Annotated in this window: 97 protein-coding genes, 2 tRNA genes and 1 pseudogene (1 of these 100 running past the window's edge); 37 read left to right on the plus strand and 63 right to left on the minus strand. The window is 57.4% G+C overall.

Annotated elements, in window-relative coordinates; genetic code table 11:
- The 7 genes from Q1K07_RS00005 to kdgD form a co-directional block, all read right to left on the minus strand.
- The coding region (locus Q1K07_RS00005) for an aldehyde dehydrogenase family protein (protein WP_300305876.1) at nt 1-435 on the minus strand (435 nt) is incomplete at its 3' end.
- Between the two features lie 129 nt (nt 436-564).
- Nucleotides 565-1,890: an enolase C-terminal domain-like protein gene (locus Q1K07_RS00010; protein ID WP_366945000.1), complete on the minus strand. Its 1,326-nt coding sequence runs from the start codon at nt 1,888-1,890 to the stop codon at nt 565-567.
- A gap of 108 nt (nt 1,891-1,998) precedes the next feature.
- On the minus strand, nt 1,999-3,570 hold the full coding sequence (gene garD, locus Q1K07_RS00015) for a galactarate dehydratase (RefSeq protein ID WP_300305882.1): 1,572 nt from the start codon (nt 3,568-3,570) through the stop codon (nt 1,999-2,001).
- Nucleotides 3,567-5,075 carry a tripartite tricarboxylate transporter permease gene (locus Q1K07_RS00020; RefSeq protein WP_300305885.1) on the minus strand — a complete coding sequence of 503 codons (1,509 nt, stop codon included), beginning with the start codon at nt 5,073-5,075 and terminating at the stop codon, nt 3,567-3,569. The genes garD and Q1K07_RS00020 overlap by 4 nt, the downstream gene beginning before the upstream one ends.
- Before the next feature lie 17 nt (nt 5,076-5,092).
- On the minus strand, nt 5,093-5,536 hold the full coding sequence (locus tag Q1K07_RS00025; RefSeq protein WP_300305887.1) for a tripartite tricarboxylate transporter TctB family protein: 444 nt from the start codon (nt 5,534-5,536) through the stop codon (nt 5,093-5,095).
- Nucleotides 5,537-5,614: 78 nt separating this feature from the next.
- Nucleotides 5,615-6,673, minus strand: coding sequence for an ABC transporter substrate-binding protein (locus Q1K07_RS00030; protein ID WP_300305890.1), 1,059 nt, complete (start codon nt 6,671-6,673; stop codon nt 5,615-5,617).
- 69 nt (nt 6,674-6,742) lie between these two features.
- A complete protein-coding gene (gene kdgD, locus Q1K07_RS00035) occupies nt 6,743-7,660 on the minus strand; it encodes a 5-dehydro-4-deoxyglucarate dehydratase (protein WP_300305893.1) in 918 nt (305 codons plus the stop codon).
- Nucleotides 7,661-7,931: 271 nt separating this feature from the next.
- Here kdgD and Q1K07_RS00040 point away from each other — a divergent pair, with 271 nt between their 5' ends.
- The gene (locus Q1K07_RS00040) at nt 7,932-8,888 is read left to right on the plus strand and encodes an AEC family transporter (RefSeq protein WP_300305896.1); all 957 of its coding nucleotides are present in this window, start codon (nt 7,932-7,934) and stop codon (nt 8,886-8,888) included.
- 30 nt (nt 8,889-8,918) lie between these two features.
- On the opposite strand, the gene Q1K07_RS00045 is transcribed toward Q1K07_RS00040, so the two are convergent.
- The 16 genes from Q1K07_RS00045 to Q1K07_RS00120 all read right to left on the minus strand — a co-directional run bounded on the left by Q1K07_RS00045 (nt 8,919) and on the right by Q1K07_RS00120 (nt 28,112).
- A complete protein-coding gene (locus tag Q1K07_RS00045) occupies nt 8,919-9,260 on the minus strand; it encodes an antibiotic biosynthesis monooxygenase (protein ID WP_300305899.1) in 342 nt (113 codons plus the stop codon).
- Between the two features lie 15 nt (nt 9,261-9,275).
- Nucleotides 9,276-9,776 carry a phosphohistidine phosphatase SixA gene (sixA, locus tag Q1K07_RS00050; protein WP_300305902.1) on the minus strand — a complete coding sequence of 167 codons (501 nt, stop codon included), beginning with the start codon at nt 9,774-9,776 and terminating at the stop codon, nt 9,276-9,278.
- Nucleotides 9,769-10,848: an NAD(P)H-dependent glycerol-3-phosphate dehydrogenase gene (locus Q1K07_RS00055; RefSeq protein ID WP_300305905.1), complete on the minus strand. Its 1,080-nt coding sequence runs from the start codon at nt 10,846-10,848 to the stop codon at nt 9,769-9,771. The genes sixA and Q1K07_RS00055 overlap by 8 nt, the downstream gene beginning before the upstream one ends.
- A gap of 118 nt (nt 10,849-10,966) precedes the next feature.
- Nucleotides 10,967-12,409 (minus strand): NAD(P)(+) transhydrogenase (Re/Si-specific) subunit beta, encoded by a 1,443-nt coding sequence (locus Q1K07_RS00060; RefSeq protein WP_300305909.1) that lies wholly within the window; start codon nt 12,407-12,409, stop codon nt 10,967-10,969.
- A 15-nt stretch (nt 12,410-12,424) separates the two neighbouring features.
- A complete protein-coding gene (locus Q1K07_RS00065; RefSeq protein WP_300305912.1) occupies nt 12,425-13,996 on the minus strand; it encodes a Re/Si-specific NAD(P)(+) transhydrogenase subunit alpha in 1,572 nt (523 codons plus the stop codon).
- Nucleotides 13,997-14,444: 448 nt separating this feature from the next.
- Nucleotides 14,445-15,740, minus strand: a complete 1,296-nt coding sequence (locus Q1K07_RS00070) for an adenylosuccinate synthase (RefSeq protein WP_300305915.1) — start codon at nt 15,738-15,740, stop codon at nt 14,445-14,447.
- Between the two features lie 133 nt (nt 15,741-15,873).
- The gene (locus Q1K07_RS00075) at nt 15,874-17,070 is read right to left on the minus strand and encodes an ATP phosphoribosyltransferase regulatory subunit (protein ID WP_300305918.1); all 1,197 of its coding nucleotides are present in this window, start codon (nt 17,068-17,070) and stop codon (nt 15,874-15,876) included.
- A 212-nt stretch (nt 17,071-17,282) separates the two neighbouring features.
- Nucleotides 17,283-18,161 carry a protease modulator HflC gene (hflC, locus tag Q1K07_RS00080; RefSeq protein ID WP_300305921.1) on the minus strand — a complete coding sequence of 293 codons (879 nt, stop codon included), beginning with the start codon at nt 18,159-18,161 and terminating at the stop codon, nt 17,283-17,285.
- Nucleotides 18,162-19,418, minus strand: a complete 1,257-nt coding sequence (gene hflK / locus Q1K07_RS00085) for an FtsH protease activity modulator HflK (protein ID WP_300305924.1) — start codon at nt 19,416-19,418, stop codon at nt 18,162-18,164. It abuts the gene before it with no gap.
- A 234-nt stretch (nt 19,419-19,652) separates the two neighbouring features.
- Entirely contained in the window at nt 19,653-20,969 is a 1,317-nt protein-coding gene (hflX, locus tag Q1K07_RS00090; RefSeq protein WP_300305927.1) for a ribosome rescue GTPase HflX, read from the minus strand.
- A 17-nt stretch (nt 20,970-20,986) separates the two neighbouring features.
- A complete protein-coding gene (gene hfq, locus Q1K07_RS00095; protein WP_149283971.1) occupies nt 20,987-21,232 on the minus strand; it encodes an RNA chaperone Hfq in 246 nt (81 codons plus the stop codon).
- Between the two features lie 198 nt (nt 21,233-21,430).
- The gene (gene miaA, locus Q1K07_RS00100; protein WP_300306820.1) at nt 21,431-22,390 is read right to left on the minus strand and encodes a tRNA (adenosine(37)-N6)-dimethylallyltransferase MiaA; all 960 of its coding nucleotides are present in this window, start codon (nt 22,388-22,390) and stop codon (nt 21,431-21,433) included.
- A gap of 17 nt (nt 22,391-22,407) precedes the next feature.
- Complete coding sequence (gene mutL, locus Q1K07_RS00105) at nt 22,408-24,489, minus strand: DNA mismatch repair endonuclease MutL (protein WP_300305934.1); 2,082 nt, start codon at nt 24,487-24,489, stop codon at nt 22,408-22,410.
- 62 nt (nt 24,490-24,551) lie between these two features.
- Complete coding sequence (locus Q1K07_RS00110) at nt 24,552-25,994, minus strand: N-acetylmuramoyl-L-alanine amidase (protein WP_300306823.1); 1,443 nt, start codon at nt 25,992-25,994, stop codon at nt 24,552-24,554.
- Nucleotides 25,995-26,032: 38 nt separating this feature from the next.
- Complete coding sequence (gene tsaE, locus Q1K07_RS00115) at nt 26,033-26,605, minus strand: tRNA (adenosine(37)-N6)-threonylcarbamoyltransferase complex ATPase subunit type 1 TsaE (RefSeq protein ID WP_300305938.1); 573 nt, start codon at nt 26,603-26,605, stop codon at nt 26,033-26,035.
- A complete protein-coding gene (locus Q1K07_RS00120; protein ID WP_300305941.1) occupies nt 26,583-28,112 on the minus strand; it encodes an NAD(P)H-hydrate dehydratase in 1,530 nt (509 codons plus the stop codon). The genes tsaE and Q1K07_RS00120 overlap by 23 nt, the downstream gene beginning before the upstream one ends.
- 239 nt (nt 28,113-28,351) lie before the next feature.
- On the opposite strand from Q1K07_RS00120, the gene queG reads away from it, so the two are divergent.
- On the plus strand, nt 28,352-29,452 hold the full coding sequence (gene queG / locus Q1K07_RS00125) for a tRNA epoxyqueuosine(34) reductase QueG (protein ID WP_300305944.1): 1,101 nt from the start codon (nt 28,352-28,354) through the stop codon (nt 29,450-29,452).
- Nucleotides 29,453-29,543: 91 nt separating this feature from the next.
- Here the strand turns inward: queG and orn are convergent, their stop codons facing one another.
- Nucleotides 29,544-30,143, minus strand: a complete 600-nt coding sequence (gene orn / locus Q1K07_RS00130; protein ID WP_300305947.1) for an oligoribonuclease — start codon at nt 30,141-30,143, stop codon at nt 29,544-29,546.
- Nucleotides 30,144-30,203: 60 nt separating this feature from the next.
- Here orn and rsgA point away from each other — a divergent pair, with 60 nt between their 5' ends.
- The 3 genes from rsgA to asd all read left to right on the plus strand — a co-directional run bounded on the left by rsgA (nt 30,204) and on the right by asd (nt 33,133).
- Complete coding sequence (gene rsgA / locus Q1K07_RS00135; protein ID WP_300305950.1) at nt 30,204-31,235, plus strand: small ribosomal subunit biogenesis GTPase RsgA; 1,032 nt, start codon at nt 30,204-30,206, stop codon at nt 31,233-31,235.
- Nucleotides 31,236-31,310: 75 nt separating this feature from the next.
- Nucleotides 31,311-32,141, plus strand: a complete 831-nt coding sequence (locus Q1K07_RS00140; protein ID WP_300305955.1) for a sulfurtransferase — start codon at nt 31,311-31,313, stop codon at nt 32,139-32,141.
- Nucleotides 32,142-32,296: 155 nt separating this feature from the next.
- Nucleotides 32,297-33,133, plus strand: a complete 837-nt coding sequence (asd, locus tag Q1K07_RS00145) for an archaetidylserine decarboxylase (protein ID WP_300305958.1) — start codon at nt 32,297-32,299, stop codon at nt 33,131-33,133.
- Nucleotides 33,134-33,135: 2 nt separating this feature from the next.
- Here asd and epmA read toward each other — a convergent pair whose 3' ends face one another.
- Both epmA and efp read right to left on the minus strand, forming a co-directional pair.
- On the minus strand, nt 33,136-34,110 hold the full coding sequence (gene epmA / locus Q1K07_RS00150; protein ID WP_300305961.1) for an EF-P lysine aminoacylase EpmA: 975 nt from the start codon (nt 34,108-34,110) through the stop codon (nt 33,136-33,138).
- Nucleotides 34,111-34,201: 91 nt separating this feature from the next.
- The gene (efp, locus tag Q1K07_RS00155) at nt 34,202-34,768 is read right to left on the minus strand and encodes an elongation factor P (protein WP_300305964.1); all 567 of its coding nucleotides are present in this window, start codon (nt 34,766-34,768) and stop codon (nt 34,202-34,204) included.
- 105 nt (nt 34,769-34,873) lie between these two features.
- Between efp and epmB the strand changes: the two genes are divergently transcribed.
- Entirely contained in the window at nt 34,874-35,914 is a 1,041-nt protein-coding gene (epmB, locus tag Q1K07_RS00160; protein ID WP_300305967.1) for an EF-P beta-lysylation protein EpmB, read from the plus strand.
- 350 nt (nt 35,915-36,264) lie between these two features.
- Here the strand turns inward: epmB and leuA are convergent, their stop codons facing one another.
- A complete protein-coding gene (gene leuA / locus Q1K07_RS00165) occupies nt 36,265-37,971 on the minus strand; it encodes a 2-isopropylmalate synthase (protein WP_300305968.1) in 1,707 nt (568 codons plus the stop codon).
- A 534-nt stretch (nt 37,972-38,505) separates the two neighbouring features.
- On the opposite strand from leuA, the gene Q1K07_RS00170 reads away from it, so the two are divergent.
- On the plus strand, nt 38,506-39,807 hold the full coding sequence (locus tag Q1K07_RS00170; protein WP_300305971.1) for a glycerophosphodiester phosphodiesterase family protein: 1,302 nt from the start codon (nt 38,506-38,508) through the stop codon (nt 39,805-39,807).
- 316 nt (nt 39,808-40,123) lie between these two features.
- Here the strand turns inward: Q1K07_RS00170 and Q1K07_RS00175 are convergent, their stop codons facing one another.
- The 6 genes from Q1K07_RS00175 to pgi all read right to left on the minus strand — a co-directional run bounded on the left by Q1K07_RS00175 (nt 40,124) and on the right by pgi (nt 48,833).
- On the minus strand, nt 40,124-40,951 hold the full coding sequence (locus Q1K07_RS00175; RefSeq protein ID WP_300305974.1) for an ion transporter: 828 nt from the start codon (nt 40,949-40,951) through the stop codon (nt 40,124-40,126).
- Between the two features lie 4 nt (nt 40,952-40,955).
- Nucleotides 40,956-42,161, minus strand: coding sequence for a phosphoserine phosphatase SerB (gene serB, locus Q1K07_RS00180; protein WP_300305977.1), 1,206 nt, complete (start codon nt 42,159-42,161; stop codon nt 40,956-40,958).
- Between the two features lies 1 nt (nt 42,162).
- On the minus strand, nt 42,163-44,421 hold the full coding sequence (parC, locus tag Q1K07_RS00185; protein ID WP_300305979.1) for a DNA topoisomerase IV subunit A: 2,259 nt from the start codon (nt 44,419-44,421) through the stop codon (nt 42,163-42,165).
- 6 nt (nt 44,422-44,427) lie between these two features.
- A complete protein-coding gene (parE, locus tag Q1K07_RS00190) occupies nt 44,428-46,308 on the minus strand; it encodes a DNA topoisomerase IV subunit B (RefSeq protein ID WP_300305982.1) in 1,881 nt (626 codons plus the stop codon).
- Between the two features lie 26 nt (nt 46,309-46,334).
- Nucleotides 46,335-46,967, minus strand: coding sequence for a YqiA/YcfP family alpha/beta fold hydrolase (locus tag Q1K07_RS00195; RefSeq protein ID WP_300305985.1), 633 nt, complete (start codon nt 46,965-46,967; stop codon nt 46,335-46,337).
- Nucleotides 46,968-47,153: 186 nt separating this feature from the next.
- Complete coding sequence (pgi, locus tag Q1K07_RS00200) at nt 47,154-48,833, minus strand: glucose-6-phosphate isomerase (protein ID WP_300305988.1); 1,680 nt, start codon at nt 48,831-48,833, stop codon at nt 47,154-47,156.
- Between the two features lie 106 nt (nt 48,834-48,939).
- Between pgi and cmoA the strand changes: the two genes are divergently transcribed.
- Together cmoA and cmoB are read left to right on the plus strand one after the other, a co-directional pair.
- On the plus strand, nt 48,940-49,683 hold the full coding sequence (cmoA, locus tag Q1K07_RS00205; RefSeq protein WP_300305991.1) for a carboxy-S-adenosyl-L-methionine synthase CmoA: 744 nt from the start codon (nt 48,940-48,942) through the stop codon (nt 49,681-49,683).
- Nucleotides 49,684-50,691 carry a tRNA 5-methoxyuridine(34)/uridine 5-oxyacetic acid(34) synthase CmoB gene (gene cmoB / locus Q1K07_RS00210; RefSeq protein WP_300305994.1) on the plus strand — a complete coding sequence of 336 codons (1,008 nt, stop codon included), beginning with the start codon at nt 49,684-49,686 and terminating at the stop codon, nt 50,689-50,691. It abuts the gene before it with no gap.
- A 196-nt stretch (nt 50,692-50,887) separates the two neighbouring features.
- Here the strand turns inward: cmoB and Q1K07_RS00215 are convergent, their stop codons facing one another.
- From Q1K07_RS00215 to Q1K07_RS00265, 11 genes are all read right to left on the minus strand, one after another.
- On the minus strand, nt 50,888-51,133 hold the full coding sequence (locus Q1K07_RS00215) for a Rho-binding antiterminator (protein WP_300305997.1): 246 nt from the start codon (nt 51,131-51,133) through the stop codon (nt 50,888-50,890).
- 587 nt (nt 51,134-51,720) lie between these two features.
- Entirely contained in the window at nt 51,721-53,145 is a 1,425-nt protein-coding gene (cysN, locus tag Q1K07_RS00220; RefSeq protein ID WP_300306000.1) for a sulfate adenylyltransferase subunit CysN, read from the minus strand.
- A 177-nt stretch (nt 53,146-53,322) separates the two neighbouring features.
- A complete protein-coding gene (cysD, locus tag Q1K07_RS00225; protein ID WP_300306003.1) occupies nt 53,323-54,285 on the minus strand; it encodes a sulfate adenylyltransferase subunit CysD in 963 nt (320 codons plus the stop codon).
- Nucleotides 54,286-54,403: 118 nt separating this feature from the next.
- Complete coding sequence (locus Q1K07_RS00230; protein WP_366945002.1) at nt 54,404-55,144, minus strand: phosphodiesterase; 741 nt, start codon at nt 55,142-55,144, stop codon at nt 54,404-54,406.
- Nucleotides 55,145-55,178: 34 nt separating this feature from the next.
- Nucleotides 55,179-55,631 (minus strand): DUF1249 domain-containing protein, encoded by a 453-nt coding sequence (locus Q1K07_RS00235; RefSeq protein WP_300306006.1) that lies wholly within the window; start codon nt 55,629-55,631, stop codon nt 55,179-55,181.
- 162 nt (nt 55,632-55,793) lie between these two features.
- Nucleotides 55,794-56,420 carry an NUDIX domain-containing protein gene (locus tag Q1K07_RS00240; RefSeq protein ID WP_300306009.1) on the minus strand — a complete coding sequence of 209 codons (627 nt, stop codon included), beginning with the start codon at nt 56,418-56,420 and terminating at the stop codon, nt 55,794-55,796.
- A gap of 381 nt (nt 56,421-56,801) precedes the next feature.
- Nucleotides 56,802-57,452 (minus strand): hypothetical protein, encoded by a 651-nt coding sequence (locus tag Q1K07_RS00245; protein WP_300306012.1) that lies wholly within the window; start codon nt 57,450-57,452, stop codon nt 56,802-56,804.
- A gap of 145 nt (nt 57,453-57,597) precedes the next feature.
- Nucleotides 57,598-58,878 (minus strand): FAD-binding oxidoreductase, encoded by a 1,281-nt coding sequence (locus Q1K07_RS00250; RefSeq protein ID WP_300306015.1) that lies wholly within the window; start codon nt 58,876-58,878, stop codon nt 57,598-57,600.
- Nucleotides 58,879-58,959: 81 nt separating this feature from the next.
- Nucleotides 58,960-59,262 (minus strand): hypothetical protein, encoded by a 303-nt coding sequence (locus Q1K07_RS00255; RefSeq protein WP_300306018.1) that lies wholly within the window; start codon nt 59,260-59,262, stop codon nt 58,960-58,962.
- Complete coding sequence (locus Q1K07_RS00260; protein ID WP_300306021.1) at nt 59,259-60,773, minus strand: sodium-dependent transporter; 1,515 nt, start codon at nt 60,771-60,773, stop codon at nt 59,259-59,261. The genes Q1K07_RS00255 and Q1K07_RS00260 overlap by 4 nt, the downstream gene beginning before the upstream one ends.
- A gap of 78 nt (nt 60,774-60,851) precedes the next feature.
- Complete coding sequence (locus Q1K07_RS00265) at nt 60,852-62,345, minus strand: aldehyde dehydrogenase family protein (protein WP_300306024.1); 1,494 nt, start codon at nt 62,343-62,345, stop codon at nt 60,852-60,854.
- Between the two features lie 153 nt (nt 62,346-62,498).
- Between Q1K07_RS00265 and Q1K07_RS00270 the strand changes: the two genes are divergently transcribed.
- Together Q1K07_RS00270 and greB are read left to right on the plus strand one after the other, a co-directional pair.
- Nucleotides 62,499-63,482 carry a LysR family transcriptional regulator gene (locus Q1K07_RS00270; RefSeq protein ID WP_300306027.1) on the plus strand — a complete coding sequence of 328 codons (984 nt, stop codon included), beginning with the start codon at nt 62,499-62,501 and terminating at the stop codon, nt 63,480-63,482.
- 145 nt (nt 63,483-63,627) lie between these two features.
- Nucleotides 63,628-64,185: a transcription elongation factor GreB gene (gene greB / locus Q1K07_RS00275; RefSeq protein WP_300306030.1), complete on the plus strand. Its 558-nt coding sequence runs from the start codon at nt 63,628-63,630 to the stop codon at nt 64,183-64,185.
- Between the two features lie 15 nt (nt 64,186-64,200).
- Here the strand turns inward: greB and Q1K07_RS00280 are convergent, their stop codons facing one another.
- Nucleotides 64,201-65,220, minus strand: a complete 1,020-nt coding sequence (locus tag Q1K07_RS00280) for a class I SAM-dependent methyltransferase (protein ID WP_300306033.1) — start codon at nt 65,218-65,220, stop codon at nt 64,201-64,203.
- Nucleotides 65,217-66,113, minus strand: coding sequence for a methyltransferase domain-containing protein (locus Q1K07_RS00285; protein ID WP_300306036.1), 897 nt, complete (start codon nt 66,111-66,113; stop codon nt 65,217-65,219). The genes Q1K07_RS00280 and Q1K07_RS00285 overlap by 4 nt, the downstream gene beginning before the upstream one ends.
- A 184-nt stretch (nt 66,114-66,297) precedes the next feature.
- Here Q1K07_RS00285 and Q1K07_RS00290 point away from each other — a divergent pair.
- A tRNA-Arg gene (locus Q1K07_RS00290) sits at nt 66,298-66,374 on the plus strand.
- 182 nt (nt 66,375-66,556) lie between these two features.
- Here the strand turns inward: Q1K07_RS00290 and Q1K07_RS00295 are convergent.
- Nucleotides 66,557-66,919 (minus strand): helix-turn-helix domain-containing protein, encoded by a 363-nt coding sequence (locus Q1K07_RS00295; RefSeq protein ID WP_300306039.1) that lies wholly within the window; start codon nt 66,917-66,919, stop codon nt 66,557-66,559.
- A gap of 318 nt (nt 66,920-67,237) precedes the next feature.
- Between Q1K07_RS00295 and Q1K07_RS00300 the strand changes: the two genes are divergently transcribed.
- The 4 genes from Q1K07_RS00300 (at nt 67,238) to Q1K07_RS00310 (ending at nt 72,120) form a co-directional block, all read left to right on the plus strand.
- Complete coding sequence (locus Q1K07_RS00300; protein ID WP_300306042.1) at nt 67,238-68,893, plus strand: MFS transporter; 1,656 nt, start codon at nt 67,238-67,240, stop codon at nt 68,891-68,893.
- Between the two features lie 161 nt (nt 68,894-69,054).
- Nucleotides 69,055-69,738, plus strand: coding sequence for a hydrolase (locus Q1K07_RS00305; RefSeq protein ID WP_300306045.1), 684 nt, complete (start codon nt 69,055-69,057; stop codon nt 69,736-69,738).
- A 154-nt stretch (nt 69,739-69,892) separates the two neighbouring features.
- Nucleotides 69,893-70,234: a XapX domain-containing protein gene (locus Q1K07_RS21230; RefSeq protein WP_366945003.1), complete on the plus strand. Its 342-nt coding sequence runs from the start codon at nt 69,893-69,895 to the stop codon at nt 70,232-70,234.
- Nucleotides 70,231-72,120, plus strand: a complete 1,890-nt coding sequence (locus tag Q1K07_RS00310; RefSeq protein WP_300306048.1) for an amidohydrolase — start codon at nt 70,231-70,233, stop codon at nt 72,118-72,120. Before Q1K07_RS21230 ends, Q1K07_RS00310 begins: the two co-directional genes overlap by 4 nt.
- A gap of 214 nt (nt 72,121-72,334) precedes the next feature.
- Here the strand turns inward: Q1K07_RS00310 and Q1K07_RS00315 are convergent, their stop codons facing one another.
- Nucleotides 72,335-73,246: a LysR family transcriptional regulator gene (locus tag Q1K07_RS00315; RefSeq protein WP_300306051.1), complete on the minus strand. Its 912-nt coding sequence runs from the start codon at nt 73,244-73,246 to the stop codon at nt 72,335-72,337.
- Nucleotides 73,247-73,331: 85 nt separating this feature from the next.
- Between Q1K07_RS00315 and Q1K07_RS00320 the strand changes: the two genes are divergently transcribed.
- From Q1K07_RS00320 to Q1K07_RS00335, 4 genes are all read left to right on the plus strand, one after another.
- Nucleotides 73,332-73,763 (plus strand): DMT family transporter, encoded by a 432-nt coding sequence (locus Q1K07_RS00320; protein WP_300306054.1) that lies wholly within the window; start codon nt 73,332-73,334, stop codon nt 73,761-73,763.
- Nucleotides 73,764-73,785: 22 nt separating this feature from the next.
- Nucleotides 73,786-74,259, plus strand: coding sequence for a DMT family transporter (locus Q1K07_RS00325; protein ID WP_300306057.1), 474 nt, complete (start codon nt 73,786-73,788; stop codon nt 74,257-74,259).
- 239 nt (nt 74,260-74,498) lie between these two features.
- Nucleotides 74,499-74,575 (plus strand) — tRNA-Arg (locus Q1K07_RS00330).
- 420 nt (nt 74,576-74,995) lie between these two features.
- Nucleotides 74,996-75,214 (plus strand): hypothetical protein, encoded by a 219-nt coding sequence (locus Q1K07_RS00335; RefSeq protein ID WP_300306060.1) that lies wholly within the window; start codon nt 74,996-74,998, stop codon nt 75,212-75,214.
- 185 nt (nt 75,215-75,399) lie between these two features.
- On the opposite strand, the gene Q1K07_RS00340 is transcribed toward Q1K07_RS00335, so the two are convergent.
- Nucleotides 75,400-76,008 (minus strand): hypothetical protein, encoded by a 609-nt coding sequence (locus Q1K07_RS00340; RefSeq protein WP_300306065.1) that lies wholly within the window; start codon nt 76,006-76,008, stop codon nt 75,400-75,402.
- Nucleotides 76,009-76,144: 136 nt separating this feature from the next.
- Entirely contained in the window at nt 76,145-76,564 is a 420-nt protein-coding gene (locus Q1K07_RS00345) for a hypothetical protein (RefSeq protein ID WP_300306067.1), read from the minus strand.
- A gap of 677 nt (nt 76,565-77,241) precedes the next feature.
- On the opposite strand from Q1K07_RS00345, the gene Q1K07_RS00350 reads away from it, so the two are divergent.
- From Q1K07_RS00350 to Q1K07_RS00370, 5 genes and pseudogenes are all read left to right on the plus strand, one after another.
- Nucleotides 77,242-77,508, plus strand: coding sequence for a PAAR domain-containing protein (locus tag Q1K07_RS00350; protein ID WP_300306070.1), 267 nt, complete (start codon nt 77,242-77,244; stop codon nt 77,506-77,508).
- 3 nt (nt 77,509-77,511) lie between these two features.
- Nucleotides 77,512-78,047: pseudogene (locus Q1K07_RS00355) on the plus strand (PAAR domain-containing protein).
- A 1-nt stretch (nt 78,048) separates the two neighbouring features.
- The gene (locus Q1K07_RS00360; RefSeq protein ID WP_300306073.1) at nt 78,049-78,852 is read left to right on the plus strand and encodes a hypothetical protein; all 804 of its coding nucleotides are present in this window, start codon (nt 78,049-78,051) and stop codon (nt 78,850-78,852) included.
- Between the two features lie 343 nt (nt 78,853-79,195).
- A complete protein-coding gene (locus Q1K07_RS00365; RefSeq protein WP_300306076.1) occupies nt 79,196-79,546 on the plus strand; it encodes a hypothetical protein in 351 nt (116 codons plus the stop codon).
- Nucleotides 79,539-79,817 (plus strand): hypothetical protein, encoded by a 279-nt coding sequence (locus Q1K07_RS00370; protein ID WP_300306079.1) that lies wholly within the window; start codon nt 79,539-79,541, stop codon nt 79,815-79,817. The genes Q1K07_RS00365 and Q1K07_RS00370 overlap by 8 nt, the downstream gene beginning before the upstream one ends.
- 336 nt (nt 79,818-80,153) lie before the next feature.
- Here Q1K07_RS00370 and Q1K07_RS00375 read toward each other — a convergent pair whose 3' ends face one another.
- Nucleotides 80,154-81,041 carry a LysR family transcriptional regulator gene (locus Q1K07_RS00375; protein ID WP_300306082.1) on the minus strand — a complete coding sequence of 296 codons (888 nt, stop codon included), beginning with the start codon at nt 81,039-81,041 and terminating at the stop codon, nt 80,154-80,156.
- A gap of 208 nt (nt 81,042-81,249) precedes the next feature.
- On the opposite strand from Q1K07_RS00375, the gene Q1K07_RS00380 reads away from it, so the two are divergent.
- The 3 genes from Q1K07_RS00380 to Q1K07_RS00390 are packed head-to-tail and all read left to right on the plus strand — an operon-like array spanning nt 81,250 to nt 84,989.
- Nucleotides 81,250-82,428 carry a M20 family metallopeptidase gene (locus tag Q1K07_RS00380; protein ID WP_300306086.1) on the plus strand — a complete coding sequence of 393 codons (1,179 nt, stop codon included), beginning with the start codon at nt 81,250-81,252 and terminating at the stop codon, nt 82,426-82,428.
- A 15-nt stretch (nt 82,429-82,443) separates the two neighbouring features.
- Complete coding sequence (locus Q1K07_RS00385) at nt 82,444-83,868, plus strand: AbgT family transporter (protein ID WP_300306089.1); 1,425 nt, start codon at nt 82,444-82,446, stop codon at nt 83,866-83,868.
- 14 nt (nt 83,869-83,882) lie between these two features.
- Nucleotides 83,883-84,989, plus strand: coding sequence for a mandelate racemase/muconate lactonizing enzyme family protein (locus tag Q1K07_RS00390; RefSeq protein WP_300306091.1), 1,107 nt, complete (start codon nt 83,883-83,885; stop codon nt 84,987-84,989).
- Nucleotides 84,990-85,253: 264 nt separating this feature from the next.
- On the opposite strand, the gene Q1K07_RS00395 is transcribed toward Q1K07_RS00390, so the two are convergent.
- The 9 genes from Q1K07_RS00395 to Q1K07_RS00435 form a co-directional block, all read right to left on the minus strand.
- The gene (locus Q1K07_RS00395) at nt 85,254-88,352 is read right to left on the minus strand and encodes an efflux RND transporter permease subunit (protein ID WP_300306093.1); all 3,099 of its coding nucleotides are present in this window, start codon (nt 88,350-88,352) and stop codon (nt 85,254-85,256) included.
- Nucleotides 88,349-91,465, minus strand: coding sequence for a multidrug efflux RND transporter permease subunit (locus tag Q1K07_RS00400; RefSeq protein WP_300306096.1), 3,117 nt, complete (start codon nt 91,463-91,465; stop codon nt 88,349-88,351). The genes Q1K07_RS00395 and Q1K07_RS00400 overlap by 4 nt, the downstream gene beginning before the upstream one ends.
- A complete protein-coding gene (locus tag Q1K07_RS00405; protein WP_300306098.1) occupies nt 91,462-92,676 on the minus strand; it encodes an efflux RND transporter periplasmic adaptor subunit in 1,215 nt (404 codons plus the stop codon). Before Q1K07_RS00405 ends, Q1K07_RS00400 begins: the two co-directional genes overlap by 4 nt.
- Nucleotides 92,677-93,074: 398 nt before the next feature.
- Nucleotides 93,075-93,422, minus strand: a complete 348-nt coding sequence (locus Q1K07_RS00410) for a putative quinol monooxygenase (protein ID WP_300306101.1) — start codon at nt 93,420-93,422, stop codon at nt 93,075-93,077.
- A 24-nt stretch (nt 93,423-93,446) separates the two neighbouring features.
- Nucleotides 93,447-93,572: a hypothetical protein gene (locus Q1K07_RS00415; protein ID WP_300306104.1), complete on the minus strand. Its 126-nt coding sequence runs from the start codon at nt 93,570-93,572 to the stop codon at nt 93,447-93,449.
- 86 nt (nt 93,573-93,658) lie between these two features.
- Nucleotides 93,659-95,149: a SulP family inorganic anion transporter gene (locus tag Q1K07_RS00420; RefSeq protein ID WP_300306107.1), complete on the minus strand. Its 1,491-nt coding sequence runs from the start codon at nt 95,147-95,149 to the stop codon at nt 93,659-93,661.
- A 409-nt stretch (nt 95,150-95,558) separates the two neighbouring features.
- A complete protein-coding gene (locus tag Q1K07_RS00425; protein WP_366945004.1) occupies nt 95,559-97,889 on the minus strand; it encodes a copper-translocating P-type ATPase in 2,331 nt (776 codons plus the stop codon).
- 253 nt (nt 97,890-98,142) lie between these two features.
- Entirely contained in the window at nt 98,143-98,967 is an 825-nt protein-coding gene (locus tag Q1K07_RS00430; protein WP_300306110.1) for an alpha/beta hydrolase, read from the minus strand.
- 353 nt (nt 98,968-99,320) lie between these two features.
- Nucleotides 99,321-102,644, minus strand: coding sequence for a type III effector HrpK domain-containing protein (locus tag Q1K07_RS00435; RefSeq protein ID WP_300306113.1), 3,324 nt, complete (start codon nt 102,642-102,644; stop codon nt 99,321-99,323).
- A gap of 424 nt (nt 102,645-103,068) precedes the next feature.
- Here Q1K07_RS00435 and Q1K07_RS00440 point away from each other — a divergent pair, with 424 nt between their 5' ends.
- A complete protein-coding gene (locus Q1K07_RS00440; protein ID WP_300306116.1) occupies nt 103,069-103,401 on the plus strand; it encodes a hypothetical protein in 333 nt (110 codons plus the stop codon).
- A 130-nt stretch (nt 103,402-103,531) separates the two neighbouring features.
- Here the strand turns inward: Q1K07_RS00440 and Q1K07_RS00445 are convergent, their stop codons facing one another.
- Nucleotides 103,532-104,281 carry a UTRA domain-containing protein gene (locus Q1K07_RS00445; protein ID WP_300306119.1) on the minus strand — a complete coding sequence of 250 codons (750 nt, stop codon included), beginning with the start codon at nt 104,279-104,281 and terminating at the stop codon, nt 103,532-103,534.
- Between the two features lie 341 nt (nt 104,282-104,622).
- On the opposite strand from Q1K07_RS00445, the gene Q1K07_RS00450 reads away from it, so the two are divergent.
- From Q1K07_RS00450 to Q1K07_RS00475, 6 genes are all read left to right on the plus strand, one after another.
- Nucleotides 104,623-105,702 (plus strand): extracellular solute-binding protein, encoded by a 1,080-nt coding sequence (locus Q1K07_RS00450; protein ID WP_300306122.1) that lies wholly within the window; start codon nt 104,623-104,625, stop codon nt 105,700-105,702.
- Nucleotides 105,703-105,811: 109 nt separating this feature from the next.
- Nucleotides 105,812-106,636 (plus strand): alkaline phosphatase family protein, encoded by an 825-nt coding sequence (locus Q1K07_RS00455; RefSeq protein WP_300306125.1) that lies wholly within the window; start codon nt 105,812-105,814, stop codon nt 106,634-106,636.
- On the plus strand, nt 106,633-107,508 hold the full coding sequence (locus Q1K07_RS00460; protein WP_300306128.1) for an ABC transporter permease subunit: 876 nt from the start codon (nt 106,633-106,635) through the stop codon (nt 107,506-107,508). Before Q1K07_RS00455 ends, Q1K07_RS00460 begins: the two co-directional genes overlap by 4 nt.
- Nucleotides 107,501-108,349, plus strand: a complete 849-nt coding sequence (locus Q1K07_RS00465) for an ABC transporter permease (RefSeq protein WP_300306131.1) — start codon at nt 107,501-107,503, stop codon at nt 108,347-108,349. The genes Q1K07_RS00460 and Q1K07_RS00465 overlap by 8 nt, the downstream gene beginning before the upstream one ends.
- Nucleotides 108,346-109,464: an ABC transporter ATP-binding protein gene (locus Q1K07_RS00470; RefSeq protein WP_300306134.1), complete on the plus strand. Its 1,119-nt coding sequence runs from the start codon at nt 108,346-108,348 to the stop codon at nt 109,462-109,464. Before Q1K07_RS00465 ends, Q1K07_RS00470 begins: the two co-directional genes overlap by 4 nt.
- Nucleotides 109,461-110,123 (plus strand): HAD family phosphatase, encoded by a 663-nt coding sequence (locus tag Q1K07_RS00475; RefSeq protein ID WP_300306137.1) that lies wholly within the window; start codon nt 109,461-109,463, stop codon nt 110,121-110,123. Before Q1K07_RS00470 ends, Q1K07_RS00475 begins: the two co-directional genes overlap by 4 nt.
- 184 nt (nt 110,124-110,307) lie before the next feature.
- On the opposite strand, the gene Q1K07_RS00480 is transcribed toward Q1K07_RS00475, so the two are convergent.
- Nucleotides 110,308-111,606, minus strand: a complete 1,299-nt coding sequence (locus Q1K07_RS00480) for an autotransporter outer membrane beta-barrel domain-containing protein (RefSeq protein ID WP_300306140.1) — start codon at nt 111,604-111,606, stop codon at nt 110,308-110,310.
- A gap of 719 nt (nt 111,607-112,325) precedes the next feature.
- On the opposite strand from Q1K07_RS00480, the gene Q1K07_RS00485 reads away from it, so the two are divergent.
- Complete coding sequence (locus tag Q1K07_RS00485) at nt 112,326-112,964, plus strand: LysE family translocator (RefSeq protein ID WP_300306142.1); 639 nt, start codon at nt 112,326-112,328, stop codon at nt 112,962-112,964.
- Between the two features lie 60 nt (nt 112,965-113,024).
- On the opposite strand, the gene Q1K07_RS00490 is transcribed toward Q1K07_RS00485, so the two are convergent.
- Nucleotides 113,025-113,849 carry a helix-turn-helix transcriptional regulator gene (locus Q1K07_RS00490; protein ID WP_300306145.1) on the minus strand — a complete coding sequence of 275 codons (825 nt, stop codon included), beginning with the start codon at nt 113,847-113,849 and terminating at the stop codon, nt 113,025-113,027.
- A gap of 185 nt (nt 113,850-114,034) precedes the next feature.
- Here Q1K07_RS00490 and Q1K07_RS00495 point away from each other — a divergent pair, with 185 nt between their 5' ends.
- On the plus strand, nt 114,035-115,343 hold the 5' portion of the coding sequence (locus Q1K07_RS00495) for an MFS transporter (protein WP_300306148.1). Its footprint extends 278 nt past the window's final position; 1,309 of the gene's 1,587 nt are visible here — the first part of the coding sequence; its start codon is at nt 114,035-114,037; its stop codon lies beyond the right edge, outside the window.

A 115,343-nucleotide genomic window follows, 5' to 3' on the forward strand; every position in this document is an offset into this window, starting at 1 on the left:
ACGCTGGCGCAGATCGACGCGCGGTAGCGGCTGACGTTCAGGCAGTGCCGGGTCGATGCGCACATCCAGCCATTCGCCGGCACGCACCACCTGGGCAAACAGGCGTAGCTGGCCGCAGGTCCGGCCACGCTCACCTTCCAGGCGGGCGCGTGGCAGGCCCGATTCGGCCATGGCGCGCACGATCAGGTCATCGCCAATGGCCTCGATTTCATCGGCGATGGTTTCCAGAAAGGACGCACGCTGTTCGGGCCCGGTTTCGCGATAGGCATCGAAGGCCTGCCAAGCGAGTTCACAGGCACGCTCGACCTCGGCCGTGCCGCCGCCGGGATAGCCGGGCTCAAGGCGCTCGCCGGTGGCCGGGTTGATGCCATGGATGGGGCTGCCGGAAGCCACAACCGCCTGGCTGCCAATCAGTTGCTTGCCTTCGAGGTTCATGTTGCCTCCTGTAGTTAATAACCGAGTTAATAACCGAGTTAATTATCGAGCTAAGAACCAAGTTAATGACTGGGTTAATAACCGAGTTAATGTCCGAGTTGTTGAACGATTTAATGAACGAGGATCTGATTAACGAACAAGCGCTGGACGCTTGGGATCGAACTCCCAGCCGGGAATCAGAAACTGCATGGCCATGGCATCATTGCGTTGGGTCACATCTAATCCACGGTATTTCTCGTGGGCTTCCATCAACTTGGCATCGTCCAGCTCGACGCCCAGGCCAGGAGCATCGGGAACGCGCAGCTTGCCACCCTGAATCTTGAAGGGTTCCTTGGTGATACGCTGCCCGTCCTGCCAGATCCAGTGGGTATCAATGGCGGTGATCTGCCCCGGGCAGGCAGCAGCCACATGGGTCATCATCGCCAAGGAGATATCGAAGTGGTTGTTGCTGTGCGAGCCCCATGTCATGCCCCACTCGTTGCACAACTCACCGACTGCCACGGCCCCTTGCATGGTCCAGAAATGGCAATCCGCCAGCGGAATGTCCACGGCGTTGAGCTGTACCGCCAGCTTCAACTGCTGGTAGTCGGTAGCGATCATGTTGGTTGCCGTGGGCAGACCGGTGCGCTTCTTGAACTCGGCCATGGTCTCGCGACCGGAGTAGCCGCCCTCCTGACCGCAGGGGTCTTCGGCATAGCTGAGCAGATCCTTGATCGGCTCCAGTACGCGCACGGCTTCGTCCAGTTTCCAGGCGCCATTGGGGTCGAGAGTCAGACGTGCCTCGGGGAACGCCTCATGCAAGGCGCGAATGCAGTCCGCTTCTTCTTCCCCGCGCAACACGCCCCCTTTGAGCTTGAAGTCCTTGAAACCGTAGCGCTCATAGGCGGCCTTGGCCAGGTTGGCGACCGCTTCCGGGGTCAAGGCCTCGCGATAGCGCACTTCGTCCCAGGCATCCACCGGATTGGTGACTTTCGGATAAGGCAGGTCAGTCTTGTCCGGATCGCCGAGCAGGAACAGATAACCCAGCGCCTCGACCTCATCGCGTTGACGGCCATACTGTCCCAGCAGATCCGCCACCGGCATTCCCAGCGCCTGGCCGAACAGGTCGAACAGGGCGGATTCGATGGCAGTGATCACATGCACCGCCACGCGCAGGTCGAAGGTCTGGCGACCACGTTCTTCCGGGCCAATCTGTGACAGCGCCTGACGCACTCGGCTCAATACCTGCTTGACCTCATTGACCCGAGCGCCTTCCACCAGCGCACGGCACTGTTCCAAGCCCTTGAGAATGCCTGCACTAGAGGGAATCTCCCCGACGCCACGGTTGCCGGCATCATCTTCCAGTATTACGACACAGCGGATGAACCAGGGGGCATGCCCACCACTGAGATTGAGCAGGAAACCATCTTCACCAGCAACGGGCACGATCTTCATTTGCGTGATTTTCGGGAACATCGGTTGAGCCTCGGAAAAACAGAATCAGAAAAAACGGAAAGCACGATCACGTATGACACAGCCATCTATATCGAGCGCCGATGACAGACGCTTGCGATGGCGAGGCCTTTACGTCACCGGAGCAGGGTTGAACAGCACCAGGTCGTTGTAGAGCCCCAGCCGATCTGCCGCGACCTGCTTGCGACCGCTGGCCACATCAAGAATCAGGTGGAACAGCTCCCAGCCGATGTCTTCGATGGAAGCTTCTCCAGTGGCAATACGCCCGGCATCCAGATCAATGAGGTCATGCCAGCGTTGGCCAAGGGTCGAGTTGCTGGACACCTTGATCACAGGAGCCATGGACAGGTTGTAGGGCGTCCCTCGCCCGGTGGTGAACACCTGCAGGTTCATGCCTGCCGCCAATTGCAGGGTGCCGCAGACAAAGTCACTGGCTGGGGTCGCGGCAAAGGTCAGCCCCTTGCTGCGCAGGCGCTCTCCAGGACCGATGACGTCCGCTATCGGAGAATTGCCGGACTTGATGACTGAGCCCAGCGCTTTTTCCACCACATTGCTCAATCCCCCCTTCTTGTTGCCTGGGGATGGATTGGCACTGCGATCAGCCTGCCCCAGGGACAGATAGTCGTCGTACCAGGCCATCTGGTCGAGCAATGCCTGCCCCACTTCCGGGGTCACGGCTCGTGGCGTCAGCAAGTGGATGGCATCCCGAACCTCCGTGACTTCGGAGAACATCACGCTGCCGCCTGCCCGCACGATGAGATCTGCCGCAAAACCGACAGCAGGGTTGGCCGTCACGCCAGAAAAGGCATCACTGCCGCCACACTGAGTCCCCACCACCAGATCGGAAACCGGGCAAGTCTCGCGGCGGCGACGGTTGAGGCGCTCCAGGTGGCGTTCGGCCATGGCCAGGATGCCGTCGATCATGTCGCCAAAGCCCTGGAAGGATTCATTCTGAAGGCTCAGCACATTGGCATCGGGATTCGCTGCCTCGGTGTTCTCGTAGATCTTGACCGGGCGATCGTCGATCAGTGTCGAAGGCTGCAGCTTCTCGCAGCCCAGACCGATGACCATCACTTCGTTGCCGAAATTGGGATTCAAGGCAATGTTCTTCAGGGTCCGAATCGGCACTATCGCCGCCGGAGCATTGATTGCCACCCCACAGCCATAGGCATGATTGAGCCCCACGACATCATCCACATTGGGGAAACGCGGCAGCAGTTCGCGCTTGATGCGCTGGACGACATGTTCCACGGTGCCCGCCACGCATTGCACGCTGGTGGAAATACCCAGCACGTTCTTGGTGCCGACACTGCCATCCGGGTTGCGAAAGCCTTCAAAGGTGTAACCTTCGAGCGGCTCTACGGGCGCTGCCTTGCGCGTCGCCAGCGGCAAGCTGTCGAGGGGCGGTGGTGTCGGCAAGCGCACATTGGTTTCATTGACGTGGCCACCCTTGGGAATGGCACAGGTGGCGGTGCCGATGACTTCGCCATAGCGAACCACTGTATCGCCCTCGGCCAGCTCGGTAAGTGCCACCTTGTGGCCTTGGGGAATGGCCGCAACCAGCACCACATCATCGGTAATGCGCGTGCCTTCGCTCAGGCCACCCGCCTCCACGACGATGGCCACGTTGTCATCAGGATGAACCTTGATGACATGCGTCTTGGGAGTCTGATTAAACTTCACTGAGCTGCCTCCAGGCGATGTTGTGCCCGCTTCTTGTATTCCATCACGATGGCAAAGATCACCGATGCGGCAATCAATCCCCACAGCACCATGGCAATGGGGCTCTTGGTAAAGAAGATGGAATAGGTGCCAAAGGATTCCAGGCTCTTGACGAAGTAGACCTCCGCCGAGCCGCCCAGGATGAAGCCGATGATCAAGGGGGCGACTTCAAGGCCGATCTTCTGCACCAGATATCCGACCACACCAAAGATCAACAGGGTCCAGACATCGAACATGATGCCGTAGTTGATGGCGTAGGCACCGACCACGCACATCATCACGATGATGGGATAGAGAATGTACTTGGGTACCAGTACCACCTTGGCAATGTGCTTGATGGCAAAGAACATCAAGAAGAACATCACGAAGTTGGCAAACACCAGCGCCACCATCATGACATACCAGGTCGCGGAGTTTTCCGGAATGAACAGCGGACCGACCTGAATCCCCTGTAGCGTGAAGGCTCCGATCAGTACTGCGGTGGTGGAGTCACCGGGAATCCCCAGGGAAAGCAGCGGAATCAGTGCCCCGCCGGTCAGTGCATTGTTGGCTGACTCGGAAGCAATCAGACCTTGCGGCGCTCCCTTGCCCATCTGGCTGGAGTCCTTGGCCAGGTTCTTTTCCTGGGTATAGGCCAGTACCGAGGCGGCACTGCCACCAACACCGGGCAACATGCCAACAAAGGTGCCGATGAAGGATGAACGCACCAGGTTTGTCAGCCGCCCCTTGAACATGCCCAGAGAAAAATGGCCTTCCTTGCCAACCTTCAGAGATTGGCCGGAAAGCCCACCTTTCACACCCTTTTCCGCCTCCAGCAGAATGGTGGAAATACCGAAGATCCCGATCAGAACCGGCAACAGGGCAAAGCCATCGACCAGATAGGGTTCGAGGAAATCGAACATCAGGCGCGTCTTGCCGTTGCCTCCGTCAGACAGGCTGTAGGTACCGATCAGGCTCAGCCAGATGCCGATCACTCCGCTGAATACCCCGACCAACATGTTGCTCGACAGTGAAGCAATGACCGTCAGCGCCAGCAGGATGATCAGGAACTTTTCCACGTAGGAGAACTTGATCGAGAAGTCCGCCAGCATGGGAGCAAACAGAAACAGTACCGCAGCACTGATCAGGCCACCCACCAGCGAGGCCACGATGCAGACTTTCAGCGCTCTCTCACCTTCGCCTTTCTGGGCCATGGGATAGCCATCGAAGGTCGTGGTGATCGAGGAAGGCGTCCCGGGGATATTGAGCAGAACGGCAGGCACCATGCCTCCGGAAATCCCGCCGACATAGAGCCCCAGCAACAACGCCAGGCCATGCTCCAGCCCCAAGGCATAGGTCAACGGCAAGCAGACAGCCACGGCCATGGTTGCGGTCATTCCAGGAATGGCACCGAAGATGATCCCGACCAGGGTCCCCAGGGCTGCCAGCAGGAAGAAGGAAAAATCGAGTGAAGCCAGAATATCCATGATGATAGCCGCCTCCGTCAGGGCAAGGTGATGTAGAACAGCTTGCCCAGAATGAACCAGGCCAGAGTGGGCGCGACGATGGCATTGACCAGAGCGGTGATAACCTTGCGCCTGGATTTTCTGCCCATGAACATCAACGACATGAGGAATACAAAGACAATCGAAGTGAACAGAAAGCCAAGCCCGGTGTACGGAAACAGCTCACCGACCACTCCCATCAGATAGAAATATGCCGCTATCAGAACCAGCGTTCCGATGAACAGGCCGACATGCATTGGCTCCCCGATGATGGGAAGCGTTCGCTCTCCACGCCTGACAGCGGCAAGGAAAGGCAGGACTTTCAGCACCAGGATGAAGGCAAACAGAATCGCCAGAATCCAGTGAATGATGTGCGGAAAAAACAAGTGCGAGGTCCCGAAATCAATCGAGACGTTGAACAGGGAAGACTGTGCGGATTCCATAGTGACTCCGGGAGGGCATCGACAGGGAAAAGCGCCGACCTAGGCCGCGCCTTTCCCGTACCAGAGAAGAGCCCCCGCTTACTTTTTGAGGCTGTCGATGATGTCTTCGTAGCGAGACGCCTTTTCCTTGAGATGGGCCAGGGCCTCATCTGAAGGCATGAAGTCCGGGATGAAGAAGGACTTCTTCTGCTCTTCCTGGATTTCCCCTTCGGCATAGATCTCTTCCAGCGTGGCGTCGATCTGCTCGACAATCGCCGGGTCCATGTCCTTGTTGTAGAGGAAGAAGAACTCCTTATCGAAGGTGAAGTCTTCATCGCCCATGGTCACGCTGACATTGGGTTCCACATACTGCAGCAGAGTCTCGCGGTCGGTTTCGCCGAGGCCGCTTTCCGGTGCCTGCTGGATAGTGTCGTTCCGGGCCGTCAGCCAGACGAAGCGCATGGCCTTCTGGTCGTCTTCCGGCAAGCGCGTGTACTGCTCGTTGGCCTGCACAGAACCATTGATCAGATCGGCCTGGTCATCGAACAGCAGCTGGTTCTTGTCCGCCTGAGAGCCGGTATTGACCGCCACCAGGTTGTCTTCCTTCCCAGGGTGCTCAATGCGAATGGCATTCTTGAGCGCGGTATAGCCGATTTCCGAGACACCGCCCGGTTGAATCGCGACACGAACTGTCGTGCCATTGCCCACCGCCTCGATAATGTCATCCAGCGTCTGGTAGGGAGAGTCCTTGGGAACCAGATAGGCATTGCCAGGATTGATGGCAATGGTCGGACCGATGATGTAGTTCTCGAAGGGGTCCTCATAGCCTTCCACGCCATAAAGGTTTCCGAGGTAGGACTGATCATGGAAGATCATCAGGGTATTGCCACGTGGATCACGATCCAGCGCACGATAGGCAGCACTCACCCCTACCGCATCGACCTTCATGCGAACCCCCAGCTTCTCGGCCAGCTTGTCCACCACGATGGAGGAGTTCTGGTAGGTATCGCCACCGGTGGAGCTGGAGCCGATCACGACACGTACATTACCGCGCAGAGGCCCATCTGCCGCCATGGCAACACCAGCCCCCAGGGCCAGTGTTGCAGCAAGCGCAGATGCGATCATGCCAAATGCAAAGGAATTCTTGGGCGTGCTCATCTTTCACCTCTCAGACCATCATTGTTATTGGTGTCGTTAATGATATGGGCCGTTACGCAGCACAGGTGCTCAGAAGCTCTTGGCACGCTCGATCAGCTGTGCAAGTCGAGCACTTTCTTCGGCATCAGGCATCTCCAGTGGAGCACGTACGCCACCGGAAGGACGGCCAATCAGCTTGGTGCCTTCCTTGATCAGACTCACGGCATAACCGGACTTGCTGTCGCGCAGATCGACAAAGGGCAGGAAGAACTCACGGGAAATCTTGCGCACCGTGTCGGCGTCTCCTGCACGTAGCGCCTTGTAGAACGTGACTGCCATATCGGGCACGAAGTTGAAGACGGCGGATGAGTAGGTATTCACGCCAACCGCGAGATAGGCTTCGGCCATGATCTCTGCCGTGGGTACTCCCCCGACATAGCTGAGCCGCTCACCAACGGACTTGATGATCCGGTTCAGGGCCTGCATGTCACCCTTGCCATCCTTGAGACCGATCAGGTTCGGGCAGGCATCGGCCAGGCGCTGCACGGAGCGTGCATTCATCACGCCATTGCCACGGTTGTAATAGATCACGCTGATGGAAGTGGAATCACAGATCTGACGGGCATACTCGACCAGACCATCCTGAGGACACTCGGTCAGATAAGGCGGCATCAGCAGGATGCCATCGGCGCCCTCTTCCTCGGCAATTCGGGCGAAGGTGGAACCGGTAGCGACGCTAAGGCCGGCACTGGCAATCACTGGAATCTTGCCAGCAACAGTCTTTACGGCCAGACGCACCACTTCACGGTAGTCATCGACAGACAGGCTGAAGAATTCCCCGGTACCCCCCGCAACGAACACGGCAGAAATGTCGTGGCTGATGAACCACTCCAGACGCTTGTGATAGCTGTCAGCGTCAAAGCGCCCTTGATCATCGAAATCTGTCACTGGAAATGACAGCAACCCATCGCCAATGGCCTTTTTGACTTGTTCGCGTGTGAAACTCACCTGATAGTCCTCATCTCACCTGATCTAGTGGGGACATGAAGCCGGGAGGAGACACGCGCATGAATGGTGGCGCGTCTCTTGGTAGCTCCAATGTCATACATCATACAAATGATAAACTAGACATCCTGAAACTGACTGACAAGAGACGATATGGTAGATTTAGACCAAAGTTTAACCACCACCCTGCCTTCCCGATCACTACTGACAGCATCTGGAATCGATCTCGTCAGGTCGTGAACAAAGAGGTCAGCCTTACCTCCAGGACAGCGGAATGTCGCTCCTCGATATCTTTCTCGCCACCCTCAATATCACCCTGCCGGTCTTTGCCATGGTCTTCATCGGTATCGGTCTCAAGCGTTTGAAGTGGATCGACCAGACCTTCGTCAACACCGCATCCAGACTGGTATTTCGTGGCACCCTGCCAACACTGATCTTCCTCAGCCTGCTGGATGCCGATCTCGATACGACGTTCAATCCCTGGCTATTGGGCTTCTTTGCCCTGGCCACACTGGCCAGCTTTCTGGCGTGTTGGGGCTGGGCCATTCTGCGAGTACAACGACCACTACGCGGCATCTATATCCAGGGGGCTTTTCGGGGCAATGCCGGCATTGTCGGCCTGGCACTGGCAGCGGGAATGTACGGTAACGAAGGCCTTTCGACAGGAGGCCTGCTGCTGGGGGTGGTGATACTGAGCTATAACGTGCTGTCGGTGATCGCCCTGGCCACTTACCAGGAACGCCAGGATGGCACTGGGGTGGACTGGGCCAGCATCTTTCGCCATATCCTGCATAATCCGTTGATTCTGTCTGTGCTGGCGGCCATCCCGCTGGCCATCCTTGATATCGACCTGCCCAAGTGGCTGCAAACCAGTGGCCATTACTTCGCCTCACTGACCCTGCCACTGGCCTTGATCTGCATCGGCGCCACTCTTTCCACTCGTGCCCTGCGCCAGGGGTATCGCACCACGTTCAGTGCCAGTATCGCCAAGATGGTGGTCATTCCGGCGGTCGCTACCTGGCTGGCCTGGGCGTGCGGTTTCGAAGGACGGGAGCTGGGCGTACTGTTCCTGTTCTTCGCCAGTCCCACCGCGGCCGCGGCCTTTGTCATGGCCAAGGCCATGGGGGGCGGCGAAACGCTCACTGCCAATATCATCGCCCTGACGACACTCATGGCCAGCATCACGGTAACGGCTGGGGTGTTTGTACTGCGGGTCAGTGGACTGATCTAGGCTGAGCTCCTGTCTTGGCGAGTCTCTGTCTCAGCCCCTGGATTCCGTTCCCACCACCACCTCGAACTGTTCCAGGCCGCCTCCTTCACGGGTGGCTTCCTTGGGCAGGGGGTTGGCATGGGCAAGCTTGAAATCTTCACTGCCGACCCAGGCACGAAAGGCCTCCTGGCTTTCCCATTCGGTTTCGACGACATAAGGGGCCTGGTTGCCCATTGGGCGCAATACGCGCATGGCAACAAAACCAGGCTGCTTGTCGATCTGGCCGACCCGGGCACGGAAGCGTGTTTCGAATTCTTCTTCGAAGCCAGAATTCACATAGATCCGGTTATTGACGATATAGCCCATCGGGTTCTCCTGTTCGCTGTGATTCATTTCAGCTGCGACGGCTCATTTCAACTGCGACGGTGACATCAGGCCAACAAGGCGCGAGCAACCGGCAGCACGTACATCGGCGTGTAACTCCGCAATGGCGGCCGTGGAAAAGCCGATGCCGGCATCACTGCGCCCTTCGATCAGCATACCGGTGAGTGCTGCGACCAGCGGCATATGGCTGACCAGCAGCAACGGACAATCGTCATCCTCGCCCAGCAGCCAATCGATGACGAGCTGGGGAGAATCATCCGGGGTGATCAGTTCAAGAGTGTCGATATCAGGTTCGCTCCCTGACCTGTCGGCCAGGGCATCCGCTACCAGGGCCGCGGTCTGCTGGGCACGCACGTATGGGCTGGCAACAAGGCGCAGACGTGCAATATCCAGGTCCTTGCGCTTGGCCAGCCAACGCCCCATGCGGCGGGCCTCTTTCTCACCTTTCCTGGACAGGCGTCGATCAGGATCAGGAAAACCAGGCTCCGCCTGACCATGGCGCATGATCAACAAGGGTTCAGCCATCGCTTCGCTCCCCGGGGTTTTCTGCCTGTCGCTGATCCTGCTGCACATGCTCGCGAGGCAGCACGAATTCCACATCACTGCTCTGCTCGCCACGCATCAGCAACTTTGCCATCTCTCGGGCTGGCACGCCCTCGAACAACACCTGAAAAAGCCCCTCGGCCAGCGGCATGTAGACATTGTCCTCGCGCGCCTTATCGCGCACCAGGCGAACCGTGTTGACGCCTTCCGCTACCTGCCCCAGGGATTCCACTGCCTCCTCCAGTGTCTTGCCCTGGCCCAGGGCGTAGCCGACCCGATAGTTGCGCGACAGTTGGGAAGAGCATGTCACGATCAGATCCCCTACCCCTGCCAGGCCAAGGAACGTCATGGGATTGGCGCCACGGGCCACGGCAAAACGGCTCATCTCGGCCAATGCCCGGGTCATCAACATGCTTCGTGTGTTTTCTCCCATGCCCAGAGCGGCTGCCATACCTGCTGCAATGGCATAGATATTCTTCAGTGCGCCACCCAGCTCGACACCATAGCGATCGTTGCTGGCATACACGCGAAAGTAATCACACCCCAAGGCAGCCTGGATGCGTGAACGCGTCGTGGCATCCTGGCTGGCGATTACCGTGGCGGTGAGCTGCTTGTCGGCCACTTCCGATGCCAGGTTGGGGCCAGACAACACACCGACATGGGAAAAGCCGGTTTCGTCCTCGAGAATCTGGCTCATCAGCTTGAAGCCATCTTCCTGAATTCCCTTGGTCGTACTGACCAGAGTCTGCTCCGGCTTGAGCCAGGGGCGCGCCTGTCGTACGACGTCAGCAAAAGCCTTCGATGGAATGGCCACCAGAACGACATCGGCGCCATCCAGTACCTTGCTCATGTCAGTCGAAGCCACCACCGCGGAATTGATGACGTAATCTGGCAGATAGCGCGGGTTGCGATGATCACGGTTGATGCTTTCCACCAGGGAGGCATCCCGCAACCATTGGTGCACTTCGCAACCATTGTCCGCGGCGATGCTGGCCAGCGCCGTGCCGAAGCTACCACCGCCCAGAACCGCTACCGTCATGCGCTCATCAGTCATACTGTCTCCAACCCAAGAATGTCCTGTACGGATTGTAACGAAAAACGCCCCTCGCAAGGGGCGTTTCCATCAGGACATGCTGCAATTGATGACGCGGGTATTCGTCGATCGACAGCAACTAGTCGATCAAGGACAGCAGAGAGTCGATACTCTCCCGCGCATCACCATAGAACATGCGGGTATTCTCCTTGTAGAACAGCGGGTTCTCGATACCGGAGTATCCCGTTCCCTGACCGCGCTTGCTCACGAACACCTGCTTGGCTTCCCACACTTTCAGGACCGGCATTCCCGCAATGGGACTGTTGGGGTCTTCCTGAGCGGCGGGGTTGACGATGTCGTTGGAGCCAATGACGATGACCACGTCCGTGGAGGCAAAGTCGTCGTTGATTTCATCCATTTCCAGCACGATGTCATACGGCACCCTGGCTTCGGCCAGCAGCACGTTCATGTGGCCAGGCAAGCGCCCCGCTACCGGGTGAATACCGAAACGCACTTCCTTGCCTGCCGCACGCAACTTGCGTACCAGGTCGCTGACAGCGTTCTGCGCCTGGGCCACGGCCATGCCGTATCCTGGAACGATGATGACACTGTCAGCATCATTCAGCGCAGCGGACACGCCTCCGGAGTCGATGGCAATCTGCTCGCCTTCGATCTCGGCTGCCGGGCCCTTGCTGCCACCAAAGCCACCCAGGATGACGTTGATGAACTTGCGGTTCATCGCCTTGCACATGATGTACGACAGAATTGCACCGGAAGAACCCACCAGGGCCCCGGTCACGATCAGCAGATCGTTGGACAGGGTAAAACCGATAGCCGCTGCTGCCCAACCGGAGTAACTGTTGAGCATCGACACCACCACCGGCATGTCAGCACCACCGATACCCTGAATCAGGTGCCAGCCGATGAAGAATGCCAGAACAGCAATCAGCAGCAGCGTCCAGAAGCCAGCGCCATTGAAGTAGGCAATGGCCAGCAGCACGGACAGTACCGCCGCACCGGCATTCAACCAATGACCACCCGGAAACTGCCTGGGCTTGCCATCGATCTTGCCTGCCAACTTGCCGAAAGCGATCACCGAACCAGTGAATGTCACCGCACCGATGAATACGCCCAGCACAACTTCGACCTGCAGGAAGGCCAGTTCTGCGGCTGTCTTGTGCGCCAATGTCCCGGCAAAGGCCGACAGGGAATCAAGCGATTCTCCGGCCGCGCGCATGGCCAGGACACGCTCGCGTTCAAGATCCGCGTTCCAGCCAACAAACACTGCCGCCAGGCCGACGAAGGAATGCAGGGCAGCAACCAATTGCGGCATCTCGGTCATTTCGACCTTTTTTGCCACCACCACACCGATGGCCGCACCGATGGCCATCATCGGCAGCATCAGCCAATAGCTGCCGATACCCGGCCCGAAGGCCGTAAAGAACACCGCCAGGCCCATGCCGACGATGCCATACCATACCGCTCGCTTGGCCTTTTCCTGGTTACTCAGTCCACCTAGCGAGAGGATGAACAGGACACTTGCCGCGATTGCCGCGGCAGTTACGAATTGATGTCCAAACATATCGTATCTCCGCGGTCAGGACTTCTGGAACATGGCCAGCATCCGGCGTGTCACCAGGAAGCCACCCACGATGTTGATGGATGCAATCAGCACCGCGATACCCGCCAGCAGCGTGACCAGCCAACTGCCCGATCCTACCTGGAGAACAGCACCGAGAACGATGATCCCGGAAATGGCATTGGTGACTGCCATTAGCGGTGTATGCAGTGAGTGACTGACGTTCCAGATCACCTGGAAGCCCACGAAGCATGACAGCGCGAAGACAATGAAATGTTGCATGAAAGAAGCCGGTGCCACCTGGCCCAGCAGTAGCATCAGCACACCACCAGCGGCAAGCATACCGACCTGGCGCTTGCTCTGAGCCACGAAGGAGGCATGTTCCGCGGCCTTCTTCTCTTCCGCGGTCAGCTCCTTTTCCTTGGGCTTGGGCTTCGCGGCTGCGATTGCCTGAACCTTGGGAGGCGGCGGCGGGAAAGTGATTTCGCCCTGGTAGGTAACCGTGGCACCACGAATGACGTCATCTTCCATGTCATGCACGATCTGACCGTCCTTTTCCGGCGTCAGATCGGTCAACATGTGGCGGATGTTGGTGGAATACAGCAGTGATGACTGGGTTGCCATGCGCGAAGGGAAGTCCGTGTAACCCACCACGACCACGCCATTGTCAGTGACAATGCGCTCGTTGGGCACGGTAGCATCGCAGTTACCGCCACGCTCAGCGGCCAGATCGACGACCACGGAGCCCGGCTTCATGGCCTTGACCATGTCATCCAGCCATAGCTTCGGCGCAGGACGGCCCGGAATCAGGGCGGTGGTAATGACAATGTCCACTTCCGAAGCCTGCTGACGGAACAGCTCCAGTTGCTTCTCGCGGAATTCAGGGCTGGAAGGCGCCGCATAGCCACCTGTCGCAGCGCCATCCTGGCTATCCTCGAAGTCCAGGAACAGGAACTCAGCGCCCATCGATTCGATCTGTTCCGCCACTTCCGGGCGCACATCGAAGGCACGTACCACAGCACCCAGGCTGGTCGCAGTGCCGATGGCCGCCAGACCGGCGACGCCGGCACCAATGACCAGCACCTTGGCTGGAGGCACCTTGCCCGCCGCTGTCACCTGTCCGGTGAAGAAGCGGCCAAACTGGTTGCCGGCTTCGATGACGGCACGATACCCGGAAATATTGGCCATGGAAGACAGGGCGTCCATCTTCTGGGCACGGGAGATCCGCGGCACCATGTCCATGGCAATGACATTGGCGCCCCTGTCCTTGCAACGCTCCAGCATCTCTTCATTCTGGCCTGGCCAGAAGAAGCTGATCAGGGTCTGGTCCTTGCGCAGCTGGTCAGCCTCTTGCTGACTCGGCTCACGCACCTTGACCACCACATCGGCCTGATCGAACAACGCCTGTGCGTTCGCCACCACGGTAACGCCCGCCTGTTCGTAAGTTTCATCAGAGAACCCAGCAAGCTCTCCGGCACCACTCTCAATCAGGCATTCATGGCCCAGTTTCTGAATCTGCCCAGCACTTTCGGGGGTCAACGCTACTCGCGCTTCCCCCTCGTACTTTTCCCTTAGTGCTCCAACTATCACTATGGATCTCCCATGTGGCCAACGTTATATGGACACGTGCGAACCTTCTCCGCCAATCATTGGCCGAGCAGTACGACAAGCTGCACGTTAATCTCACTTATTATGTTTCGCTTGCTATCTATTACTTTTTGTCGTTCCTATCAGTGTTACCTCTTGTGGATACCGACACAAGAGGTACATGTATTATTATTGTGCATAGCAACATAACCACAAATTACTGAATCCATTCAGAGAACCTTCTCTTCAGAATTCACATAAAAAAGGCCGACAATGATGTCAGCCTTCTTACAATGTTTATTATATCTCCCCGACTTGGTGTTATCTGATTTCGCTACACCTGTCATGAGAGACTTGGTTCAACCTGTTTAGTTGTATCAAGAGTTTCCCGATACCCGGCCTACCTCGAAGGTCTACCGAGTATCGTCTTGCCTGCCAACTCCGCTACTGATCAGCCAGAAAACGGGTTACGCAGCACAATGGTTTCGTTGCGATCGGGACCTGTGGAGATGATATCGATCGGTGTCCCTACCTGCTCCTCGAGGAAGCTGATATAAGCGCGGGCGCTGGCCGGCAGGTCCTCGACACGCTTGACACCCAGAGTGGACTCATTCCAACCCGGCAGGTCCTGGTAGACAGGCTCGACGGCCTCGTAACCTTCGGAATCCACAGGGTTGTCCAGCACTTCACCATCCTTGCTGCGATACCCCACACAGACACGGATGTTCTCCAAGCCATCGAGAACGTCCAGCTTGGTCAGACACAAGCCTGACACGGAGTTGATCTGCACCGCATGACGCAGAGCCACGGCATCGAACCAGCCGCAACGACGGGCACGTCCAGTGGTCGCACCGAACTCATGACCACGCTCAGCCAGGTGACGGCCATGCTCATCGAACAGCTCAGTGGGGAAAGGACCAGAACCGACACGCGTGGTGTAAGCCTTGGTGATACCCAGCACGTAATCCAGATACAGAGGACCGACACCAGAGCCTGTCGCGGTACCACCAGCCGTGGTGTTGGAGCTGGTCACATACGGGTAGGTACCGTGGTCAATATCCAGCAGAGAGCCCTGGGCTCCCTCGAACAGGATATTTTCGCCAGCCTTGCGCAGGTCGTGAACCAATCCCACGGTATCGGCGACCATGGGCCGCAACTCGTCAGCCATCTGCATGGCGCTGTCGAGAACGGACTGGAAGTCCACTGCCGGTTCGCCATGGTACTGAGTCAACACGAAGTTGTGATAATCCAGCACTTCCCCCAGCTTGGAGGCAAAACGTTCACGGTGAAGCATGTCGCCCAGACGCAGGCCGCGGCGCGCTACCTTGTCTTCATAGGCCGGGCCAATACCGCGACCGGTGGTACCGATCTTGGCGACACCACGAGCTTTCTCACGCGCCTGGTCGAGACGCACATGGTAATCCAGGATCAACGGACAGGCCGGCGACAGGCGCAGGCGCTCACGCACAGGCACGCCTTTGGCCTCCAGCTCGTGAATCTCCTTGAGCAGAGCTTCCGGGGAGAGCACGACACCATTACCGATCACACAGGTCTTGTCTTCGCGCAGGATGCCGGAAGGAATCAGATGCAGGACGGTCTTTTCGCCATCAATCACCAGGGTGTGACCCGCATTGTGACCGCCCTGGAAACGCACCACCGCAGAAGCAGACTCGGTCAGCAGGTCAACCACCTTGCCCTTGCCCTCATCGCCCCATTGGGTGCCCAGTACGACTACGTTCTTGCCCATTGCTTCTCATCTCTCCGTTTAGCGCCATGGCGCTGCGAAAATGTGCTGCGCCATGGCGCATCGGAAATGTCATGTGCGAAAGCGCACGAAATTAACGCTGCATGACCCGCACTGCAGGTCACGCCGTTCTTGATCAAGCAGACTCCGCCTTATCGAGGGGCGCCAATGTCCAGCCTTGCTTCGTATTGACCAGGCGCTCACAGCAGCCATGCTGCTCTGCTCCGGTACGCTGACCAGGCAGAGCGCGAACCACCCTGCGACCCTGCGCCCGCAAGGCCTGAATGGCCTCGCTCAAGCCCTCGGCGTCCTCGGCTGGCGCCCAGACAGCATCCTTGGCAGGTTCCTTCGGTGCCAGTGATGCCAGCACCTTGAGATCCATGGAGAACCCCGTAGCCGGACGGGCACGACCAAAAACCCGGCCGGTATCATCGTAGCGCCCCCCCTTGGCCAACGCCTGGCCATAGCCCGGCACATAGGCGGCAAACATCATGCCAGTGTGGTACTGATAGCCACGCAGTTCCGACAGATCGAAGTAGTAGGCAACCTCTGGGTGCTCGGCACTCACACCACGGTACAGGTCGCACAGCTTGTCGAGCGCATCGTTGACCGCTTGGGGCGCTTCGGCGAATACCTCACGAGCGCGTTCAAGCACTTCTGGCCCACCATGCAGATCCTCCAGTGCCCGGAACATGTCAGCCAGTGCTGGGTCACTGACATGACGCGTGACCTGCTCCTCCAGCTGGCCCGGCGACTTCAGCGCCAAGGCAGCGGAGAAAGCATCCTGGGCTTCCTGGCTCAGGTCCGCAGCCTGTACAAGATTACGATAGATACCCACATGCCCCAGAGCCAGGTGGATTTCGTGAGCACCGGCCACATCCAGACTCTCCAGGGCCAGGCGCAATATCTCGAGATCCGCAGCAAGGCTGGCATGTCCGAACAGCTCGACCCCGACCTGCACCGGGCTACGCCCCCCTTGATGCTGGTCAGCCTTGGCACGCAACACATTGGTGCAGTAGCACAGACGCACCGGCCCCTCGCGCTTGAGCGAGTGGGCGTCCATACGTGCTACCTGGGGAGTGACGTCAGCACTGACTCCCATCATGCGACCACTGAGTTGATCAGTGAGCTTGAAGGTCTGCAGATCAAGATCGGTGCCTATACCGGTAAGTAGAGAGTCGAGAAACTCTACCGGAGGCGGCATGACCTGGTCATAGCCCCATAGGTGATAAAGGTCGAGCAGCGCCCGGCGCAACTCCTCCATGCGACTGGCTTGAGGCGGCAGTACCTCGTCCATGCCGTCGGGCAAGAGCCAGCGGTCAGCGATGGTCATGTCTTATCCTGCTTGGACTGTGGGCCAAGCCTGCGCGCACGCGAAACCTCGCGCACTATCGGGGGCAGTATTTCCCCCAGCGTGCAGGCGATGAACGGAAGTGGCAGCACAAAAAAATCGCACAAAAAAACCGGGCCACGCCCGGTTGACAGATTCTATCAGCTTTATGGCTCGGGTACACCCCTGTACTGCACAGAGGTGTACCCATTACCTCAATTGGCGTCCGGACTCTTCAGATAACGGAAGAAGTCGCTGGACGGATCAAGCACCATCATGTTGCCATCGGAAGCTCCGAAGGTGTCACGATATGCATTGAGACTGCGCCAGAACGAGTAGAACTCGCGGTCCTGATCATATGCCTGGGCATAGATTGCCGCAGCCTCGGCATCGCCTTCACCACGCAAGGTCTCTGACCGTTCGTTGGCCTGAGCCAGCAATACCTGACGACGGCGATCCGCGTTGGCCTGGATGCGCTCGGCCTCTTCCTTCCCTTGAGCGCGCCACTCGCGAGCTTCGCGCTCACGTTCAGAGCGCATACGGTCATATACCGCCGAGGATACGTCCTCTGGCAGGTCGATGCGCTTGACGCGGATATCGAGGATTGCCACACCAAGCTCCTCACGCATCAATGCATCGAGATCCGCGGTAGGACCGGACATCAGTTCATCACGTTTTTCCGAGATGATCTGCTGCAGGCTGAGCTGACCGAACTCATTACGCAGACTCTCATCGACCCGCGGCTGAATCAGGCGTACTGCCATCAATTCATCGCCTGCCGTCGCCTCGTAGTAGCGTGTCGGATTGATCACCTGCCACTTGACGTAGGAGTCCACGATTACCGCTTTCTGCTCTCTGGTCAGATAGCGGCTGGCGTCGGTATCCAGCGTCAGCACACGAGTGTCGAACTTGCGGATGGTCTGGGTGATCGGCACCTTGGCATGCAGGCCCGGCTGGATATTTTCCTCGATGACCTCACCAAAGCGCAGCTTCACCGCACGCTGGGTCTCGTCGACCACGTACAGAGTGTTGCTGGCGAGCCAGGCCAGAGCTGCCAGGCCACCGACAATGATCAGAGACTTGTTATTGATCATTTAGCGACCCTCCCGCTGGATACCAGTACTACCGCCAGAGCTGCGAACACTGCTGCTGGATGTGCTGCTTTCGCCAGCTGCCCGTGATTCAGCTCGAATGCGCTCGAGCACCTTGGGATCCAGCTGATGGTCAGCGTCCGACGCTGCCGCACTGGAGCCACTGGAACGACTCAGCTTGTCCATGGGAAGAACCATCAACGGACTGTTCTGGCCTACATCCACCAGCACCTTGTTGGTCTGGCCAAGTACTTCACTGATCGCATCAAGATAGAGACGTTCGCGCATGATCTGCGGAGCATCACGATATTGCGCCAGCAAGGCAGAGAAACGGCTGGCCTGACCACGCGCCTCGGCGACCACAGACTCACGATACCCCTGGCCCTGCTCGACAACGCGTTGAGCCTGCCCCTGAGCAGCCGGAATGATGGCATTGGCGTAAGCCATGGCTTCGTTAATGGTGCGCTGACGATCCTCACGCGCACGGATGACGTCGTCGAAGGCATCCTGCACCGCATCAGGCGGCGAGGTCGACTCGACGTTCAAGGTCACCAGACTGATGCCCGTACCATAGCTGTCCATGTAGGACTGCAAGCGGTTGGATACAGCAGAGCCAAGAATCTCACGACCAGAGGTCAGGATATCGATCATGTCGGTGCCGCCGACGACATGGCGCAGGGCCGAGTCGAGAGCATTGGCCAGGGACAGTTCCGGGTCACGGACATTGAGGACATAGGCACGCGGATCGGCAACCTGATACTGAGCCGAGATTTCCACCGAGACGATGTTCTCATCCTGGGTCAGCATTGACTGCGTCTGGCTGACAGAACGCACACGGGTCACATTGACCATGCGTACATCATCAATCAGCGGCGGATTCCACTGCAGACCTGGCGAGACCACTTCCTGGAACTTGCCAAAGCGCAGAACCACGCCTCGTTCAGACTGGTCGACCAGATAAAAGCCACTGGCCGCCCATATTGCCAACGCAATGATGATCAGCAATCCCGGCAAGGTGAAGGGGTTACGCGAACGCCCTCCCCGGCCGCCACGACCACCCTTCCCGCCACGACTGCCACGGCCACCCAACATGTTGTTGAGCTTGTCCTGAAACTTCTTCAGCGCTTCATCGAGGTCTGGAGGTCCCCCTTGATTATCACCTCCGCCCTTGTTGCCGCCGCCACTACCGCCACGGCGCCCCCCGCCACTCCAGGGGTCATGCTGGTTGCCGTTGCCGCCACCAGGCTCATTCCAGGCCATACAATGTCTCCACTCTGGTGCTCCTCTCTGCAGAGGAGCATCGGTTGCGATCCTTGTCTTATATCCGAACCCACTCACGGCTCGCTACATTCTTGGCCATCCTGCGTTTCTATCGATCCTGGAAAACTCATCCAGAACACCTGATTTCTAGAATACCTGATTTTTAGAACCCTGATTTCTAGAGCACCAGTTGAGCCATTCGATATCAGCCTAGATGCAGCCCATGAGGTGTGCTCAAGCTTCCCAGGCTTCGCGTTCCCTGAGCGCCTCGGGAAGATAATCGTCAGCGCGCTCCCCCAGCCGCGCCATCAGTTGATTGAAATCACGCCGTGGCAGGCGGACCTTCAACTGAGTATGTCCTGCGTCATCGAAACCTTCCCCACGTACTGCCCCCAACTCGTGGAGCGCAGCGCGCATTTTCCCCTGCGCCGGCGACAATGTCAGAGAGAAGTCGATGATGTCATCCGACAGACGCTCGGATAATGCCTGCTTCAGCAGATCGAGACCACGACCTTCTCGTGCCGACAACCATACGACCTGAGGGACTCCGTGCTCGTCCCGCTCGATGCGTGGCGCACTATCGAACACATCGATCTTGTTCATCACCTTGAGGGTCGGTACCTTCAGGGCACCGATTTCCTCCAGCACCGCGTTGACCTGAGCCACGTTGAGATCACGGTCAGGGTCAGCGGCATCTATCACATGCACCAGTAATGTCGCTTCCGCTGCTTCCTGCAAGGTTGCGCGAAATGCTTCCACCAGTTTATGCGGTAGATGGCGAATGAAACCTACGGTATCCGCCAGCACTACGGAGCCTACATCCTCGACATCCAGACGCCGCAGCGTAGGGTCGAGAGTAGCGAAGAGCTGGTCTGCCGCATAGACCTCAGCAGAGGTCAATGAATTGAAAAGCGTCGATTTGCCGGCGTTGGTATAGCCCACCAGCGACACGCTGTGGATCTCTGCCCGGGAGCGTGCACGACGATTCTGGGTGCGCTGACTGCGCACCTTGTCGAGACGTTTGTGAATCGACTTGATCCGCGCCCGCAGCAGGCGGCGGTCAGTCTCAAGCTGGGTTTCACCCGGGCCGCGCAGGCCAATCCCCCCTTTCTGGCGTTCAAGGTGAGTCCAGCCACGAACCAGTCGGGTAGACATGTATTCGAGCTGAGCCAACTCCACCTGCAACTTGCCTTCATGGGTACGCGCACGCTGGGCAAAGATGTCGAGAATCAGGCCCGTACGATCAAGCACACGGCACTTCAGCGCCTGCTCGACGTTACGTTCCTGAGAGGGACTGAGCGCATGGTTGAAGATCACCAGCTCGGCTTCGTGCACCGAGAGAGCATCACGTAGCTCATCCAGCTTTCCTGAGCCTACGAAGCTCTTGGAGTCGGGCCGCTGACGGCTACCAGTGATCAGAGTGGCGGGCTCAGCGCCCGCCGACCTCACCAGTTCGAGGAACTCGCTGGGATCTTCGCGCTCCTGCTCGTCCTGAAAATCGATATGGACGAGTATCGCCGTTTCACCGGCGTCGGGACGTTCAAAAAACAATCAATACCTCACGGATATCAGCTATCCGGCTGCGCCGCAGGATCCTGGGCCGGCAGTCGCACATTGCGAGACGGCACCACGGTGGAGATGGCGTGCTTGTAGACCATCTGGCTGACGGTATTACGCAGCAGGATGACAAATTGGTCGAAAGATTCAATCTGGCCCTGCAACTTGATGCCATTGACCAGGAAAATCGACACCGGAATGCGCTCCTTGCGCAGAATGTTCAGGTACGGGTCTTGGAGGGACTGCCCTTTGGACATCTTGCTCTCCCTGTAATCTCTAGGTTGTTAACGTTAAATAAATAAGTGCTTCCCTGACACCCACTCTTCCCGTGCAGGAACGGCGAACGTCTTGGATTCGGCGGGGCCTGGTCATGCAGCCACACGAACTCGATATCTTACGCTATGTGCCAGCACCACGCACGATTTTAAGATGCGCGACAAGTATTTCCGCACTGCTCACGGGGTCTTGGTAGCCCCCTTGGCCATGCTCCTGGCAACAGTGTCATATAACCGCTGTTCGGGACTGTCAGCCAGCGAGTCGATCCAGTGAAGATCTGACCAGCTGCGCATCCAGGTCAATTGACGCTTAGCCAGTTGACGAGTGGCAATCACTCCACGCTTGCGCAGTTCACTCAGATCATACTCGCCATCCAGGTGACTCCATGCCTGACGGTAGCCCACGCTTTTCATCGACGGCAGGTCAGGCGATAGATCTCCCCTTGCCTTCAAGGCAGCAACCTCATCAAGGAAGCCCCCCTCCAGCATCGCCTCAAAGCGCCTTGCTATTCTTTCATGTAGCACAGAACGCTGTGCCGGGGCGAGCCCTATGGACAGCGTCCGATAGGGAAAGGTTTCACGCTGCTGTTCACTCCACAGCTCCGTCATGGAACGCCCGCTGATATCGAACACCTCCAGAGCACGCATCAGGCGTTGAGGGTCATTGGGATGAATGCGGGCCGCCGACTCAGGATCGAGCTCGGCCAATCGCCTATGCAGCGCTTCAAGCCCATGTTGTTCGGCCTCTCGTTCAAGCGCCTGCCGCACCTGGGGATCTGCCGCTGGCATCTTGGCTACCCCATCAATAAGACACTTGAAATACATCATAGTGCCGCCGACCAGCAATGGAATCCGTCCCTTGGCAGTGATATCTGACATTTCACGCAAGGCATCAACACGGAAGTCCGCAGCCGAGTAAGCCTGAGCTGGATCACGGATATCGATCAGGCGATGCGGGGCACGAGACAGCTCTTCTGCAGAAGGCTTGGCGCTGCCAATGTCCATCCCACGATAGACCATGGCGGAGTCGACGCTGATGATGTCGGCTCCCAGGCGCTCATGCAGGGCGATAGCCAGGTCTGTCTTGCCCGCAGCCGTAGGCCCCATCAGCAACACAGCGAAGGGGCGCGTATCTGACACGTCAAGCGATGCCATGCTCATTGCCCTCGCAGGAACAGACGATCCAGTTCGCGCAGGCTCATCTGGGTCCAGGTCGGGCGGCCATGGTTGCACTGGCCACTACGTTCGGTACGTTCCATATCGCGCAGCAGCGCATTCATTTCGGCAATCGTCAGTTGACGATTAGCCCGCACGCTGCCATGACACGCCATGGTCGCAAGCAGTTCATTGATATGCGCCTCGATACGATCCGAGCGACCGTAGCGCTCCAGATCCGAGAGCATGTCACGAATCAGCGGCTCTACATCCGCGTCCGACAACAGGGCCGGCAGTTGGCGCACCAACAGCGTTTCCGGGCCTGCAGCATCCAATTCCACCCCCAGACGGGAGAAAGCTTCTCGTTCACTTTCTGCGGTTTCTATTTCTGCCGGGCTGGCAGCCAGGGACACAGGGACCAGCAATGGCTGCGCTTCCAGAGCGCCTCCATGCACCTGGTTTTTCATGTGCTCATAGACAATACGCTCATGAGCAGCATGCATGTCCACCAGCACCAGTCCCTGGGCGTTCTGGGCCAGAATATAGATGCCGTGAAGCTGGGCAATGGCAAAACCCAGTGGCGGAGCCTGGGTGGGATCTTCCTCGGCCATTGGCTCAGATGATGCAGGAAGATTCCCGTCATTCTGAGTACGGTTCTCCTGGGAGCCGCGGGGCTGGACAGATGGCAGCGTTCTCGCAGTGTACTCGCCGGCGCGTTCCGCCAGGGCTACCTCTGCAGCACGCCCTCCTACCTGAGGCGCTCCAGGCTGAGGGGTGAGCAGGCTTTCCTCATGTTCGGGATGCAACTGACGGTAGCCATCCATGAAGACCCGCACTCGGTCTGGCGTCACGCTTGCCGTTGCATCCTCACGACGAGGATGCAACGCCATGGGTTGTTGTTGCCAAGCTGGCTGGGCGGATGCCTCCCCGTTTTCCCTGGTTTGCGCCGAAGGCGTCTTGATTTCACCAGTCGTCGGATCGACTTCCAACCCATCCTGGTCGGAAGCCAGCTGTCTGGCATCATGCTCTCCCCCCGCCCGGGCTTCACCGAGAGCCCGATGCAGACTGGAGAACAGGAAGTCGTGAACCATGCGGCCATCGCGAAAGCGGACTTCATGCTTGGTCGGGTGGACATTGACATCCACCACCGTCGGATCGACCTCGAGATACAGCACGAACACAGGATGGCGGCCATGGAACAGCACATCTCGGTAGGCTTGCCTAATGGCGTGGGCCACCAGACGGTCGCGCACCACGCGACCGTTAACGAAGAAATACTGTTGATCGGCTTGCGCGCGGGAATGCGTAGGAAGCCCGACCCAACCCCATAGACGCAGCCCGCCTGCGGCGATATCCAAGGTCAGGGCATTTCCCAGGAAGTCCTTGCCAAGCAACGACCTGAGGCGCCGCTCACGTTCTTCGATGCTTTCGGCCACAGGCAATTGGTGCAGTGTCTTGCTGTTATGGCGCAGGGTCCAGCCAATGTCGAAACGTGACAACGCCTGACGGCGAAAAGCTTCTTCCACATGACCGAATTCGGTTTTCTCGGTACGCAGGAACTTGCGCCGGGCCGGCGTATTGAAAAACAGGTCACGCACAGTGACCGAGGTTCCTCGCGGATGAGGCGCCGGCGTCACGCGGGGTTCCATGTTGCGACCTTCCGCCACGACCCGCCAGCCACCCCGGGGGTCATCCTCGACATTGGACACCAGTTCAAGACGCGACACCGAGCTGACCGATGCCAAGGCTTCACCGCGGAAGCCCAGGCTGGCAACGCCTTCGAGCTCTTCAAGAGAGGCAATCTTGCTGGTGGCATGGCGCGACAACGACAGTGGCAGATCATCTTCCGCAATGCCGCAGCCATCATCCCGGACACGGATCAGCCTGGCACCACCGACTTCCACCTCGATATCGATGCGCGAGCCACCAGCATCAATGGCATTTTCCACCAGCTCCTTGACTACCGACGCAGGCCGCTCCACCACTTCCCCCGCGGCAATCTGGTTGGCCAGCCGAGGATCAAGCACCTGGATACGGCGACGCACCGACGTATCTTGCTGGACAGAACTCTCAGTCATGGTCATTCCTTACATGCCGTTCAAGTGGCTACTCAAGTGCCCATTCAAGAACTCATTCAGAGCCCTTTTCAAGAACTGGGAATGCGCAGCACTTGACCGACGCGAATCGAATCGCTGGCAAGCTCATTGGCCTGACGCAGTTGAGACAATGACACCCCATGGCGCTGAGCAATGCCCGACAAGGTATCCCCTGCCTGGATACGATATTCACCGCTTGCCGTGGCATTTCCGGAACTGCCATGATCACGCTGCCAGGCCAGTAGGCTCGCCGGCGGCGGGTTACGTTCGAAATGTGCCCGCACTCCACTGAACACTGCGCTCATCATGCGCTCCTGATAGGCGCCATTTCGCAGGTTACGTTCTTCCTCTGGGTTCGAAATGAAACCGGTTTCCACCAGCAATGAGGGAATATCCGGCGACTTCAATACCACAAACCCTGCCTGCTCCACGCGACTCTTGTGCAGGTGGTTGACCTGGCCGATCCGTTCCAGCACGTCACCACCAATCGCCAGGGAATCGTTGAGGGTTGCCGTCATGGTCAGGTCGAGCAGCACACCGCGCAACACTTGATCCTTGTCATCCAGGGACAGGTTACCGTCAACACCACCTATCAGATCCGAACGGTTCTCGGTAGCTGCCAGCCACTTGGCTGTCTCGGAAGTGGCACCACTCTGGGACAGGGCAAATACCGAACTCCCGTAAGGACGTGGACTACGGAAGGCATCTGCATGAATGGAAACGAAAAAGTCGGCTTTCTGCTCACGCGCGATCAAGGTCCGCTGACGCAGGCCGACATAGTAGTCGCCATCACGAATCATCACGGCCTTGAAACCTGGTGTCTGGTTGATCATTTTGGCCAGTCGATCCGCCATCTGCAGAACCACATCCTTCTCGCGAGTACCGCTGGGGCCTGTGGCACCCGGGTCCTCACCGCCATGCCCTGCGTCAACGGCAATGATGATGTCGCGCTTGGGATGGGGTTTAGCAGGGTCCACCGGAGTCGCGGCTGCGGCTGCTTCCGGGGCACGTCCCTCAGCCACCGCTTCCGTCTTGGCACGCTGAGCGGCAATTTCCTGCTCACGGATCATCTTCTCGATCGGATCGATGGGATCCTCTACCGCACTCTCGCCTGGATATTCCAGGTCCACCACCAGACGATCGCCATACTGATCGTTGGGCGCAAGGGAGAAATGGCGTGGTTCAATGGGGCGATTGAGTTCCAGTACAACGCGCAGACCGGTACCGTCACGCACTCCCGTACGTACACTGCTGATCGCACTGCCACTGAGATTGAGACTGCTGGGGTCATCCTTGAGCTGGGCATCGGACAGGTCGATGACCAGTCGGCTAGGGTTGTCGAGTTGGAAGACCTCTGCATCGACAGGTGATGACAGGTCAAATACCAGGCGCGAGTGGTCAGGCGCAGCCCACAGCCGAATATTGTCCACATCACCCGCTTCAGCACTGGCAGTGTGCAGACTTCCCAGAGAAGCCAGCGCCAACATGCCCATCCAACGATTCCACCCCTGCCAACGATTCATCACCAGCCTCATGCCGTGCCTCCCTGCGAAGTTCCCCCTGCCCGGCCTTGGCCATCAGTACCATGGGAATCTGTACCTTGCGTATCCACGGCAAACCCCGCAGTACTCAGTTCCTTGTCCAGGCGCTCCAGCACGGCAGCGCCCCTGGCACCGTGGCCATCGATGCGTGCTTCACGCCCGCTACCGGCATGCGCCAGAGCAATTTCCACATCCGGCTGCGGCAACCAGCCTTCACCACGTTCAGCCCATTCGATCAGGCACAGGACATCATCGGCAAGCAAGTCGCGGCCGCCGATGAACTCCAGCTCTTCGGGGTCCCCCAGACGATAGAGGTCGAAATGATGTACCCGCACCTTGTCGAGGTGTCGCCATGCCCCCAGCTCATATGGCTCGATCAAGGTATAGGTAGGGCTCTTCACCGCTCCCTGGTAGCCGTAGGCACGCAATATGCCACGTGACAACGTGGTCTTGCCTGCCCCCAGGTCACCAGAAAGATGGACACGTCCGCGTCCCTCGAGGGCACGCCCCAGGCATTCTCCCAGTGCTACCTGGCGCTGTTCATCGTCGAGTCGCAGCAACATTTTCCTCGTCCATCGTCGGATTGACCAAAACTCGCGCACAGGATGCCAGATCGCTGGCCAACAGACCACGCTCGCCGCCCTTTTGGGCCGCCATGTCACCTGCCATGGCATGCACCAGCACCCCAGCCCTGGCGGCCATTTCCAGCTCCAGCCCCTGAGCCAGAAGACCGGCAATGATACCGCAAAGTGCATCTCCCATACCGCCACTTGCCATGCCTGGATTACCAAAAGGACATAGCGCCAGCCCATCTGGACCGCAAATTAGCGTACCGGAACCTTTCAGGACCACGACGCCTCCGTACAGTTCCTGCAAGGCGCGTGCTGCGGCCGGACGATCCGCTTCGACTTCAGCAGCCGAAGTATCCAGCAAACGCGCAGCTTCACCAGGATGGGGCGTCAACACCCAGTCATCACGCCGGGTGGAACGAAAGCGCGACGCAAGAAGGTTGAGTGCATCGGCATCCACGACCAGTGGAACCGCCGTTTCAAGGGCGACTTGAAACAGGCTCTGTCCCCAGCTGCCTTGCCCTAGCCCTGGACCAACCGCCAGCACATTGAGGCGATCGAGCAAATCGCCAACCTGAGTGGCAGCAGAAACCCCCTTGGCCATTACCTCGGGACAACGCATCAGGCTGGCGGTCACATGCTCCGGCGCTGTGACCAGCATGACTCGACCAGCCCCTACCCGAGCACAGGCTTCCGCAGCCAGCAGGGATGCTCCCCCCATTCCAGGCGCTCCACCCAACACACCGACAAACCCCAGGTCGCCCTTGTGTATATCGCGTTCTCTGGGAGGCAGAGCAGCCTTCAACAAGGCCTTTTCCAGGCGCCAGGCCGTGGGACGAATATCGGTATGGGTCAACGCATCGACACCGAGAGAATCCAGCACCAGCTCACCTACTCGGGCAGCGCCACGTCCGGTATGCAGCCCCAGCTTGTCGGCGATGAAGGTCACGGTCATGTCCGCCTTGACCGACAAGCCTCTTTCGCTGCCATCGTCGCCACTGATTCCAGAGGGAATATCGATGGCCAGCACCGGACGGGAACTGTCATTGATCGCCGTGATGGCATCCGCATAGAGAATGCGCAGATCACCTGAGAACCCGGTGCCGAGCAAGGCATCCACGATCACCTCGCCTTCAATGGCCACGCCTTTTCGCCACTCGCGCCATTCCACACAGGCCTCATCAGCCAGCAAGGCGGCACGCAGGGCGTCACCATGCAACCGACTACGCGGCGTCAGAGAGAGCCGTTGCACCTGCCAGCCTTCCCGCGCGGCCAATGCCGCCAGGACATGGCCATCACCACCGTTGTTGCCGCCACCACAGAACACCGTCAGGCTCTTGGCAGAAGGCCAGCGCGCCCGAAGCCAGCGCCATGCTGTACCTGCAGCACGCTGCATCAGAGCAAAACCATCACGTTCATTGGCAATGGTACGGCGATCGATTTCACGCACCTGATCGGCGCAGTACAATGGCATCAACCCACGATGTTGTGGGGCACTCATAGATGTTTCCTCCTGTGGAAACGCTGACTCCGTGGCAACGCGCGACTTCAATTATCGTTTCCTTGCTGATGCGATACGCCATGAATGGCCAGGAAGTATACTGACACAGGCATTCACGGCATCTTTCCTTTACCATCTGTCAGTCTAAGGCGTTACGCCCATTCGCCAAGACTGCTTTCTCTGATGTGCAAGGTATCACCATTTTCCCGCATACCCCGTCTGCATTCACCGACACGCCCATGACCACCAAGACATTCAATGCCACTGAACTGGCTCACTTGGCCCAGAACATCAAGGCCTGGGGGCGCGAGTTGGGCTTCCAGCAGGTCGGTATCACTGACGTCGACCTGCATGAGGATGAGGCCCATCTTCAGCGCTGGCTGGATGCTGGCTACCACGGTGAAATGGGGTTCATGGCCAAGCATGGCACCAAACGCACCCGCCCTGCCGAGCTGGAGCCCGGTACCGTGCGAGTGATCAGCGTGCGCCTTGACTATCTTCCGGCGGAAGTGGAAACCAGCAAGGTGCTGGGCCAACCACATCGTGCCTATATTTCCCGCTATGCCACTGGGCGCGATTATCACAAACTGATGCGCAAGCGCCTGCAAAGCCTGGCCAGGCAGATCGAGGCCGAAGTCGGCCCGATTGGCTACCGTGCCTTCGTCGATTCAGCCCCGGTAATGGAACGGGGGCTGGCACGCAAGGCCGGCCTGGGCTGGTTCGGCAAGAACGCCATGCTGCTCAACCCCAAGGCTGGCTCTCTGTTCTTTCTCGGGGAGCTGTATACCGACCTGCCGTTGCCGGTGGATCCTCCTTTCGAGGCCAGCCACTGTGGTAGCTGCAGCGCCTGTCGTCAGGCTTGCCCTACCGGAGCCATCGTCGACGACAGAGTTGTCGATGCAAGAGCCTGCATTTCCTATCTCACCATTGAGCTATTTGGCAGCATCCCCGAGAAGTATCGCGAAGCAATGGGTAATCGCGTGTTTGGTTGCGACGACTGCCAACTGGTATGTCCCTTCACCCGCTTCACCCGAGCCAGTAATGAGCCCGACTTTGCCCCACGCCACGACCTCGACCGTGTGGAGCTGCTCACCCTGTTCAACTGGGGGGAAGAAGAATTCCTCGCCCGCACTGCCGGCAGCCCTATTCGCCGTATCGGCTATGAGCGCTGGTTACGCAACCTCGCCGTTGGCCTGGGCAATGCTCCCTGGAGCCAAGCTATCGAGACAGCGCTTCTGGTGCGTCTGGCCTATCCTTCCGACCTTGTCCGCGAGCACGTCCGCTGGGCCCTGAAGCAACAGCGCAGGAAGCGTAGCGCGCTGATAGCCAGCACCGATTGACCTCACCAGGCCTTTCCGCCCTTGCCCTTTGCAACGGTCATCGTGGAGCAAGGCCTCGGTCTTGAATCAGCTCTTGCCACCTGCTGGCGCTCTACGCCTTGAGGAAAGTCTTGCGATAGTGCGCCAGTTCCGCGATGGATTCCTTTATATCGTCCATGGCCAGATGCACATTGCGCTTTGAAAAGCCATCCAGGGCCTGTGGGTTCCAGCGCTTGGCCAGCTCCTTGAGCGTGGAGACATCCAGGTTGCGGTAATGGAAGAAAGACCACAGCTCTGGCATTTCCCGCTCCAGGAAGCGGCGATCCTGATGAATGGAGTTGCCACACATGGGCGAAGTACCGGACACCACATACGTACGCAGGAACGCCAAGGTACGCGCCTCTGCTTCCTGTGTGCTCACGGTGCTACGTCGTACTCGCTCAATCAGGCCAGAATCGCCATGGGTTCTGGTATTCCACTCGTCCATGCCGGCAATCAGCGCCTCGCTCTGGTTGATAGCAATCACCGGTCCTTCGGCAACGACATTGAGGTCTCCATCGGTTATCAAAGTTGCCACCTCGATGATGCGCTCCTTGTTGGGATCCAGACCGGTCATTTCCAGGTCGATCCACACCAGGAGATCGGAACGAGGCTCGCCCTCTGCTGAGATATTGGTCGGAGCAGGGGTTGTGTCTTGAGTACGCTCGGTCATATCGGCCATCCTTGAGAATGAGTACAATGCTGCTCATTGTACCGAGCATCGGGCTGTCATGTGAGCAAACGTAAGCTGAGTCGCCAACAACGCTGGCGCATCGAGAAGATCCAGGCCGAACGGGCCAAGCGTGCAGAAAAGCGTCAGAACCAGGACGACGAGAAACTCTCTGCCGGAGAATATGGCACTGAGCGCGATGGGCGAGTGACTGCCCACTTCGGCCGCACGCTTGATGTCACGGAGCGTCTGGGACAAAAGCCCGTACGTTGTCACTTGAGAGCCAACCTGGAAGGCCTGGTCACAGGCGATCGGGTGATCTGGCGCGCAGGCGAAGACGGTAGCGGTGTCGTCGTCGCTCGTGGCGAGCGCGATAATGTGCTGGAACGCCCGGATATGCGCGGCCTGCTCAAACCCGTGGCCGCCAACATCGACCAGATTCTGATCGTTTTCGCCGTCGAACCCGAGCCTCACGCAGGCTTGATCGACCGCTACCTGGTGGCAGCCGAGGCCACCGGCATCACCCCTGTGCTGGTGCTCAACAAGACGGATCTGCTTCCTGAGCAAGGCGGAGAGCTGCGTGCTCTGCTGGCACGCTATGAAGACCTCGGTTATGCCGTGGTTGCCACCTCGACCACCAGTGAAGGGGGGATGGATGCGCTACATGCCTGCCTGGCGGAACGCACCTCGGTATTTGTCGGGCAGAGCGGCGTTGGCAAATCCTCTCTGATCGACTTGCTCCTGCCCAATGAACAGCTACGCATTGGCGCTTTATCTGCAGATACGCGCAAGGGGCGTCACACCACGACCACGGCTCAGCTCTACCATCTACCGGCTCTCAGCGACAACGTGACAGCAGGTGCCCTGATCGACTCTCCCGGCATCCGCGAGTTTGGACTCACTCACTTGGATGAGCGCCAGGTCACTGAAGGCTTCATCGAGTTTCGCCCTTATCTGGAGCAGTGCCGTTTTCGCGACTGTCGCCACCGCCAGGAACCTGGTTGCGCCTTGCAGACAGCCGTTGAGCGGGGCGACATCCATCCTCAGCGCTTTGCCAGTTACCGTCGTATCGTCGATAGTCTGGATAATCCCTGAATGATGGCACTTGATACAGTGCTGCCTTTGCCTGACCGCACGTGCCTCTGACCACACGTTTCGAGGAGAGCCGCCATGAGCTCAGAAGACAATCTACTGCCACTGATCGCCGAACCCGAAGAACTGGCCGCAGTGATCGACCATGAAGACATCCTGATCATCGATGTCCCGCTCAAGGCCGACAGCTACACCTCAGGCCATGTACCCGGTGCCATCTTTCTTGATCATAACCGTCTGTTGAAGGGCTCTGGTGATGTGCCCAATGATGTACCCGATGTCGAGGCTCTGTCGGCCTTGTTCTCGTCCCTGGGCCTGACTCGCGACACCCATGTGGTGGCCTACGACGATGAAGGTGGTGGCTGGGCTGGGCGCCTGCTGTGGACCCTGGAGCTGATCGGCCACAGCCGTTACTCCTACCTCAATGGTGGCATCCACGCCTGGTGTGCGGAAGCCTTGCCGGTGTCCACCGAGGAGCACCTTCCTACCCCCAGGGAATACCAGGCCACCATCCGGCATCCCGAGGTGCTTATCGAGCGTGGTGAATTGATCGACAAGCTCGGCAGTGATGACTTCGCCATCTGGGATGCCCGCTCTGGCGATGAATTTGCCGGCAAAAAAGGCAACAACAAGCATCTCGGTCATATTCCAGGCGCGGTGAACATGGAGTGGACAGATGCCATGGATCGTGAGCACTCACTACGCATACGAGACTACGCAGAGCTGTTCACCGAGCTGGGCGCCAAAGGGCTGACACCAGAAATGGAAGTGGTCACTCACTGCCAGAGTCACCATCGCAGTGGTTTTACCTGGCTGGTAGGCAAGGCACTCGGCTTCAGCAAGATTCGAGCCTACGCAGGCTCCTGGAAGGAATGGGGCAATCGCGACGACACCCCTATTGAAAAGTAAGCCGCAAGCCGTAAGCCGTAAGCCGTAAGCCGTAAGCCGTAAGCCGTAAGCCGTAAGCCGTAAGCCAGTGATGCAAAACGCTTCTCAGAACCGTGTAAAGACTCCTTCGCTTATAGCTTATAGCCCATCATCACCCTTTTTGAGATCGAAACTTCGTGATTCCCGCCAAACTGTTTGCCCTGATTCAGTACCCCCTGCCCCACCATCTGCTGTCGCGGCTGGTGGGGTGCCTTGCCGAATGCCGCATTGGCTGGCTGAAGAATGCTCTGATCAAGGCCTTCATTCGTCAGTTCAAGGTGGACATGAATGAAGCAGTGGAGAGTGACCCCACGGTCTATCCGACATTCAATGCTTTCTTCACCCGAGCACTGAAGGCAGATGCCCGGCCCCTTGACGAAGGGCTGCTGAGCCCGGCGGATGGCACACTTTCACAATGGGGGGAAATCGATGCAGGTCGCCTGATCCAGGCCAAAGGCCACGGCTTCAGCATGGCCGAACTGCTGGGTGGAGATCCTCTGAAGGCCAGTGACTACCGCAACGGCAGCTTCGCCACCGTGTATCTGTCGCCCAAGGATTATCATCGGGTACATATGCCCGTCGCCGGCACCCTTACCGAGATGGTCTATGTCCCCGGACGCCTGTTCTCGGTTAACGACGCAACCACTCGACATGTCCCAGGTCTGTTTGCCCGCAACGAGCGCCTGGTCTGCCACTTTGAGACCGAACGGGGCCCCATGGTGATGGTGCTGGTAGGCGCCATGATCGTCGCTGCCATCGAAACCGTCTGGAGTGGACAGGTGACCCCGCTATCCGGTCGTGTCGAACGAGTACGCTTCGACAAGCCCGTCCACTTGGCTCAAGGGGAAGAAATGGGACGCTTCAAGCTCGGCTCCACTGTCGTGATGGCCTTCGCCAACCAGGCAACCTTTGAGGCCAGCAGCGTCAATGGCCCCATTGCAGTACGCATGGGACAGCGCCTGGGAGATATGTGAGTTCAACAACGTGGCGTCGGGAAGGCCAGCACCTGTTCAAGGCTGTCCTTTCCCAGCGCCAGCTGTATCAAGCGATCCAGCCCCAATGCCACGCCACTGCCTTCGGGCATACCGGCCTGAAGAGCATCGAGCAAACGGTGATCCACATCGACTTGCGGCAATCCTGCTGTGCAGCGCGCGGCATTATCCTCATCGAAACGCCGATGCTGCTCTGATGCGTCGGTAAGCTCATCATAGCCATTGGCCAGTTCGATCCCCTTGAGATAGATCTCGAAGCGCGAGGCCACCCAGCTACCATCGCGAGGGTCCTGGTGGCGCTTGGCCAACGCTGCCTGACTGGCCGGGTAGTCGACAACGATGTCGATGCCGCCACACCCAAGCGTCGGTTCTATCACCAGGCTCATCAACAGATCCAGGCATTCATCACGCTCGGCCGCTTTCATCTCCATACCGCTGCGTTCTTCTGCTGCATTACGCAGCATCGCCAGTGACGTCGTGAAGGGGTCCAGACGCAGTTGCTCAATGAACAGATCCCGGTAACGGCGTTGCCGAGTTGGACCAGGGTTGATCGGCAACAGGGCGCGAATCAGGCCTTGCGTCTCGTCGATCAGCTCGTCCAGACTCCAGCCTGGCCGATACCATTCGAGCATGCTGAACTCGACGTTATGTCGGCGCCCCACTTCACCGTCGCGAAAACTGCGAGCAATTTGAAAGATCGGCCCGGAGCCTGCTGCCAGCAACCGCTTCATGGCGAATTCCGGCGACGTCTGCAGCCATAGACGCTCCCGCCCTGCTGGCGTCATGGCATGACACGACAGCGATGCAAGATGCACATCCGTACTGCCGCCATGACCGAGAACCGGCGTTTCCACTTCCAGTACATCTCTCTCAGCGAAAAAGTGACGCACCTGGGCCACCAGTTTCGCCCGTGCGCGCAGCGTCTCGATCGAGGCAACAGGACGCCAGTCACTTGTCATATGCAGATCACCCTTAAACGACACAGGCCACGCGAAAGCGTGGCCTGTAATTACCGACATAGATACCACTGTGGGCCGAGCGGCCCGTTCCTCAGGCGCGAGAGACGTACTCGCCGGAGCGTGTATCGATGCGCAGCACTTCGCCCTGGTTGATGAACAGCGGCACGCGAACCACTGCACCAGAGGACAACGTTGCCGGCTTGGATCCGCCCTGGGCGGTATCACCCTTGAGGCCAGGGTCCGTCTCGACCACTTCCAGCTCGATGAAGTTAGGCGGTGTCACAGAAATGGCGTTGTCATTCCACAGGATAACGTTGTACACCACCTGCTCTTTCAGCCACTTCTCGGCATCGCCCAGCGCCTTCTTGTCCACGGCATACTGTTCGAAAGAGCCATCAGTCTTCATGAAATGCCACATCTCACCGTCGGTGTAGAGGTATTCCATGTCCTGGTCGAGAACATCAGCCCCTTCCAGAGACTCACCGGACTTGAAGGTCCGCTCCCAGACACGCCCGGTCATCAGGTTACGCAGCTTGACACGGTTGAAGGCCTGCCCTTTTCCAGGTTTGACGTACTCGTTCTCGACGATGGAGCAAGGGTCGCCGTCCAACATGACTTTCAGACCGCCCTTGAATTCATTGGTAGAATAGTTCGCCATGACTTCTCATTCCTCTTGGTGCCTGGCCCCGCATTCAATGCAAGGCAGCACACGACTGACATTTCGCGAGGGCGCATCCCTCGCTCGCATTTATGGGTGGCACGCATGATAACCCGAAGCCCCGCGCTTTTACATTGCCCGCAGCCCCCGGATGATGGGGACTTGCCCGAGACCGGGGCATGGCAGCGCCAACTTGCCGGTGCCATTCGTGATCCCAAAGCCCTGTGCCAGCGTCTCGGGCTTGACCCATCACTACTGCCTGGCGCCGAAAGCGGCCACGCCCTGTTCGAGGTGCGTGTGCCGGAAGCCTTTGCCAGACGCATGCGCCTCGGCGACCCTGCCGACCCCTTGCTGCGCCAGGTATTGCCGCTGGAAGCAGAAAGCGACATCCTACCCGGATATGTTACTGACCCCTTGGACGAGGCCGAACACACCGCCCGCCGGGGGCTGATACACAAATACGCCAGCCGAGTGCTGTTGATCGCCAGCCCGACCTGCGCAGTCAACTGTCGCTACTGCTTTCGCCGTCATTTTCCTTACCACGACAACGCACCATCCCGGGCACAATGGGACGAGACACTGGATTATCTACGTGCCGACCCGCAACTGCGTGAAGCCATTCTCTCCGGGGGCGATCCACTGGCCGCCAGCGATCGTCAACTGGCCTGGCTGGTCGAGCGACTTGACGCCATTCCCCACCTCAAGCGGCTGCGCCTGCATAGCCGCCTGCCCGTCGTGATTCCTGATCGTGTCGATGGCGCCCTGCTCGACTGGCTGGCCAGTACGCGCCTGCAGAAGGTCATGGTATTGCATATCAACCATGCCAACGAGATCGACGATGCCGTGATCGCAGCCTGCAACCGCCTGCGCCAGATTGGTGTCACCCTGCTCAACCAAAGCGTCATCCTGCGCGGAGTCAATGATGATGTAGATTCCCTGGAACAGTTGTCCGAACGCCTGTTCGAAGCGGGCATCCTGCCCTACTACCTGCACGCCTTCGATCCGGTGGTCGGTGCTGCCCACTTCGATGTGGACGACACAAAAGCCCAGCGGCTCGTTGCAGAACTGCGCACTCGACTCCCCGGCTTCCTGATGCCAACCCTGGTTCGCGAAGTGCCTGGCGAGGCAAGCAAGACGCCACTATGACAAGCGGTAAGCGGTAAGCGGTAAGCGGTAAGCGGTAAGCGGTAAGCGGTAAGCGGTAAGCGGTAAGCGGTAAGCGGTAAGCGGTAAGCGGTAAGCGGTAAGCGGTAAGCGGTAAGCGGTAAGCGGTAAGCGGTAAGCGGTAAACGGTAAACGGTAAACGGTAAACGGTAAACGGTAAACGGTAAACCAGCAGTATCCTGTCATGGCCTGCCCCCATGCAATACATGGCACCTCACGAGAAAGCCCCTGCAGTTCGGTCACTGCAGGGGCTTTCACTTGGTGCCTGAGCTCATGGCTTAAAGCTTATGGCTTACCGCTCGTGGCTCGTGGCTCGTGGCTTATAGCTTGTTTCAGGCGACGGTTTCTGCCGTCACGTTGGCGGCCACTTCAGCAGTGGAAAGCTGGCGATTGATGGCACTCAGCACCCCCTTGATGGAAGCACTGGTGATGCTTTCGTCGCTGCCCACGCCGAATACGGCTTCACCATTGATGCGCACCTCCACATAGGCGATGGCTTCAGCATCAGAGCCTTGACCACGGGAGTGCTCGTGATAATCGATGATCTCGACATTATGACCTTCACCCGCCAGTGCCTTGATGAATGCCGCCAGCGGGCCGTTGCCCTGCCCGGTGATGGTCTGGCGCTCACCATTCTTGCTGATGCAGGCCTCCATGGTGACGACGGGGCTATCCGGCTCAGAGAACAGGCGATGACTGACCAGCTCGAGCGGCGTCTTCTGCTCCAGATATTCATCAACAAAGGCCTGGTAGATCATCTTGGACGTAATTTCCTTACCGATCCGGTCAGCCACTTCCTGCACCACCGTGCTGAATTCCATGGACAGACGACGCGGCAGCTCGATGCCATGTTCCTGCTCGAGCAGGTATGAGACGCCGCCCTTGCCGGACTGGCTGTTGACCCGGATCACTGCCTCATAGCTGCGTCCCACATCGAGCGGGTCGATCGGCAGGTAAGGCACTTCCCAGACACCCTCTGGATTATCCTTGCGTATCGCCATGCCTTTCTTGATCGCATCCTGGTGAGAGCCAGAGAAGGCAGTGAACACCAGGTCCCCGACATAAGGATGGCGCGGGTGAACCGGCAACTGGTTGCAATACTCGACCTCTCGCATGATCGGGGTGATGTTGGAGAAGTCCAGCCCCGGGTGTACGCCCTGGGTATAGAGGTTCATGGCCAGCGTGACAATATCGACATTACCGGTGCGCTCGCCATTGCCGAACAAGGTGCCCTCGACCCGGTCGGCACCGGCCATCACGGTCAGCTCAGCGGCAGCAACGCCTGTACCACGGTCATTATGCGGATGCACGCTGACGATGAGGTGATCGCGATGCGCCACGTTGCGACAGAACCATTCCACCTGATCGGCATAATTGTTGGGCGTAGCACATTCCACCGTCGCCGGCAGGTTGACGATCATCTTCTTGTCCGCCGTGGCACCGTAGGTCTCGCTCACGGCATTAACAATCTCTACCGCAAAATCCATCTCGGTGTTGGTAAACAGCTCAGGAGAGTACTGGAAGGTCCAGTTCGTTTCCGGAGCCGCATCCATCAACTCGCGAATCTGGCGCGTGGCCGTGACAGCGATATCGATGCATTCGCTGCGATTGACATTGAAGACCACCCGGCGGAACACCGGAGCCGTGGCATTGTACACGTGCACGATCGCATTCTTGGCGCCCTTGAGCGACTCGAAGGTGCGTTCGATGAGGTGCGGACGCGCCTGTGTCAGGACCTGGATGGTGACATCATCAGGAACCTTGCCATTTTCGATCAGGCCGCGCACGAAATCGAAATCGGTCTGGGAAGCAGACGGAAAGCCAACTTCAATCTCCTTGAAGCCGATCTTGACCAGCATGTCGAAGAAACGCTGCTTGCGTTCTTGATCCATCGGGTCGACCAGCGCCTGGTTGCCATCACGCAGGTCGACACTGCACCACACCGGAGGTGTCTCGATACGGCGATTTGGCCACTGGCGATCAGGGATATCGACAGCGACGAAGGGGCGATATTTCTTCGAGGGATCGTTGAGCATCATGGCAGCATTCTCCAGGTCGTGTGCAGCGAATCAGATGAAAAACCTTGAAACACAAGGTCTAGAAACGGAAACGCCCCACCTGCAAATAGCAGGTGGGGCGCTGTGAAATTCAGTAGCAGCAGTTGTTACGTCAACAGGCATTGCTGCGTTTGGCGCTACTGCGCTCGCGACGATATGGCGAGCAGCGACACAATGTCGGCAGCTGGCACCGATAACTTGAACACAACGAACGTTCATGGCGTGGCGAGCAGTAGTGGAAGACATCTAAACAACCTCGATTAAACCTGACAAACGGCGACGCAAAAGGCATCGCCCAGCACACATTTCAGTGGTGGGCTAGTAGTCGTAGGTCTAGATCGAAGTTGCAATATGTCATGTCCATACCCCATAGAAAATCAGGACTGATGGTTCTTGTCAACTATGCTGATGGTTTGATGTCGCATCTTCGCACTGCCATCACCTTGTCACAGGTGTCCAGTTAGACTGATGCGCGCCATTTTGCACCCACTTTCTGTGCTGTTAAGGAATGACAAGATGAAGCTGTCCAAGACTGCCGCTGCCTTGCTCCCCGCGCTGATCGTGAGCCTTGCGGGTCCGGCCCACGCCTCTGCCGAGAATGACGTTGTCGATGACATCGATCAGTTGCCGATTACGCTGGGGCCACGCCCTTTCTATCTCGTCGATGACATGGATGAGGACAGTGCTCAATCCACTGAACTCAAGGCCGCGTTGCAACAATGCGCTTCCAACATGGGCAGCTATGAGCGCAGTGACTTCTCCATCGGTCACCGCGGCGCGCCCTTGATGTTCCCGGAACACACCCGGGAATCCTACATGGCCGCGGCACGCATGGGGGCCGGAGTCCTGGAGTGTGACGTCGCTTTTACCAAGGACAAAGAACTGGTCTGCCGTCATTCCCAGAGCGACCTGCACTCCACCACCAACATCCTGGAAACACCGCTGGCCGAGAAGTGCAGTGTGCCACCGAAATTCGATGACGCCGGCAATCTCAGCAATGCCGCCGATATCATGTGTTCCACCAGCGATATCACCCTGGCCGAGTTCAAGACACTCGAAGGACGCATGGATGGCGTCAACACCGAGGCCAAGACCCTGGAAGACTACCTGGCCGGAAATCCAACCTGGCGCACGGAACTTTACGCGGCCAACTCCGGGACCTTGATGACGCATGCCGAAAGCATAGAGCTGTTCAAGAGCCTCGGCGTGAAGATGACCCCTGAGCTCAAGACACCGACTGTCGACATGCCTTTCGATGGCATGACCCAACAGGACTACGCACAAAAGGTGATTGACGAGTATGTCGCCGCCGACGTCGACCCATCGGATGTCTTCCCCCAGTCTTTCCTGCTCGATGATGTTCGCTACTGGATCGACAACACCGACTTCGGTGACCAGGCGGTATTCCTGGATGATCGCGACACACAACCTGACTTCAACATCACCAATCCGGACACCTGGTCGCCCTCGATGGAAGAACTGGCTGATATGGGGGTCAAGATCCTGGCACCTCCGCTGTGGATGCTGCTGACAGCCAACGACGATCCTGACAAGCCCATTGTGCCATCCACCTATGCTGAACAAGCCAAGGCTGCAGGCCTCGACATCATTGCCTGGTCCTTCGAGCGCTCCGCGCCCCTGACTGAGGACGGTGACTGGTATTACCAGACCATCGATTCGGTCGTCGACAATGAAGGCGATAAAATGGTGGCGCTGGATGTCATGGCACGAGACATCGGCATCCGCGCCATGTTCTCCGACTGGCCAGCCAGTGTGACCTTCTACGCCAACTGCATGGCAGATGAACTCGAGCTGTAGACCGCTCCATCATCATCTTCATCGCCATACTCGCCGGCGACAGTTCGTCGCTCGCAAAAAAAGCCGGGAGGAATCCCTCCCGGCCACGCGCCTTCCTTGGTGCCTAGCGCCCTTAACGCCTTGCATGTACATGCTAGCGCCAAGCAACAGCATCGTACCTATCCCATCGGCGGTAGTACGGTAGCTCTCAATCGAGTAGGCGGAAGATCACTCATGTCGCTCGGACGACAGGCTACCGAGGCAGCCTGCATCAATGCGTTTCTATCTCGTCAGCAGTCACCTGTGCCTGCTGACGAGGTATATCAGCGACATTTCATCAACTACGCTCCTTCAACAACGACTCCATCCGATTGAGTTGGTCGCGCAGCTCACGCACATCGCTTCGCAGTCCATGAAGTTCCGCGGCTTCCCCTTCGCCATTCTCCAGCTCAATGGCAACGCTCTCCTTCTGCATGACATCCAGCACAATCCCGATCATCATGTTCAAAAAGACAAAAGCGTTGAGGAAGATAAAGGTCAGGAAGTAGATCCATGCGTATGGGTAATGCTCCATGGCCGGATAGAGCACTGCCGTGGCCCAGCTCTCGAAGGTTGCGACCTGAAACAGCGTCAGCATGGCCAAAGAGATATTGCCCCACAGCTTGGGGTCCACGTCCACGAACAGAAAGCTGCCGACCGCACCGTAGATGTAGAAGATGATGAACATCAACAGAAGCACGTAGCCCATGCGGGGAATCGACTTGAACAACGCCACCATCAGGATGCGTAGCTCAGGAATCATCGATACCAGACGCAAGACCCGGAAGATACGCAGCAAGCGCGCCAGCAGTACCATTTCCGAGTCGTTCAAGGGTACCAGGCTGGCGACGACGATCAGGAAATCGAAGACATTCCAGCCCTTCTTGAAGAAGTCGATCAGGCGTTTCTCTGCGGCCATGCGAATCAGCAACTCGACCAGGAAAAACGCGGTGACTCCCATATCCAGCACCACTAGAGCCTGTTGGAAACGGGAGGTTTCTTCGTAGGTCTTGGCACCGATCAGCAGTGCCGACAGGATAATGATAGCGATGACTGCCAGCTCGAAGAACTTGTTGGCACGCAGTTGCTCGAAACGCCCACGCCAGTTGCTCGCAGATGCAGCCATGCTGTCATGCCTCCAGGTCGGCTTGACGGTAGCCGATCAGGTAAAGCACAGCATCCAGGCCCAATGTCGAGATACTATGACGTGCCTGCTGGCGCACCAACGGCTTGGCCCGGAAAGCAATGCCAAGGCCAGCGGCGGCCAGCATCTTCAGGTCATTGGCGCCGTCTCCTACCGCGATGGTCTGCTCCATGCGAAAGCCTTCACGCTGCGCGATCTCATGCAGCAATTGTGCCTTGCGGTCAGCATCGACGATCGGTTCACGAACCTCACCCGTCACCTTGCCATTCTCGATGACCAGTTCATTGGCATGGATCTCATCGAAGCCCAGACGCGCCTGCAGGTATTCGGCAAAATAGGTGAAACCACCGGACAGGATGGCCGTACGATAGCCCAGACGCTTGAGCTGCTTCATCAGCGTCTCGACACCATCCATCAGCGGTAGCTCGGCCGCGATGTCGGCCAGCACGGATTCATCCAGCCCCTTGAGCTTGGACATCCGCTCACGAAAGCTCTGCTTGAAGTCCAGCTCCCCTCGCATGGCCCGTTCAGTGACTTCAGCCACTTCATCGTAGACGCCGTGACGCCTTGCCAGCTCATCGATGACTTCCGCCTTGATCAAGGTCGAGTCCATGTCAAAGCACACTAGACGACGATGAGTGCGCCAGATGGAGTCCTCCTGTAGAGCGATATCCACCCCGTGGGCAGCCCCCAATGCCAAGGCTTTCTCATGCAACGCCTCGACATCCACCTCTTCTCCGCGCAGCCAGCATTCGACGCAGCTGCCATGCTCGGGGGCCTCACCATCCAGAGGCTCTCGTCCAGACAGCCGATGAATCAGTTCCACGGTCAGGCCATGTCCAGCGGTCAAGGCACCGACTTCCGCCAGAATGCCTGCCGGCAACTTCGGCGCCAGCAGCGTCATGATCAGTCGAGGCTGACTGGCATCCACGCTCCAGCGATGATATTCCTCGGCGCTGATCTGAATGGCCTGTACATCCAGGCCCAGTTCATCGCCCACTTCACACAATGCCTGCTCCAGTTCCGCTTCGTGGTCCAGGGCGACCAGTGCCTCAAGCGACAGGATACCGAAGGTCACGCTCTGGTTGATATCCAGCAACCGTGCCCCGCTTCTGGCCAGTGCGCAGCCCAGGCCGGCCAGTTGTCCTGGCCGTGCCTGACCAGTGGCACGCATCAAGATTCGTCTTGTCATGTCATCCTTCCTGGCGCTCCAGGCGATCCACTTTCTGTAAGCCACGTGGCAACTTGCTACCGCGTCTACCGCGGTCGCCACGATAGTAATCGAGCTCTTCGCCCTTCAATGTCAGCTTGCGCTTTCCGGAATGCACCACCAGGGCATCTCCTGGCGCCAACACCACCAGATCACGCACGAACTCCTCGCGACGCGCGGCCCGCGCCCCGGGAATGTCGATCATCTTGTTGCCCTTGCCCTTGGCCATCTCCGGCAACTGCTCCAGCGGGAACAGCAACAAGCGCCCTTCATTGGATACCGCTGCCACGCTCAGGCCCTCTTCACCACCCGGCACTTCCACTGGTGCCAGCACATTGCAACCATTGGGCAACGACAGCACCGATTTACCCGAACGGTTCTTGCCCGTCAGTTCGTCCAGCTTGGCCACAAAGCCATAGCCACCATCCGATGCCAACAGATAGCGAGTATCCGGCGGTGCCAGCATCACTCCGGCCATATGCGCACCGGCTACCACATTGACCTTTCCGGTAACGGGCTCACCCTGGCCGCGGGCGCTTGGCAATTGGTGAGCAGGCAAGGTATAGGCTCGGCCAGTATCATCCAGCAATACCAGGGGTTGGTTGGTCTTGCCCCGGGCCGCCAGGTGGAACTTGTCTCCCGCCTTGTAGGAAAGCCCTTCCGGATCGATGTCGTGACCCTTGGCCGCACGTATCCAGCCCTTTTCGGAAAGCACGACAGTCACCGGATCCGCACCGACCAGTTCGACTTCGGAAAGCGCCTTGGCTTCTTCACGCTCGACGATCGGCGAGCGGCGCGCATCGCCATACTCTTCACCCGCCTTGCGCAGCTCTTCCTCGATCAGGTCGGTCATGGCTCCGGCATCACCCAGCAGCTTCTCGAGGTGCTTGCGCTCTTCCTCAAGCTCATCCTGCTCGGTGCGAATCTTCATTTCCTCAAGCTTGGCCAAATGACGCAGACGCAGCTCAAGGATGGCTTCGGCCTGGCGATCAGACAGGCCAAAGGTAGCCATCAAGGCGCTCTTGGGCTCATCCTCCTCGCGAATGATGCGGATGACCTCATCAATGTTGAGGTAAGCAATCAACAAGCCTGCAAGGATATGCAACCGGTCCATCACCTTGCCCAGGCGATGCTCCAGACGCCGACGCACCGTGGTGCGACGGAAATCGAGCCATTCGCCCAGCAGCTCGGGCAACGGCATCACCCGCGGGCGGCCATCGAGCCCGATGACGTTGAGATTGACCCGTATGTTCTTTTCCAGATCGGTCGTGGCGAACAGGTGTGCCATCAACGCTTCGATATCGATCCGGTTGGAGCGCGGCTCGATGATCAGTCGGGTCGGATCCTCGTGGGTCGACTCATCACGCAGATCCGCTACCATGGGCAGCTTCTTGGCCTGCATCTGGGCGGCGATCTGCTCCAGCACCTTGGCACCACTGACCTGATACGGCAGCGCCGTGATCACCACATTGCCATCTTCCAGCATGTAGCGGGCACGCAGCTTGACACTGCCTCGGCCTGCCTCATAGATCTTGCGCAGATCGGCCCGGGGCGTGATGATTTCCGCCTCGGTGGGAAAGTCCGGTGCCGGCAGATGCTTCATCAGGTCCGCAGTGGTCACGCCCGGGTTGCGCAATACCTGGCAAGTGGCTTCGACCACCTCATGCACATTATGTGGCGGAATGTCCGTGGTCATGCCCACGGCAATCCCCATGCCCCCATTGAGCAGCACATGGGGCAAGCGTGCCGGCAGCACCACTGGCTCATTCATGGTGCCATCAAAGTTCGGCGTCCAGTCCACCGTCCCCTGCCCAAGTTCGGACAACAGGACTTCAGAGAAGCGCGACAAGCGCGCTTCGGTATAGCGCATGGCAGCAAAGGACTTGGGATCGTCCGGACTTCCCCAGTTGCCCTGGCCATCCACCAGCGGATAGCGATAGCTGAAGGGCTGGGCCATGAGCACCATGGCTTCGTAGCAGGCACTGTCACCGTGGGGGTGGAATTTACCCAATACATCACCGACGGTACGTGCGGACTTCTTGTACTTGGCATTGGCCGTCAATGACAGCTCACGCATGGCATAGACGATGCGCCGTTGCACGGGCTTCATGCCATCGCCGATATGGGGTAGCGCCCGGTCGAGAATGACGTACATCGAATAATCGAGGTAGGCCTTCTCCGTGTATTCGCGCAGGGACAGACGTTCGATGTCGCCCTCCGCCACCTGAATATCCATGGTCATAAGACGTTACACCTCGATGTCCGCCAGATTGCCGTAATCCTCCAACCAGCTCTTGCGGTCGGCAGCGCGTTTCTTGGCCAGCAGCATATCCATCATTTCCATGGTGCCGTCGCCTTCTTCCCGGGCAAGCTGGACCAGGCGTCGGGTTTCGACGGCCATGGTGGTCTCGCGCAATTGCAACGGGCTCATCTCGCCAAGACCCTTGAAACGCTGCACATTGGGTGTTCCCCGCTTGCTTTCCAGACGCTTGAGGATGGCTGCCTTCTCGCTCTCGTCTAGGGCGTAATGCACTTCCTTGCCCAGATCGATGCGGTACAGCGGTGGCATGGCCACGAATACGTGACCGGCATCCACCAGTGCCGAAAAGTGACGCACGAACAAGGCGCACAACAGGGTAGCGATGTGCAGGCCGTCGGAATCGGCATCCGCCAGAATGCAGATCTTGTGATAGCGCAGCTTGGACAGGTCATCGCTGTTGGGGTCCATACCGATGGCCACGGCGATGTCGTGAACTTCCTGGGAACCGTAGATATCGTGGGAATCCACTTCCCAGGTATTGAGAATCTTGCCGCGCAAGGGAAGGATTGCCTGGGTCTCACGGTTGCGAGCCTGCTTGGCACTGCCGCCTGCCGAATCCCCTTCTACCAGAAACAGTTCACTGCGAACCGGGTCCTGGCCACTGCAGTCAGCCAGCTTGCCTGGCAGCGCAGGGCCTGAGGTGATCTTCTTGCGAGCGACCTTCTTGGCGGTCTTCTGGCGCCGCTGAGCAGCACTGATCACCAGTTCTGCCAGTGCCTCGGCCTGATCTACATGGTGGTTGAGCCACAGCGAGAAGGCATCCTTGACCACCCCGGAAACAAAACCCGCTACAGTGCGCGATGACAACCGCTCCTTGGTCTGGCCAGCAAATTGAGGGTCGAGCATCTTCACCGAGAGCACATAGGCGACCCGTTCCCACAGGTCCTCGGCGGTCAGTTTTACGCCCCTGGGCAACAGGCTGCGATATTCACAGAATTCACGCAGGGCTTCCAGCAGCCCTGAACGCAGGCCATTGACGTGAGTACCTCCCTGCGCCGTAGGGATCAGGTTCACATAGCTTTCCATCAGCGAATCACCACCTTCGGGCAACCACTGAATGGCCCAGTCCACTGCCTGTTCCTCGTCGGAAAAATGACCAACGAAAGGTGACGCCGGCAACACCTCATAGCCATCCGTGCTCTGGGCCAGATAGTCACGCAGACCATCTTCGAATTGCCAGGTGGTCGCTGTCCCGTCAGCCTCGATCAGTTCGACCTTGAGACCAGGACAAAGTACTGCCTTGGCACGCAACAGGTGCTTGAGCCTCGAGACAGACAGCTTGGGGCTGTCAAAGTAGCTCTGCTCCGGCCAGAAGCGCACCAGGGTTCCCTTGGCTCGTTTGGCTGCCGTGCCTACCGCCGCCAGAGGAGATACGGTATCGCCATGCTCGAAGGCCATGGCATAACGCTGACCATCGCGCTGCACCTCGACCTCCAGCCTCCTGGACAGCGCGTTGACCACCGAAACCCCTACGCCATGCAAACCACCGGAAAAACGGTAGCTGGAAGAGGAGAATTTTCCGCCGGCATGCAGCCGGGTCATGATCAGTTCGATGCCCGAAACACCATGCTCCGGGTGAATGTCGATGGGCATCCCACGGCCGTTGTCTTCCACTTCAATGCCGCCATCGTCGAGCAGCTTGACGCGTATGGTATCGGCGAATTCGGCCAAGGCCTCGTCGACACTGTTATCGATGACTTCCTGAGCCAGATGGTTTGGGCGGGAGGTATCCGTGTACATGCCGGGACGCTTGCGCACGGGCTCGAGCCCGGAAAGCACTTCAATAGAGCTGGCACTGTATTGGGTCATGTATGGAGATCCATCATTATTGGGCGTCATTCCTTCTTCACAGGTGCAATGCTACCAGGCACCAGTGTATATCCTGCGTGAGCAAAGGCTGCCGGCAAATAGTCCGCCAGCCTGTCAAAGCCATGCTCCCCCCCTGGATGCAGCACCATTCTGGCACCACGATAGAAGTTGAAGGCATCAGCGCTATCCAGGGTTTCATCCTGCGTTACCAGCAACAGCAGGTAACGTTGCGGATCCACCTGCTCCGGCGTCATCGCCACTACCTGATCGTAGTGGCTCTGCTCGACACTGAAGCGCTCACCGGTATAGGTATTGATGAAACCCTGGCCCATCATTGTCTTGACCAACCGAGCCGGTCGCACCGCCGGATTGACCAGCACAGCGGGTAGCCCATGCCGCTCAGCCAATACCGTGGACAAGAAGCCCCCCATGGAGCTGCCCATCAATACCGGCCGAGGCCCAAGACTATCCAGCAGGCTCTCTGCCAGCTCCAACGCCTCTTCAGCGTGATGGGGCAAATCTGGCACGTGACAGGCCAGGCCCAGCGACTGACATGCCTGTTGCACCAGGCGCGCCTTGGGCGATGCACCGGCACTGTTGAAACCGTGCAGATAAAGGAGGCCACTTGCCGGGGGAGGCGCACTCGATGCACTCAGCATACCCAAAACCCTGTATATTTGACCAGCACTCTTGAGCGACTCATATCAAGACGCCTTTATTCCATGACACCTCACGACTCATGACACCTGCTCATAGCAACTATTCACATAGCATCTATTCGCATAGCACCTATTCACATAGCACCTATTCACATAGCACCTGCTCATAGCACCTGCTCATAGCAACTACATTCGGCTACTGTTCCAGGTCGCCTCGATCAAGCCACGCGTCGAAGCGTCCATCTGCTTCAGTTCGGCGTTACAACCATCGCGTCGCTCTATGATGTCACACGTCTCATTGGCAATCTTCTTGCCCAGTTCAACACCCCACTGGTCAAAGGGGTTGATGCCCCAGATGGTCGCCTGAACAAAGACCTTGTGTTCATACAAGGCGATCAAGGCACCAAGGCTCTCCGGCGTCAGGCGTTCCAGCAATACAGTGGTCGAGGGTTGATTGCCACGGTAACGCTTGTGCTCCGGCCGCGGACCATCATCCGCGATGGCATCATCACCCAACATCAGAACACGCGACTGGGCGAAGCAGTTTGCCAGCGTCAGACGATGCTGCCCCATCAAGCGCTCACGGGTAGCGGGATCTTCAACATCGTCATAGCGCACCAGAGGCGCAATGAAATCACACTCCACTGCCTGGGTCCCCTGGTGCAGCAACTGATAGAAGGCATGCTGGGCATTCGGTCCCAACTGTCCCCACAGCACAGGGCAGGTCGAATAATTGACGCTTTCGCCTTCATTGGTCACCGACTTGCCGTTGGACTCCATCTCCAGCTGCTCCAGGTAGGCAGCGAAATACTCCAGGCGTCCGTCGTAAGGCAGGATTGAATGCGCGCGGATATCGAGAAAGTTGTTGTTCCAGATTCCCGCAAGCGCCATCAGTACCGGCAGGTTGTCGGCCAGGGGGGCTGTCTGGAAGTGGCGATCCATCGCATGCGCCCCCGCCAGCAGTTGGAGGAAACCCTCCATGCCGATGACCAGGGCAATAGGCAGGCCAATGCCGCCCCAGAGAGAATAGCGCCCCCCTACCCAGTCCCAGAACTCCAGTTGATGATTCTCGGCAATGCCCCATTCGGACATTTTCTCGGGACTTGCCGACACACCGATGAAGTGCTGACGCATGACCAGGTCCGCATCGATGCCTTCCCGGCCATGACCTGCCAGGCGAGCCATCAGCCAATCACGGGCAGTCGTGGCATTGGATAGGGTATCGATGGTGGTGAAAGACTTGGACGACAGCACGAACAGCGTCGTCTCCGGGTCGAAATGCGTCAGGTATGCCGCCAGCTGAGAGCCATCCATGGTCGAGGCAAAATGTACGTTCACCTCGTGCACATCCTTGACCTGGTAGTCAGACAGTGCATGAGTCACCATCAGCGGCCCAAGATCCGAGCCCCCTACACCCAGGTTGACCACATCCTTGATCGGCTGGCCAGTGACACCACGCCACTGCCCGGAGTGAAAACGATCAACCATGGAGGCCATGTGATCCAGGGTGCGGTGGACCCCAGGCACGACATCCTGGCCCTCGACCACAAGGCTGGCATCTGCCGGCAGGCGCAGCGCGGTATGCAGTGCGGGACGATTTTCGCTGATGTTGACCTTTTCACCGGAGAGCAAGCGCGAGATCGCCTCGAGCACTTGCGCCTCCTCGGCCAGCTGCAGCAGTAGGTCCAGGGTTTCTGCCTGCCAACGCTGCTTGGAAAGATCCACACGCAGCCCCGCACCTTCACGGCTGAAAGTGCCGAAGCGATCCTCATCTTCACGGAACATGTCTTTCAGGTGACGCTTGGCAATGTCATCAGCATGCTGCTGCAATGCCTGCCAGGCATTCGTCCGATCAATCTGTACCATTATCCTCTCCTTGGCAGCCTTGGGCCGTGACAGCCGTGCAGCTTTGAGCCTTGACGCGTAGAATACGTGTTTTCCCGCTATCCAGAGTCCAAGACATCGTCAGCCTATGAGTGACGCATCTTACCGTGACGCCATATTTTCCACACCTCTGGACAAGATGGCGCGCTTTTCGTTCGACGAGACCGTCGTCGCCTGCTTCCCCGACATGATTCGTCGGTCGGTGCCAGGCTATGGCCAGATTCTCGGCATGCTGGGACTGATCGCCCAGCGTCATCTGCGCCACGGCGCCCATGTCTACGACCTGGGCTGCTCGCTTGGCGCAGTCGGCCTGGCCCTGGCCGGGCAGCTCCCCAAGGATGCCTTCAGTCTGACAGGTATTGACCTGTCCCCGGCCATGGTCGAACGTGCCCGTGAAACCTTTGCCACAGAATGCCCCGACCATGATATCGAAGTGGTGGAAGGCGATATCCGTACTTTCGATTATCAGCCTGCCGGCATGATCGTGCTCAACTTCACCTTGCAGTTCCTCTCTCCCGAGGACCGCGATGATGTGCTGCACAAACTCTACAACGCCCTGGAACCAGGCGGCATTCTAGTGCTGTCGGAGAAGATCAAGGCCGGGGATGAACAGGACAATGCCTGGCTGGTCGAGCGATATCACGACTTCAAGCGCGCCAATGGCTACAGCGACCTGGAAATCAGCCAGAAGCGTACCGCGCTGGAAAACGTCCTGGTCCCGGATACCCTGGAGGCCCATCACGAGCGCCTGGCCCGGGTCGGTTTCGCGCGTTCCCTGACCTGGTTCCAGTACCTGAACTTCTCTTCCATGATTGCCTTCAAGGAAAAGTGAGTGAGCCTTCCTGAGCATCAGCGCGCCCTGTACCAGGCGTTTCTCGAACAGTCCTTTCACCACCCTGCCATGGCCGACTGGCTCGCCCGGTTACCCGAGCAGTTGGCTCGGGGGCTGGACCGCAAGCGCTACGGCGACCTGCCCGCCTGGGAAAAAGCCGTCGGCAAGTTGCCACCGTTGCCCGAAGAGCGGATCGTCAGGCTCGATGACGCCCATGTCAGCGTCGACGTAGAACTGAACGACAGTCGCCACCGACAGTGCGAAAGCCTGCTGCGAGCATTGATTCCCTGGCGCAAGGGACCTTACCGACTGGCCGGCATCACCATTGACACCGAATGGCGCTCCGACTGGAAATGGCAGAGGGTCGCTCCTCATCTGTCGCCCTTGGCAGGAAGGCGGGTACTGGATGTGGGGGGAGGCAATGGATACCACGCCTGGCGCATGGCGGGACAAGGAGCTGGCTTCGTCCTGGTGATCGATCCTTCTCCACGCTTCTACTGGCAGTTCCAGGCTGTTCGTCACTTTGTGGGAAATGCTGATGGCGGACGTGTCCACTTTCTGCCGGTCGGGATCGAAGATGTGCCACCAGACCTGGGCTTTTTCGATACGGTATTCTCCATGGGAGTGCTCTACCATCGCCCTTCTCCACTGGAACACCTGACCCAGTTGCATGCTGCCCTACGTCCCGGTGGCGAAGTGGTGCTGGAAACTCTGGTGGTGGAAGGCGACGAGACAACCGTGCTACTGCCCGGTGATCGCTATGCCGCCATGCCGAATGTCTACTTCCTGCCCTCATCCCGGGCGCTCAAGACATGGCTGGAAAAAACGGGATTCAAGGATGTGCGTATTGTCGACGAAGCCGTTACCAGCGTGGAAGAACAACGCACTACCGACTGGATGACTTTCCAGTCTCTGCCCGACTTCCTGGACCCGAATGACCCCAGCCGGACTCGTGAAGGCCATCCAGCACCCCGACGGGCAGTTCTGATTGCGACCAAGGAACGCTGACAGCAAGATAAGGATGGCAACACAGTGGAAACATGTTGCTCATTCGCCTTGGCGAAAAAACAAAGCCCCTGTCTCAAACAACAGGGGCTTCTTCTTATTTCTTCCTTTCTTCCTTTCTTCCTTTCTTCCTTTCTTCCTTTCTTCCTTTCTTCCTTCAAATCATCCAGCCTGTTTTTGATGATTTATTCAATATAAACTATGCAAAATCGAGCACCATAAAATGAGGGTTATCAACCAATACTTCCATACGAGCGATATCATCAAGTACGACCAACTTCCTGCCATTGCGTGTTTTCAAAGACAGGCACTCTTCATGTTGGTCGTTGAAGTCTGTGTCTACCGCGCTGCCTTCGCGACTGCCGCCATTATGCAACGATAGCTTGACAGGAAAACGATATAAGCACGCAAGTTCGATATTGTCGTAGAGGTGGCAAGCGATCATGCCGACTACCCTCCTGGTATCCCTAACAATAAATATTTAGATTTCAATGACATCTTTCATCATTATTTTAGGTATATTGCCTGAAGCGGGCATCTTGCCTGAAGCAGGTTCATGCTACCAGCCAGCATCCTTGCTCATGCCCATTTTGAGTTAATCAATGTAACATACCAAATTTAAACTCTCTCACTTTAATAGTGTCGACTTTAGTATTTATCCGCGACACATGTTTCATGGCACCCTGTTGTTGGGAGGCCAGAATAATGCCTGTATATGACAACAAAACGACAACAGATGAACCTTCCCAGCTTCGCGTCTTAACCAAAGCCCACTGCCCAACATGTCAGGATCACAACGGCCGAGGAGCACAAGCGCTAGAGGGTTACAAACGACCAAGAGCCATAAGCGCGCTGCGTGACCAGCAGCCCCCAGATCCCCCTTGAAAAAGCATTGCGGGCGAGCTCAGCACTTGCAGCGTCTGGTTGTGTACGAAAAATGCAGAAGCATCTGTGCTTTTCGTGAAGAAAGCAGGCATGAAATCGCCCCATGGACCCAGGCCTATGGGGCGATCAGTCGTGAAAGGATGAAGATCAACGCTTCAGCAGGTCGCTCAAGTCCTTGGCTTCCCAATGCGGAAAGTACTTGCGCACCAGAGCATTCAGTTCGAGCTCGAAGCCTGCCCAATCGACTTCCTGGCCAGTGGACTCAGCCTTGGCTGCACCACGAATCATGCCAGCACCAACAGTGACGTTGGTCAGGCGGTCGATGACGATGAAGCTGCCAGTGCCAGGAATACGTGCATATTCATCGATAGGCACTTCAGCCGTCAGCCCGACCCGACAACGCGCGATGGCATTGAGCTCGAGCCGCGCAGCATCATGGCGCGCCAGTGTGTTGACGTCCACCTGATAGTGAATAGCCTCCACGCGGCCTGCCACACCACGTCCCGCCATACGAATATCATACTGACGACCGGGCTCAAGCGGCGTCTCGTGCATCCATACGATATCGGCCTCGAACGCATCAGCCAGCGTGACATCAGCACCTTCAGCTACCAGCCAGTCGCCACGCGAGATATCGATTTCATCTTCCAGCGTGACGGTGATGGCCTGACCCGGATAGGCTTCTTCCAGGTCGCCATCAAAGGTGACAATGCGCTCTACCTTGCTGACCTTGTTGGAAGGCAGCACCTTGACCGCCTGTCCCGGGCGCAGGATACCGGCTTCCAAAGTGCCGGCATAGCCACGGAAATCCAGGTTCGGGCGGTTGACGTACTGCACCGGCAGACGCAGATCGCTGAGGTTCTGGTCACGGCTGACTTCGACGCTCTCCAGCAATTCCAGCAGTGTCGGTCCCTGATACCAGTCCAGGTTGTCGCCACGGTTGACGACGTTGTCGCCCTTGAGTGCGGACAACGGTACAAAGCGAATGTCCTTGGCCGCCAACTGACCAGAGAAGTCACGATACTCCTCGACGATCTCATTGAAGCGTGCCTCGGAATACTCCACCAGGTCCATCTTGTTGATCGCAATGACCAGATGCTGAATCCCCAGCAGATCGGCAATGAAGCTATGCCGACGCGTCTGGGTCTGCACACCATGGCGGGCATCGATCAGGATGACTGCCAAACCAGCCGTGGAAGCCCCCGTGGCCATGTTACGCGTGTACTGCTCATGTCCAGGCGTGTCGGCAATGATGAACTTGCGCTTGTCGGTGGAGAAGAAGCGGTAGGCCACATCGATGGTGATGCCCTGCTCACGCTCGGACTGCAGGCCGTCCACCAGCAACGCCAGATCGACTTCCTCACCCGTAGTGCCCTGAGTCTTGGATGCCTGGGTAATGGCAGCAAGCTGGTCATCGAAAATCATCTTGGAATCGTGCAACAGGCGACCGATCAAGGTCGACTTGCCATCATCCACACTGCCGCAGGTAATGAAACGCAGCAGGTCCTTGTTTTCATGCTCGTGCAGATATTGCTCGATGTTATCGGCAATCAATTCAGATTGGTGAGACATACCAAAACCCTTGGCTGTAAGCTGTAAGCCCCAAGCTGTAAGTTACCCCACAACTTCTTGCTTGCAGCTCAATCATTCATTGCTGTCGCCTACTGGCACGGCATCTCGGATCGATTGCGTAACAGTCTTACGGCTTACAGCTTTTAACTTATCGCTTTCTGACTCGCCTTCCGCGCGTCAGAAATACCCCTCGCGCTTCTTCTTCTCCATGGAGCCGGCCTGATCATGATCGATGGCACGGCCACTGCGCTCACTGGTACGGGTCAGCAGCATTTCCTGGATGATTTCCGGCAGTGTCTGGGCCTTGGATTCCACCGCGCCAGTCAGCGGGTAGCAACCCAGGGTACGGAAACGTACCGACATCTCCTGCGGCTGCTCGCCTTCTTCCAGCGGCATGCGATCATCATCCACCATGATCAGCATGCCATCGCGCTCCACGACGGGACGCGGTGCAGAGAAGTACAGCGGGACAATGGGGATTTCTTCGAGATAGATGTACTGCCAGATATCCAGCTCAGTCCAGTTGGAGAGCGGGAAAGCACGGATTGATTCACCCTTGTTGACCCGGGCATTGTACAGATTCCACAGTTCCGGACGCTGGTTCTTGGGATCCCAGCGGTGGTACTTGTCACGGAAGGAGAATACGCGCTCCTTGGCGCGGCTGGCTTCCTCATCGCGGCGTGCACCACCAAAGGCCGCATCAAAGCCATACTTGTCCAGCGCCTGCTTGAGCGCCTGGGTCTTCATCACATCGGTATAACCACTGGAACCGTGATCGAAGGGATTGATGCCTGCTGCCCGCCCTTCTTCATTGGTATGCACCAGAAGCTCCATGCCAGCTTCCTTGGCCATACGGTCACGGAATGCAATCATTTCCTTGAACTTCCAGGTGGTGTCCACGTGGAGCAGCGGAAACGGCGGCGTACCAGGATAGAAGGCCTTGCGAGCCAGGTGCAGCATGACCGAGGAGTCCTTGCCGATGGAATACATCATCACCGGGTTGGAAAATTCCGCGGCCACTTCACGAATGATGTGAATGGACTCGGCCTCAAGCTGCTTGAGATGCGTGAGGCGCTGCGGAGTGATTGGCGAGCCGGGCTGAGCGGCTCCAGCCTTGGAAGCAGACTGAAGACTGGTCATGGTCTGGAACCTCGCATGACATGGAAAAATATCCTGCGAGGATACCGTCACCAAGATAATAACGTAAAAGAATTAATATCTATCTTTTTATATCAAAAAAGCGATTTCAGCGTTCCGCTCAGATCTCGACACGCTCCACCCATGTCTGCCAACTGCCATCGCGACTCAGATCCAGCACCCGGTAGCCTGGGCGAGATGCTTCATCCACAGCGAACTCCACGCTGCCGGCCAGGAACTGGTCGGAGGTCGAGGGACAGGCGAAAACGTCAATGTCACCGTGCTGGGTATTGATCTTGCCATGGAAGGCCTGATGCACATGGCCACACAGCACTACCTTCACCTGAGGAAAGGCGCCCACCACCTCTTGAAAGGCCTGCTGGTCCACCAGCCCCAGATCATCGATCCACACACTGCCCACCTGTACCGGCGGATGGTGCATCACAATGACCGTCGGCCGCTCATCATCCGCCAGAAGTTCACTCAGTGCCGCCAGCTGTTCTTCGCCGACGCGTCCCTGCACCTCACCTTCGATGCGCGTATTGAGCTGCACAATACGCCACGCTGCCGCCTCGATATCGATCTCGACTTCCCGGTGCTCGACCATCAGCGCCAGATCATCATGATTGCCAGGAATCCAGTACCAAGGGCATTGGAAACGCTGCAAGGTATCCATGGCCAGGCGATAGGAACCTTCGCTTTCGTCCTGACTGAGGTCCCCCGTCACCAGCACCATGTCAGGGCGATCATGCAAAACTGTATCGACGACCGCGGACAGTTGACGAGCCGGCACCCCTCGCCGGGAAGGCTTCGAAGGGTCGGCATAAAGATGGCAGTCACTGATCTGAACTAGGCGTATCAAGGGCTTGGCTCGCGAATATCAAGAAACCCGCCCATCAGGGCAGGTGGGAAAGATCCAGGGAAGAATGCCCATGGGTCAGGCCATGGTCCAACCATTCACCCAGAAACCGATTGAGCTGCAGTTTCTCGTCCGGTTGGTGCATATGGGCATTGGGGTAGCGATAGCGCCCATCGAAGTGACGCTTGCGCTGAAAATCGGTCACCTCGGCCATGCGTACATCATGGTACAGGTGCACCCGCATGCGTGGTGTATCGAGGATGCCATCCAGAACGCCTCGCTGGGAGACTCGGATGACGCTGGTATATGGCGCCTGCTCTTCCAGATACAGGCATAGCGCACCAAGATGACGATCACCGCTGAGCAGCTCGACCTCGCGGGTTTCACCGGCATCCAGATCTCCCAGCAGCCGCTTCAAACGCACATAGTTGGCCGTGCACTCGCTCTGGAGCGCCTTCAGGTCGGTGACGTAGGCATTCCGATTTGTCACGTTACCTCCTGTTTTTATCAACGACGTACCGTATCAACGACATATCGTATCAACGACGTACCATATCAATGACGTATCACAGCAACGACGAGCCATATCCACGATACGCCTTGCTCAGCAATGCCCTTATTCAGCGACATCCATTTTCTGCGACACCCTTATTCAACGGCATGCCCGCAGGGACGCCCGATTGGCTGCCAGCCAGTGAAAACCGATCAGGCACATAGCGTTATCGAGTCGTCCATCGCCGAGGAGTTCCCAGGCCAATTGAAACGGTAGCACATGCACGCGGATGTCTTCGTTTTCCTCATCCAGGCCATGTACCCCACCCAGCTCGGAACTATCGACCATACCGCAATATAGCGAGACGCGCTCATCGCAGGCACCGGGACTAGGATAGTAGCTATGCAAAAAGGTGAGATCCTTGATGTCACAGCCTGCTTCTTCCAGCGCTTCTCTGCGTGCGACTTCCTCGGGCGATTCATCCTTGTCGACCAATCCGGCCACACACTCCAGCTTCCATGGCGAGAGAGGATCATCAAGTGCCCCGGCACGTATCTGTTCCACCAGCACCACGGTATCCTTCTCGGGGTCGTAGAGCATCACCCCGACAGCATCGTGGCGACGATGCACTTCACGGGAAAATTCCCGGCTCCAGCCACCTTCGAACAGGCGATGCTTCAGAGTCACTTTCTCCAGACGAAAAAAACCCTGGTACAGGCAGTCTCGGGCGATGATATCTACATCATCGGGCGAGAAAGGAGCATCAATACCGGCTGGCTTCGCCATAGAGACCTCTGGAAACGGTTCAGGATCTCCTCATTATCTGGGCGATGCGAGCAAGTTCCAAGGGTCATCTCTGCAACGAACGGTTTTCGCGATGTGAGATTCCCGGCAGACAGGGCCCTGTTGCAGAGCCTTTAGCGGGTGAAACCAAGAGCCCTCAGCGGGGGAAACCAAGAGCCCTCAGCGGGGGAAACCAAGAGCCCTTGGCGGGGGAAACCAAGAGCCCTCAGCGGGGGAAACCAAGAGCCCTCAGCGGGGAAACCAAGAGCCCTCAGCGGGGGAAACCAAGAGCCCTCAGCGGACGGTGCCAAGCGCACCCAGCGGTTTTTATCAAAAGCCCTTGGCGGGTTTGGTCAAAAGCCCTCAACGGGGTTATCCAGGAGCCTATAGCGACCCCAACAGTGAGCGAGCTTCGGCCTGCAGGGCCTGGTCCGATGCTGACCGATCAGGCCGCGGTGCACCATTGACTGCCTTTTCCGCATGGCTGCGCGCTTCCTGCTTGCGTCCCTCATCAGCCAGATAGACCGCATAGTAATAATTCACATCAATACCATCCGGCCGAATCGCCATGGCTTTCTCGAACATCTGCTCGGCCTTTTCATCATCACCAAAGGCAACAGGCCAGCCAGGCACACGATCATACAAGGCCCCAAGCGTGACATAGGCCGACCCCTGCATGCCGTCAGCATCAAGGGTCACCGCACGCTCCAGTGCGCGACGTGCCGCCTTGGCATCATCCAGGGCACCGAGCCCTCCTTTCTCCTTGGCCAGAGACGCCTGGACGATCCCTTGCCACACCAGCAGATCACTGACATTCGGGTTGGCCTGAACCAATTGAACCGCTTCATCGGCCAAAGCGGTCAAGGTGCCTTCGCGTTGAGATGCCGGGGTTGATGTGGTCGCCGTCTCCCAGCGCTGGCGAAGCTGGTCCAGCTCGCTTTCCCAGGCCATGGCCAGGCTGGAAGCCAGGCACAGCGAAGTAGCCAGAGCAGTGGCGATACCAATACGAACACGATGTGAAAAAGGGCGAACCATGAGCATCTCCAAGTCATTGTCATTATGGACTCATAAAATGTAACGAACGTTTGAATGATTCGCCGTTCACCTAAAGTCCAAGACCCTGGAAAACCATTGCCAATTGCCGCTCATGCTCCCTGCTGTACCTCGACAGCAGCAATGCTCAGATCAACACTCGCAGGCATTGCCCCGAATGGTAGAGCGTGAAGCCACATTCATATCCGCAACTACGCACGGCCTTGGCGAGCACCGGCTTGTGGGTGCGGATGGGAAGCGGCAACAGACTGTCGTCCCCACTGAGCAGATAGCGAGCAAATCCTTTCCCTACAACAGTGCCCGTTGTCACGCCACGGCCGTTGTAGCCTGTCACGGCCAGAATGCCCGGCGCAGGTTCGAAAAGACGTAATGTGTGCTCGGGAGTGAAAGCAATGCGCCCGGTCCAGGTGTATTGCCAGTCGACCTTGCCCAACTGCGGGAAATAGTGGCGTTGAATACGATCTGCCCAATAACGGATATAGGACATGGGCCGGCCGTCTCCGCATCCCAGGCTACCAAGAATCAACCGCCCTTCTGCATCACGGCGTATGCTGCTCAAGACCATGCGGGTATCCCAGGCGCCCTGGCGCTCGGGAAGTATCTCCGCCGCCGCATCGGTATGCAGGGGAGTCGAGGCGACCTGAAAGAAATAGCCTGGAAAATAGTGCTTACGCACTTGGCTCCAATCATCCTCGGTATAGGCATTGGTCGCCAGCACCACTCGTGCAGCATGGATATGGCCGCTATGCGTGCTCACTACCCAGTCATCTCCCTGGCGCTGCATGCCATTGACCGGGCTATGCGTATGCAGTCGAGCGCCCGCCTGCTGCGCTGCCCTGGCAAGGCCTCGGGTATAGGCCGCAGGGTTCAGTGTCCCCGCACGCTTATCAAGCAGCGCACGCTGGATACGCGGAGTTCCGACGCGCCGATGGCATGCCTCACCTTCGAGAAGCTCCACCGGCGCACCACGCCTCAGGAACTGCTCGGCTCTCCGGGCCAGCTCCTGTTCACCCTTGGCGTTATGTGCCAGATGTAATGTGCCTGTACGCGTTGCCTGGCAGTCGATTGCATGGCGTTCGATGAGAGCAAAGACGTCCGCAGGCGCATTGCCGAGAAGCGTATTGGCACGCTCGCCATCCTCCGCGCCCAGGGTCTCGACGATATCGTCGGGAGGAATCCACATCCCGGCATTGACCAGGCCGACGTTACGTCCCGAGCCCCCGCTCGGAATATCCCCCGCCTCGACCACAACGACATCACTACCCGCCTCGGCCAGATGCAGCGCCGTACTGAGCCCCGTGATCCCGCCTCCGATCACGGCCACCTCGGCACGACATTCGCCTTGCAGCGGCTGCAGTGGCAATGGCGCCTCTGGCGAGCTGTCATACCAAAGACAACGATCCTTCATGGCAACTCCTGCATTCACAGGCCGACCAAGCGCTGACTTTCCCATCACACTATCGAGATATTTCACGGCAGCATTCCATGCTTATTGACGCTCGGCCCCAGCACTCGGCCATGAGTAGAAATGCCGGGCATTGTTCTGCATTGCCTGGCGCTGGCATTCCAGCAGCTCGCGCATTTCCTGAGCCTCGTCACCATGCGGGTGGCGGGCCAGCCAGTTCTCGATATCTCTCTGGGCGGCGGGCGAGAATGGCTCGAAGTCGCCCTGCTCCTTGAGCAATATCAGCTTGCGATCTTCCTGACGCATCGAGTAGATCATCGCCAGCGTGGCAACACCCCATAGCGCCAGCATGGATGACACCATGACGACAATAGCGGCAAAGCTCATGACACCCCTCCTCCCGCGACATGTTGGGAATCCTGCCCCTCGAGACGGCGCTTCATGACGCCCATGCACAAGGGGATCATCAGCATCAGCACAAGCAGGCCGCTCAGCGTTTTCAGCGGTGCCTCGCCAAGGTTGCTGAAGAGGAAATAGGCCATGATGCCGAGCATGATGAGAGGAATCTGGTAACGCACCGTCGCCTCCCAGGCACTGGGAATATAGAGATCAGATCCACGGTTCAGGCTCAAGATGCGCAACCGATTAGCGTCGAATTTCCAGCCAATGGTGATCATGATGATGAAGGTCGCCAGCGGCAGCCCCCAATTGCCCAGCACGAAGTCCAGATACCCCAGGATGTCGGCATTGATGGCACTGGGAATGCCCAGCAGCCAGATCAGGACGCAGATCATCAATACCGCCCGGGAACGAGGAATATTGCGTTCCTCCTTGCAGGTTGTGACCCCGACTTCGGTAATCGCCAGCGCCGTGGTCAGGTTGGCAAAGAAGAAACCTGCGAAAAACAGCAACGCCCAGACATAACCGCCGGTCATGCTGCCGAAGGCGCTGGCCAGGGCAACGAATGCCAGCTCTGGGCCCGATGTTGGAGAAATACCGAAAGCGAACACGATGGGAAAGACAGCAAAGACGGCCAGCAACCCAAAGCTGGTATTGCCCACCGCAGTGAAGATGCCGCCACCCAGCGGAATATCATCGTTACGCCCTAGATAGCTGCCATAGGTCAGCGCAATCCCCCATCCCAGACCAGTGGAAAACAGCGCCTGCCCCAGTGCCGCCAACCAGGTCTGCCCGCGGGCCAGGTATTCCCAGTTCGGTGAGAAACTGAATTCGAGCCCTGCCATGGCGCCCGGCAGCGTCAAGCCGCGAATGGCGATGGCAATCAGTGCAATCGTCAGGATCGGCATCATCCACTTGGCCATGCGCTCGATGCCACCCTTGATGCCCAGCAGCAGAATGCCGGTGACCATCAGCATGGCGATGGTGTGCATGCCGACATTGAGTGCCTTGTTGTGGCTGAACGACTGCCACAGGGCCGCAGTATCGAAGCCAGTCTGCGTGAAGGTGCCGATCAATGCATGGTAGGCGTAGTAGATCGACCAGCCGACCACCGATGAGTAGTACGACATCAACACGATGTTGAAGACCAGAATCACCAGCCCCAGGCCCACCATGCGGTTATTGCCATAGACCTTGCGAAAGGTGCCGATCAGCCCCTGGCGGGTATAGCGCCCCAGGGCGGTTTCCCCCATCAAGCCTGGAACGGCAATCAGGTAGAGCAGCACAAAATAGGCGATCAGGAAGGCTCCGCCTCCGTTCTCCCCAGTGACATAGGGCATGCGCCAGATATTGCCGGCACCCACCATGGCACCGATGATCGCCATCAGGTAACCGAAACGGCTCCCCCACTGCTCGCGCGATATTGTCGTCGTTGAATGAATTGATGAATGAACGGTTGAATGGTTTGTCGAATCGGATGAGGTGCTTGTTATTGTCATCGTATGCCTCCGTGACACCTGTTCAGGAAACACGTGCAAGACCGCCACTCAGCCAGTGGCAGGTGGCGGCTCTCATGCTCAGTCGAACTTGATACCTTGCGCCAGCGGCAGCTCGCGGGAGTAGTTCACGGTGTTGGTCTGCCGACGCATGTAGCTTTTCCAGACGTCCGAGCCAGACTCACGACCGCCGCCGGTTTCCTTCTCTCCACCGAAGGCCCCGCCGATCTCGGCACCACTGGGGCCGATATTGACGTTGGCAATGCCACAGTCGCTGCCCAGGTCGGAAATGAAGGCTTCGGCTTCACGCACATCGGTGCTGAAGACACAGGAAGACAGCCCCTGGGGTACGTCATTGTTCAGCGCGACAGCTTCAGCGAAATCGCGATAGCCGAGCACGTACAGAATGGGCGCGAAGGTCTCGTTCTTGACCAGCGCATTCTGGCTGTCGACTTCGACAATCGCCGGGGACACATAGAAACCATCGGGATAGCGATCGGCCAACTGGCGTTCTCCACCAAAGACCTTGGCGCCTTGCTGACGGGCCGAATCCAGCACGGACTGCATCTGGTCATAGGCCTGGGCATCGATCAGCGGGCCAATCAGGTGGCCGTCCATGGGGTTGCCGATGCTGACACCGGCATATGCCTTCTTCAGCCGTTCGACCACTTCGTCACGCACCGACTCATGCACGATCAAGCGGCGTAGGGTCGTGCAACGCTGGCCGGCCGTGCCAACGGCAGAAAACAGAATGGCACGCACGGCCATGTCCAGATCGGCGCTGGGCGCCAGGATCATGGCATTGTTGCCCCCGAGTTCGAGAATGCTGCGCCCGAAGCGTGCGGCGACACGCGGGGCAACTTCACGTCCCATGCGGGTACTGCCAGTGGCACTGATCAGAGGAATCCGCGGATCGTCGACCAAGCGTTCGCCGGCCTCGCGATCACCGATGACAACCTGACTGAGATCGGCCGGAGCCTCGTCACCGAACTCCGCCATGGCACGCTCCAGCAAGGACTGACAGGCCAGCGCACACAGCGGGGTTTTCTCGGAAGGCTTCCACACCAGGCTGTTGCCACAGACCAGCGCCAGGGCAGCATTCCACGCCCAGGGTGCCACCGGGAAATTGAAGGCCGTGATCAGACCGACCGGCCCCAGCGGATGCCAGCTTTCACGCATATGATGCCCAGGCCGCTCGGAAGCGATGGTCAAACCGTAGAGCTGACGCGACTGACCCACGGCAAGATCGCAGATATCGATCATTTCCTGCACTTCGCCCAGGCCTTCCTGAAGGATCTTGCCGCACTCCAGGGTCACCAGAGCGCCAAGGTCTTCCTTGTGCTGGCGCAGCTGTTCACCGAACAGACGAACCAGCTCGCCACGGCGCGGAGCCGGAACCTGACGCCATGCCTCGAAGGCGTGCTGCGCACGGGCAATGCGCGCAGCGACCTGCTCGCCATTCTCCAGATGAACGCGACCGATCTCGCGACCGTCAGTGGGCGACATCACGGCATAGTCGCCGCCTCGATAGAGGGACTCGGCCACACCGAGACGCTGCATGATGGAATCGATCATTATGGCTCCTGCGGATGATTCGAATGGATACGCGATTCATATGCATACACAACGTCCGCAGTATTGCTTTGGCCCTTGATCTATCTCAAACGACGTTTTATACCAACATCATTCCTTTTTTTCTTGTACTGACCTCGACCCAGGAATGAGCGCATGAATAGCCGCCACCTTCCCACGCTGACTGCCATGCGCTGTTTCGAAGCCTCGGTGCGGCATCTGAGCTTTACCCGCGCCGCGGAAGAGCTGAGCCTGACCCAGAGTGCGGTCAGCAAGCAGGTCGCTCAGCTTGAATCGATTCTTGAACAGCCCCTGTTTCGCCGGGTACGCAAACGCCTGCAGGTCACCCCGGAAGGGTCGCTGTACTTGACCGAGGTCCGCAAGATACTGGCTCAGGTCGAGATGTCGACGCGCTACATGCAGTCCTATGGCGGCCAGAGCGAAGTGCTCAATATCACTACCTTGCCCACCTTCGGGGCGCGTTGGCTGATTCCGCGCCTCAACGGCTTCCGTTTCCGCCATCCCAATGTCTACCTGAACATCAGCAACCGGGTGGAACCTTTCGATCTGGAAGAAGAACGCGTCGATGTGGCCTTTTTCTTTGGGCATGGCACCTGGCCACGGGCTGAATGCATCAAGCTGCTGGATGAAGACGTCGTGCCCGTCTGTTCACCGCTGGTAATCCCCAACGAAGGCATTGATGACCCATTGGCATTGACACGTCTGGTGCTGTTGCAGAACTCGACACGGCCCGAAGCCTGGCATGACTGGTTCGAAGCCCAGAACTGCTACACCTCGCATAGCTATCATGGGCCTCGCTTCGATACCTTCTACATGGCCATGCAGGCTGCCAGAGCCGGATGCGGCGTCGCCCTGGTCCCGCGTTTTCTGGCCGAGGAAGAACTGCAATCAGGGCAACTGGTGATTCCGTGGTCCTTCTCGCTGCTCAGCAACAGCGCCTATTACCTGGCCTACCCCGAGCACAAAGGCGCTGTAGGCAAGGTCAAGGGCTTCATCGAATGGGTGCTCGAACATCTCGAAGACCTGGAGAACGCCGAGCAGTGCCGCCACGGCGCACCCGCCGTCAAGGACAAGGACAAGGACAAGGAAGCAAGTTCAGTCTTTTTTGGAATGCATTGACCCGTTTTTTGCCTGCGGGCCGCCGTACTGTCTAGCCACAGTGACTGAACCACAGTGGCTGGGCCGTACTGCCTCAAGAGCGCCCCTCTTGTCTTCAGGGAGACGCCAAGGCAATCTCAACGGCCTGAGAATTTCGAGGTACGTCATGAAAGGCCGCAATATGACCCGCTGGCGCGACCCTGCCAAGGATCCGCGCCAGGAACCCAAGAGCAATCTGATCACCCTGGAAGGTGCCCAGCGCCTGCGCGGCATCCTCGACCACCTGTCGCGGGTAAAGCGCCCGGCATTGTCAGCCAAGGTCGGCGAAGCCGCTGCCCTGGGCGACCGTAGCGAGAATGCCGACTACACCTACAACAAGAAAGAACTCCATCGGGTCATCGCGCGCATCCGCTACCTGACCAAGCGCCTCGATGAGCTGCAGGTCGTGGACCGTCTCCCGGCCAACACTGACAAGGTGTATTTCGGTGCCTTCGTGACGCTGGAAGACGAACAAGGCGAAGAAATGCACATTCGTATCGTCGGCCACGATGAAACCGATACCACCAGGCACTGGATCAGCGTGGATGCGCCATTGGCCAAGGCATTGCTGGGCAAGTCACTGGATGACGAAGTGACCGTCGCCGCCCCCGGCGGCGAACAGACCTGGTTGATCAGCGACATTCACTATCGCCTGCCGGGGGCTGATACGGAGACAGATACCTGACCAGCAAGGGTCAGGTTATCGGCGGGTTGCAGCATACACCCGGAACCGCCCATTATCAGCGAGCACTTCGAAGCCGCCGAAAGCGCGCTCCAGAGGTTCCGCATAAGGCAGAAAGGCATTGGCCACCAGAATCAGGCACCCACCGGGCTTGAGATGCTCAGGGGCCTGCTGGATCAGCCGTGCTGCCGGTCCGTAGTCGATGGCACGTTCGAGGTGGAATGGCGGGTTGCTGATGATGGCATCGAAACGCTTCCCCTCCTGTGCTGTCTCTCCCTTCAGCGCCGAATAGACATCGCTTTCCAGCACTTCCCCAGCCAGCTCATTCGCCCGGAGAGTGCGCCGCGCAGCTTCCACGGCAAAGGTACTGACATCCACCGCCGTGACATCACGTCCTTCCCGAGCCATCCAGGCCGCCAGGATGCCGTCACCACAGCCCATGTCCAGCACTTCGCCCGCAGGTAACCGAGCGGGTAACTGTTCCAGCAGCAGCAAGGTTCCTTCATCCAGCTTGCCATGGCCGAACACACCCGGATGGCTGGCCAGGGTCAGCCCTTCCGCGATGCCTTCCGCGGTAAACTGCGTCCATACCGCTTCTGGCGGCAGCGGCAAGCGTGCCGTACGCGTCTCGAACAACGTGCAGCGTCGGGCGCTATCGAGCTTGCGGCACCCCAGACCCAAGGCAGCCAGCACCTTGAGCACACGCTTGATCCCCCCCTGGTGCTCACCGATCAGTTGCAGGGGCGTGCCTTCCGGTAAGCTGGCGCACAACCAAAGCAACCACCATTCTCCCAGTGCATGCGCCTTGGGCCAGAACAGCACCGCACCGGGACCTTGCAGCGAGGAACCCTCTGCAAACGGTGATACCGCCTCGCGGCCACGTGCCTGCCAGGCCTGTCTCACGGCCAGGTCAGCACTGATCAAGCGGCCTTCCCCCCCTTCCAGCCAGGCATCGCGAGGCGGCGCCACCCACCACCAGCCGCGATAGTCCGCATCCTGACGCTCCAATAGCTGGCAGACCGGGGTCTCGGCGCTCATCGCGGGTTCTCCTGTGGTGATGGCTGACGTGATGGCTGACGTGATGCTTGCTGTCGTGATGACGGCTCTCCTGATTCTGCCTCTGCCGCGGCGGGGCGGCTGAAGGTGTACAGCAGATAACGTCCCAGGCGCCAATGTGGCTCACTGCGGCAGTATTGATGCTCCAGTTCGACCAGGTGCTTGAGTTCCTGCTCACTCTGCGGGGGGCGGCGCAGATAGTCATGGAAGACGCGTATTCCCGCCACACCTTCAAAGTGCAACCCGAGCTCGGCGCTCCAGTCCATCACCTGGTCATGGGTCAACGGAGAGATCGGCGTCAGTCGTTGACGCTCGCCCTTGCCTTCCAGGCGATCCGCCAATGCCTTTTCCAGATTGCCCTTGACCACGTTGGACATGCGCAGGGCATCACGGTTGAACACCATCAACGACAGCTGACCACCCGGAGCCACCAGAGAGGCCAGATGGGCCAGCCCTTCACGAGGATTCCCCAGCCACTCCAGCACGGCATGGCATATCACCAGCGCCCAGGGCCCCGGCGCCTGCTGAACCAGTTCCTGCAATGGCGCATGTACAAAACGGGTCGACTCGCCCTCACCCACCACCTGGCGTGCCCGTTCCAGCATTTCCTCTGCAGGCTCCGCCAGCGTCACATGGTGGCCGCGCAGCAGGAACCAACTCGCCTGCTGACCGAGGCCCGCCCCGACATCCAGCACCGGCTGGCCGTGCAGGTCGAGCATCTCCGGCAACAAGCGATCCAGCAGCGACAGACGCAGCTCACCACGCAGGTGGCCGTATAGAGACGCAGAGAACTTGTCGGCCAGACCATCGAAATGACGGTCACCACGCTCCGACAGAAAGGATGAAGGGACAAGCGGAGAAGAAGAGTCAGACATGCAGGAACAGATCAGAGGGAATGGATGAACGCATTCTACCGGGGAATGCGCGCGGCGGCATCCGCATGACCGTCTAGAGAATCGCCATCCACGACGCTGGATTCTCCTCGTTCTCTCATGTTCCTGTTCGAGGGTGGGTTTATCTTGCGCAGTCAGGTGGTTATAATTTCGCCCCACCGCTTACGCCCTCTTAGCTCAGCTGGATAGAGCGGCCCCCTCCTAAGGGGCAGGTCGCAAGTTCGAATCCTGTAGAGGGCGCCAGTATAATCGACCAGTAAAATGGAATAGTTACTCCCCCCCACCTTGCCAATTTTCTCTGCAAGACCACTTCGCCCCACTGTAAGCATGGTATAGCTCTAGTCCAACGCAATCAGCCCACCATTCCATGGTTGTAAGCCGGCGAGCTTATCTCCACCAAGGAAGCCGAGCGCTGCGTGCTGATCTCAGGTCTCGTCAGGAGATAACAACTTGTCTGCGATCTCTGCCAATTGCTTGAGTCCCTTATGTAATTCCACTCCCTCCTCTGTCAGGCCGTAGGTCACGACAGGAGGTACTCCTCCGATATGCTTGCGCCAGATGATCCTGCTATCGAGCATACTCTTGAGTCGCTCCGTCAATACCTTTGACGACACACCGTCGAGCGACGCCTGCAAGTCTCCGAAGCGTTGCGGCCCACCTTCTCCCAATACCCAGAGTGCATCGAGCGTCCAAGCGCCTCCCAACAAGTGCCTAAGTGGTGTCAAAGGACAGTGCTTGGGTGACCGTCGAACTGCGACAACATGACGTGAAGAGATGAGATCTTTCATAGTTTGTTAGCACTTTCGCATTAAATGACTTGGTTACTGTTAGGTAACTGCGAGCAGAACGATCTAACGTTCGGTGTGGCCAATCAGTGCCAGAGTACCTGCGCCAGTCACGAGTCACCACAAGGCTAAAGGTTGATATGCATATGACCAAGTAACACAGGCGATGAGGGCTTGAATGGCTAGGCTTAGTAATACTCTTGCAAATGGGGCGCTCACCAAGCTGGCGATCGCGAGCTACATGAACGGTAATCAAGCAAGTTCTCTCAAGGTACCAAGGAATGACGCCGACTACATTCTTCTGCCGGAGCAAACCACCTCATGAACCAGCGTGAGGCACCAACCCATGCCACTGCCACCAGCTCTGCCTGGTCGCCGCTCAAGATATCGATGTTCCGAGCTTTATGGATAGCAACACTAGTCTCGAACATCGGCACCTGGATGCACGACATTGGTGCCGGGTGGCTGATGACATCACTGTCAGATTCTTCTGTCATGGTAGCGTTGATCCAAACGGCCACCACACTACCCGTCTTTCTGTTGGCCCTGCCAGCTGGCGCCTTATCTGACATCCTTGACCGGCGCCACTACTTGATCTTCTTCCAGTCCTTCATGGCAGTGATCGCTGTACTACTGACCCTGGTGGTAATAGCAGGAATCATCACTCCCTGGACACTCCTGATCCTGACCTTCGCTATGGGTATCGGTAGTGCCATGATGCGACCCACCTGGGCCGCCATAGTGCCGGAGATGGTGCCTCGGAAGGAGCTGCAGGCTGCCATTGCCCTGAACAGCATGGGCATGAACGTTGCCCGTGCGATCGGCCCGGCATTGGCAGGCGTCATCGTAGTGTTCGCAGGCACTGGTGCCGTCTTTGCACTGAATGCTCTGTCCTTTTTCGGTGTCATCCTGGTGCTGGTGCGCTGGAAGCGCGAAGTGACCGAGAGTCCCTTGCCCGCCGAGCGGTTGATGGGCGCGATGCGAGTAGGTTGGCGCTTTGCCCGCTTCTCTCCTGAACTGCAGGCTGCCTCTATCCGAGGACTAGGCTTCTTTCTCTTTGCCAGTGCCTCCTGGGCCTTGTTGCCACTGATCGCACGGAATCTGACCAATGGTGGCCCTGAGGCCTTTGGCATTCTGGTTGCGGCAGTTGGTGTTGGGGCCGTGCTAGGAGCTCTGGTGCTGCCGACACTCAACGAGCGTCTATCGCGCAGCACGCTCGTCACAATAGCGACGCTACTTTACGCCGCGTGCTTGGCGGGCATCACACTGACCGACAGATTACTGCCACTGTCACTGGTCATGGGGCTGAGCGGCGTTGCCTGGCTCGTTGTCCTTTCTTCCCTGCAAGTTGCCGCACAAATGGCCCTGCCGAGCTGGGTACGCTCACGTGGACTGGCCGTCTTCATGTCGGTCTTCATGGGCTCCATGGCTCTGGGGAGTATCGTCTGGGGCCAGCTGGCCGACACGTTGAATATTGAACAATCCCTTCTCATCGCAGCAGCTGGTGCGGTGATCAGCATTCCGCTCACCTGGCGCTGGCGAATCGACGGCGTTGAAGAGCTCGACTTTACTCCGTCCATGCACTGGCCCACACCTCCCGTCAACGAGACGCTGGACCAGGACCGCGGGCCTGTGCTCACCACGATCGAATACCGTGTTCGAGACGATGCTGTGTCGTCGTTTCTTGAATGCATGAAGCGGCTCGAACAGTACAGACGACAACATGGCGCCTTTGCCTGGAGTCTCTTCGAGCATACGGAAGAATCTCGTTATTTCATCGAGACATTCAACGATGAGTCGTGGCTCGATCACCTTCGCCAACATGAGAGAGTCACGGAAGAAGTGAAGAAACTTCAGGAAGAAATCCGTACCTACCTGGCGGAAGACTCCCAACCACGGGTCGTTCACTACTTGGCCCCAGAGCGATCCAACTATCGAACAACAACCAATACGGGAGGAAAGGAGCAGAAGGAATGAGGAGTAGAAGTAATAAGGAACAGAAGGAATAACGGCCAAGGATGTGTAGCCGCATTTCTGTTGATGGCAGGACGCTTTAAAGAATGAGTCAAGGATATAGCGGCAAATTTCTCTCTTGCCGATAAACGGCATTACATATCAATATATTAAGGAGAGTAGCAATGACCGACCCAAAGCATGAAGTTCTGACTCCTGACAACAGCCAACTCATTTTCATCGACCACCAGCCGCAGATGGCCTTTGGCGTTCAGAGCATTGATCGTCAGACCCTGAAGAACAATACGGTGGGACTCGCCAAGGCCGCCAAAATCTTCAACATCCCCACCACCATCACTACCGTGGAAACAGAGTCCTTCTCAGGCCATACCTACCCTGAACTTCTCGCTATATTCCCTGACCACCCGCTTCTTGAACGTACCTCCATGAACTCATGGGATGACCAGAAAGTCCGCGATCAATTAGAGAAAAATGGGAGAAACAAGGTCATCGTTTCTGGACTATGGACAGAGGTATGCAATTGCACGTTTGCGCTCTCTGCCATGCACGACAAGGGCTACGAGATCTATATGGTGGCAGATGCCTCGGGAGGCACATCGGTAGAAGCCCATGAGTATGCCATGCAGCGCATGGTTCAGGCCGGTGTCGTACCCGTGACTTGGCAGCAGGTGCTGCTCGAATGGCAACGCGATTGGGCACACCGCGATACCTACGATGCCGTCATGGCTCTGGTCAAGGAACACTCTGGAGCGTATGGCATGGGGGTGGATTACGCCTACACCATGGTTCACAAGGCTGAGGAGCGCGTCAAGCACGGAGAACGCCTCGCTCCTGTACCCGCGTCATGATCCCTTCAGGAAAGTCTTTATCCTGAAGACAATGGACAGGTGTTGAACTCGCGACTGAAGCGACCCTGAACTTGCGATCTGGAGCTGCCACGTGCAGCTCCATTTACCTGTCTACGAGACGTGCAAGACATCCCTGACAGAGGGAGTTTGGCCAATGAAAATCTATCTCGTGTCACTGGGCGCAGGCCTGTTGGTCGGGTTGATCTATAGCCTGCTTAATGTACGGTCACCCGCTCCTCCCATTGTGGCATTGATCGGGCTGCTTGGAATGTTAGGGGGTGAACAAATCATTCCCATCACAAAACATCTACTAGGTGGTACCTCTTTAGCTTCTGCATGGGGAAAGTCGCAATGTAGCGAGCACATGTTTGGCTCTCTGCCAGGACATGGATCAGGCTCTGGCACTGCCTCTCCTCCTGGTGAGGCACTTGTGGATGGTAGCCATACCGAAAGCTGTTCAAAGGGTTCTACTGAACGCAAGGAGGAGAAATCATGAGCACACATACGCCAGACCTCATCCTGCATAATGGACGCATTACGACGCTAGATACATCAAGGCCGATGGCCACGGCAGTCGCCATCAAGGATGGAAAGTTCCTGTCTGTCGGAGACGATGCTGACATCCTGGCACTCGCCAGCACTACCACTCGTGTGATCGACCTGCAAGGCAAGCCTGTCTTACCTGGTTTGATAGACAACCATACACACGTCGTGCGAGGAGGACTTAACTATAATATGGAGCTGCGCTGGGATGGTGTCCCTTCATTGGCCGACGCCATGCGCATGCTCAAACAGCAAGTCGAGATCACTCCCCCTCCGCAATGGGTACGGGTTGTAGGAGGGTTCACCGAACATCAGTTTGCCGAGAAGCGACTCCCGACACTCGACGAACTCAATGCTGTAGCACCGGAGACCCCAGTATTCATTCTTCACCTGTATGACCGAGCGCTTCTCAATGCAGCGGCGCTACGTCAAGTGGGCTACACAAGAGACACTCCAAATCCTCCTGGTGGAGAAATTGTGCGTGATGCTCAAGGTAATCCAACGGGACTACTATTAGCCCGCCCGAATGCCACCATTCTGTATGCGACACTGGCGAAGGGGCCGAAATTACCTTTCGATTATCAGCTGAATTCAACACGGCACTTTATGCGTGATCTTAATCGACTCGGTGTTACTAGCGTTATCGATGCGGGAGGTGGCTCCCAGAACTACCCCGAAGATTACGAAGTCATGCAGAAACTTGCTGACGATGGGCAGATGACCGTTCGTCTTGCCTATAACCTGTTCACTCAAAAGCCCAAGGAAGAAAAACAAGACTTCCTCAATTGGACGAGAACCACCACCTACAAGCAAGGTGATGATTATTTTCGTCACAATGGAGCGGGAGAGATGCTGGTGTACTCTGCCGCCGACTTCGAGGATTTTCGCGAACCTCGACCCGACATGCCTCCCGAGATGGAAGGCGAGCTGGAAGAAGTGGTACGCATTTTGGCGGAAAATCGCTGGCCATGGCGAATGCATGCCACGTATGACGAAACCATCAGTCGCGCGCTCGACGTTTTCGAGAAGGTCAACGAGGAAGTACCTCTCGACGGCATCAACTGGTTCTTCGACCATGCCGAAACGATCTCGGAGCGCTCCATGGACCGTATTGCAGCTCTCGGTGGTGGGGTAGCTGTACAGCATCGCATGGCCTACCAGGGGGAGTATTTTGTCGAGCGTTATGGCGCCAGAGCTGCCGAGTCGACCCCTCCCGTGGCCAAGATGCTGGAAAAAGGCATACGCACTTCTGCTGGAACGGACGCAACACGTGTTGCTTCCTACAATCCATGGGTTTCGCTGTCCTGGCTGGTCACGGGAAGAACGGTGGGGGGCCTGCGACTGTATCCAGAACGTCACTGCCTGGACCGAGAGACCGCCCTGCGCATGTGGACAGAAAAAGTCACCTGGTTCTCGAATGAGGAAGGCAGAAAGGGACAAGTTGTTGCCGGCCAGTTCGCAGACCTGGTGGTGCCGGATCGTGATTTTTTCTCGTGCCCCGAAGAAGACATCGTCCACACCACCTCTGAGCTGACCATGGTAGGAGGTAAAATCGTCTATGCGGCAGGCAGGTTCAGTGATCTGGACGAAACGACGCCACCACCCGCCATGCCGGATTGGTCACCTGTGAATCGCTATGGTGGATATGCCGCGTGGAAAGATCCGCAAGCCGAGGATAACCAGACTACCTTGCGCAGTATCGCCACAGCGTCATGTGGCTGTGGGTCCTCCTGTGGAATCCACGGTCATGACCATGCTCGCTCATGGGCAGGAACTGTGCCGGCATCAGACCTGAGAGCGTTCTGGGGAGTGCTCGGCTGCTCTTGCTGGGCGGTCTGATAGATTCGTAAGCAGCACAGGTCTCCGCAGAAGGGATACGGAGACCTGTGTCTCCCCCTTCCGAACGAGTACAGGCCCAATACCGGCTGACGGGAAAGTATCAACCCGTATGGTATTGATGATGTTCCACCCTGTGATGGGGTCCCCCCTATGGGCCTCTAACGTATGCCATCAGCCACCCAATGAGATGACTAACACGGCATCACTAAGGAGCTCAGGTGACGTAATGGGCAAACAGATAATCGACAAAGGCACCCACCTTGGGAGAACGCAAGCGGTTCTCCGGAAAGATGAGATGAATGCCGTCGATACGTGGCTGGTTGGCAGCCTGCCAATCTTCCAGCACTGGCAGCAAACTTCCATCGTTCAAGGCTTCTTGTAACAGCCAGGTAGGGAAAAGCACCACGCCCTGGTCGTGGATAGCGGCTTCAATCAAGCTTTCGGCATTGTTGCTGCACAGGTTGCCATGCACCTCAATGACCTGGAATGGCTCGTGGCTTGCGCGGCGTATGTACCAGGGCTGCTTCCCTCGCGTGCCTTTGTAGACCAGACAATTATGATGGCCCAGGTCTTCAGGTTGCATGGGCACACCATGGCGAGCCAGATAGCCGGACGAAGCCACGATAACAAAGCGCTGGCGAGCCAGCTCTCGTGCCACCAGGCTGGAGTCCTCCAGCGCGCCGATACGTATTACCACATCTGCGCCCTCCTGAACCGGATCGACAAACGCATCGGTCAGGGTCAGTTCGACCTCCAGCTCGGAGTACCTGGATTGAAAGACCTCCAGCAAAGGCGCGATATGCTTGCGGCCATACGCCACCGGCGCATTGATCCGCAACACGCCTCGGGGCACGTTCGCCGTCCCAGCTATTTCGTCAGTGGCTATATCCAGCAATGTCAGCGCCTCACTGACCTGGCTCAGATACCGCTTTCCTGCCTCGGTCAGCCTGACTGCCCGGGAGTGCCGATACAGCAGGCGCTGGCCCAGTGCCTGCTCCAGTGCCGATATACGACGCGATACCGAAGATGGCGGGAGATCGAAGTCGTGCGCGGCCCCAGTGAAGCTGCCGGAATGGGCCACTCGCATAAAAAGCCGCAACGAGAGCAGTTGTATATCGTTGCTCATACGACAATAAACCTTTGCCAGATGGCTGGATTGTGTCCATTACAGCACAAATCTAAGGTGGCGGCTTTCCTGACACGGAGGCGACATGCCACAACTCACGATCTTGATGCTAGTGCTTTGCGCCGGCATGGGCCTGTCGGTTGAAGCCGGCCTTCTGGGGCCCCTGGGCGAACAGGTGGGTCACCTGTCAGCGACCTTATCCATCTTTCTGGTGGGTGCTCTGTTGCTGTCACTGGCCATGGTGTTCGTTGGCCGCGCCCCCATCGCCACACTGTTCCATCAACCTCGCTGGCGGCTGACAGGCGGACTGCTCGGGCCGATCTATGTCGTCGTGCTGACAGTCACCACTCCGCTGGTTGGAGTCGGCATGACAATGGTAGGCATTCTGTGCGGCCAGGTTGCTGCCAGCCTGGTCATTGATCACTTCGGTTGGCTGGGCAGCGAACGACGAGCCATCGATAGCTATCGAGTCGGTGCTCTGGTGCTGATTCTCGCGGCGCTGTGGCTTATCTATTGAACGTTCACGCAAGGAGACATCAATGCTTCTGACACTGATATACCCCCTTCTGCTGCTGGGTGGCGCAGTACTCGCCGCGCAATCATCCATCAACGGTCGCCTCGGTTCTACCGTCGGCGTACTGGCCAGTGCCTGGCTGACCTTCTCGATGGGGGCAGTGGTGACCTTTCTGCTGGTGTTCTTCTTTGAACCACACCACGAGGCAACCCTGTTCAGCGTCCCCAAATGGCAGTTGACCGGCGCACTGTTTGGTGTGATCTACATGCTTGCCATTGTGTTTGCCATTCCGCGCGTCGGTACTGCTGCAGCCACGGTGGCCGTCATCTCGGGGCAGATGCTGATGAGTCTGATGATCGATCACTTCGGTTGGCTGGGTAATACTCGTCTGCCACTGGATAGTTCTCGAATGATAGCTATCGCCCTGCTGGCCGCGGCGCTATGCCTGATCTATGCAAGCAACGCGCGCCGAGAACGTCTGGTCGCGCACCATGCTTGACGAGGTCTTGCCGTTACGCCCTTTCAGCATGCCTGGCCGCCTTCATCGCTGAAACAGCAGGGCTTCGATGACAAAGTCGCTGCTCTCGGGCCATTCGTCCCAAGCGTCTCCTGGCGATCTCCGGCCCCCTCACCCACACTGGACAGGCGTCAGGGATCACGCTTGAGTGCCATCAATTCAATCCCTTTCCACAGCATGGGTTTATCTTGACGAGTCAGATGCTTATAATGCGCGACTCCGCCCTCTTAGCTCAGCTGGATAGAGCGGCCCCCTCCTAAGGGGCAGGTCATAGGTTCGAATCCTATAGAGGGCGCCATTCCGGCTTTAGACACTGTCTCCACCTCCCTTTCGAATCGTCACATCAGAGTCAGCGTGACCACTTCGTGCGGAACAAGATTGTCCACTCCTGTTCGTGAGCATCGGGATGAAGGTATGCATACCGCTCGGTCTGCTTTACCGACGAGTGACCAAGCATGTCGCGAACTTTCATCAGCACGATTCCTGACATCACCATCCTGCTCGCCCTTCCCATTGCAAAACACCCATTCATAAAGCCAATCCAAAGATGACGTGACAAGGGCAAAGCAAAGCGACGAATCCAACGTTCACTACTTCTCGTTACTGTTATTTACGCCCCTCCAACATGTCATGACGGATGACACAGGGGATTCCATTAGAATCTACCGATAACGCATCGCAATCTGCGATGTAATCAGGGAATCTCATGGTGAGGACAATGACAGAATCGACTATTCGTACACTAAGCGCAGAGGAAGTGGATGCAGTGGCAGGTGGTGGCCTTTTGACCGATGTCATTAGTCTATTGCCAGGGGATACTGCCGGAGCCCAAAACTTTGTCGACATTTACGGTCAGCAGGTCTTTCAGATGCTCTCGAATCAAGCACCTCATCCTCTGAATCGTATTATTGAAGGTGTTGGCGAGCTGCTGTTCTGAAGAGACAACCAGGCATCCGCTCAACCTCTCTCGTAACGCCGATATTCCAGCAGTTGAGTCATGCTGATTAGCGGGATCGTGGCCCGCTAATCCCTTTCGCTCAGGCTGACTTGTCTACTCAGTACCTTGTCTACTGCTCACAAGCATCACTCGGTGACCAATTTGCTTAGAAATCTGTGCAGGCCCTATTTCTCCTCAAGTTGCTCTGGGGAGATGCCCAACGCCTGTGCAACTTTCTTCCTTTTGGCCTTGCGTAGCTTCCGAGAGGCTTCTAGCCGGGCATAGTCCAAGTGGCTTATGCCAATTCGCTCGGCTACCTCTGCCTGGGTAAGCTCCAGGTAGCGACGCCAGGCAGCCGCCATGGTCAGTCCTTCTTTGGTCGCCATGCCCACGACATCATCTGGTATCAAATGTGCTTCCGCCTTCTCGTATAACCGCCCCCCATTCTTCTTGATCAGGACACTCATGCGATAGAGGCGACCATCCCTGTTCCGTGCCCTAAGGCACTCAATGAAGAACATGACAGGAAAGTACCCCAGACTGACCGCTATCAGCAGAGCTTCAGGAAAAGATATCACCCGAGTAAAGAAAGCCATTGCTGACCCGCCGACAACGATTGCCGAGATCACATAGAGAATTAACGCGCGTTTTTGCCACTTGTTGTAAGAATCTTCTGTTGGGAATGAGTAAGGCTTCCACCTTTGCTGATATACCCCGTCTTTATAAAGGATCACCCTTGGGAGCTTTCTAATATCCTCCAATGCCTGAATTGGACTTTCAGCTCTAAGAGCCATGTCACCGACTCGGTGGTGCACGGGTGCCTTACAGTAATCTCTAAGTCCGCCTTCGAAGCGAAGCACACCTGCTTTTGATTCATCACCAGCCTCTTCACCGGGAGGCTGGTACTGTTCATAGGCTGAGCACAACCGATCAAATTTCTCGGTTGCGATCTTGTATCGTGTACTGGACCAGTTTGGTTGAGCCGAATAGACCCGCCATAAACCCGTTGCCGCTATAGAGCCTATCAACAGTATCCAGAGAACTGCGGGCGATAAATGTTCCATCAGGTTGGTCAGTATTTGCTGTAACACCGTTTTTCATCCCTTGAAAGTGATCCATTCCCTGGCCCGCCCCACCAAGTACAACGCTGAGTTCGATGAACAAGCCCGTCAGCGGTACTTGGTGGGTGCTACGGACGCCTAGCTTGCCGACTTCGTTGAAGTGACAGAATCCACTATCCACAAGTGGAAGAAAGATCATAAGGGGCTTTCGGAGTTCATCAAAAGAGGCGCATTGCTTGCCGATGCCGAGGTGACCGCCAGCCTCACCGATGAAGCGGAAGAGCACCATCGCCGAGATCGCATCACGCCTGGAGCATAAGTCGACATTCAGCCGACTCCAAACGCCTCCAAGAGCGTTGCCGGATCCGCTGCTCTTCCCTGCGGCGTTCACCACGCCCGCGCGCTGTCGACACCCCTCCCCGCCTGCGCTCTAAATGTGTCGGTTTTTATGCACTCATCCGTTGGTCGCTATACCGCGCCACTGCTGGGCTTTAATCTATGTCGAAAGCCAGAGAATTTTATGCAAACTTATGCACGTTTATGCAATGTATAGAGGGCATTGGAGGGATGGTCAGTGGTTGTAAGCATAGATATATACAACACATCCAAAAGGCGTAATCCTCGGAAGGCTTGGTAGGTCTTGGGCTGTCTGTGGTTCTCTCATGCCCACAGAGTCGCGCCATACTTGCCAGTAAAAATAGCCGCTTAGTGAATATTGTTAGCATCCTGCCAAGGAAGCAGCTTCTTGCCTTAGTCATTCAACCAACACACCATCGGAGTTGATGGCTCATTATTTATAGCAAGCTAGCTATTTGTCAGGATGGGGTCCGAACTTCGCCCCACACATAAGTTTTTTCACACAAGAAAATCAGCCAAGATGCACGTTCAGGCACAAAGGGCCTGTGCCTTTTTCCAGAGGGCTATGTCACTTTTGCAGGGTATCTAAATCTGGAAAGGGGTTTTTCCATGTTAGAGATCAATGGTGTCCGTGTGGCTCGGGTAGGCGATACGGTGGAATGCAACTGTCCCGGTGGTCCACATACCCTGGTGACGGGGGACAAGGATGTGTTGATTCATGACCAGCCTATGGCCTTGTTGGGCGACCGGTCATCCTGCGGAGCCACGGTAGAGCAAGGCATGGCGGTATTTCTACATCGCGCCCTGGATGTGGCCTATGACGGTTGCCGGATGTCGTGCGGTGGCCATGTACGAATCACGGATGATGAGGCATAGACCATGTTTGCACTCTTCGCCCCAGGCTCGGGCGTGATACGGGTAGGCGACACCACCGAGCATGGTGGAACGGTATTATCCGGCCAGGACAACTATTCATCATACGGTAAGGCCGTGGCGGTGGTGGGCGATGCCCCAAACACGGCGCACAGCGGATTATGGAAGGCTTGCCGTCGTGCACCGTCAACGGTAAGGCCGTGGCGTTTCATGGGTGCCTGACGACGTGCGGGGCGCGGCTCCTATCCTCCATGAATCAAATACATTGCATAGGGGCTGATGGCAATAGTCCGCACTCCACGCAAACGAGCCAGAACACACCAACGTACTCACACGCCCCTGTCCCTATGAACCAGGGGTATAACCGACATGTCCAGTTGCTGGATCAAGACGGCAACCCCCTGGTAGGTGTGCTGTACACCCTTGTTAGCCCCAGCGCAGGCAAAGTCCGTGGTGTCACAGATGCCGCTGGCCGGTCATCTATCATTGAAGGCGCTCAGGGCGATAGCTTCGACGTCTATGTGGGCGTGGAGGATTCCTGATATGCCAATCACTCACCTGACCAGCGCAGTAGAGCGTGCCGTACCACTCACCTCTGCGGAAGACGTCGATGGAGCGCAACTCCGTTTAAAGGTATTTTGGCCGACGACCACTCTCTGGAATGATGCGCATATGGCGGACTACCACAAGGAAGCTCCAGCGATTGTGCAGTATCTGATCAGCCAACAATACTGGAACCGGCAGGGAGCGGTAGATACTCATCGGTTTACCTGCGAAGACTTCGCCATCCGGGTTCTCTGTGGATACGCAAGTTCCAGGGGGCTGCCGGTAAAACTGTCAACGGGGGTAAGAGCCTATCGCAACATGGAAGTCTACTCCCCGGTACAACATGACACGTATGCATCGCATATGTACGGTTTCACTGAAATGGTGATGCTGACTTATGGTGCGCCAGATATGCAGAGGCCCCAAAACACTATTTCACTGAGTAGTCCCGTAGAACTTCGCCCGGGTGATATTCTTGCGCAATCAAAAGATAGGCCCGGAAACCGTGCCCATCATATTCAGCTGGCAACCCGTGTTTCCCCCGAACGCATTGACATACACCAAGGCAATACGGGAGGAGCGTTTTACCGCCCGATCTCGACGATTCGCCGTTGGTTGGGGGAGAACCTTGCCGACCCACAGAACACCGCTTATGCAGGGCTTCCCATTGAGTCAGGGCAGTATGTCCGAGCCGCTAAAGGTTGGGACTACTACAACCTGACCACTGGCAGTAAGGCAAAAGATTTTCTGCGTATTTTCGAGTTCTACCGTTGGAATTTCAGGGAGTTCAATCGTCCATGATGTCGTATGAGTTCAGAGGCTATCTAGCGGCCTTGGCAGATAGTGATCTGTTTGGAACCATTGCAATACTCTGTGGCGTCATTGCATTGCTGGGGCTAATTCCCCGGGTTCGAGAGGGCCTGACGTATCGTGTAGTGAGCTTTCTTCTGTTGATGTCCATATTTGCGCTGCATGCTCTTGGGAGTTATTACCTGAGTACTAACCCAGCATGATGCAACACATGAATTCATCATTCCTGATGTATCCCCTCCCCTGTCATGAGCGACTGCCATTACCAGTGGGGGTGGGCACTTGGGGTTGGTGTTCGGCCTCCATGGCCAGAATGAAGCGCTAGGCTATGCATGTGAAACGTGTTTATACATCACTGAGTCTGTTGGCCCTGGCCAGCCCAGCCTATGCGGAGGTGTCGGACAAGGTGCCCGGCTACCTGTCCATGGTGCTGTGGCCGCTGGGCGTGGTCGTGTTGCTGGTCATTGGCAAGGTGACGGGGTGGCGTGCCCTTAACATCCTGGCGGTGGTGCTGTCGGCCTTTTGGTTGTGGGCATGGTGGGATTTTGTGTGGGTCGACGACATTTACCCGACCGCTGTACGGGAGTTGGGAGACGGGTATGCCGTTACCGTTTGTGCCCAGCTTGGCGTGTGGGCGTTGTTGTTGGTGGTGAGTCTTTGGCAGTGCGTTAAACGGCGTGGCTAGATGTTGGAAAGCGCTGTACACCGCGCTAACGCTGGTGGTAGCCATCGGTGTGGCGTCGTTGATGGTGTATGTGGCCCTGGACCACAACCCGCAAGGGGAGTTTTGCGCCTATGCGGACGACATGACGTCGTGTCGCGTGCGGTGGGGTCCAGTGGCGTTGGTGTTTGGCTTGTGGTTTGCGGTGGTGGCGTTGGCGATGACGGTTCCGGCCATGGTGGTTGATCTTATCGTGCGTGCAGTGGGTTGGATCAAGGCCCGCGTGAAGTGTTAGGCCTTGTGGGGCGTGTTCTTCATCGAGAGTTTTGGTGGCGACTATACAGTCACATTCAGCAAGTAGCGCACTCATACCAGAAAAATATGGAATACACCAGGTTCACAGTACGAGTTAGCGTTTTTCGTGATGGATGCTGGTATATCGAATGGTATATCCATACCCACGTCATGATAAAATTTATAGAAAAAACAAAGACTAGATTGTAATTTTCGAATCCTATAGAGCCTCACTAACGCCTCCCTTTGCGAAAAAGCCTCTATATGCAGCACATCACGTCTGTGTAACCGCGCGCAGAAGTCGACACTTTCCTGATCGATAATGAGCAGATTCTCTCTACCTGAGCTCGGCATCACTCGCCATACGGCAAAGTTCAGCTACTGCCTTTGATTCGCTGCCTTTGCGCCAGGCCAGCATCAGGCGTGAAGAAATCGCGAGATCTTTCAATTCATATGCGACCAGGTCGTTTCCTCCCTGCGCCATGATGCTCGGCATAATGGCATATCCCATGCCCGCGGATACCAGGCTACGAATGGTAATGTCGTCGTGGCATTCCTGGACTGTGTTGGGGACGATACCCGCTTGACGGAAACAGCGATCCACCCTGTCGTAACTCCCCGGTGTTGATTCGCGACTGAAACAGATGAAGGGGGCATCGGCAAAAGCTTGCAACGAGACAGGTGGCACGTCTGTCAAAGGATGATGCCGACTGGCGATGACCGCCATGCGATAGCTGGCAAGTGGCAGATAGGCGAGGCGATGCTCATCCTCCTGTTCTGTAAACAGGATGCCTGCATCAATGCCACCTTCAAGAATCGCTCTTGTCTGCGGGCCAGACAGCATCGATTCAAGTGTCAACCGGATTCCCGGGTTTTGTATCCGGAAATGGCTGATCAGTCTTGAGATGCTCGGAATATAGGGATGAATGGTGGTAATACCGACCGATAAGCTGTCGCTGTAGCCATCCGAGATGGCCCGGGTCTTCTTGGCCATGCTTTCAAACTCGCTGATCAGTCGGCGGCTGTTGTCGTAAAGAAACTCTCCCGAAGGTGTCAGCGAAATTCCTTTGCGGTCTCGCTCCAGAAGCTGAGCCCCGATACTTTCCTCGAGTAAGCGTATCTGACGCGTCAAGGCAGGCTGGGCGATGGGAATTCGCTTGGCGGCTGCCGTAATGGAACCGGCATCTACCACGGCCAGAAAGTACTTCAGCTTCTTGATATCCATAGGACTACCTCGCTCCTCGAACTCCGCAGCATATCAAAAAAGCATGACCGCATAGGAAAGAAGTATTTTTTCCCTTCTAATCGACTGAACATACTGGAAAAAACTTCCCCTCCCCTCTGGAGTCCCGGCCGGTGGCTGACGGGCTTTACACATTGCCCAGGAACAACGCTGGCTGCCGCTCCCCCAAAGCATGCAAAGGATAATGTTGATGCAAGAGCGTGATAAAGAGCGACTGATTGCCTTTCGGCAGGAGCTTCATCGCTACCCCGAACTCTCTTGCCAAGAGCAGCAGACGGCACAACGCATTGTGACCATGCTGCAACAATCTGGAGTCGATGAAGTACATGAGTCGATCGGCGGCCATGGCATCGTGGCAGTGATTCATGGACGACAGCCCGGACCCACCGTTGGCCTGAGAGCCGATATCGACGCTCTACCCTTGCAGGAGATGACGGGCCTGGCACACCGTTCGGCGCATGCCAATGTCATGCATGCCTGCGGGCATGATGGCCACACGGCAATGCTGATGGGCGCAGCACTGGACCTGGTCAAGACACGCCCGGCCCGAGGCCAGGTCATCCTCATCTTCCAGCCTGCCGAAGAGCTGGGTACCGGCGCCCCGGCCATGATCAAGGATGGCCTGCTCGAGCGCTTTCCCATGCAGGCCGTGTTTGGACTTCACAACTGGCCCGGTGTAGAGGCTGGGGCCTTCGTTCTACACGATGTGCCACACATGGCCTCCAGTGATGACTTCGAAGTCTGCTTTCACTCCGAAGGCGGCCATGGCGCCATGCCACACCTGACAACCGATCCGATCGTCGCCGCCGGGCTCTTTGTCACAGCGGTGCAGCAGGTCGTTAGCCGTAACGTCGATCCTGAAAACATTGCCGTGATAAGCCTCGGCAGTCTGCAGAGCGGGCATGCCAGCAATATCATTCCGACCACCGCGCGAATGAAGGGAACAGCCCGTTGCTTCAAACCGGATGTTCGGCAACAACTCGAACGCCGGGTGCGCGAAGTTGCTGAAGGCATCGCCCGTGCCTGCGGCTGTGACGTGACACTGGATTATTCCCCCTCCACACCGGCTGTCGTCAACGACAGCACCTGCACCAAGCTGTGCCGAGAGGTCATCGAGGCACAATGGGGGCATGAGCACCTGGTGAGTCATCCCATCAGCATGGGCGCCGATGACATGGGTTATCTCCTGGAGGCAGTGCCCGGGGCCTATGTCTGGATCGGCAATGGCAAGGGCAGCGATGCTCCCGCACTGCACCAGCCGGATTATGACTTCAACGACGATATCCTCGAAAAGGGAAGTGATTTTCTCGCCGGCGTGGCTCGGCATTTCCTCGATAATAACGATCAAGTCCTCGACAACAACGATTAATACCTGGGGTATGCAATGAACGATCTCGAAAGAACAACGACACTCGAGACGGCACCAAAAGGGACTATGAAATTCCCACATATCTTCGTGGTGCTGTTCACCTTCATCTGTCTTGCTGCGTTATCCACTTATCTGATCGACGCCGGCAGCTACGAACGAACCACCTCCGAACAGGGGCAAACGGTGGTGGTACCAGGTAGTTACGCTCTGGTAGAGACGGAAAAGGCCGACTGGCTAACGCCTTTCATGGCGGTATTTGAAGGCATGCAGGAAGGCAGCAGCATCATATTCTTCATCTTCATTTCCGGCGGGGCCTTCGGGGTACTCAAGGGCACAGGCGTGCTGCAGTCGCTTGTATCCAGCGTTAGCCATGCTCTCTCGGGCAGAGATATCATCCTGATTCCTCTGCTGATGCTGCTGTTCGCCGTCGGCGGTGCCACTTTCGGCCTGGCAGAAGAAACCATCGCCTTCATCATTATCCTGGCGCCCATGCTGCGCATGCTGGGTTATGACTCTATCACTGCCGCCGCTGTTCCCCTGGTTGGTGCTGGTGCCGGATTCTCGGCAGCCTTCATGAACCCTTTTACTGTCGGCGTCGCTCAGGATATCGCTCAACTACCGATCTTCTCGGGCATGGCACTACGCGCCTGCTACTGGCTGGTTTTCGTCGGCGCAAGCATCGCCTTCGTGACGCACTATGCAGCCAAGATCAAGAAATGCCCCGAGCGAAGCCTGGTCTATCACAGCGACCGGCGGCAGTTCGGCAACCCCGAGCCACAACAACATGATCAACGACTGAGCCTATCGGACAAACTAGTGCTATCAGCATTCGTTGGGGCCATTGTCATCATCGCCTATGGCGTCATTCGCCACGGTTGGTACATCGGCGAAATGTCAGGTGTCTTCCTGTTGATGGGGATTATGGTCGGTGTATTTGCCCGAATGGGAGCCAACGAAATAGCGGAGCACTTCGTCAGCGGCATTAAGGAAATCGCCATGGGTGCCCTTGTGGTGGGCTTCGCCTACGGCATCCTGATCGTGCTCAAGAACGGCAGCATCCTCGATACCATTCTGCATCAACTGGAAGGACTCCTCGGCAACATGCCCGCCGTCCTGACAGCCATCAGCATGTTTCTAGTGCAGTTATTGCTGAACTTTCTGGTGCCCTCTGGCAGCGGGCAAGCCGCACTCACCATGCCACTCATGGTGCCACTTGCCGACCTGGTCGGCGTGACACGCCAGACAGCGGTACTCGCCTTTCAATTTGGGGACGGTATTTCCAATATCATCACTCCAACATCCGGCTACTTCATGGCAGGCCTCGCCGTGGCCGGCGTGTCCTGGAGCAAATGGATCAAGTGGATACTGCCCCTGGCCATCACCCAGTTGCTGCTGGCAAGCAGCATGATAACCCTGGCTCATCTGCTGTCCTGGTCCTAAAAGGAAAGACTTCCATGACAATCAAGCGTATTACCGTGTATGGCGTCCGCCTGCCACTCAAGCGCCCTTTCAAAATCGCCTACGACAGCTATGAGTACATCGATAGTCTGGTGGTCAGCATCGAGTCGACTCAGGGTGACATAGGGTGGGGAGAAGCTGTCGTCGACCAGCATGTATCAGGTGAAACCTGGCAGTCAGCACGAAGCATTATTACCCAGGAACTAGCCCCTTTATTGATCGGCAAGCCAGCCGATCAGATCAGCGCTTTTCATCAGACCGCCGAGGCTCGCATCAGGCATAACCCTTCGGCGAAGGCTGCATTGGACATTGCCCTGCATGACTTGCTGGCCCGACAGTGCCAACTGCCGCTCTATGCGCTTCTTGGTGGCCGCTGCCACGCCCGGCTCGAACTGCCCTGCGTCATCAGCATGCTGTCGCCCGATGAAATGGCACACCAGGCCAGCGAGGCCTGTCGGCAAGGTCATCGCTCGATCAAGATAAAACTCGGTGATATGCCCGACGCTGATGTCGAGCGCATCGCCCGGGTACGGGAAGCGCTATCTCCAGGCGTGGCCCTGAGAGTGGATGCCAACCAGGGCTGGAGCGCCAAACAGGCACTGCATGTCATTCGTGGTTCCGAATCCTATGCTGTGGACTGGTACGAACAGCCTGTGTTTATCGAGAATCTTGATGCCCTGGCCAGAATCACGCGTGCCACAGATGCAGTGATCATGGCCGACGAGCCGATTCACGGGCTCCGCGACATGCTCAGTGTCATACATCTGAATGCAGCCGACATGGTCAACATCAAACTGATGAAATCCGCTGGTCTGCATGCCGCCCGGGCAATGGCGGAGGTGGGCATGGCGGCCAACATTCCCTGCCAGATAGGCTCGATGGTCGAGTCCTCCATCGCGACCCTGGCCGGGGCTCATCTCGCTATCGCCCACCCCAATATCATCGCCAATGATCTGGTTGGACCAGTGATGATCTCGAGCGATGTGGCCGAGATGCCGGGCGACGCAACACATATTGCGCTGGACGATGCACCAGGCATAGGCATCAAAGTTGACCTTGATCGAGTACGAGAACTCAGCATTTTCGAGGACAGAATCGACTGACATCTGACATTTTCAGCTTCCCGCTCTGGTGGATATATCCCAAGGCGATAGCTCACTTGATGCCAGGCTCAGTCATCAGGAACCTGCTTCATTGTCATGACCAATTGCGCCTGGAACGCCAGCAATATGCACAATGAAACAGGTCATGCCGCACCTAACGTCCTGCCACACCTGAAGCCTGAAGACCTGACCTCAGGTGTGGCAGATAGCGCTGACAGAACAGGGTGGTGGCTCATCAAACAGCTCGCTACCCCCTCGAATCCCTCACCCTTCCGTTGGTGTCGGCAGCTTCCGGGGGCGTAGGCGGCGGTGGAGCCGGTCGAGATAGAGATAGACCACTGGGGTGGTATAGAGCGTCAGCAACTGGCTGACAATCAGCCCGCCGATGATGGTAATCCCGAGCGGGGCACGCAAAGCGGCGTTTTCATCGGTACCAAGCAGCAATGGCACCGCACCGAGCAAGGCGGCCAAGGTGGTCATCATGATCGGCCGGAAACGGACCAGGGCAGCATGACGCACGGCATCCAATGGCGTCATGTTCTGTTCGCGCTCGCATATCACGGCGAAATCCACCAGCATGATGGCGTTTTTCTTGACCACGCCGATCAACAGGATGATGCCGATCAGCGCAATCAATGTGAACGGTGTATCGAGCAGCATAAGAGCGAGCAAGGCGCCGACACCGGCCGAGGGCAGCGTCGAGAGAATCGTCAACGGATGGATGTAACTCTCGTAGAGAATGCCCAGCACCAGATAGACCGTGACCAATGCCGCCAGTATCAACCAGGGCATCGCTTCGACACCGCTCTGGAAAGTCCCCGCACTGCCCTCGAAGTCGACCTGAATCTCCGTCGGGGGATGAAGTTCATCCACTGCCAGGCGAATACGCTCGGTGGCTTCGCCCAGCGAAACACCATCCTCCAGGTTGAACGAGACAGTGGCGGCAGCGAACTGGCCCTGGTGGTTGACGCTCACTGGCGTGGTGCTGCGTTCGATGTGACTGAAGGCAAAAACCGGGATCAGTTCACCATCGTTACCACTGACATAGAGATCACCGATCGCTTCCGGCGCCTGGCGATAAGGGGCATCGACCTCCATCACCACATAGCGTTGCTCATCCGCGTCGTAGATACTGGCGACCTGCCCCTGGGCGAAAGCATTGCCCAGTACCGTGTCGATGGTGCTCATGTCGACACCGAGCCGCGAAGCCGTATCGCGATCGACCACCAGTTTGGCGGCCAATCCCTCACCACGACTGTCGCTGTCGACGCCAGTGATGCCCTCGACATTCTGCATTGCCACCTGCACCTTGCGGGACCAGTCATCGAGCAGTTCGAGATTGTCGCTCTTGAGCGTGATTTCATACTGGGAAGCACTGCTTTGCCGGCCGCCTACACGAATGTCCTGCAACGCGAACATGAAAGTGTTGACCCCAGCGAGCCCCTGCAGACCAGCCGTCAGACGGTTGCCGATCGCTTGTGTCGATTCCTGATGGCCTTCCTTGAGCGTAACGAAAAGCGTTGCCGACGACCCTCCTCCTCCTGGTCCCCCGCTGCCCATGAAACCGAGCACACTGGCAACATCCGGATCAGCAATGAGCCGTTCGCGCACCTGGCCCAGCTTGGCGGATGCCGCTTCGAAGGACAGGCCCTGATCGACCCGCATGGTGCCGAGCAGGCGCCCGGTATCCTGGTCGGGCACGAAGCCCTTATCGACGGCGGTATAGAGATAGCCATTGAGGAAGATCACCGCGACAAGCGACAGCAGGGTCAAGCGTCGGTGCCTGAGCGCAATATCCAGCGTCACCGCATATCCCTTGACGAACCCATTACCGATGGCCGACAGCCCGCGGTCCCAGGCCGGTGACTGTTCACGTTTGGCATGTGGCTTGAGCCAACGCATGCAGAGCATCGGCGTCAGGGTCAGCGAGACGATCAGCGATACCATGATGGCCAGTGACAGCGTCACCGCGAACTCATGGAACAATCGTCCGATGAAGCCTCCCAGCAGCAACAGTGGAATGAACACCGCCACCAGTGAGACACTCATCGCCGTCACCGTGAAACCAACTTCCCGCGCGCCGTTCAGCGCTGCCTGAAATGGTGGCTCCCCACGTTCGATATGGCGGCTGATGTTCTCTACCACGACAATCGCATCATCGACCAGAAAGCCGATCGATACGATCAGTGCCATCAGCGATAGCGTATCCAGCGAGAAATCGAACACCCACATCAGCGCATAGGTACCGACCAGGGATACCGGAATGGCCACACTGGGAATGATGGTGGCACGAGGATTACGCAGGAACAGGAATACCACCAGCACGACGAGCACGATGGCCAGGATCAGAGTCAGCTGGGTTTCATGCAATGAAGCCTGTATGCCGGGAGCGCGATCGAGCTGCACACTCAGGTTGACGTTGCCGGGCAACAGGCTGCGAATGTCATCAAGGCGCTCGCGCACCCCCGCGATGGTATCGATGATATTGGCACCACTGGCAGTGCTGATCACCAGCAACACAGCCGGCAGATCGTTTTGAAAACCGACGTTGTAACGGTCCTCGACACCATCGACGATACTACTCACGTCTCCCAGGCGCATGAGTGAGCCATCATCGCCACGTCCGATCACGATCTGTTGGTAGTCACTGGCCTTGAGCAACTGGGAATCCGTATCGACTTCCCAGCGGTGCTCCACACTCTGGACAAAGCCGGTGGGTGATTGCGTGGTTGCCGTGCGCAAGGCACCGACCACCGCATCCAGGGTGATGCCAGCGTGATTGAGACGGCGAGGATCGATGGATACCCGTACCGCAGGCGAGGAGCTTCCGCCCACGCTGACGTCACCGACACCCGGCACCTGAGCAATGGGAGGTGCGATCTTGCTGTCAGCCAGGCGATAGAGCTCGCTGGTCGGCAAGGTGTCGGAGGTGACGGACAGAATCAGCACCGGTGCCGCCGCTGGATTCAGCTTGTGATAGCTGGGGCGACTGGTCATCGCACTAGGCAACAGCGGCTGAGCGTCGTTGATTGCCGCCTGTACCTCTTGCGCGGCGACGTTGATGTCCTTGTCCAGATCGAACTGCACCACGATGCTGGCGGCACCGTCGCTGCTGCTCGACGTCATCTGGGAAATGCCAGGAATCCGCCCCAGCGAACGCTCCAGCGGTGTCGCCACCGTGACGGCCATGGTTTCCGGATTGGCACCACTGAGGCTGGCGGTGACCAGAATGGTCGGAAACGAGACATTGGGCAGCGGAGCCACCGGCAGGCGCTTGTAGGCAAGTGAGCCAAGCAGCACCACCGCCAATGCCAACAGAATCGTCGCCACTGGCCGCCGAATGAAGGGAGACGACAGACTCACCGTGCCACCTCGTTGGCGTCTGGGTGACCAGTGACAGGATGGCGCTGCCAGCGCGAAGCCAACCGGTCAAAATACAAATAGATCACCGGAGTGGTGAACAGGGTCAGTAACTGGCTCAGCAACAGGCCGCCGACCATGGTCATCCCCAGCGGCTGACGCAATTCGGCACCATAGCCACTGGCGAACATCAATGGCATGGCACCGAGCAAGGCCGCGAAGGTGGTCATCATGATCGGCCGGAAGCGCAGCAAGGCGGCGGCATGAATCGCCTTGTCGGCAGGCATGCCACGCTCGCGCTGCGCCTCCAGTGCGAAGTCGATCATCATGATCGCGTTCTTCTTGACGATGCCGATCAGCAGGATGATGCCGATCACCGCCACTAGCCCCAATGAATTCCCGCTCAGTTGCAGCGCCAGCAGTGCCCCGATGGCCGCCGATGGCAACGTCGACAGAATGGTCAACGGATGCACGTAGCTCTCGTAGAGAATCCCCAGCACGATGTACATCGTCACGATGGCCGCCACAATCAGCCACAAGGTGTCACTGGTCGACTCGGTGTACGCAAGCGCTGTGCCACGATAGTCCAGTTGAGTATGGTCGCGCAGGGTCTCTTCGGCGGCGGCATCCACGGCAGCGAAGGCGTCAGAGAGCGAATAGCCATCCGCCACTGCGAACGACATCAAGGCCGAGGGAAACTGGTTCTGGCGTTGAAGCGACAGGGGTGTCGTACGTTCGGCCAACGTGACCAGAGTGGTGAGCGGCACCAGCTCGTCGTCGTCGGAGGTCACATAGAGACGCGACAAGGCTTCTGGACCATCGCTGTCGGTGGCATTGGCTGCGAGTACCACACGATACTGACTTGCCTGAGTGAAGATGGTCGACACTAGACGCTGGCCGAAAGCATCGTAGAGCGCGTCGTCGATATCAGCGACGCTGATACCGAGCCGCCCTGCCCGGGCGCGATCGATCGTCACCTCCAGCTTGCGTCCATTGTTCTGTACATCGCTGCTGACGTTGGCAATCGCCGGCGACTGGCGTAACTGCTCCAGCATTTTAGCCGCGTCTGCATTCAGCGCCTCACGATCGCCCTGGGTCAGCGCGAATTGATAGGGATAGCGGCTGATGGTGTCTTCCAGGGTCAGGTCCTGTATCGGCTGCAGAGCCAGAGACAGGCCGGGAATGTCGGCATCGGCCTGGTTCAGGCGAGCCAGCACAGTACTCAGATCGTCGCGCTCGCCCAGCGGCTTGAGGTTGATCGACAAGCGGCCACTGTTGAGCGTGGTGTTGGTGCCGTCGATACCGATGCTCGAAGAAAGACTTTCGACCGCGGGGTCCTCCAGCAAGCGATCGACCAGGCGCTGCTGACGGGCCGACATGGCATCGAACGAAGTCGATTCGGTGGCGGTGGTGATACCACGAATGACGCCAGTATCCTGCACCGGGAACAGCCCTTTCGGGGTGGTCATGAACAGCAGTGCCGTCACCGCCAGCGTGCCGAGCGCCACCATCAGCGTGAGTGTCTGATGGCCAAGCACCCAATCAAGAGCATGCTCATAACCGCGCGTGATCCGCCCGAACAAGCCCTGCCGACTACGTACCAGTGCCTCGTCGTCGGTCTCCTCGACCGTATCCGGGCGCTGCTTCAACCAGCGAGCACAGAGCATCGGCGTCAACGTCAGCGAGACGAAGGCCGAGATCAGAATCGAGATCGCCAGCGTCAGCGCGAATTCGCGGAACAGTACACCGACGACGCCTTCCATGAACACCAGCGGAATGAGCACCGCCAACAGAGAAACGGTCAGCGAGAGGATGGTGAAACCAATCTGGCGCGAGCCCTTGAGCGCGGCCTCCAGTGGCTTCTCCCCTTTCTCGATGTAACGGGTGATGTTCTCCAGCACCACGATGGCATCGTCGATGACGAAACCCGTAGCGATGGTCAGTGCCATCAGGGTGAGGTTATTGAGGCTGAAGCCGGCCATGTACATGGCACCGAAGGTACCGACCAGCGACAACGGCACCGCCAGGCTCGGAATCAGTGTCGCCGACAGATTACGCAGGAACAGGAAAGTGACCATCACTACCAGCCCGATTGCCAGCATCAGCTCGAACTGCACATCCTCGACCGCGGCATGAATGGTCGTGGTGCGGTCAGTGAGCACTCTGACATCGACAGCGCCGGGCAAGGTGTTTTCCAGCTCCGGCAGGGTCCGTTTGATGGTATCGGCCACCGCGACCACATTGGCACCCGGTTGGCGCAGCACATCGATCAGGATCGCGCCTTCACGATTTGCCCAGGCAGAAAGGTAAGCGTTCTCCGCGCCGTCCTCGATGCTGGCAACATCGGACAGCCTGAGTACCGAGCCGTTGTCGGACTTGAGAATCAAGTCGCGGTAGGCATCGGCCGTCAACAGCTGGTCATTGGCATCGATGGTATAGGCACGATAAGGGCCATAAAGCGTACCTTTGGCCTGATTGACGTTGGCGGCATCGATGGCACTGCGCACCGCCGCAAGGTCAAGCCCGGAAGCGGCCAACTGGCGCGAATCGACCGTGACGCGCACGGCAGGCTGATGACCACCGGCCAGCTTGACCTGGCCGACGCCGCTTATCTGGGCAATCTTCTGCGCCATGCGCGTATCGACCAGATCGTAGACCTCCGTCAGCGGCAAGGTGCTGGAACTGACCGCGAGTGTCATGATCGGCGTGTCGGCAGGATTGACCTTGCTGTAGCTGGGGGGACGCGGCAGATCGCTCGGCAACAGGGTTTCCGCCTGGTTCAGCGCCGCCTGGACCTCCTGTTCCGCAACACCGAGATCGGAATCCAGCGAGAAGCGTAGAGTGATCAACGATGCGCCACCAGTGCTGGTGGAACTCATGTCTTCCAGCCCGGCGATCTCGCCGAGTTCGTCCTCCAGCGGCGATGTGACATGCGAGAGCATCACATCCGGCCCGGCACCAGGATAAAGCGTGGTGACCTGAATGGTCGGAAAGTCGACCTCCGGCAGCGAGGAGATCGTCAACAGTCGATAGGCCATGGCGCCAGCGATCAGGATCGCCAGCATCACCAGCGATGTGGCGACCGGACGCAGGATGAACAGGCGTGAAGGATTCATGAAGCGCCGCCGTCCTTGCCTCCGGCCTCGCTCACTTCATCGCTCGACTCGCCAGGCAACGCATTGCTGACGACACGAACCTTGGCCCCTTCCCGCAGGCTGTCGACACCATCGACAACCACGCGTTCACCGGGCGAGAGCCCCTCGGAAATGGCACTTTGGGTACCTTGGTTGGCGGCCAGGGTGACCGTACGGCGACTGACGGTGTCATCATCGCCGATCACATAGACATAGTTACCGTCCTGCCCGGTCTGGACGGCAGGCTCAGGGATGATGATCTGGTCCTTGAGTGTCTGCGACACCAGGCTGACATCGACATAGGCATTGGGATAGAGCCCGCCGTCAGGATTGTCGAGCGTGGCGCGCAGGCGGATGGTGCCGGTGGCACTATTGATGTTGCTGTCGACGCTGGTGAGCTTGCCGCTGAAGGTCGCATCATCAGGACCGGTCACGTCTACCCTGGGCTGGTCGCCAGCAGCGAGGTGGGCGCGCACGGTATTCACGTAGCGACTGGGCAGCGAAAAGATCACTGAAATAGGATCGAGCTGGGTAAGGGTAACGATAGGATCGGTATCGCCCAACTGCACGATGTTGCCAGGATCGACATTGCGAATGCCGGCCACGCCAGTGATGGAGGCCGTGATACTCGTGTAGTCGAGCTGAACCTGCGCGCTGCGTACGTTAGCCTGATCGCTGGCCACGGTACCTTCGTACTGGCGTACCAGTTGACGCTGCTGCGCCAGCTCCTGACGCGAGACATAGTTGGTCTTGCTCAATTGCTCGAAGCGTGTCAGGTCTTCCCGGGCCGAGGCCAGTTGTGCCTGATCCTGAGCCAGCTGGCCCTTGGCCTGATCGAGCTGTGCCTGATAGTCACGTGGGTCGATTTGCGCCAGCAACTGACCCTGCTGAACCGTTTCGCCCTCGGTAAAGTTGACCTCGATCAGTTCGCCTTCGACACGTGGCCGTACCGCGATGCTGGCGAGCGGCTGCACCGTGCCCAGCGCACTCACCTTGATCGGCAGATCGCCCTGCATGGCCGTGACCGCCGACACCGCCGTTGCCGGAGGCCCCGCCATCCCTTTTGGAATCTCCGGTGTCTCCGCGTTACTCGCCAAGAAGCGATAAGCGACAACAGCAGCGACGACGACAAGAATGACCATCACTACCCTTCGCAGGGTATGACGAAAAGGAGAAGCGGACGAAGATGGCATGGCATCAATCCTTTGACGGCAAGCGAAGGCGACGGTACAACGACCAGCCCAACCCAGCCATGTGTGAATCATGCTAAACAGATGCTTCGCAGTCTAATGGAAACATCGTTCGAGAAATGTGCAATCACGTGGGATCTCTCGAATATCACGTGGGATCTCTCGAATATAATGCTCCATGGTTGATACGTCGTGACGTACCAATCACTGTTCCAGATGACGGTCATCGGGGCATGCGAGACAAGAACATGCGTAATGAGGTTTACAAGAACAAGCGCTGCCGGCTTCTTGACTGGCACGAGCCCGACCACTTGGCCCGCGCCAGCGTCCGATAATATCGGCTTGATGCCTCAGAACCTGGGACCTCGGAACCAGATGTCTCGGAATCTAGTGCCCGAATTTCACAACTTGGGAGCGTCGTAGTCGAGGGGCTCGTCGGTATAGACACAGACGTTGGCATGCTCGATGTCGCCATCTTCCGCCTCGACGTGGGTCTCGAAGAACGCCTTGATCTCCTGACGATTACAGTGAGCCTCGAAGGCCTCACGACTTGCCCAGACCTCGTGGAACACAATGGGATAACTGGCGCCCTGGGCATTGGGGTGGTCAATGTGCCGGGTCACAGTGTACTGCAGGCAGCCATCCTCACGATGAGCATTGGGCTCCAACCCCTGAAGCGCACGGAAAACGGCTTCCCCCTTGCCGGGCTTGGGCTTGAAGCTGGCAATACAGTAAAGCTTGCTGGACATGATGGTATTTCCTTATCTACAAGTTCAGGCATGACGACCAGAGTATGGCAACGGCACGCGGTCGATCTGTGCCGGACTGGCACAGGCAGAGTCGTAGACTCCGGCAGGGAATGGTGAATCGTCAAGGGAAGCCATGACGAAAGCGGTCATTGCATGACCTGCCCGGGCCACTGAGACGATGCCTCATGCAACCCGGGCGAGAAGATGCCAATCATCAAGGATGTGCTGCAAGCAGCTCAGTGGCCGCCCATCAGTTTCTCTACCGCGACCGGATCATCATGGATGGCATAGCGGTCAACGATAGTGGCACTGGCTTCATTGAGGCCAATCATCTCCACTTCGGTACCCTCGCGGCGGAACTTGATCACAGCGCGATCCAGGGCCTGGACAGCGGTGATATCCCAGAAGTGCGCCCGGGAGAGATCGATGGTCACTTTCTCGATGCTCTCCTTGAAGTCAAAGGCATTACCAAAGCGCTCGGAGGAAGCAAAGAATACCTGACCCACTACCTTGTAGACCCGGCGGCTGCCACCATCGACTTCTTCACTACCGATATAAAGGATATTGCCCACCTTGTTGGCAAAGAACATGGCAGCCAACAGCACCCCGACAAAGACCCCGATAGCCAGGTTATGCGTGGCCACCGTTACTATCACGGTAGCCACCATGACCAGGTTGGTGCTCATCGGGTGTTTCTTGAGATCGCGGATCGAGCTCCAGCTGAAGGTACCGATGGATACCATGATCATGACAGCAACCAGGGCCGCCATGGGAATCTGAGAAACCCAGTCAGACAGGAACACCACCAGCACCAGTAGGCCAACCCCCGCAATCAACGTGGACAGACGGCGGCGACCACCTGATTTAATGTTGATCACCGACTGACCGATCATGGCACAGCCCGCCATGCCACCAATCAGACCCGCGCCAATATTGGCAAGGCCTTGCCCCTTGCATTCACGGTTCTTGTTGCTTTTGGTGTCCGTCAGGTCGTCAATGATGGTGGCCGTCATCATCGATTCCAGCAGGCCCACTACCGCGAGCATCACTGAATACGGCAGGATGATCATCAATGTCTCGAGGTTGAGCGGTACTTCCGGCCACAGGAACACCGGCAGACTGTCCGGCAACTGTCCCATGTCGCCTACCGTGCGGATATCCATGCCGGAGGTCATGTAGACGATGGTGAGCACGACGATGCACACCAAGGGTGAAGGCAGAGTCTTGCCGATAATCGGCACATAGGGGAACAGATAGATGATCGCCAAGCCTGCAGCCGTCATGGCATAGACATGCCAGGTCACGTTGGTGAGCTCTGGCAACTGAGCCATGAAAATCAGAATCGCCAGTGCATTGACGAAGCCCGTCACGACCGAGCGCGAGACAAAGCGCATCAGATCGGCCAGGCGCAGATAACCCGCAATGATCTGCAGCACCCCGGTAAGCAATGTGGCGGCCAACAGGTACTGGAGTCCATGGTCCTTGACCAGGGTAACCATCACCAGCGCCATGGCACCGGTAGCCGCTGAGATCATGCCAGATCGCCCACCGGCAAACGCCATGATCACACAGATGGCGAAGGAAGCATAAAGACCCACTTTAGGGTCAACGCCAGCAATGATCGAAAAGGCAATCGCCTCAGGAATCAGGGCCAATGCCACGACAAGACCCGCCAAGATGTCGCCTTTGAGATTGGAAAACCAACTCAATTTCATTTTTTCGTACATGCTACTTCCTAGAGATGCGCAGTAGAGGTTGGAGTTGTCGCCAAGTCGTTCCGCCCACAAGCACAGACATGTCCCCGCGTTGCCGCACAGGCGGCAGCACGCATGAATGAAGACACCTGAAAACTTGCACGATCGGAACGACGTACGCTGAGCCAATGGCTCAGCGCATGATGAGGGTCAGCCATGTCACCTGCATGAAGGCGACGAGAGCCGGAAAAAGCGAGCGCTAGGGTGGAGTCATCAGCCCTGCTGTGAGAATGGTCATGAAATGCCGTTCCCTGTCATGACGGCCACTTTCGACGATAGTCGCAGGCCATTGAGGAGCGAAAGGCCGAAATCATACAACAAACCCTGTTGCAATGCATCAGTGAGGCCCTTACGTGAATCTTCCTCTCCTGTGTAGTCCCCATCAGATTCTCGTCCGGCGCAGACGTAGTGCATTCAAGACCACCGACAGCGAAGACGCACTCATGGCGAAAGCGGCAAACATCGGCCCGATCAGGATACCGAGGAAGGGGTAGAGAACCCCTGCAGCAATCGGTACGCCAGCACCATTGTAGATCAGTGCGAAGAACAGGTTCTGCTTGATGTTGCGCATGGTGGCCAGTGCCAGCTTACGGGCGCGAACGACACCATCGAGATCGCCCTTGACCAGGGTGACGCCAGCGCTTTCGATGGCCACATCGGCGCCCGTGCCCATGGCAATGCCGACATCGGCCTGGGCCAGTGCAGGGGCATCGTTCACCCCATCGCCCGCCATGGCCACCTTGCGACCCTCGGCCTGCAGCTCCTGGATGATACGGGCCTTGTCCTCAGGCAATACATCGGCGCGAATCTCGTCGATGCCCAGTCGCCCTGCCACGGCCTTGGCTGTACGCTCGTTATCACCGGTGGCCATGATGATGCGAAATCCCAGCTGGTGCAGCGCCTTCAGGGCATCAGGCGTGGTGGCCTTGACCGGATCGGCCACACTGACCAGGCCGGCTACCTGGCCATCGAGGACCACGAACATCACCGTTTCACCCTCATCACGACGTGCGTTCGCCGTCTCGGAGACATGGCCTCCGGCAATGCCCAGTTCCTCCAGCAGCTTGGCATTACCCAGCGCGACGGCCCTGCCATCCACAATACCTTTGACACCTTTGCCGGTCACGGCCTCGAAGTCCGAGGCATCGGCAAGGTCTACGCCACGTTCCTCGGCGCCGTTGACAATGGCCTCGGCCAGCGGGTGCTCCGAGCCTTTTTCCAGACTGGCTGCCAGGCGCAGCACCTCGGCTTCGTCATGCCCATTCTCCGACAGGACGGCCACCAGCTTCGGCTTGCCTTCCGTCAGTGTGCCCGTCTTGTCGAACATCAGCGTGTCGACCTTGGAAAAGCGCTCCAGCGCCTCGGCATTCTTGATCAGAACGCCCAATTGTGCACCGCGTCCGGTGGCCGTCATGATCGACAACGGAGTGGCGAGCCCCAGGGCACAGGGGCAAGCAATGATCAGCACGGCTACCGCTGATACCAGCGCGTAGGATAGCGCCGGTGTCGGCCCCCAGATCGCCCAGGCAATGAAGGACAACACCGCGATACCGATGACCGCAGGAACGAACTTGCCAGCCACCTTGTCGGCAAACTTTTGGATCGGTGCACGCGAGCGTTGGGCATTCGCCACCATCTCGACGATCTGGCTGAGCATGGTATCGGCGCCAATGTGGGTCGCCTCCATGATCAGACTCCCCGTACCGTTGATCGTGGCTCCGGTGACCTTGTCGCCTGCCACTTTTTCCACCGGCACGGGCTCGCCTGAGATCATCGATTCGTCGATCGAGGAGCGCCCCTCGATGACCACACCATCCACTGGAATCTTGTCGCCAGGCCGTACTCGCAGATGATCACCCACCTGCACGTTTTCCAGCGCTACCTCCTCTTCCCTGCCATCAGGCCGAATCAAGCGGGCCGTCTTGGCGGCCATGTCGAGTAGTGCCCGAATCGCCTGACCGGTACCTTCCCGCGCGCGCAGTTCCATCACCTGCCCCAGCAACACCAGAGTCACGATCACCGCTGCTGCCTCGAAATACACCCCGACGCTGCCATCTTCGCGGCGGAACCCTTCGGGAAAGATGCCTGGTACCAGCAACGCGACAATGGAGAACAGATAGGCGGCCCCAACCCCCATGCCAATCAGGCTGAACATGTTGAGATTCCAGGTACGGAAGGAATGCCAGGCACGCTCGAAAAATGGCCAGCCGGACCACAGGATAACCGGCGTGCTCAGCACCAGTTCGATCCACATCGCATTGCGTTCACCGAAGAAATCGCGAATCGCCATGATGCCTAGCAAGGGGGACATCGTCAGTATCAGCAGTGGCACCGTGAGCACCGCGGCGACCCAAAGACGCCGGGTGAAGTCAACCAGTTCGGGATTGGGTCCCTCGTCACCGGCTGTTGTGGATTCCAGTTCCAGCCCCATGCCGCACAATGGGCAGGCCCCCGCAGTGGTCTGCCGTACCTCAGGGTGCATGGGACAGGTATAGACAGCACCGACATGTCCGGCCGGAACCTTGTCGTACTTAGCGCCAGAAGCAGGGGGCTCATGCTGCGGAGAATCAGCATCTCCCATGGGAACAAGGTGCATACCACATTCAGGACAGTCGCCCGGCTTGTCCGAGATAACCTCGGGATGCATCGGGCATGTGTACTGAGACGCTGCCATCTTGTGATTCTGACTATGCATATGATGATGTTGCGTCATGGAACCGCCTCTCTCGCTGTCGCCAGCTCGATTTCACCGTTTACCTTCCCTGCTGTTCCAAGTATGGCCAAGAACCTGAAACCAGGCTGAACAACCTATCCGTTCTCTCTCCTGTTTCTGTTTCTGTGCATGTTCCTGTTTCTATGCCTGCAGTGCATTCTGCCATACAGGTACCGATGGCACCGGTGGTGCCATCGTCAGGCGCTTTTACCTCATTTGGTTACTTCAGGCGATTTACTTCAAGCGATCTACCTCAAGCTATTGCAAAAACCTCTCTCAATGTTGTCATGAGGTTATTGTGTGCCACTCGATTTTCTATATCCAGAAAATGTCCTGCTTCTTTTATTACCTTGAATTCACATTTTGGAATACTGTTTTCCAGCTTCCGCGCAGAACTTGGTGGAGTATGCTCGTCTTTTTCACCATTAATGAAAACAATTGGGGTAGTGATTTTCTCCAAAGTATCACTATAATCTGAATTTCCTATTTCAAGAACCTGGTTGATGTGAAAACATGCTTGTTCATATTCTCTTTCATCTAGTGTCGATAGATGCTTTTTATTGATATATTTAATAACCTTGGGCAAGTATTTCCCTACTTCGTTATTCATCAGAACAGCCAGATCCTCGAATTTCTTGTCGACTGCAAGATATTTTGCGCGCAACAGGTATTCTCTCATTGGATCATTCAGGTGAGTAGAAAATGAGCCTATTGCGGCTTTTTCTATTGAGGGAGGCTGGTGCGCCAGCGCCATCAAGGCTGCATACCCTCCCCAGGAAACAGATACAAGAAAGTGCGGGCGATAATGCTCGATAAGAAATAGCAGAATGCTGACCTCTTCTTCCTTGGTAAGAATGTAGCTTCCTTTGTTGTGTTTCTTTGATCCTCCCGTGAAAGGAAGATCGAATAGTATAAAATTCAATGAATTCCCAAGATGTTTAACGCAATTCCTGAATGATGTTGTTGTTGAAAGTGCGCCATTCACCATTATCGCAGTCTTTTTATTTTCTTCTTTAAAATACTTCTCCACATAGATAGTGTAGCCATTCACTTCCACGAGATCGATATCTGATTTCATTGTTCGTTCTCCTGCGAATAATCTTCTATGTGAGGTCAAGGAGCGGGTAGGCGGTGATGGAAATTCCCACGCCATCACATATCAGGTTATACGCAGAAAAATGTAGTGCTTATATGTGTATTTTGTTTCAGGGTGCTGACAATGTTGTTCTATGTAGCCCTGATGAATTTTTATTTTTTATTTTTTGTAACATCATTTCCCTCAGAATTTCTATCAGCCTCATGCTGAACATTATCCGCGCAGCTCGTAAGGAACCGTGAAACCAAAGTTCTCACGCATGGGTTCTGTCAGGTCTCTAAACGGTCATGTGCCGGTGTCTCGGCAGACACCGGCATCAGAACGATATTCTCTGATCAAGATCCTATCGTTGGCCCGTCGTCATAACCCGGCCAGTCTTCATCGGGGATATCCCAGTAGTCGCCATCCTTGACGCCATCAACGCCATACTTCGTCAAGTATTCACTCAATACTTCTCCGAAATCGTCGGCTTTTGCCTGTTGCTTGCCTTCTTCAATCAGCCCCGGAATCAGTAACGCGACAGCAGCGGCACCAGCCGCGAGCATTCCGAGCCCCCCCGCGATCGCTCCCAGGGGAATCCTCTGCAACAGCGAAGGAGCGAACATGCCCAGCCCTCCTTCCACCGCAGAGGCCAACCCCGCCATGGCCCCCAGAGAGCCTGCCGTGATGCTGATGCCGCCCCCTACCTTGTCGCCCTTGCGAATCGACTCGACGCCATCGAAGATGGCATAGGCACCAGCCGCTACTCCAGCAATGCCACCAAGCCCCTTGGCCGCATTCTCAAATTTCTTCAGGCCTGACGATATCGTTTCAACCAGGTCATCTATCTCCAGGCCCTTGATGCCTTTGAAATAACTCTGAAGATTCTTCATGCCACCTTCGGTCATGAGCGTCGCAGTCATGACTGAGCCGGTCGTGATATCAACGATCTGGCGGTCGGTCAGATTGCCAGCACCGTTGACGCCCTTGGCAATCGTGACACCGGCCAGGAACAGGCCACTGACACCATGCAGAACACCAGCATCAGCAGCCGCTTTCGCCCCGGAGCCAGGGTTGAGGAGTGCAAGTTCACTGAGCGATTTTGTACCTTGGCGCAGCAGATCCCAGTCGCCTCGGATACCTGCCACAATCTGATCGGACGTCGCGACAGTTCCGTCTGGATTGGTGAAGAACTCGGGGTTCTCCTCCTTGACCTGATCGATGATGTCCCTGACCTTTTCCTCATCCAGCTCATCACCACCATCGACGCCGAACACCTCCTTCAGATCATCGAATGAAGCATCCTGAAAGGCATTTTCCTGAACGATTGCAGAGAAGTTATCATTCAGCTCAGTATCAAATTTCTCGGTAAAATCAGGGTCAAGCGCGGCATTGTATAAAGATACCTCCGCGCTGAATGCACTCGTGGCCTCCTCGAACGAGTTGTCCTTGAGCAATTCCTTGAACCGCTCTCCGGAAGCCAGTGACTCTTCGTAGAACGTTTCCAGCTCTTCATTGTGCTTGGAGTCCTTGACCGCGTCCTGGATTTCCCCGATATCATCGATGCCCAGCGCACTCTGGAACATTTGCGCCGATCCAAAGAATTCGGCAAGCACCGCCTGCTGGTCGGTCTTGCCATCCTTCATTTTGCTGTCCCACAGGAGGTCCAGCGCTTCACCGGACTTGATGTCCTCGTTGTAGGTTGTCTCCAGGGCTTCGCCCAGCGCCTTGTTGTCTTCAAACAGTTGGCTTATCTGACTGGCGCTGCTTTCCTCCAGGTACTCCATGACCTCGGTGTCATTCTGCAGGATCGCGATATGATCATTGACGTCCTGAAGCAGTTTCTCGGGGTCCGGATGGCCGCGCACGCTGTTGGCAATGCTGACCTTGGAATAGTCGTCCTTCCACATGCCTGCCGCGGCGCCTTCGGTGATCAGCTTCTGCGCGGTCAAAAGGTCCTGGAGAGCAGCGGCCTTCTCTTCGGCAGAGTAATCTTGCGGATTCTCGAACAAGTCTCCGCTCAGTTTGTCGGTATCTATGTCTCCCACCGCATTGGCGTTGATCACTTCCGTCAGGAAGGTGATCGCCGAGCCAGCATCCTTCGGCGCGTGCGTCCCGAGCCAACTGGTCAGGTCATTCTTGCTGAGATCACCATCGGTTTTCTGGCGCAGCGGAGATTTCGAGGTTTCGAGGAGGTCGAATGCCCCCGGCTGTGACCAGAAATCCAGTGCTTCCTTGAAATCATCGCTGATCTGCGGATTCTCGTCTCGATACTGCTGAAGCGCTTCCGCCGTCAGATATTTGCCTGATTCGGTCTTCCCTCTGATAGCGTCGTAATTCTCCTCGATGATGGCGGTGTACTTGGCCAGTGTCTTCGAGACATCGTCGGCGTCTGGGTTGGCATCCAGGAAATCCTGGTAGCTACCGATCTCGTCCGTCGGCTTCGCGTCCTGGAGGGCCTCGAAACCATACTTTCCGAAGTCCTGAAGGCGTCCTGCCTCCGTACCATGCCTGGCCTCATCACTGCTGGTGAAGCCATCGATGCTGCTGTTGGCAACGTCATCACCCGACAAGGAGTTGCCTTCCTCGTCGTACATGGTGATGCGGTCAAGTACCTGGCTCGCCCGGTAGGCAGCATCGGCATCATGTTCGAAATCACCGACCCGCTCCTTCAGCATGTCCTTGACCCCGCTTTGGTTACCCAGGTTCTTCAGCAGCGGAGAGTCGTCGATGATGTCCTGGGCAGAACGATTGTCATCGTCCGGCAGTTCCCACTTGATACCAACGCTCTCGGCCTGCTCACGGAGCGCCTTGTTGTCGCCAACCGTATCGGGAGAGACAAGCTCCCCCTTGAGCGAGGAGAAACCATACTTGCCGAAGTCCTGAAGCCGCCCGGCTTCTGTACCATGTCTGGCTTCATCGCTGCTGGTGAAGCCATCGATGCGGCCATTGTCGACATCATTGCTTGCCAGCCGATTGCCATCCTCGTCGAAGGCTTCGATATGCTCCAGGACCTGCGCTGCTCGGTACGCGGCGTCAGCATCCTCTTCGAAATCACCCACCCGCTCTTTCAGCATGTCCTTGACCCCGCTCTGGTTACCCAGATCCTTCAACAGCGGGTTGTCATCGATGATGTCCTCGGCTGAACGATCATCGCCAGCCGGGCGCTCCCATTGAATCCCCAGCGCTTCGGCTTCTTCACGCGCTTGGTCGTCTTCTCCCACCGTCTCGATATGATTAAGTTCCCCCTGGAGATTGGAGAAGCCGTACTTACCGAAGTCCTGAAGGCGCCCAGCCTCCGTGCCGTGCCTGGCCTCGCCACTGCTGGTGAAGCCGTCTATGCGCTCATTGCCGATATCATTGCTGGCCAGCCGATTGCCTTCCTCGTCGAACTTCTCGACATGCTCGAGTACCTGGGCCGCCCGGTAAGCCGCATCGGCATCCTGATCGATATCACCGACCCGCTCTTCCAACATGTCCTTGACGCCACTCTGATTGCCGAGATTCTTCAGCAGTGGAGAGTCGTCAATGACATCCTGGGCCGAGCGCTTGTCGTTGTCCGGCAACTCCCATTGAATACCGGCTTGCTTGGCCTCATTGACGGCCTCTTCCCACGCACTGACGCTCTCGGAATTCTCCGATGAAGTGGCATCACTGCCACTGACCGCTTTGACAGACATGGCTTGATCCTTCCCCCGGGGACTTGATGTAAAACACAGGCTTGAGGACGCATAACGCCCAGTTCAGAAATGGCATAACTGAAACGGCCGAAATCGCAGGAGACGTCGCTTTCTGTTTTCCGCGACTCAGACGTGAGTTCTCAGCGCACAGCACCATACGAACTCAAAAAGACAATCAGGCAGGAGTTACGACTCCCAAAGCGTATTAGAAACGCCTTACATGAAGGCGTCATGACAATGCGGTGAATTATGTCCTGGATCTATTTACCACCGATCTCACCTGCCTCCTCTCTGGATCAGGCAAGAAGAGTCAATCAATAATAACCGGGCAACATACGAGGGATTGCTACACGCGATAGATTGCAACACACGATGTCTTGCAACATACAAAGGATTGCATATGCGGAAACATAGGGAATTGATCATGCTGAAGAAAATCGGAATATTGCTACTGCTCTGCCTGTTGTTGACGGCTTGCAGCAAACCTTTGCCCGCAGACAGGATGAACTATGCAGGCGACTGGCAAAGCAGCGAGATGAGACTACTGATCCTGGCGGACGGGTCCGTATCTTATGAGCGCTTGAAGAATGGCGGCACCACGTCAATAGAGGGCCCCCTCAAAGAGTTTCAGGGAGACGATTTCGTGGTCGGCATTGGCCCATTTTCCACGACTTTCGATGTCAGCGAACCGCCCCACGAGGTCGCGGGGACTTGGCATATGGTGGTGGATGGCGTGCACCTGACAGCCATCAAGTAATTTGACGATTCCACCCGACACTTCTCTAGTCCGGGGTCTTGGCTCATCATCATTTCTCCAGATCCCGGCTCTTGGCCGCAATATCGATATCAGCCCTTCTTTTCCGTCATCGGCCACCAATGCCTGCACTCTAGAATGATAACTGCGGCGCCGCGGTAAGTGTCAGGTCAATCGCATCATGCCGCCAATACTCGTCATCACAATCGATGGCGCGGCCGTTCTGGTCATGGTTGACTCGGGTGACGCGTTGCACCGGGCTTCCTCTCACCGTATTGAGGGCGCTGGCCGCCTGTTCGGACAACACAGTGGTCGCCAGCTCATAGCTGACCCGGCCGACACGTATCCCATAATGGCGACTGTAGAGTTCCGTCAATGATTCCTTGGCCAGATCGAAGTTCAGGATGCCAGGAAAGCAATCCGGTCGTAGATGGTGCTCGACATAGAGCACTCTCCGCCCATCCACCAGGCGTGTGCGGATGATGCGATAGATACGCTCCCCCTGTGACAACCCCAGACGCCGGGCGACATCGGCCGGTGCCTCGACTTCTTCCGCCGTGAGCAACAGGGTTTCTGCCCGCCGTTGCTGCGATCTCACCATTTCATGAAATGGCAGGCAGGCCAGCAGGTCGTAACGCAGGCGCGGCGGCGAGACAAACCAGCCACGCCGATTCTCACGATAGATGCGCCCTTGGGCTTCCAGTTGGATGAGCGCCTCGCGTAGGGTAATTCGCGTGGTCGCCAGGTGCGCCATCATCTCGCGCTCGGCGGGCAGGCGACGGTCACTTCTCTGGGCAGCGGACTCGACCAGAGGCAGCAACAGTGCCAGCAAGCGATTCACGCGGGGGCTGGGTGTCTTGGTAACGGAAGAAGATCTGTTCAAATCAGGGCTCTGAATCCAGCACGACGGTATATGACAACTTGTCTGGTCTATACCAGAAAGCTCAATTATCTACTCCCACTCAGTTTATCGACTCTCGAATGACAGCAGGATGACAACCTGGAAATGCCGGCACTTATAACGGCAGTCATCAAGCAAACAGGCATTCGCCGATAGATGTTATCGAGACGCAGCGCAATTGCCATGCGGCTGACACCAGATTGTCACGCAGGTCTTCTAAGGTGCACAGGGTCGGCAGCTGATCTAGACCAGATGACTCACCCCATCGTCCAGCGCCACGTCATGTTTCCCGCTCTTGCCCCATTCTCCCGGAGGCCCTAGCCATGCGTATTCCGCTCCACTTCAAGCGTACTACCGCTACCTTGGTGGCTGCATCCACCCTAGGCCTGAGTTGCATTGCCCAGGCCAATGTCGATCTCTCTGAACTGGTCGATGCTGCCAAGCAGGAAGGCCGTGTCGATAGCGTCGGCATGCCTGATAGCTGGGCCAATTGGAAAGATACCTGGGCTGACCTCAACGAACAGTATGGTGTTGAACACAGCGACACCGACATGAGTTCTGCCGAGGAAATTGCCAAGTTCAAGGCAGAAGGCGATAACGCCACCGCCGACATCGGCGATGTGGGTCAGGCCTTCGGGCCTATCGCTGTGCAGCAGGGTGTCACTCAACCTTTCAAACCCAGCACCTGGGATGAAATTCCCGACTGGGCCAAGGATGAAGACGGCCACTGGATGCTTGGCTATACCGGCACCATTGCCTTGATGATCAACACCACCTTGGTACCGGAAGACCAACGTCCAACATCATTTGCTGACCTGCACAATGGCGACTACTCGGTATCGATAGGCGCGGTGGGGCAAGCCGCCCAGGCCAACAGCGCGGTGCTGGCTGCAGCCTATGCCAATGGCGGCGACGAGAGCGACCTCGCCCCGGGTATGGAGCTTTTTGCCGATCTGGCCAAACAGGGGCGCCTGTCTCTGGCCAACCCCAGCATCGCCAACCTGGAAAAGGGAGAAGTGGAAGTGGCATTGATGTGGGATTTCAACGCCCTCAATTATCGTGACCAGATAGACCCGGATGCCTTCGAGGTACTCATTCCTTCCGATGCCTCCGTCATCTCCGGTTACGCCACTATCATCAATGCTCACGCCAAGCATCCCAACGCGGCCAAGCTGGCACGGGAATACATCCTGTCCGATGAAGGGCAACTCAACCTGGCCGAAGGCTATGCCCGCCCGATTCGAGCCGAGCATCTGACGCTTCCGCAAGAGATCGCGGCCAAGCTGCTGCCCAATGAGCAATACCGTAATGCTCGCCCGATCGAGGACTTCGCTGCCTGGGAACAGAGTGCCAAGGAACTGCCCATGCTATGGCAATCCATGGTGCTGGTGAACCAGCGCTGATCGATGCGAACCGGTTCATGAGGAACAGTACAACAGAACCGATCAAGACCATGGATTCTCTCTCTTCACTGCCGCATGAGGCCGCCCCCAGGGCGGCCCAGGAGTCAGCATGTCACATCGCGTGATTCTGGTGGTGCTGGACGGCCTCAACCATGCCGTCGGGCATCACGCCATGGGCCATCTCAGCGCCCTGGTCCAGGCCGGCCGCGGCCATGTCACTTATCTGGACTGTGAATTACCAGCCATGTCCCGGCCCCTTTACGAGTGCCTGCTCACCGGCAACCGCCCTGTGGATTCCGGCGTAGTGCACAATGGTATCGTTCGCCGCTCCTACGGCCAGAGCCTGTTCGACCTGGCCGTTGCCCAAGGGAAACGCACCGCTGCCGCTGCCTATCACTGGGTCAGCGAGCTCTACGTCGCAGCCCCCTTTGATCGCACGTCCCATCGCTTTCTCGATGACCCCAGCCAAGCCATTCAGGCCGGTATCTTCTACTGGCAGGACCACTATCCTGACGATCATCTATTCAGCGATGCCGAAGCCTTGCGTCGCCGCCATGATCCGGATTTCCTGTTCGTGCACAGCATGAATATCGACGATGCCGGCCATCGCCATGGGGGTGATTCTCCTCAGTACCGCAACGCCGCACGCCATGCCGACATTGCCCTCGCCGATTATCTGCCCGGTTGGTTGGCCGAGGGCTATCAAGTGATGGTCACTGCCGACCACGGCATGAACGCCGACCGCTCCCACTCAGGGATGCTCGAGGAAGAGCGTCGGGTACCACTGTGGCTGCTTGGTGGCGCCTTTGCTGCCCCGGGCGACCTGGAAATACACCAGACACACCTGTGCGGCACCCTGGCCACGCTGATGGGGCTCGACCACACCAAACCCTGGCACTCCGAGCTCATTGCCAACCACGGAGCAGCATCGTGAACAGGGCGAGAATGAACGGCATCGATGCAAACAGAACAAACACGAAGGGCGCCCGCTTCCCTGCCTGGCTGTGGTTACTGCCCTTCGCTCTGGTGTTCTTCGCATTCCAGGTCGCGCCCATGCTCTGGGTCGCCGTGAGTGCTTTCCATGTGAACGATAGTTGGGGGCTGGGGAATTTCCGCGAAATCGCCGCCTCGCCCTTCTTTCGCCAGGCCATCTGGCGCAGCCTGGTAATATCCCTGGTATCCAGCGTGCTGGGGCTGCTGATCGCCACCCTGGCCTGCCAGGCCATGATGCATGCGGATACTCGCCTGCGCCGCCTGCTGATTTCGTTCACCAACATGACGTCCAACTTCGCCGGCGTTCCTCTGGCTTTCGCCTTCATTATCCTGATGGGCGCCAATGGTGTTCTGACCCTGACCCTGCAACGTCTGGGCGTTCTCGAGGGCATCCAGCTCTACTCTACCGGCGGCTTGATCGTGATCTACACCTGGTTCCAGGTTCCCTTGGGCATCCTGCTGCTGTTTCCTGCTTTCTCCGGGCTCAAGCTGGAATGGCGCGATGCTGCCAGCCTGCTCGGCGCAGGCCGGGTAGCCTATTGGCGTCATATCGGGTTGCCTGTGTTGTGGCCCGCCATGGCCAGCACTCTCACCGTGCTGATGGCCAATGCCATGGGTGCCTATGCCACCGTCTATGCCCTGGTGAATACCAGCTACAACCTGATGACCATTCGTATCGCCAATCTGGTCTCGGGCGACCTGTTTCTCCGCCCGGAACTGGCCAGTGCCCTGGCCTTGATACTGGTGGCGCTGATGGTGGGTGTCACCTTGATCCAGCGCGCCGCGCTGCCGCGGAGGGAGACGCATGGCTAACCCAGCCCCCGTGCCCTTGCCCGCTCAGTCGCGCAGGTTGTCCAGCCTGCCGACGTTGAACCTCTATGGTGTGGTGCTGGTTGCAGTGTTCACCAGCCTCGCCTTGCCCCTGCTGGCTACCTTGGGTTACGCCCTGGCCAGCCGCTGGGGAGCCACTCTGATGCCGGATGGACTGACCCTATCCTGGTTCATCGAGCTCTGGACCACACCACGCTTCCTTGCTGCCGCAGGTCGTTCACTGCTCGTCACCATAGGGGCCCTGGTACTGTCACTGGTGCTGATCCTGCCTGTGGCAATGCTGGCCCAGACCCGCTACCCGCGCCTGGAGCACTGGATGAACACGCTGACCCTGATGCCCTTTGCCGTCCCTCCCGTGGTCTCTTCCGTTGGCCTGCTGCAACTCTATGCCGGGGGCCCCATACCGCTGGTGGGCACGCCCTGGATCCTGATCTTCACCTACTTCACCATTGCTCTGCCCTTCATGTATCGCACCATGACGAACAGCCTGCGCGCCGTGGACGTCAGCGAACTGATGGAAGCCGCACAGTTGCTCGGTGCAGGTCCCATCAAGGCCTTCTTCCTGGTGATCCTGCCGAATATCCGCGCAGGCGTGCAGATCGCCATTTTCCTGTCGTTTTCCTTCCTCGTCGGTGAATTCGTGTTTGCCAACATGCTGGTAGGCACTCGCTTCGAAACCTTGCAGGTCTATCTCAACAATATGCGTGGGGCCAGTGGCCACTTCACCAGTGCCTTGGTGATCACGCTGTTCGTCATGACCCTCATCCTGACCTGGCTGGGCACTCGCCAGGCCGAGCACACCGTCAAGGAGGCTGCCCGATGAGCCACACCGTGACCGCCTCGATCACAGCGACCACACAACCCGCAGTTGAACGGGTTCAGCATCAACCGAACATGGCTGGTGACAACGCCCTGCGCCTTGCAGGGCTGGCCAAGCGTTTCGGCACCACTTCGGTATTCGACGATATCGATGCCGATATCGGCCACGGCGAATTCATCACCCTGCTCGGACCTTCCGGCTGTGGCAAATCCACCCTACTGCGCGCCATCGCCGGACTTACGCCCCTGGACCAGGGCAGCATCCATGTCGGCCAGGATGACATCACCGAGCTTCCACCTCAGCAACGTGGCATCGGCATGGTCTTCCAGCACTATGCCCTGTTCCCCAACATGCGAGTGGTGGACAACATCGGTTTCGGCCTGCGCATGCAGAAGGTGTCCAGGAACGAGCGCGAACGCCGGGTCGACACAGTCCTGCGTCTGGTCGAGTTGAGCGATCAGGCGCACAAGTTTCCGCACCAGTTGTCCGGTGGACAGCGTCAGCGAGTTGCCCTGGCCAGAGCACTGGTGGTTGAGCCCAGGGTGCTGCTGATGGATGAGCCCCTTTCGGCATTGGATGCCCGCATTCGTCGTCACCTGCGCGACCAGATCCGCGATATCCAGAAATCGCTTGGCTTGACCACCCTGTTCGTTACCCACGATCAGGAAGAAGCCATGCTGATGTCCGACCGGGTCTTCTTGATGCACCAAGGCCGCATCCTGCAACAGGACAGAGCAGAAACCCTCTACACCCGACCTTCGGGCAGTGCTGCTGCCGGCTTCATGGGACACTATAATCTGCTGGATGCCGTGGAGGCCGAGCCTCTGCTGGGTTTTCGCCCGCAATCAGCACGGGTGGCACTGCGTCCGGAAGCGCTCTATCTCAGCCTCGATGGACGCCCCTTTGGAGGCGACCTTCCTCCTCGTGTGGGGCCGGCCCTGAGCGGTGTCGTGCGTCGCCATCGCCTGCTGGGCAATATCGTGCGTTACGAAATCGTCGGTAGTACTCTCACCCTCAATATCGATACCCTGAACCGCAGCACCCGCACCCTGCTTGTCGAGGGTACGCAGGTGAACATGTATGCCGACCTGGATGAAGTGCAGGAGCTCAGCGAATGAATCTAGCCTTGTTCGACCTCGATGACACCTTGCTCAACGGGGATATCACCCAACTATGGAGCGACTGGCTGATCAACCTCGGCTGGATTGAGGACGCCCATGTCTACCGGGCCTCATTCGCTGAGCACATGCGGGCTTATGCCGCCGGTGAACTGGACATGGAAGAGCACCTGAACCTGCTGCTCAGGCCGCTGGAAGGACGTGCCGTGCACGACGTAAGCGCACAGGTCGATGCCTTCCTCAGCAACGAGGTGATACCGAGGCTATTTCCTGGAGGGTTGGAGCGCTTGGCATGGCACCGCGATCAGGGCCACCAGATTCTGATCATCTCTGCCTCCACCGCTCACCTGGTGGCACCGCTGGCCCAGCGGCTCGACCTGGATGGCGCCCTGGCTACAGCACTGGAAGTCGACCATAGCGCCAATCCTCCCCGCTATACTGGCCGCGCGACAGGTATCCGCACCTTCCGCGAGGGCAAGCTGATGGCGCTCGAATCCTGGTTGAACGGCCAGACTCCGCACAGCACCTGGGGTTACTCGGATTCACGCAACGATATTCCCCTGCTCGAGGCAGTGGACCACGCTTACGCCATCCACCCTGACCCCACCCTGGCCAGCATTGCACAGGCACGGCGTTGGGAAATGCCTGACTGGCGCTGATAGCGCTATCTGACTGTCATCATGTGACGCTGCCGATACTGGCGTATGCCAATATCGGCAGCTTTGATTCCCCGAACCCCCTTCAAGTGATTTCTCGAACACACTTCAAGTGTCGCAAGCAATGATGCGGCTTGCGCTCTCGGGGCTTTCAACGGACCAGAATCTATAGCGCAGAATCCATGAATCAGAATCGATAGTTCAGGCTGGCATAGAGAGAACGGTATTCGACGTCATCGCTACCGAGCGTGGTTCTTCCACCGATATTGAAGTCCATGTTACGGCCGAGCTGATGAGCGGCTCCGATCTCCAACACCGTCCAGCCATCCTCGTCACCATTGTCGAGATAGTCGATGTCATCATCGAACTTATCGGAAATGTCGCGGTGATAGATGAGGTTGCCATACACACGGCCATCGTCGAGATCCCAGCCGAACTTGAGGCCACCGAAGGCTTCGCCGATTTCGAGGCCAAAGTCATCGGTCTTGCTGTCGAGATAGCGGCCATCCACCTCATCATTCAGATAGGAGCCGCCTACCGTGAGCCCCGCCCTGAAGGATTTGTACTGTGGCAGATACAGTGTACCGGACGCTTGGCCGCCCCAACGCTCACCATCAAGATCGATGGGTTCCAGCAGATAAGAATTGCGCTGGGAGCCTTCTATATTCTGGTAGAGCAGTACGGCATCGAATACCAGAGCGTCATCAAAAAAGGATACCGCACCATATGGTGCCACCAGCTCACCGCCGAAGTCGAAACGACCATCATAATCGCTTTCCAGGTCCAGCTCCTGGTTGCCGGCAGCGATACCTACGAGAAGGTTGTCATGCTTGTAGTCGACACCAAGAATGGCACTCTTGCTGTCACCATCGTAGTCAGAGCTGACGGCATTGCCTTCGATGTTACCACCCTGGACAGATGTCCAGATATTGACGCCATTTTTGCGACTATAGTTCCCTCTATAGGACGGGTACATCGCTAGATCTATCTGGTTCGTGACAGGGCTGAATACCTGTCCCATAGCCTGCACTTGCGCACTGCGAAGCAGGCGATCTACATCAAGCAACCCCAGCTCACCTGCCAGAGCAGCAGACTCATCATACGTCAGTGTATTCAGCGAACGGTTGTTGACGATGACATTACCGTCCTCATCAATGATGGTAACGGGAGCATTCGTGCCAAGCTCAAGCAGGCTTCCAGCTTCAGGAAGCACAATCGTCATCTGGCGCCCATTGATCATCGTCACAAAACTATTCGATGTCAGCAGGTCGAGAACCTCTCCATCCCAGCTGAACGATACAGGGCGAGCCCTGGCAGCTGAATAGAAAGCGAGGTGAGCCTGACTTCCATCAATAGAAAATTCAGTCTCGTAAGGCGACTGAATAGCTTGAACCAAATCACCAGCACTCAGCCCGATTTCGGCCTGGGCCAATCCTGATGCAACCAAAGCACCAGTACCTACAGCAACGCTGATCCCCTTAACCATTTGTAACCCCTTTTTGAGATATCGTGGCTCTTATGTAAGTTTTTTTATTTGATTTACGCATTGCCACATGGGACATATTGTTCTATCGGAAGCTTCCCAGCATTAGATTTATTGAAAGGGAATGTGACAAAAGTTGACAGAAACCTCTAGTGATAACCCTTCGATTTCTTTCATCTACGTCAGCATTCTAAAAACCTAACATTAAATACATTTTTAAAAAATACCCTGCATGTAGGGCAAGTCTATACCACCAATGGTTAAGGTTTTGTTTCCATTAAAATTTCATTTAAGACGGCACCAATCTCTTCGATCACTCATTGAAGGCAACAGCTCAAAGGGGCAGCATCAGGCGGATTAATGCCACCTATCAAGCGGTTGATGGACAAGAACGGCGAGGGAACAAACTCGTTGGGATAATGGTCGCCATCAGAAGGGTGAGCTGTGAGCGAGTGTTCTCATGCACTTCAGCATTCAGGAGAGCATCAGTCGCGTCGATGGTGACCTTGCCTTGCGCAGAGATCAGCGAATAGGGTTCTTCTCCATCATCCCATGGTGAGCGGGCACTCTTGTATGGTGCCCCACCGAGAACGTCATAGGGTGAGACGGGCCTACCTCGGCTATTTGCCACTCCATACAGGGCAATAACGCCTTCCGAGACAATATTCCCTCTGGATTGACCTACAGTGAGTCATGAAGCAAAAGATAAAAACGGGAGCCCCATGTCACTTGAATTTCTGCTGACCTCGTTGGTCGTCGTGCTGTTACCGGGAACGGGAGTTCTCTATACCCTGGCCATTGGACTGGGACGTGGCTTCAAAGCCAGTATTGCTGCAGCTTTCGGCTGCACCCTGGGGATTGTTCCGGCGGCACTGGCCAGCATCGTTGGCCTGGCTGCCCTGTTGCACACCAGTGCCCTCGCCTTCCAGCTCATCAAGTATCTTGGTGTGATCTACCTGCTCTACATGGCCTGGAAAATATTGCACGACAAGGGCCTGATGGAAGTGCCGGAAAGCGATGTTCCGGAAAACGATATTACAGGGAACAAGGACAAGGCAGGCCTCGTACGCGTTGCTACCAATGGTACTTTGCTCAATATTCTGAATCCGAAGCTGTCGTTGTTCTTTCTCGCCTTTCTGCCCCAGTTCGTCTCGCCGGACACCCTTTACCCAACGGCTTCTCTGATCGGTCTGGCCCTGGTCTTCATGGCCATGACCTTTGTTGTCTTTGTGGTGTACGGGGCCTTTGCCGCCTACGCGCGGGACTATGTGATTCAGCGCCCCTTGGTCATGCGCTGGATCAAGCGCAGTTTTGCCGGCGTGTTCGGTTTCCTCGGGGTCAAGCTGGCATTCTCGAACTGAGGGGCTCGAACGGTATTGGTCATCTGGCAGCAGCCGATCGTCGACACAGGATCCTGATATCTAAGGAGCGCTGGAAAAATACACCACCATCCGTAGATGGCGGTGCTCATCCACGATCAGTGTTTCATGGTCAAAGTCCTGGCGCATCGAATCACTGTCCTGGACTGGATCCTTGTCCTGAATAGCACCGATACCGTAGCTGTAGGCATCCAGTTCGGCCTTCTGCCACCAGCGGCGCATGTCCGGGGACAATCGAGTCAACTCTTCGATCAGCTCCTGCATCTCGGGGTCTTCTGGTGCCGCTGCAAGATCACAACGAAACTGCGCCAGCAAGCGACAGGCGTCTCGATGCCATTCCGGCAGGCGCCGACGCAAGGAAGGATCCGCAAAGACCATGCGCAGCATGTTTCTCTCGTGCAGTTCCCGCCCGGAAAAGCCGATCAGGCGTTCCGCTGCTGCATTCCAGGCAATCACATCCCAACGCAGGTTCATGACATAGGCGGGCCGTGGCAGATCGTCCATCAATACCTGAATCCGTACCGGAATGGACTGCCATTGATAGGCCTCCACTGGCGGTGGACGGCGATGCGCAAGCAGGAAGAGGTGGCAGCACTCTGCATCATCCAACTTCAGCGCATGGGAAACACTGAGCAGAAAACTTTCCGAGACATTGATGTCGCGGCCCTGCTCAAACCAGGTGTACCAGGTCAGTCCGACCCCCGCGAGAGAAGCAACCTCTTCACGACGCAGCCCTGGGGTGCGCCTGCGTCCCGTAGTGGGCAGCCCCACATCGGCGGGCGTCAGCTTGTGACGATGGTGCAGCAGAAACTCGGTGAGTTCACTGCGTGTCCGCTCCAGGCTTCGCCCCTGGTCTTTCTTCATCATTGGGGTACTCCTGAGCATCGCGATGATGCCGACTGACATCAGCTCGCTGTTGTTATCAGGCATTTACTATTGGTAATAGGATAACTGGCTATATTGTACCCGGATAATAACAGACCGAACATGTCGCTTCCGCTTGTATCACTCCTCACTTGCTTCACGCGCCGCATGCTTTGCTGGGAGGCGACATGGCCTACGAATGCGATCAATACCCGTTACCCTCACCATATTCCCCACCAATTGGCAGCACGACCTGTCAGGCAAGCATCAGGGAATGGCTCGGGCTCGCCGTACTGGCACTGCCGACTGCATTACTGGGCCTTGATGTCACCATTCTCTATCTGGCTCTGCCCGCCCTGGCAGTGGAGTTGCAGCCCAGCAGTACCCAAGCACTATGGATCATGGATGCCTATGGTTTCATGATTGCCGGATTTTTGATCACCATGGGCACCCTTGGTGATCGCATCGGTCGCCGTCGCCTGCTGATGATCGGTACAGCGCTGTTCGGGATGGCATCCGTCGCGGCTGCCTACGCTACCAGTGCTGAGATGCTGATCGTCGCCAGGGCTCTGCTCGGCATCGCCGGGGCTACTCTCATGCCATCGACCCTGGCCCTGATCAGCAACTTGTTTGGCGATGCCCGCCAGCGTGCACTGGCCATCGGCATATGGGCCACCATGTTCGCCCTGGGCATGGCCGCAGGCCCAGTACTGGGCGGTTGGCTACTGAGCCATTTCTGGTGGGGGTCTGCTTTCCTCGTTGCCGTGCCGATAGCCGCTATCCTGTTGCTTGCTGCTCCTTTTCTGTTACCGGAATATCGCGCCACACACGGTGAGCGTCTGGACCTGATCAGTGTGCTGCTGTCACTCGTCGCCATACTCTCGGTGATCTATGGGCTAAAGGAGATCGCCAAGACGGGGCTTGAGACAGGGCTTGAGACAGTACCTGTGATGGCCATCATCCTGGGCATTGCATTGGGTAGCATTTTCGTCCGCCGCCAGGGCCAGTTGGACAACCCCCTGCTTGATATGCGCTTGTTCGCCAGTCGCACATTCAGCAGCGCATTGATCGTACTGCTGCTCGGGTTGACGACCGTCGCTGGCGTGATGCTGCTGGTGACCCAGTATCTGCAACTGGTGGCAGGACTGACACCGCTGAAGGCAGGGCTGTGGATGGGACCACCGGCGCTGATGATGGTCATCGCCGGTATCACGGCACCGTTGGTAGCAAGGCGGATTCGCCCAGGCTATGTGGTGTCGGCAGCATTGGCGTTTTCGACCCTGGGTTATCTGTTGCTGATACTGGTCGGAACATCTCCGAGCGGCGTGTGGACCGCCATCGCAGGCTTTTCTCTGGTCTATCTTGCTCTGGGCACTCTGGCAGCTCTGGGCACAGAGCTAGTGATAGGAACGGCACCCGCCGACAAGGCAGGATCGGCCTCTGCCATGTCTGAAATGGTTCAGGAGTTGGGCATTGCATTGGGTGTCGCCCTGCTCG

Origin of the sequence: Halomonas sp., assembly GCF_029263665.1 — a bacterium.
Taxonomy (GTDB): Bacteria; Pseudomonadota; Gammaproteobacteria; order Pseudomonadales; family Halomonadaceae; genus Halomonas.

Excerpts from the sequence above, each read along its gene's own strand:
- Q1K07_RS00010 (WP_366945000.1), bottom strand. The coding sequence starts at position 1,890 with ATGTTCCCGAAAATCACGCAAATGAAGATCGTGCCCGTTGCTGGTGAA.
- Q1K07_RS00020 (WP_300305885.1), bottom strand. The coding sequence starts at position 5,075 with ATGGATATTCTGGCTTCACTCGATTTTTCCTTCTTCCTGCTGGCAGCC.
- Q1K07_RS00025 (WP_300305887.1), bottom strand. The coding sequence starts at position 5,536 with ATGGAATCCGCACAGTCTTCCCTGTTCAACGTCTCGATTGATTTCGGG.
- Q1K07_RS00030 (WP_300305890.1), bottom strand. The coding sequence starts at position 6,673 with ATGAGCACGCCCAAGAATTCCTTTGCATTTGGCATGATCGCATCTGCG.
- Q1K07_RS00040 (WP_300305896.1), top strand. The coding sequence starts at position 7,932 with ATGTCGCTCCTCGATATCTTTCTCGCCACCCTCAATATCACCCTGCCG.
- Q1K07_RS00045 (WP_300305899.1), bottom strand. The coding sequence starts at position 9,260 with ATGAATCACAGCGAACAGGAGAACCCGATGGGCTATATCGTCAATAAC.
- sixA (WP_300305902.1), bottom strand. The coding sequence starts at position 9,776 with ATGGCTGAACCCTTGTTGATCATGCGCCATGGTCAGGCGGAGCCTGGT.
- Q1K07_RS00055 (WP_300305905.1), bottom strand. The coding sequence starts at position 10,848 with ATGACTGATGAGCGCATGACGGTAGCGGTTCTGGGCGGTGGTAGCTTC.
- Q1K07_RS00060 (WP_300305909.1), bottom strand. The coding sequence starts at position 12,409 with ATGTTTGGACATCAATTCGTAACTGCCGCGGCAATCGCGGCAAGTGTC.
- Q1K07_RS00070 (WP_300305915.1), bottom strand. The coding sequence starts at position 15,740 with ATGGGCAAGAACGTAGTCGTACTGGGCACCCAATGGGGCGATGAGGGC.
- Q1K07_RS00075 (WP_300305918.1), bottom strand. The coding sequence starts at position 17,070 with ATGACCATCGCTGACCGCTGGCTCTTGCCCGACGGCATGGACGAGGTA.
- hflC (WP_300305921.1), bottom strand. The coding sequence starts at position 18,161 with ATGATCAATAACAAGTCTCTGATCATTGTCGGTGGCCTGGCAGCTCTG.
- hflK (WP_300305924.1), bottom strand. The coding sequence starts at position 19,418 with ATGGCCTGGAATGAGCCTGGTGGCGGCAACGGCAACCAGCATGACCCC.
- hfq (WP_149283971.1), bottom strand. The coding sequence starts at position 21,232 with ATGTCCAAAGGGCAGTCCCTCCAAGACCCGTACCTGAACATTCTGCGC.
- mutL (WP_300305934.1), bottom strand. The coding sequence starts at position 24,489 with ATGACCATGACTGAGAGTTCTGTCCAGCAAGATACGTCGGTGCGTCGC.
- Q1K07_RS00110 (WP_300306823.1), bottom strand. The coding sequence starts at position 25,994 with ATGGGCATGTTGGCGCTGGCTTCTCTGGGAAGTCTGCACACTGCCAGT.
- tsaE (WP_300305938.1), bottom strand. The coding sequence starts at position 26,605 with ATGTTGCTGCGACTCGACGATGAACAGCGCCAGGTAGCACTGGGAGAA.
- Q1K07_RS00120 (WP_300305941.1), bottom strand. The coding sequence starts at position 28,112 with ATGAGTGCCCCACAACATCGTGGGTTGATGCCATTGTACTGCGCCGAT.
- queG (WP_300305944.1), top strand. The coding sequence starts at position 28,352 with ATGACCACCAAGACATTCAATGCCACTGAACTGGCTCACTTGGCCCAG.
- orn (WP_300305947.1), bottom strand. The coding sequence starts at position 30,143 with ATGACCGAGCGTACTCAAGACACAACCCCTGCTCCGACCAATATCTCA.
- Q1K07_RS00140 (WP_300305955.1), top strand. The coding sequence starts at position 31,311 with ATGAGCTCAGAAGACAATCTACTGCCACTGATCGCCGAACCCGAAGAA.
- epmA (WP_300305961.1), bottom strand. The coding sequence starts at position 34,110 with ATGACAAGTGACTGGCGTCCTGTTGCCTCGATCGAGACGCTGCGCGCA.
- efp (WP_300305964.1), bottom strand. The coding sequence starts at position 34,768 with ATGGCGAACTATTCTACCAATGAATTCAAGGGCGGTCTGAAAGTCATG.
- epmB (WP_300305967.1), top strand. The coding sequence starts at position 34,874 with ATGATAACCCGAAGCCCCGCGCTTTTACATTGCCCGCAGCCCCCGGAT.
- leuA (WP_300305968.1), bottom strand. The coding sequence starts at position 37,971 with ATGATGCTCAACGATCCCTCGAAGAAATATCGCCCCTTCGTCGCTGTC.
- Q1K07_RS00170 (WP_300305971.1), top strand. The coding sequence starts at position 38,506 with ATGAAGCTGTCCAAGACTGCCGCTGCCTTGCTCCCCGCGCTGATCGTG.
- Q1K07_RS00175 (WP_300305974.1), bottom strand. The coding sequence starts at position 40,951 with ATGGCTGCATCTGCGAGCAACTGGCGTGGGCGTTTCGAGCAACTGCGT.
- serB (WP_300305977.1), bottom strand. The coding sequence starts at position 42,161 with ATGACAAGACGAATCTTGATGCGTGCCACTGGTCAGGCACGGCCAGGA.
- parC (WP_300305979.1), bottom strand. The coding sequence starts at position 44,421 with ATGACCATGGATATTCAGGTGGCGGAGGGCGACATCGAACGTCTGTCC.
- parE (WP_300305982.1), bottom strand. The coding sequence starts at position 46,308 with ATGACCCAATACAGTGCCAGCTCTATTGAAGTGCTTTCCGGGCTCGAG.
- Q1K07_RS00195 (WP_300305985.1), bottom strand. The coding sequence starts at position 46,967 with ATGCTGAGTGCATCGAGTGCGCCTCCCCCGGCAAGTGGCCTCCTTTAT.
- pgi (WP_300305988.1), bottom strand. The coding sequence starts at position 48,833 with ATGGTACAGATTGATCGGACGAATGCCTGGCAGGCATTGCAGCAGCAT.
- cmoA (WP_300305991.1), top strand. The coding sequence starts at position 48,940 with ATGAGTGACGCATCTTACCGTGACGCCATATTTTCCACACCTCTGGAC.
- Q1K07_RS00215 (WP_300305997.1), bottom strand. The coding sequence starts at position 51,133 with ATGATCGCTTGCCACCTCTACGACAATATCGAACTTGCGTGCTTATAT.
- cysN (WP_300306000.1), bottom strand. The coding sequence starts at position 53,145 with ATGTCTCACCAATCTGAATTGATTGCCGATAACATCGAGCAATATCTG.
- cysD (WP_300306003.1), bottom strand. The coding sequence starts at position 54,285 with ATGACCAGTCTTCAGTCTGCTTCCAAGGCTGGAGCCGCTCAGCCCGGC.
- Q1K07_RS00240 (WP_300306009.1), bottom strand. The coding sequence starts at position 56,420 with ATGGCGAAGCCAGCCGGTATTGATGCTCCTTTCTCGCCCGATGATGTA.
- Q1K07_RS00245 (WP_300306012.1), bottom strand. The coding sequence starts at position 57,452 with ATGGTTCGCCCTTTTTCACATCGTGTTCGTATTGGTATCGCCACTGCT.
- Q1K07_RS00250 (WP_300306015.1), bottom strand. The coding sequence starts at position 58,878 with ATGAAGGATCGTTGTCTTTGGTATGACAGCTCGCCAGAGGCGCCATTG.
- Q1K07_RS00255 (WP_300306018.1), bottom strand. The coding sequence starts at position 59,262 with ATGAGCTTTGCCGCTATTGTCGTCATGGTGTCATCCATGCTGGCGCTA.
- Q1K07_RS00260 (WP_300306021.1), bottom strand. The coding sequence starts at position 60,773 with ATGACAATAACAAGCACCTCATCCGATTCGACAAACCATTCAACCGTT.
- Q1K07_RS00265 (WP_300306024.1), bottom strand. The coding sequence starts at position 62,345 with ATGATCGATTCCATCATGCAGCGTCTCGGTGTGGCCGAGTCCCTCTAT.
- Q1K07_RS00270 (WP_300306027.1), top strand. The coding sequence starts at position 62,499 with ATGAATAGCCGCCACCTTCCCACGCTGACTGCCATGCGCTGTTTCGAA.
- greB (WP_300306030.1), top strand. The coding sequence starts at position 63,628 with ATGAAAGGCCGCAATATGACCCGCTGGCGCGACCCTGCCAAGGATCCG.
- Q1K07_RS00280 (WP_300306033.1), bottom strand. The coding sequence starts at position 65,220 with ATGAGCGCCGAGACCCCGGTCTGCCAGCTATTGGAGCGTCAGGATGCG.
- Q1K07_RS00285 (WP_300306036.1), bottom strand. The coding sequence starts at position 66,113 with ATGTCTGACTCTTCTTCTCCGCTTGTCCCTTCATCCTTTCTGTCGGAG.
- Q1K07_RS00295 (WP_300306039.1), bottom strand. The coding sequence starts at position 66,919 with ATGAAAGATCTCATCTCTTCACGTCATGTTGTCGCAGTTCGACGGTCA.
- Q1K07_RS00300 (WP_300306042.1), top strand. The coding sequence starts at position 67,238 with ATGAACCAGCGTGAGGCACCAACCCATGCCACTGCCACCAGCTCTGCC.
- Q1K07_RS00305 (WP_300306045.1), top strand. The coding sequence starts at position 69,055 with ATGACCGACCCAAAGCATGAAGTTCTGACTCCTGACAACAGCCAACTC.
- Q1K07_RS21230 (WP_366945003.1), top strand. The coding sequence starts at position 69,893 with ATGAAAATCTATCTCGTGTCACTGGGCGCAGGCCTGTTGGTCGGGTTG.
- Q1K07_RS00310 (WP_300306048.1), top strand. The coding sequence starts at position 70,231 with ATGAGCACACATACGCCAGACCTCATCCTGCATAATGGACGCATTACG.
- Q1K07_RS00315 (WP_300306051.1), bottom strand. The coding sequence starts at position 73,246 with ATGAGCAACGATATACAACTGCTCTCGTTGCGGCTTTTTATGCGAGTG.
- Q1K07_RS00320 (WP_300306054.1), top strand. The coding sequence starts at position 73,332 with ATGCCACAACTCACGATCTTGATGCTAGTGCTTTGCGCCGGCATGGGC.
- Q1K07_RS00325 (WP_300306057.1), top strand. The coding sequence starts at position 73,786 with ATGCTTCTGACACTGATATACCCCCTTCTGCTGCTGGGTGGCGCAGTA.
- Q1K07_RS00335 (WP_300306060.1), top strand. The coding sequence starts at position 74,996 with ATGACAGAATCGACTATTCGTACACTAAGCGCAGAGGAAGTGGATGCA.
- Q1K07_RS00340 (WP_300306065.1), bottom strand. The coding sequence starts at position 76,008 with ATGGCTCTTAGAGCTGAAAGTCCAATTCAGGCATTGGAGGATATTAGA.
- Q1K07_RS00345 (WP_300306067.1), bottom strand. The coding sequence starts at position 76,564 with ATGGTGCTCTTCCGCTTCATCGGTGAGGCTGGCGGTCACCTCGGCATC.
- Q1K07_RS00350 (WP_300306070.1), top strand. The coding sequence starts at position 77,242 with ATGTTAGAGATCAATGGTGTCCGTGTGGCTCGGGTAGGCGATACGGTG.
- Q1K07_RS00360 (WP_300306073.1), top strand. The coding sequence starts at position 78,049 with ATGCCAATCACTCACCTGACCAGCGCAGTAGAGCGTGCCGTACCACTC.
- Q1K07_RS00375 (WP_300306082.1), bottom strand. The coding sequence starts at position 81,041 with ATGGATATCAAGAAGCTGAAGTACTTTCTGGCCGTGGTAGATGCCGGT.
- Q1K07_RS00380 (WP_300306086.1), top strand. The coding sequence starts at position 81,250 with ATGCAAGAGCGTGATAAAGAGCGACTGATTGCCTTTCGGCAGGAGCTT.
- Q1K07_RS00385 (WP_300306089.1), top strand. The coding sequence starts at position 82,444 with ATGAACGATCTCGAAAGAACAACGACACTCGAGACGGCACCAAAAGGG.
- Q1K07_RS00390 (WP_300306091.1), top strand. The coding sequence starts at position 83,883 with ATGACAATCAAGCGTATTACCGTGTATGGCGTCCGCCTGCCACTCAAG.
- Q1K07_RS00400 (WP_300306096.1), bottom strand. The coding sequence starts at position 91,465 with ATGAATCCTTCACGCCTGTTCATCCTGCGTCCGGTCGCCACATCGCTG.
- Q1K07_RS00405 (WP_300306098.1), bottom strand. The coding sequence starts at position 92,676 with ATGCCATCTTCGTCCGCTTCTCCTTTTCGTCATACCCTGCGAAGGGTA.
- Q1K07_RS00410 (WP_300306101.1), bottom strand. The coding sequence starts at position 93,422 with ATGTCCAGCAAGCTTTACTGTATTGCCAGCTTCAAGCCCAAGCCCGGC.
- Q1K07_RS00415 (WP_300306104.1), bottom strand. The coding sequence starts at position 93,572 with ATGACCGCTTTCGTCATGGCTTCCCTTGACGATTCACCATTCCCTGCC.
- Q1K07_RS00420 (WP_300306107.1), bottom strand. The coding sequence starts at position 95,149 with ATGTACGAAAAAATGAAATTGAGTTGGTTTTCCAATCTCAAAGGCGAC.
- Q1K07_RS00425 (WP_366945004.1), bottom strand. The coding sequence starts at position 97,889 with ATGACGCAACATCATCATATGCATAGTCAGAATCACAAGATGGCAGCG.
- Q1K07_RS00430 (WP_300306110.1), bottom strand. The coding sequence starts at position 98,967 with ATGAAATCAGATATCGATCTCGTGGAAGTGAATGGCTACACTATCTAT.
- Q1K07_RS00435 (WP_300306113.1), bottom strand. The coding sequence starts at position 102,644 with ATGTCTGTCAAAGCGGTCAGTGGCAGTGATGCCACTTCATCGGAGAAT.
- Q1K07_RS00440 (WP_300306116.1), top strand. The coding sequence starts at position 103,069 with ATGCTGAAGAAAATCGGAATATTGCTACTGCTCTGCCTGTTGTTGACG.
- Q1K07_RS00450 (WP_300306122.1), top strand. The coding sequence starts at position 104,623 with ATGCGTATTCCGCTCCACTTCAAGCGTACTACCGCTACCTTGGTGGCT.
- Q1K07_RS00455 (WP_300306125.1), top strand. The coding sequence starts at position 105,812 with ATGTCACATCGCGTGATTCTGGTGGTGCTGGACGGCCTCAACCATGCC.
- Q1K07_RS00465 (WP_300306131.1), top strand. The coding sequence starts at position 107,501 with ATGGCTAACCCAGCCCCCGTGCCCTTGCCCGCTCAGTCGCGCAGGTTG.
- Q1K07_RS00470 (WP_300306134.1), top strand. The coding sequence starts at position 108,346 with ATGAGCCACACCGTGACCGCCTCGATCACAGCGACCACACAACCCGCA.
- Q1K07_RS00475 (WP_300306137.1), top strand. The coding sequence starts at position 109,461 with ATGAATCTAGCCTTGTTCGACCTCGATGACACCTTGCTCAACGGGGAT.
- Q1K07_RS00480 (WP_300306140.1), bottom strand. The coding sequence starts at position 111,606 with ATGGTTAAGGGGATCAGCGTTGCTGTAGGTACTGGTGCTTTGGTTGCA.
- Q1K07_RS00485 (WP_300306142.1), top strand. The coding sequence starts at position 112,326 with ATGTCACTTGAATTTCTGCTGACCTCGTTGGTCGTCGTGCTGTTACCG.
- Q1K07_RS00490 (WP_300306145.1), bottom strand. The coding sequence starts at position 113,849 with ATGATGAAGAAAGACCAGGGGCGAAGCCTGGAGCGGACACGCAGTGAA.